Here is a 102,793-nt window from a genome sequence, read left to right as displayed (position 1 = left end):
CCCATACTGGCCCGCAGCTATGGCGCTGCTCATCGAGGCCGGACAGATGACAGCATCCGACTACCTGCCAATCCACCCCGATTTACCGCTTGCATCCGAAGGGGCGTCCACAGATGCCGTTTAGAGTGATGGATCCAACGGCAGCTCTTATCAGGAGCCGACATTTAGCGGTCGTCTGGCCGGTATCGCACACCGACCGAAACGGGCCGATTGCGGGCGGACCTGGAGTCGGCGAAAAACCACCTACTCCGACGGCGCCGGGCGATCAGGCAAGTACTGATCGAGCCAGCCGTCCATTTCCCGATAGCGCCGCATAGAGGCCGCGCTGCTACCCGGATTGTGCCCATCATCGACGAAACGGACCATGCGTGCCGGCACGCCGTTGGCCCTTAGCAGCGAAAAGAGGAATTCGGACGATTGAGGATCGATGGCCCCCTTATCCGGGTTTCCGACCATGATCAGCGTCGGCGTGCGTATGCGTACTCCGTCGATGAGATAACCTCCAAAATATGCTTCCGGATTTTCACCGAGAAGCTCGCCCGTTGTCCCGATACTCACCGGTGCACCCGCATAGTCACCGGTCATCATGGCCAGATTTTGCGCCAGCGCGCCAGGCGGGATCGGGTCGTGAAGAATGGCCGCCGTGAAAAGGCTGGTCCGGGTCAGCAGATATTGAACGCGCGCGCCGCCTGCGCTGTGACCGAGAATTGCAATACGACAAGGGTTGACATTGCCCTGGCCGATCAGCCAGCGCACCCCGGACTCGATGTCGGCGGCATCCTGGCGAATCCCCTGCGTATCCCAGTCGCGAGCGGCGTAGCGTTCTGCCGCTATCTGCGGACCATATTCTCCCGACGAGCGATAATTGGGAACAAAGACGATATAGCCCTTGTCCGCCCAGGCATGCCATTCGAGCGGGAGCCGCGCTCGATCGGCGAGTACACCGGATAGATAGAGCCGAGCCGCGGGTCCGCCGCCGTGCACATCGACGAACATCGGATATTTACGCTTGGGATCAAAACCGGGCGGCAGGAACAACAGGCCGTGCAGCATCGGCCCGTCAGGTGTTTTCCAGCGCACCTGCCTGGCGGATGCGAGCCTGAAAGCGCGCGCCGGCTCCACCAGCGTCGCAAGCGTCATTTCGGACCCGGATGCCACAGCGAGGACGCGCAGATCGCGGTGACCCAAAGCGTCCTCGGCGAGATAGGCAAGCCATTTGCCGTCGGGCGAGACGCTGAGGTCGTAGCGGCGCTCATCCCCCTTCGAAATTTGACGGACACGGCTATGAAGATCGACGCGGTAAATCTGGCTGAACGCCCCGTCGCGCGCGGTCAGAAAAAGGGCGTCGCCCGACGGCGCCCAGTCGAAATCGCTGACATAGAGCGAGGTCGTCAGGCGGCGAACCTTGCGCGTGCGGATGTCGAGCAGGCTGAGGCTGTCGAAATCGTCCCAACGCCGATTGTCGACATCTGCGGTGAAAGCGATCGACCGTCCGTCAGGCGACACGCGTAGCGCGCCGAGCTGCATCAGTCCCGGCTGCGTGTAAAGGTCGGTGGAGCGCCCCGACACCGGGTCGAGCGCACGGACCATTGTGCGCGACCGGTGGCCGTACCAATGACCTTCGAGCGGCATGAAATAGAAATCACCGCCCTTCCCCCATCCTCCGCGATAGGCGGCGTCTTCGGCGATGTCGAAGGCGCGCAAGGCCGCAGGAGCATCGACCCGGCCGATCCGCACGCGTGATTTCATCATGGCTTGTTCGGTGCCGCCAGAGCCGAAGCGGCGATCGGCCTCAGCGCCGACGTCGACGAACCGTACGCCATCCGCTTCGCTGACGGAGGTGGTCTTCGACGCGCGTGGCGGATCGGCTGATTCGAGGAATGCAAAGGACCGGCTATCGCGCGCCCACATCGGCGGCGAAAGCGCGACGAAACCTTGCTCTGCCGAGGATGCGATCGGCTCGGCCTTGCCCGTCCGCACATTTTTGAGCCACCACCGCTCCCCGCGTAGCAGCAATATCCAGCGGCCATCGGGCGAGAAGATCGCCCGCTCGGCCTTTTCAATAACGCGGCGGGTGCCCGTGGCGAGGTTCCATTCGACAATCTCCGCCTCTTCGCCCGGCTCCTGCCAGATCGCGATCAGCCGGCCCGGCGCCGACCAGCCGAGGTCGCTGGCCGAAGCCGCGTTGAAATCGACCGCGTCCTGCATCGAAAGCAGCGGCAGTTCCGCAGTTTCGGCGGCAACGCGCGGAGGCAGGAGAAGCAATGCCGCCACAAGCGCGGCCCACCGCGACAACCGCCGAGCGCTCACCACCGCTTCGTCACCTGCAGCGCAAAATAGCGCCCGAGCGGGCTGGCATTGGCGGGGTCATAGCCGAGACCGAAGTCGCTGCTCGCAAACAGCGGCGGCTTTTTGTCGAACAGATTGTCGATGTTGAAGGTCACGCTGACGCCGCGCAGCGGGCCGGGATTGTCGAACTGGTCGCCATCGATGCGCGCGGTCAGATCGATGGTCGTCAGCGAACCGATCCTGCGCTCGGGCGACGTGAAGCTATCGCGATAATCGTCGACATAGTTCAGATATCCGAACAGAGCAAAGGCGCCGTGCGTCCAGCTCGCCGACCCCCGAACCCGGAAATCGACGAGTTGCCCGGGAGTATTGAGCCGATTGACGGCGGGGCTGAGCGGAGTGATCTTGCGCTTGCTGTTCAGATAATAGGTCCCGTCCGCGCCGATTGAGAACTTGTCCGTCGCCGATCCGAAACGGAGGTCAATCTTGGTGTCGACCCCGTCAACCTTGTCCGAGCCGATGTTCGCCCGGCGATTGTCGAATACGACCAGCCCCGGCGCGATATCGAGCAGATTCTGCGTCGCGGGATCGAAGTCGATGTCGGTCATGTTGATGAAGCCCGACGCCCCGAGGTCGCCGGAGAGAGCGCTTTCGATCACCCTTCGGGCATCGCTGTCCGCAGGCATGCGGTTGACCAGCGAGCCGAAGAAGGCTTCGTCGAGAAGGGCGCTGCCCGTATCCTCGATCGGCTGGTCGATCCGGTGGCGATAGTCGATCGAGAAATAGGAAGCGGAGACGGTCAGCCATGAGGCCGAAGGTGGCGAATAATCGAAGCCCGCGCTCCAGGTCGTCGCCCGCTCGGGCCGCAACGCCGCATTACCGCCGAGCCAGATCAGCATCGGCGTGACACCTCCCGTTTTCGGATCGGGCACATATTGCAGAAATGCCTGGTTCGACTGCGAGAGCGTCAGCAACGGCGGCGCCCGAAACGCTCGCGAATAGGCACCGCGGATCGCCAGGCCCGCGGCCGGTTTCCATACGAGACCCGCCTGTGGATTGAAGGTGCTGCCGAAATCGCTGTAGCGATCGGAACGCCCAGCCGCCGAGAATTCGACCTCTCCGCCGCCGATGTCGAAAGGAACGATCAGCTCGCCGAAAGCCGAGGCGATATTGCGGTCGGCGTTCAGCGTCGGGTTGGTCAGCTCCTCCTTGCGATATTCGGCGCCGAACGCGGCCTTGACCTCGTGCGCGCCGATCGCGAATAGTGCGCCCTCGATCACAGCCGATGCTTCGGTCAGCCGCGCCGAAGTTTTGCGGTACCGTCCGCCGAAGCTGTCCTCGACATTCTCTCGATTGCGCACCGCGCCATGGTTACCTGAAACATCGAGGTGCCATCCGCCGCCCAAATCGACCTTAGCGCCGAGCACCGCGCTATATTGTCGGCTCCGAATTCTGGAATTCTGCGTAAAATCGAAGAAGGGCGACGTATAGTCGAGTACGGTCCGCTTGAGGTCGCTCGTATAGAGCGCGTCGCCGTAGATCTCGACCGCATCAGCGATCCGGTAGTGCCCAGCAGCATAGAGTGAGTGCCGCTTGCTGTCGGGCCGCGCATCGAAGCGGCGGAGCGACACGTCGAACGGCGACGGACCGCCGAGCCCCGCCCGCACGATGTCGAAATTCCTTTCGCGCCGGAAATCATAGGCAAGGACCAGCCCGCCGCGCTCGGACTTGATCCCGCCGGTGTGGCTGATACCGATCCGTTCGCCGCCTTTGGCAGCACTGCCGAGATAGAATTCGGACTCCATCCCTTCGAAATCCTGCCGGGTGACCAGATTGACCACACCGGCAACGGCGTCCGAACCATAGATTGCCGATCGGCCGCCGGTCACGATCTCGACACGGTCGACGATGGCAAGCGGGATCGCCGAAATGTCGACGACGCGGCCGTCGACATTACCCGCGCGGCGATGACCGTTGAGGAGGACAAGCGTCGATTCGGCCCCGAGCCCGCGCAGGCTGATTCCAGTGGTGCCCTGCCCGTTGGAAAGGGCAAGGTCCGAAACCCCCGTCCCGATCGAGGCATCGGCAGACATCTCGCGTGAGTTCTGCGGCAGATCGTCGAAGATATCGGCGACCGATGCATAACCGCTGTTGCGGATCTGATCGCGCCGTATTGTTATCGCGGGTACCGGCACGTCGACACCGGGAATCCGCGTACCGGTGACGATGATTTCGGCGCTCTCGCTATCGGCCGCGGCGCTTCCGGCCTCGCCTTCCCCCGGCACGATCGCGATTGCCCCCGACGCATCGACCCGAAAGGTAAATCCGGTCCCGCGCAGCAGACGCGCCAAAGCCGTGTCGGCATCCAGCGTTCCACGCACGCCGTCCGAGCGTACCCCGCTAATATCGTCGGTCCGGTAGAGGACCTGCCTACCCGACTGCCATCCATATGCATCGAGTGTGGACTTGAGCCCACCGGCGGCAATGTCGTAGCTGCGGCTCTGGGCCTGCGCGGGCGTCGCGACCGCGCAAATGCTCGTCGCAAATATGGCGACAAGGCTGGGTTTCTTCATGGCTTCCCCCTGTTCGGCCGCGTGGTCGCGCCCTCGAACGGTAGGACAGTCGGGCGTCACAAAGCCGTAACGTTTCAGCTGGAAATTTTGATCGCGTCGGGGGTCATCTCGACATGCAGCCCGTAAGCATCGCGCAGCAGCCGCGCGAAGGCTTCGACATTGGATGCCTGGAAGTTACCCCCGATGCGGATTCCGGCAGCAGCGGCATCGGTGACGATGACCGGCCGGCGATGATAGCGGCTGAACTCGGCAGCCGCGTCGGCGAGCGTCGTCCGGTCGAAGCTCAGCATGCCATCGCGCCACGCGAGCGCGTTCTCGACACGCGACTCCGATAGCTGGGTGACGAGCGTCGAGCGGCCCTCGCTGATCGCCGACATGCCGCCGGTGATCATCGTCGCCGAGGCAAGCCTTCCGTTCCTGGCCGGATTCTCGTCGATTCGAACGCGTCCCTCGAGGACCGAGACGGATACGTCTCCGCCGTCGCGCCGGACCGAAAATTTAGTCCCCAATACGGTGATCGTTCGCGCGCCGGCATGAACGACGAAAGGACGGCGGGGATCGTGCTTCACCTCGAAATACGCTTCGCCGTCGTCGAGCCAGACTTCGCGGTGATCGGCTGCCGAAGCCGCGCGGATCACGCTTCGGGTGTTGAGCTCGACATGGCTGCCGTCCGCGAGCGCCAGGTCCTTGCGTTCGCCGATTCCCGCCCTGTAGGTTGTGATCGCCAGCGTCTGTGCGGAAGGCTCGGTTGGGAACGGGATCGACCCGATCCAGAATGCGGCCACGAGCGAAGCGGCGAGCGCGACCGGCATCCCATAGCGGATCAGGGCTTTGTGCGGAGCGGCCGGAGCGGCGGGAATGCCCAGCGCCCCGACCCGGTCGGCATCCTTCCAACTATGCTTCAGACGCCAATAGGCCGCCTTGTTGCCGTCGGATGCAGCAAGCCAAGCGTCGAACGCAGCTTGTTCCTCATCCGAAAGCTCGCCGTTTTCGCGGCGAATGATCCACGCGGCCGCTGTGTCGCGAGCATCCTCCGCGCGGCTCATGCACCATTCTCCTTGCGCACTTTCCGGGCAAACTTCTGCCTTATGATCTTTCCCGAACCGCCAAGCATGAAGTCGGCCAGCGCTTTCATCCCCATCGCAAGTTGCCGCTCGACCGCATCGATTCCAATGCCGAGACGCGCCGCGGTTTCCTGCGTATTGAGCCCATCAACCTTGCGCAGCAGCACGATCTGGCGGACGCGCGGCGACAGTTGGTCGATCCCTTCCTGCGCACGCTTCAGCGCCTCGCGCGCCAAGACATATCGTTCGGCGGTCAGCATGTCGGGGTCATGCCTTACCGCTTCGAGATCGGACACCAAGTCGAAGGAAACGATGCGCGACCGCTTCGCGCGATTGATCAGATGGTTGCGCGCGATCGCGAACAGAAAGGCCCGTGCGTTATCCGGCAAGCCTCGCCGCGCACCGGTGATCGCCAGTTCATAGATATCATGGCGCAGATCAACGACATCCTCGCCGACGCGCCAGTTGTTGCGGATGAAGCTGGTAAGCGCACCCTCGTTCGGCAGCACCTCGCTGCAGAACCATGTTTCGAGAATGTCGTCACTAACCATCGGCGCGCTTGTCCCCAAGGGGGCAACATATCCCCATTCTATCGGAGGAAGACAATTGGGCGCATAAAATCCGTAATGCTCATATGGACAGGTTGGGGAGCCGGCAAATTGCAGTCATTTCGGAATTAAGCGAACACTGCCGATTTGAATCGAGCGGTAACCGGGAGCAGACTGAGCGGGTTTTGTGGAGGCGTCCAATGGTCGCTTGTGCGAGGAGCGCTTGAACAAACACCGGTTCTCTTCGCTGTGCGTGCCGAGACGGACCATCGAGGCATGGCGGACGGACTACAACACCATGCATCCGCACGGCAGCCCCGGCGGTATGGCACTTGCCAAATTTACCCGCTGCCCCCGCCAAGGGCACGAGAACACCGAAGCTAACTCATCACCGGCCTGAAGACGGGGAGCAGATCAGATAAAGCACGACTTGGCGGACTAAAAACGCGGGCTCGTTGGCGATCGAGGGCAATCAGACGGCTCGATCTACTTCGGAATTACGTCTGCTTATGGCGTCAGCCGCCGTTTAGGCAGTTTCGTTGGATGGCGCATTCTGATCGGTACAAGCCTAAAGGCTGCTTCTTCGCGTTACATCGGCGAGCGTTTCAGACGGCCAATCTGGCCATTGGAGAATGATTATGGAGACGCCTGAAACAGAGCCCACCGCTATCAAACGCCAAGTCTGGAATGCGGGAAAAACCGTTGGCGCAAAGCGTGCTTTGAAGCCGAAGCAAATCTGGGAGATCCGCTTTTACCTCAATCAGCACCGCCGTTTGCGGGATCGAGCGCTCTTCGATCTGGCAATCGACAGCAAGCTTCGGGGCTGCGATTTGGTGCAGATGAAGATCGGCGACGTTGTCAGTGGGGGCAAATCCGAACGCGCGCGATTGTGATGCAGCAGAAAACAGGTCGGCCTGTTCAATTCGAGCTGCTGCCCGATGCTCGAACCAGTCTGCTGACATGGCTCGAACGGCGAGGCGGAACGGTGAACGATTACGTTTTCCCGAGCCGGGTTGATCACAATGGGCATCTCAGCACCCGGCAATATGCCCGCCTTGTTGATGAATGGGTGGCTGGGGTCGGCTTGATGCGAAGTGAATATGGTACCCACTCCCTTCGCCGGACAAAGGCGTCGATCATCTATAGGGCTACCGGCAACCTTCGTGCCGTCCAGATCCTTCGCGGGCATAGCAAGATCGAAAACACGGTACGCTATCTCGGGATTGACGTTGAGGACGCGCTTGCCCTCGCTGAGAATACCGAAATTTGAAGGAAGGGCTCCTCGCCTCTGGCGAGGAGCCCTTCGACGCGGTAACCTGCTTCTCCAGGGCCGGCATTCTCAACGCTTGCGCAGTTCCCCTTACTGCGCTGCTATCCACTTCTAAGGTTTAGCGAAGGAATCATCTCATCAGCTTGCGCATCGTGATCGTCGATGACACTGGTGCGCGCGCCTCCGTGCTGGAGGAGGGCTTGCGGGATGCCGGTTACGACGACATCCACCTCGTGCCTCCGCACGGCGCGTTCGTCGCCCGAATTGAGCGGTTGGTACCCGACGTCGTGTTGATGGACCTCGGTAGCCCGAGCCGCGACAGCCTCGAGGAAATGTTGATCGTCAGCCGCGCGCTCGCCCGCCCAATCGCAATGTTCGTCGATCAGTCGGATGAGGCGATGATCGGCGCGGCGATCGATGCCGGCATCTCGGCCTATGTCGTCGATGGTTTGCGCAAGGACAGGGTGAAGCCGGTGCTGGATCTCGCCATCCGCCGCTTCAACGCCTTTGCCCGGATGCAGAGCGAGCTTCAGGAAGCCAAGTTAGCTCTGGCGGAGCGCAAGACGATTGATCGCGCGAAGGCGATCCTGATGGAAACACGGGGGCTCACGGAGCCGGACGCCTATGCGCTGCTCCGATCGACCGCGATGAATCAGGGCCGTCGCATCGCCGAGGTCGCCGACGCGCTGATCACCGCGAGCAGCCTGCTGGGAGGCAAGCCTTGACACCGCTTTCGATCGCCTTCGTTCCCCTGACGGACAGCGCGCCGCTGATCGCCGCGCGCGAGAAGGGCTTCGCTGCAGAGCAGGGTATAGACCTCACGCTCGTCCGCTCCGAATCCTGGGCGACGCTGCGCGACCGACTCGTCTACGGGCAGGTGCAGGCTGCCCACATGCTGGCGCCGCTGGCAGTCGCCGTAACGTTAGGCTTGAGCCAGCATCCCTGCGCGCTGTCGACTCCGTTCAAGCTCAACACCAATGGCAACGCGCTCGTCATGTCGACGGCGTTCGCGGCGGCGCTCGATCCGGACCTTACCCGCCGAATCGACGATCCGATCGCGACCGCCCACGATTTCGCCGCGGCTATCGGCCTGCACCGCCGCAAGCCTGTCATCGGCGTCGTCCATCGCTTCTCCAGCCACGCGCTGATGCTGCGTTACTGGCTGGGCTTCGCCGGCATCGACCCCGATCGCGACGTGACGCTCCGCGTCCTCCCACCATCGCTGATGACCGAGGCACTGAAGGCCGACGAGATCGATGGCTTCATCGCCGGCGAACCGTGGAATACGGCCGCGACGGCCGAGGGCCTCGCCGAATTCGTCTTCGCCGGCGTCCGCATCTGGCAGCGCGGGGTCGAGAAGGTCCTGGCGCTGCGGAAGGACTGGATGGAGGCCAATGCCATGACGGTCGATCGCCTGTTGATCGCGCTCAGTCGCTCCGCCGCCTGGTGCGACGATCCCGCCAACAAAGCGGAACTGGCCAGCTTGCTGGCCCGCGCCGAATATGTCGGCCGCTCGCCCGACATTCTGCTCCCGGCTTTAACCGGGGTGATCGTCCCGAAGCAGGGGCATTCGCCGCTGGCCATCGCCGATTTCATCATGTTCGGGCGGGAGGCGTCGGGCTTTCCGTGGCGGAGCCAGGCTCTCTGGATCTATTCGCAGTTCGTACGCTGGGGCCTCGCGCCGCACGACGCCGCGAGCGAACGTGCCGCAGCCGAGGTTTTCCGGTCCGACATTTACCGCCGGGCGCTTGGGGCAAGCGGACAGCCAATGCCGGGCGCCAGCCTGAAGCTGGAAGGCGCGCTGACTGCACCGCTCGCGGTCGGTTCGCATGCGGGCACGCTGACGCTGGGCCCGGACCGCTTTTTCGACGGGCGGGTGTTCGATCCCGATCATCTCGGCGACTATATCGCAGATTTCGGCGCCCACTGAATTTTTGCACTTGCGTAAAGTGCGCCCGTAACGGACACTAGTTCCATCGCGCGATGTTGCGCGGTCCGCGAGTCTCGCTCCAGCGTCGGGGTAGACTCCACTACCAAACCAGCAGAGCCGCTGTCCGGCCACGCGTTTAGCGCGGGGCCCGGAGGCGGCTTTTTTCGTGTCTCGAACAGATCGATACGGGGGGACTCGCACATGGCTACCAGCTTCTGGGAAGGCGACGGTGTCGCCGACGATACGAATAAGAGTGCGTTCTGGAGTGCAGGCCACCGCCCGACACTGATCGCCGCCTTTCTCTATTTCGACCTGGCCTTCATGGTCTGGGTCCTGCTCGGGCCGCTTGGGCCGGAAATCGCCAAGACCCTCCACCTCACCCCGGCGCAGAAGGGGCTGATGGTCGCGGTACCGACGCTGGCGGGCGCCATGCTGCGCCTCGTCAACGGGCTGCTTGTCGACCGGATCGGGCCCAAGCGCTCGGGCGCGATCAGCCAGCTGATCGTCATCGGCGGGCTGCTTTCGGCCTATCTGCTCGGCGTCAACAGCTTCGGCGCAACGCTCGTGCTGGGCGTAGTCCTGGGTTTTGCCGGCGCCTCCTTCGCGATCGCCCTGCCGCTCGCCAGCCGCTGGTATCCGGCCGAGCATCAAGGCAAGGCGATGGGGATCGCCGGCATGGGCAATTCGGGCACCGTGCTCGCTTCGCTCTTCGCGCCGACGCTCGCCAAGCTGTTCGGCTGGAACGCGGTGCTGGGCCTCGCCTGCATCCCCCTCACGATCGTATTCGTCACCTATCTGATTATGGCGAGGGACGCGCCCAATGCGCCTGCGCCGAAGCGGATCACCGCCTATCTGGAGCCGCTGAAGCAGGCCGATGCCTGGTGGATGATGCTGTTCTACAGCGTCACGTTCGGCGGCTTCGTCGGCCTCGCCGCCTCGCTGCCGATCTACTTCACCGATCAGTTCGGGCTGACGACGGTGATGGCGGGCTATGCGACGGCGGCCTGCGTGTTCGCCGGGTCGCTGGTCCGCCCGATCGGCGGCACGGTGGCCGACGCGATCGGCGGCGTGAAGACGCTGAGCGTCGTCTACGTGATCGCAGCCCTCGCTTTGGCCGGCGTCAGTGTCGCGCCGACCGTGCAGAGCGCGCTCGGACTGTTTGTCGTCGCCATGCTGGCGCTCGGTGCCGGCAACGGCGCGGTGTTCCAGCTGGTCCCCCAGCGCTTCGCGAAGGAGATCGGCGTCATGACCGGGCTGGTCGGCATGGCCGGTGGCATCGGCGGCTTCTATCTCGCCTCCAGCCTCGGGCTCGCCAAGCAGCTGACCGGCAGCTTCGCGCCCGGCTTCCTGATCTTCGCTGGACTTGCGATCGTGGCGGTCCTCTGCCTGACGACGATCAAAGGTCGCTGGCGGCAGACGTGGGAAGCGGCGCGGAACGGCATCCGCATCTGACCTGAAGCACTGGGCGGGCGGCGTCAGGGAGGCCCCGCCCGCCACCAAGGGGACTGATATGAAAGCCTTTTACGCAACGGCGGCCGCGCTGGCCGTCGCAGGGCCCGCTTGTGCCCAGGACATCGCGCTGAAGCCGCTCGTCGACCTGCGCGCCCGCTTCGAGACAGTCGATCAGGACGGTCTCGCCCGTGCTGCTAACGCCCTGACCTTCCGGCTGCGAGGCGGCCTGCAGGCGAGTTCGGGCCCGCTTTCGGCGCTTGTCGAGGGGCAAGGGGCGGTCGCGGTGATCAATCACTATTATGACGGACTGCACGGCGCAGCCATCCGGCCTCTGATTGCCGATCCGAACGATATCGCGCTGTATCGCGCCCAGCTCCAGTACAAGACCAGAGATGTCACGTTGACCGCCGGGCGTCAGCGAATCGTCCTCGACGACGAGCGCTTCATCGGCGCCATCAATTTCCGCAACAACGGTCAGACCTTCGATGCCGTCCGGGCCGAGATCACGCCGCTCAAGGGACTGAAGGCGGACGTCAGCTACATCTGGAGCGTCCGCACCATCTGGGGCATCGACGGTGTCGGCGCGCGGCAACTGGCCATCTCCGGCGACACCATCCTCGCCAACCTGTCATACGCGATCCCTGTCGGCACGCTGACCGGCTTCGCCTATCTGATCGACGAGCACGAGGCGATCGTGCAGGGCTATCGCCTGTCGAACCAGAGCTATGGCGTCCGGTTGGCCGGTTCCCGGCCGCTCTCCAAGGTGGTCAAGCTCAGCTACCAGTTGAGCTACGCGCGCCAGTCCGACTATCGCAACAATCCAAACAATTACACCGCCGATTATTATCTCATCGACGCGGCGCTCGACGCGCGGGGCGCGAAGATCGGCGGCGGCTACGAGGTATTGGGCGCCGGACACGGCAACGCCGCCGGTGTCGCGCTGGACAGCTTTCAGACTCCGCTTGCGACAGCCTTCAAGTTCCAGGGCTGGGCCGACAAGTTCCTGACCACTCCGCCCAACGGCGTGCGCGATCTCTACGGCAGCGTCGGCTATGGCTGGAAAACAATCGGACGTTTCAAAGGCGTGTCGGTTCAGGCCATCTATCATCGCTTCGACAGCGACAGGCTGAGCCAGCATTACGGCAACGAGATCGACGTTCTGGGCTCCGCAAAGCTCGGCAAGACGACACTGTCGGTGCGCTATGCCGATTATCGCACGAAGAAGTTCCTGACCGATACGCGGAAGGTGTGGCTTCAGGCTGACTGGGCACTCTGATCTGTGCCGCGCCGCAAAAAATCGCTTGCAGCGCGGCTTGAATCGCAGCATTCTGCGAATGTGAGGGCAACGATGCCCTATCATTCCATAGCCCTGTTTTTCCGCTGATGGATCAGCATGGGCGCGTCGCCTCCGGTGGTCCGCCGCCGGTTCACGATTTTGGCAAGGTCGCCATTCCGACTTCGGTTCACCCCGAGGTCCGGATGGCGGCCTTTTCGCGTTTTTGGAGCTTGTCATGGGGGTTCACGAGCGGATTGCTGGCGAGGGGGTGGGCGGCGGGCCCGATGGGCGCGCGCACCTCGTCGTCGTGGGCAATGGCATGGCCGGGTGCCGCGCGGTGGAGGAATTGCTGGCGCGCGATCCGGGCCGCTATCGGGTGACGATCTTCGGCGCCGAGCCGCACGTCAATTACAACCGCATCATGCTCTCGCCCGTGCTAGCCGGCGAAAAGACGTTCGACGACATCGTGATCAATGGCCTCGACTGGTATCACGACAACGGGATCGAGCTGATCACCGGCGATCCCGTGCTGGCGATCGACCGCGTCGGCAAAAGCGTCACCGCGCGGTCAGGCCGCACCGTAAGCTATGACAAGCTGCTGATCGCAACCGGATCCGATCCCTTCATTATCCCTGTGCCGGGCAAGGATCTGCCCGGCGTCATCAGCTTCCGCGATATGGCGGACGTCGATCACATGCTGGCGGCCGCCGGCGCAGGCGGCGACGCCGTGGTCATCGGCGGCGGGCTGCTGGGCTTGGAGGCGGCGCACGGCCTCACGCTCAGGGGCATGAAGGTTACCGTCCTCCATCTGATGCCAACCCTGATGGAGCGCCAGCTGGACGAGGCGGCCGGCTGGCTGCTCAAGACCGCACTCGAGGCACGCGGCCAGACGATCCTGACCGGCGCCGACACCGCCGAGATCGTCGGCGACACGGCGGTCGAGGGCGTGCGGCTGAAGGACGGCACGCTGATCCCGGCGAGCCTCGTCGTGATGGCGGTCGGTATCCGCCCGAGCGTGACGCTCGCCCGCGACGCTGGTCTCGACATCGGTCGTGGCATCAAGGTCGACGACCATATGGTCACCTCCGACCCGGACGTGCTCGCGGTCGGCGAATGCGTCGAGCATGACGGGAACGTCTACGGCCTCGTCGCCCCCCTGTGGGACATGTGTCGCGCGTTGGCCGACGGGCTGGTCGAGCAGCATTCCGGCTATCGCGGCTCGGTCACCTCGACCAAGCTCAAGGTGTCCGGCATCGACGTCTTCTCGGCTGGCGACTTTTCCGGCATGGAGGGCGTCGAAGACATCGTGCTGCGCGATGCGTCCCGCGGTATCTACAAGCGCGTCGTCGTCAAGGACGAGCGCATCGTCGGCGCGGTGCTCTACGGCGATACGGGCGACGGCAACTGGTATTTCGATCTCCTGAAGAAACAGGAGAACATCTCGGACATTCGCGATCTGCTGATTTTCGGCCAGTCCTTCGCCTCCGGGGGTGGGCAAGCGGACCCTAAGGCGGCCGTTGCGGCGCTCTCGGACGATGCCGAGATTTGCGGCTGCAACGGCGTCAGCAAGGCCAGGGTCTGCCAGGCGATCGTCGACGGTGCGGTCAGCCTCGATGCGGTGCGCTCCACCTGCAAGGCATCGGCCTCGTGTGGATCGTGTACGGGCCTCGTCGAGCAGCTCCTCTCGATCACGCTGGGCGAGGACTATGGTAGCGAGCATATTGTCAAGACGCTCTGCAAATGCACCAGTTTCGGCCATGACGATGTCCGTCGCGAGATCGTGGCACAAGGTATGCGCGCGATCCCGGAAGTAATGCAGAAGCTGCACTGGTCGACGCCGGACGGTTGCTCGTCCTGCCGACCTGCGCTCAATTACTATCTGCTCTGCGCGTGGCCCGGCGAATATGTCGACGATCAGCAGAGCCGCTTCGTCAACGAGCGGATGCACGCCAACATCCAGAAGGACGGCACCTATTCGGTCGTGCCGCGCATGTGGGGCGGCCTCACTAATCCGCGCGAACTCCGCGCGATCGCCGACGTTGTCGAAAAGTTCAATGCACCGATGGTGAAGGTGACGGGCGGGCAGCGCCTCGACATCTTCGGAATCCGGAAAGAGGATTTGCCTGCTGTCTGGGCCGATCTCAATGCCGGCGGCATGGTCTCCGGCCACGCCTATGGCAAATCGCTGCGCACGGTGAAGACCTGTGTAGGCTCCGAATGGTGTCGCTTCGGCACGCAGGACTCGACCGGCCTCGGCGTGAGGATCGAGCGAATGACGTGGGGATCGTGGATGCCCCACAAATTCAAGATCGCCGTCTCCGGTTGCCCCCGCAATTGCGCGGAAGCCACCATCAAGGACTTCGGCGTGGTCTGCGTGGATTCCGGCTACGAACTCCATGTCGGCGGCAATGGCGGCATCAAGGTGCGCGCCACTGACCTCCTCTGCAAGGTTGCAACCGAGCAGCAGGCGATGGATTATTGCGCGGCCTTCATCCAGCTTTACCGCGAACATGCCCGGTATCTGGAGCGCACGGCGCCGTGGATCGAGCGGGTGGGCCTCGACTTCATCAACAGCCGGATCGTCGACGACGAGGCCGGCCGCGAGGCGCTGACCGCGCGCTTCCTCTTCTCGCAAAGCTTCAGTCAAGACGATCCGTGGGCGGCACGCGCGGCCGGGGCCGAGGCAGAACAACACCAGCATCTGGGTGAATTCCGCCCGCTTGACGCCATCGCAGCGGAGTGACGATCATGATCGGAGACTGGATCGACATCGGCCCGCTGTCGGCCATTCCCTCGCGCGGCGCCCGGACCGTACCCGTGGCCGGCGGCGAGGAGATCGCGATCTTCCGCACCGGGGACGACGCGGTCTATGCGCTCGTCAACCGCTGCCCCCACAAGCAGGGGCCGCTTAGCCAGGGCATCGTCCACGGTCATGCCGTGGCCTGTCCCCTCCACAATTGGCGCATCAACCTCGCCAGCGGCGAGGCGATTGGAGACGACAAGGGCTGCGTTCCGACCATCCCGGCGAAGGTGGATGCCGGTCGCGTGCTGATCTCCCGCCTCCACGCCGTCACGTCGGCGCTGGCTGCCTGAGATGGGCGCGATCCGCACCACCTGCGCCTATTGCGGCGTCGGCTGCGGCATCGCGGCGACCGTCACCGGGTCTCGCTCGGTCGAGGTTGCAGGCGACGTGGGCCACCCCGCCAATCATGGGCGGCTTTGCTCAAAGGGCACCCATCTGGGCCAGACGGTCGGCCTGGAGGGACGGCTGCTGCATCCGATGATCGGCAAACGTCGGACCTCATGGGACAAAGCGATCGATCTGGTCGCCACCCGCTTTCATGAAGCGATCGCCCGTCATGGGCCCGACAGCGTCGCCTTCTACGTCTCAGGCCAACTGCTGACCGAGGATTATTATGTGGCCAACAAGCTGATGAAGGGTTTCATCGGCTCCGCCAATATCGACACCAATTCACGCCTTTGTATGTCGAGCGCGGTGGCCGGACACCTGCGTGCGTTCGGCGAGGATGTCGTGCCCGCGACGTACGACGATCTCGACGCAGCAGACTTGATCGTCCTCGTCGGTTCGAACACCGCATGGTGCCACCCGATCGTCTACCAACGCATCCAGTCGGCGCGGGCGGCACGCGGCACCAAAGTCGTCGTCATCGATCCGCGCCGAACAGAGACCGCCGAAGAGGCCGACCTGCATCTGCCGCTGCGTCCCGGCAGCGACGTGGCGCTGATGAACGGCCTGCTCGCCTGGCTCGCCCAGCAACACCTGCTGGACGGTGATTTCCTCGCCCGCAGCGTCGCTACCCCTGAGGGCTTCTGGCAGACGCTCTCCGAAGGCACCGATCTCTGGTCGACCGCCAAGGCGTGCGACCTCCCGCCGCCTGACCTGCTCCGCTTCTACGAGCTGTTCGCCGCCCATCCGCGCACCGTCACGATGTTCAGCCAAGGCATCAACCAGTCGCTGCGCGGCACCGATCAGGTCAATGCGATCCTGAACCTGCACCTCGCCACTGGACGGATCGGCAAGCCCGGCGCGGCGCCTTTCTCGATCACCGGTCAGCCCAACGCAATGGGTGGCCGTGAAGTCGGCGGCCTCGCCTCGACGCTGGCCGCCCACATGGATTTCTCGCCCGACAATGTCGCGCGCGTCGGCCGGTTCTGGGCAGCGCCCAACATGGTCACGAAGCCCGGCCTCAAGGCGGTCGACCTGTTCCGCGCCGTACGCGACGGGACGATCAAGGCGCTGTGGATCATGGCGACCAACCCGGCGGTCAGTATGCCCGACGCCGGCATGGTCCGCGAGGCGCTCGCCACCTGCCCCTTCGTCGTCGTGTCGGACGCGATCGCCGAGACCGACACTAGCCGCCATGCCCATGTCCGCCTGCCCGCCGCCGGTTGGGGCGAGAAGGACGGGACCGTCACCAATTCGGAACGCTGCGTCAGTCGTCAGCGCGCCCTGCTGCCATCCCCCGGCCAAGTCAAAGCGGACTGGTGGATCGTCACGCAGGTCGCGCGCCGCATGGGCTGGCGGAGCGCCTTCACCTTTGATTGTCCGGCCGACATCTGGCGCGAGCATTGTCGCCTCACCGCCTATCAGAATGACGGCGCGCGCCTGCTGAACCTCAGGGCCCACGCCGCCATCGGCAACGCCGCCTATGACGCTATGGAGCCCTTCCGCTGGGGCGGGTTTCCGTTCGCCGATGGTCGCTTTCCGACGGCGGAGGGCAAGGCACGGCTCGTCCCGGTGCGGCAGGCGGCGGCGCTAGTGCCCCCCCCACTCTATCCATTCACGCTCAATACCGGCCGCTATCGCGATCAGTGGCACACGATGACGCGCACCGGCCTCGCGCCGAAGCTCGCCCGCCACCGGCCCGAGCCCTTGGTCGAGATGCACCCGGCCGACGCCGCCTCTCTCGACCTTGCCGACGGTGACATCGCCCGCCTGACGACCGCGCAGGGACAGAGTCTGTTCCGGGTCAACCTGACCGACGGGCAGCGTCCCGGGGAACTGTTCACCCCGATCCACTGGACCGACATGCAGGGCAGTGGCGGCCGTACCGGGCTGCTGCCTCATCCTCTTGTCGACCCCCATTCCGGCCAGCCCGGCTTCAAGGCGACCCCCGCCCGCATCGAGAAAGTCGCGATCGACTGGCGGGGATTCCTTCTCGTCGCGGGCGAGGCACCGCGCATTCCGGACTGCCTCTGGCACACGCGCATAACTGTCGAGGGCGGCTCGCTGTACGAACTGGCCGGCATCGGAAATCAAGCCTCGTTGGAGGGTGCACTGCCGCCGGGCGAGCGGATCGAAGCCCATGATGCTGCGCGCGGATCCTGGCGGCTGGCGATCCTTGACAAAGGGCACCTGCGCGCGAGCCTCTTCATCACCCGGGACGGCGCGCTGCCGTCTCGCGACTGGCTCATCACCCAGCTTGGGATCGCTCAGCACGGCTCCGAAATCCTCGCCGGCCGCGCGCCCGGCTCGCACACCGATCGCGGTGCAATTGTCTGCGTCTGTTTCGACGTCGGCGTCACCACTATTGTCCATGCGATTGCGAGCCAGCGCCTCACTGACTCCGCTAGCGTCGGCCGTGCACTCGGCGCCGGTACCAACTGCGGCTCCTGCCGCCCGGCGATCGCGAAGCTGCTTAGCGCGGCCATGGCGACAACGGACAATCCTCCCGCAGTCCGGAACGGAGTCACTCCATGAGCACGGACTTCCTCCCCGGCACGGTATGGCTGGTTGGTGCCGGACCTGGCGACCCGGACCTCCTCACCCGCAAGGCGGAGCGCCTGCTGGAACGAGCAGACATTGTGTTCTACGACGCGCTCGTCGGCCCCGGTATATTGGCGCTGACCTCTCCAAACATCGAGCGAGTGAGCGTCGGCAAGCGCTCGGGGCGTCATTCGAAGGATCAGGGCTCAATCAACGACCTGCTAGTCGAAGCTGCTCTTGCCGGCCGACGAGTCGTTCGTTTGAAGGGTGGCGATCCGTCAATATTCGGTCGCTCCGCCGAAGAGATTGCCCATCTCGCGGCGAACGGCGTGACGGTCAACATATGCCCGGGCGTGACCACGGCAAGCGCGGCAGCCGCCAACGGGGGTGCCTCGCTGACGCTTCGAGCCAACGCCCGCAAGCTTACCTTCGTGACGGCTCATGCTCGAGCGGGCGAGGAGTTGCAGCTTGATTGGCGGACACTCGCGGCGAGTGACATGACGCTCGCCGTCTATATGGCCCGAAGCGCCGCAACCGACATTGCGCGGGAACTGATCACGGCTGGTCGGTCTGCGCACACGCCCGTTATGATCGCCGTCAATGTCTCCTTGCCGGCAGAAAGGATCATCCGAGGTACACTTGCGGCACTGCCCTTCCTGGTTGATACGATCGCGGAGGACGATCCAACGCTCTTGCTGATCGGCGACGCAACAGCGCGCCCTATGTCGGCTGATAGTCTGAAAACTGTTCAGCCTCGCTACATGTCAAGTGATTTGCATCGTTGATCTGCGATTTTGGAGGCGATCTCTTGCGAAACATTGCGCAAGACGATCAATGCCGGTTTACGTTCTCAGTTTCAGCGTCGACGAGCGACTGTAGTTAGGGCGCTTTGTAGATCGATTGGTTTGTGGCGCTCGATGGCCGGATTTGTTGGCAGCAGACGCTAGCGTCTGCTGCCCTTAGCGTCTGATTTTGGTCGGGAGTCGCTAGTACGGAACTTCGCATTCTGGTGGAATGCGTAACGGCGGCGTCCAGATGCTCGAATTGGTGTTCAGACTGAGTGAGTGCGTTGCTGGCTGTTCGCTTTCTCCCAATGGACCCGTCGAGCCGCTGTGATAAGCTCGAGCAACGGCTGCACCGAATTGGCGGAGTTGGGGCGCTTCCGCGCAACAGTCTTATCTGCGTGCAGACAGGGAGCGAACGTGATGCGTTGCTGGATTGATGCCCGATTGGCTGTCCTCGCTGCCTTGGCGATCCCGCTCTCCGCATGTAGCGGCGGAAAGGATAGGGAGGCGAATTCCGAACCAGCGACCGACACTGCGTCAACGGGTCTCCCCAAAACTGCGCGCGAATATGTCGACAGCTTCATTACCGAGGATTCGGACAGGTGTTTCGGAAAGGTCGAACTGGAGAAGGCGGTGCTGGAGAAGCGTAGGAATCCGATCGGCACGGCGGTCCAGCCGACACGCGTGATCATCGCGATCGACGGGTCAGGCTCCATGGCCGGTCTGATCGGTGGTCAGACCAAGCTTGCGCTGGCGCGTCAGTCCGCGATCGGCTTCATCGATGGCCTCCCGTCTACCGTCCAGGCTTCGCTGCTCGTCTTCGGCCAGCAAGGTGACAATAGCGAGGCCGGCAAGGCAAAGTCCTGCCGAAGCGTCGACATCCTCGCGCCGATGTCGGCAGATCACGCGGGCCTGATTGCCGCGGTGAAGGACGTTCGCGCCACGGGCTGGACACCGCTCGCCGCCGGGCTCGAACGCGCCCAAGCACTGCTCGACACCGCCGCAAAGCCCGGCGAACAGGTGATCTACGTCGTCTCCGATGGCGAAGAGACCTGCGGCGGTGATCCGGTCGCGGTCGCGCGACGGATAAACGCTGGGAATACGCGAGCGGTGGTGAATATCATCGGATTCGGTCTTCCTTCAAAGGAAGCGGCGGCGCTAAAGGCGGTCGCAGATGCCGGCGGCGGCGGCTTCGTCAACGTCCTGACCGGTGCCGATTTTGATCGGACCATCGCAATGGTGCGCGAGTCAAATCGTCAGTCGGCAAACGCCGTCCGCACGAGTAATGCGATGAGCCGCAACGCGGTCAATACGTCCGACGTTGTCTCCGATGCCTCGCTGTGCATCAGCGACCTAGTGGATGGCGAGAGCAAGCGCATGAGCGATGATCTTTCGGCGCGATGGAAGCGCGGTGAGAAGGTGCCATTCTCCAGCGAGGCGTTGAGGCTCGCGCGGGAACGCCATCGCGCGCTCCTCGATCGTGCGGTGGCCTTTTCGAAAAAGCTTGGTGCCGAAGAGGAAGCGGCGAGTAGTGAAATGCGTGCTGCAGAAAATGTTCAGCGCTGAAGTGCAATGAACCTCCTGCCGCGAAGGAAAGATCACGCTTCGGAGCGGCCGGCGTTCCGGGGCCTTGGCGGGGTAAGTGTCCGGCACCGTGTTTGCGGCTTGGCGCTGGCACCGCTCACAATATTCTTAAGCAAGAAGCGGCTTTCGATCTTAGGCCTTCCTGAAAAGCGACCGCTCTTGGGGCGGGAGCCGTCAGCGCGGAAGCACGCTTTCAGGGCGCTACCGCCGATGGAAAGATTAGGAATGCTATGGCCGCTTTCGGCCCGGGCGGTGTTCCCACCCGTCAATGGGAATGGCCTAAGTTGGTCGCGTGCGGCCGGAAGCGGAACGCCGCGTCATGGGACTAACTCGTCGTTCCGGCCGGGTAATCTAACGTCCGACTTCTCCGAAACCGGACCCTCTGCACTCAGGTACCAGCGCCGACTACGTGGGAATAAGACCGAAATGTCGGTAGCCGTCCATGAGTGCGTCAAACACCCCAATGTCCGCGCGACTTCGTGCCATAAGCTGCGCGCCTGAAACGGCCGCGAAGATGCTTCGCGCGCGCCGTTCGCTTTCTTCGGGCGTCGCGCCGGTCGCAGCCGAAACCGCCCTGGTGAGCCACTTCACGTTGATTTCGGCAAAAGCCTGCACCTCGATCCTTACGCTTTCGGGCAGATCGTCATGCTCGGCGGACATGAAGCTGGCCAGGCACATACGGTTGTCGTTCTCGAGCGACTGTCGGAAGGTCTCGGGATAATGCAGGAGCCACTCCTTGGGATCGGCATATCGGTCCCATAACGCCCCGAGCGTGGCATCCGAGCTTTCCCAGTAGCGGCGAGCCACAGCGGCACCGAGATCCGCTTTCGTGCGGAAGTGATAATGGATGCTGGCGCCTTTGATGCCCACTTCACTGGCGAGCTCGCGGAAGTTCAGGCCGCTATAACCGTGCGCCTGCACCGCACGTCGCCCTGCTTCAAGGATCGCTTCTCTCATATCGGTAGCCATGGAGCCTCATTTTCGAGCTGCCTATCAAGTGATAGATAGACGTTGACTCGGCAAAAGGAAAGGTCCATTCGGTCACCTATCAAGTGACAGGTAGGATGCCGATATGACCGACGATCTACACTATGCCGATGCCACCAAGCTGGCCGAGTTGATCCGCACGAAAGAGGTTTCTCCCGTAGAGGTCGTAAAGGCGCATCTCGATCGGATCGGGGCTGTCGATCCGCAGGTGAACGCCATCGTGACCGTGGCTGAGCGCGCGTTGGAGGATGCCAGGAAGGCGGAGGCTGCAGTGCTTGCAGGGCTGCCTATAGGCCCGCTTCACGGCATCCCATTCACCGCCAAGGACTCGATTGATACCGCACAGGTCCTGACGCAGCGCGGCTCGCCGATCTTCAAGGGCCGCACGCCCAGTGCCGACGCCACCAGCGTCGCCCGGCTCAAGGCGGCGGGCGGCATCCTGCTTGCCAAGACCAACCTTCCCGAATTCTCCTATTGGATCGAAAGCGACAATCTGCTGTCGGGCCGGTCGAACAATCCCTGGGACCTCAGCCGCACGCCGGGTGGTTCCAGCGGCGGCGAGTCTGCCGCGATCGCGGCGGGCATGTCGCCCCTCGGCCTCGGGACCGACCTCGCCATCTCCGTTCGCGGACCTGCGGCGCAGACAGGTATCACCTCAATGAAGGCGACTCACGGACGCGTGCCGATGACCGGCATCTGGCCACGTGCGCCGCGCCGCTTCTGGCATGTCGGCCCCATGGCCCGCTCGGTGCGCGACGTGGCGCTCGCCTTCTCGCTGCTGGCTGGACCCGATGGGCAGGATGCCTTCGCCACCAGCACCGTCCAGTTCGACAACGGCATCGGCCAGCAGCCCTTCCGCCAGCTGCGCGTCGGTTGGATGGTCGGCCCCGGCTTCGGCCCGGTCGATCCCGAAGTGGCGGCCACCGTCAAGGCAGCCGCGGAAGCCCTCAGGAACATAGGCGTGCTCGTCGAGCAAGTCGGCATTCCCGCGCTGGAGCGCGACTTCGCGCTCGACGTGTTCAACCGCCTCCACGTGATGGAGATGCAACCCGCTTTCCGTGACGCGGTGGCAGGGCATGAAGACCAGATGTACAAGATGTCCAGGACCATGCTGTCTCTGCCCGAGACGTCGCTCAAGGATTTCATCGAAGCCGAACAGGCCGCCGAGCGGCTGCGTGACGGCTATGCGGACTATTTCTCGCGCTACGACGCGCTGATAACCCATGTGCTGCCGATTCCCGCGCACAAGCATGGCGTTGAGGAATTCACGATCGACGGGCAGACGGTCGATGCGACGTATCTGCAGGGGGCCACGGTGCCGCTCAACGTGACCGGGCTGCCAGGCGTGGCGATGCGGTTCGGGACCAGCAGCGAAGGTCTGCCGATCAACGTGCAGATCGTCGGCAAGTGGCAGGCTGAGTCCACCATCCTGCACGTGGCGTCGCTTCTTGAGAGCGTGAGCCCGGTTCGCGGCCTCGTTCCCAACCTCTGAGAGACGTGCGGCCCGCGCGTTGGAACCTACCGCGCGGGCTGCGCCTCTGGACCTCGCAAGGAGCTGATGATGATTGATGTCGTTCGTCTTGAAGAGACGGGAGGCCCGGAGGTGTTGAAGCTCGATCGGATCGAGCCACAGCAGCCCGGTCCAGGAGAGGCGTGGCTCGAACAGCAGGCGATCGGGGTGAATTACCTCGACGTCACCCAGCGGAACGGCGCCGTGCTAATTCCGCTGCCAAACGGGCTTGGTCTTGAAGGCGCGGGATATGTTCGCGCAGTCGGCGCGGGCGTGACAAACGTCGCAATCGGAGATCGGGTCGCCTATGCGCTCGGACCTCTGGGGAGTTACGCAAGTGAGCGTTCATACCCCGCCGAGCGCCTTATCCACCTTCCCGGGGGGATCAGCTTCGCCGAGGCGGCCGCGACGCTGTTCAAGGGACTGACGGCGCAATATCTGATCAAGAGCACATACTCTGTCGCACCCGGCACCGTTGCATTGCTTTACGGCGCTGCAGGAGCAGTCGGGCAGATCATGGCGGCCTGGGCCACGCACCTGGGCGCGACGGTCATCGGGGTCGTTTCCCGCCGCTCAAGTGTCGCGCGGGCGCTGGCCGCGGGCTGCGAACATGTGCTAGTCTGGGGCGAGTGCGATATTCCCGCCGAGGTGCGCCGGCTCACTCGGGGCGAAATGGCGCATGTCGTCTATGACGGGGTTGGCAAGGCGACATTCGAGGCTTCGATCGACAGCCTGCGCTCGCGCGGCATGATGGTGTCGTTCGGAGCATCGTCGGGCGCGCCCGACCCCGTGGCGCTCGGCACCCTTAACAAGAAGTCGTTGTTCCTGACCCGACCGGGGCTGGCGGCGCATATCACCGATCTGCAGGAATATCGGGAGCGGGCACGAGACGTGTTCGACGCAATGTCGAGCAAGATCTTCGCGCCGAATATCTGGCGTGAAGCGCCCCTGGCGGACGTCGTCGAAATCCATCGCTCGCTTGACGTGGGCGGAAGCGAAGGGGCGATCGTCCTCACGCCGTGAGCTGAGCACCGCTTCAAGCCGCAACTCGCGATCTCTAAGGTGCGGGTGGCGCTATGCCGTTCAGAAGGGTCGAGATCGCGACAATCACCTGCATGGGCGCATATGGCTTTTGGAGCATTGTGCTATTGGGAACGCCCTTGACGGGCCACTCGGCCGCACTGTCTCCGCTCATATAGATGATAGGGATAAGCGGATTGAGTTCTCGTGCATGATGAGCGACCGCCCAACCATCGGGACCATCTCCAAGACGGATATCGGTGATCAGGCCCGCAAGTTCAGCTTGATGCGTGTCGAGGATACCGATCGCGTCTTGCCCGGCGGGGGCAGTCAGCGTCTTGAAGCCAGCCTCTTCCAACTCGTCCTCGAGCGTCAATAGTATCGCTGGGTCGTCTTCCACGAGAAGCAGCAAAACCGCGTCCGTCATTTCCCTGGCCCTTACTAAGGCGCCGTCCCTCGTTCGCTACACCGAAACAGGCAAGTTTCCGTGTGGATTTGCACGGTGCTCCTCCATAACACACAGCTCGGACATATGTTACCGGGAGCGCGGCTTAAACTGCTCGCTTTGGCCATTTTCTTATATGTCATGACTCAAGCCCGCCAAGGCTTCGTGGAAGGCGCCAATTTGTTTTCTACCCGGGCACATTGCTCAACACCATTTCGAGCCTGGAACAAACGCCGTCCACGAAGGTTGAAGCAGATGATCATTCGTCCTCGCAAACGTGTGGATTTTATGGACCCGAGCGGGGCGTCCGACTCACGTATGGGAGACAATCATGGTGAAACTCGCTCTTTATGTGCCGCTGAAGGCGAAGCCCGGCAAGGAAAGCGAGGTCGCGGCATTCCTCCGATCTGCGCTTCCTCTCGTCCAGCAAGAAGCCGGCACATTGAACTGGTACGCCATTGAAGAAGGGCCGGGACAATACGCAATCTTCGACACCTTCGATAGCGAGGAGGATCGGCAGGCCCATCTTGATGGCAAGGTGGCTGCAGCTTTGATGGACAAGGCGAGCGAACTATTCTCGGAGGCGCCGCAAATCCACAAACTTACGGTTCTCGCGGCGAAGTAGGTAGCTTTTCAATTATTCAATGCTGCGGACTGGGCCGCTTGTCGCCGTCGGTTCTTGGGCGCCCAGAAGCCAAAGGATCCAGTCTTGGCTGGATCAGGCGGGTAAGGCGATAGGGTCTGCGATGTCCGCTAGTGGGCCCACGGGGACGGCGGCTCAGTGATCGTCTTTGGGGCGCATTGCCAACCCGCCGCTTTGCGCGGGCTGACGGCAGCTTGCGGTTTGAGCCGATATACCGAGCGCTGAATCGAAACGGCGTATGTTGTAGAGTGCTGCCGCCTGGACCCTTCAAGCCCGCAGAGCAGCGATAATTGCCCTCATACCTGCTGAAAGATACTTCCGGGTCGGGTAATAGAGATACAGCCAGTCCTCCGGCGCGATCCAATCGGCAAGGCATGACACGAGCCTGCCGCTCTCGACGTAGGGACGAGCCCGGTCTTCCCAGACGTAGGCGAGAGCGATGCCAGCCAGTGCCGCCTCGATCATCAATTCGTGGTCATGCAGCGCCAGAGGCCCCGAGACATCGATATCGATCTCGTCGCCGTCGCGACCAAACGACCAAGGGTATGCGACGCCACTTGGATACGTGTTGCGCACGCAAATATGTCGGGCAAGATCGGCCGGTTCCGTTGGTATGCCGTGCTGCGTGAAATAGGCAGGCGATCCGACCACGGCAAAGCGCAGCCGCGGCTTGATCTTCACCGCAGTCATGCCATCGCGCAGGCTTTCGCCGAGCCGGATACCGGCATCGAAGCCCTCTTCGACGATATCGACCAGCCGGTCCGTTGCCACGATCTCGAGCGTGAGGTTCGGGTTGGCGGCGATCAGCGGTCCGATCACCGGCCCAAGCACGAATGGAGCGACCGAATTCGGCGCGTTGATCCTCACCGTCCCGAACGGCGTGTCCCTGAACTGGTTGAGCGCATCCATTGCCGAGCCGATCTCGCCGAAAGCCGGGGACAGTTGGGCGAGCAGCATCGCGCCGGCATCGGTAAGGGAAACGCTGCGCGTCGTGCGGTTGAGCAGCCGGATGCCCACGCGCGCTTCCAGATTGCTGACGGCGTGGCTGATCGCCGACGCCGTCACCCCTCGCTCCTCGCTCGCCCGTCGGAAGCTTCGGTGACGGGCGACGGCGTCGAACGCGGCCAGTTCGGACAGGTCGGTCGCGCGCATTGCTGATTCTCACTCAGTATTGATGAGAAAACTATCCTCCTAATCGATTCAATTGGAAAGGACCAAAAAGCTCCTGCCAGCCGGAAATGCTCCGGCGGAAGCAAGGAGATATCCAATGGCCGACTTCATTCCGCCCGCCCACAACAACGCCTCGCCCTTCGCCGACATGCGCGGCCACCACGTCGCGGTGCGGACGCCGGACCTGCAGACCGCGCTCGACTTTTATGTGAGCACGCTCGACTTCCGCGTCGTCGCCAAGTGGGACTATGCCGACGAGCAGCTCGCTTATGTGGCGCCGGCGACCGACGATCACTTCTACGTCGAGATCTTGGGCGGCGGCGATCCCCAGCCGCAGGATGTGCGTCCCTATACCGATCTTGGCAGCAGCCTTGGCTGGACCGGCTACCACCACTTCTGCCTGAACGTCGACAGCGTGGAAGCGACCGTCGAGAAGCTCCGCAGCCGCGGCGTCACCATCGTCACCGAGCCGTTCGTGCTCGAAGCGATCAGCCGCAAGCTCGCTTTCTTCTGCGACCCCTTCGGCAATCTGATCGAACTGGCCGAGGTGCTTGCCTGATCTCCCCACGCACAGAATGACCGGCCGGCCCTCGCGTGAGGGGCGGCCAGCCCTCTCTCCACGCAAAGGAACACCGCATGTCCAAATCCATCATGATCATCGGCGCCGGCCCCGGCATCGGTCAGGCCGTCGCCCGCAGGTTCGGTCGCGAAGGCTGGCAGATCGTCCTGACCGGGCGCAGCGCCGATCGGCTCGCTACGCTGGCCGCCGACCTCAACGCCGAGGGCATCACCGCCCATATTGTCCCGGCGGACGCTACCGATCCGGCCTCGCTTCGCGCCGCCGTCGCCAAGGCCGAATACCTGACCGGCGGCCTCACCGCGGTGCACTTCAACGCGGGCGTGGTGCGCAACCATGATCTGTTCTCGATGACCGATGCCGAGATCGCCGGCGATCTGGCCATCGACGTCACCGCCGGGTTCAACACCATTCGCGCCGCGACCGAGATGTTCGGTGGGCGCGGCGGCACGATCCTTGTGACCGGGGGCGGGTTAGGAATTCACCCAAGCGCCGACTGGGCCGTGCTCGGCGCCGGCAAGGCTGCGCTACGCAACATCGTGCAGGGCCTGGCTGAGCCGATGGCCGAGCGGGGCATCCGCATCCGTATCGCGACAGTCGCGACGCTCGTCGCGCCCGACTCCGCCGAAGCGAGCGCGGCGGCCGATGTCTTCTGGATGCTCGCCACCGACCCGAATGCCGCTTGGGAAGCGGTCTATCCGGCCGCGTGAGCGAGCGCCGACACAAGGAGAATTCCCATGACCAAGACCATCGTTATCACCGGCGCGACCTCGGGCATCGGCTATGCCACCGCGCTCGCCTTCGCCCGTACGGGCGCGAATGTCGCAATCTCGGGGCGTCGCGCGGGACGCGGAGCCGAGGCCGTCGCGGAAATCGATCGGCTTGGCGGCGCCGGCTGGTTCCAGACCGCCGATGTCCAGGACGCCGCGCAGATCGAGGCCTTCATCGCCAACGCGGTCGACCGGTTCGGTCCGATCGACACGCTGATCACCAATGCCGGAATCGAGCCGCCGCATGTGCTGCCACTCGCCGAGTTGAGTGTGGAGGATGTCGATGCGGTGCTGGACACGAACATCCGCGGCACACTCCTCACCGCCAAATATGCGATCCCGCATCTGCGGCGGCCGGGCGGATCGATCATCACTGTGTCGTCGCTCTGGGGCCGGCAGGGCGGTGCGAAGCTGCCGGTCTATTCCGCCACGAAAGGCGGCTCGGAATCGCTGACCCGCGCCCTTGCTGTTGAGCTGGGCGGTGACGGCATCCGCGTAAACGGCATCGCGCCCGGCTTCATCAAGACCGAGATGTCGGACCGCTTCACGCAAGGGCGCGACATGCGGCCGTTCTACGAAGCGAACGTGCCGCTCGGACGCATTGGAGAGGCGCGGGAGATCGCCGACGCCATGCTTTGGCTGGCGTCCGACCAAGCCAGCTACGTCACCGGCCAGACCATCACGGTCGATGGTGGCCATAATATCAAGATGTCGGTTGCCGGGCTCTGATCCCCGAACCACCCCCAATCCAAGGGAGACTATCATGACCACCCAACTGACCCTGATCGCCCGCCTCACCGCAAAGCCTCAGCATGCCGTTGAACTCGGCGAAGCGCTGAAGGCGCTGATCTATCCCACCTCGAAAGAGGCCGGTTCGCTCGGCTACACGCTTCATCGGGACAATGACGATCCGAATGCCTGGATCCTCTACGAAACCTGGGCCTCGCGCGCCGACCTCGATGCGCATTTCGCGCAGCCTTACACCAAGGCGCTGCTCGTCAGGTTTCCTGATCTTCTCGCCCGAGAAATGGAACTGACCTTCGCAACCGCCATGAACCCCCGCGCCTGACCCGCGCTGCCTCTCGAAAGGATTTGGCCATGAAGACCTGGTTCATCACCGGCGCCTCGCGCGGTTTCGGCGCGCTGGTCGTAGACCGCGCCTTGGCTCGAGGTGACGCCGTCGTCGCGACCGCCCGCAGCCCCCGGGCTGTCGTCGATCGCTTTGGCGAGCAGCCCAATCTGCTGGCGCTGGCACTTGACGTGACGGATGAGAATCAAGTCGGCGCGGCGGTCGAAGCCGCCATCACCCGGTTCGGCCGTATCGACGTCCTGCTCAACAATGCCGGCTTCGGCCTGATGGGCGCTGTCGAGGAAGCGAGCGCCGCCGAGGTCGAAGCCGTCTATCGTACCAACGTGTTCGGTCTGCTCAACGTGACCCGCGGCGTACTGCCACACATGCGCGCCGCGCGCTCTGGTCGCGTGCTCAACATCTCGTCGATCGGAGGATATCGGGGCGCGGCAGGGTTTGGCGTCTATTCCTCCACGAAGTTTGCGGTCGAGGGGATTTCCGAGGCGTTGCACGCGGAACTGGCGCCGCTCGGCATCCATGTGACCGTCGTGGAGCCGGGCTATTTCCGAACGGACTTTCTCGACGCCTCGTCACTTTCGGTCAGCCCGGTGATCATCGACGATTATGTAGCCACCGCCGGTCGCGTCCGTTCTGTTGCGACAGGGCTGAACCATGCACAGCCCGGTGATCCGGCGAAACTCGCGCAGGTGCTTGTTGATTTCGCCGATGCCGCCAACCCTCCGGTCCGACTGCCACTTGGCAGTGACACCGTAGCAGCGATCGAAGCGAAGCATCTGGGGGATGCGGCTATTCTCGCTCAATGGAGAACGGTGTCGATATCGACAGATTTCGACGGAAGCTGACGTCGGCTCCGGGCAAATGAACCTTGACGCTCGGCGGCTGGATGAGGTCGCCTGCCACCGGGCAGGTTCAATGAGGCTCGAATGGTTGCTTCTACCCGCACCCGTCGTTCGAGCGAGCCAGCACGAACGTCTTGGTTTGGTCGACTGCTGTCGAGGGGCGAGGGGAACGGGCGCCCCCGCCTATGGCCGTTCATGGCATTGCCGCAACGGGAAGACGGAATGGCGCGCCCAGCCGATTGAACGCATTCATCGCCGCGATGACGAGGGTGAGGTCGACCAGATCCTTCGGCGCAAAGGCGGCGGCCGCAGCCGCATAAGCATCATCGGAGGCGTGGGTACTGCTGACGTTAGTCACCTCCTCGGCCCAGGCAAGCGCTGCGCGGTACTGATCGGGGAACAGGTGCGGCACTTCTGCCCAGACGGGGACCAGTGCAACCTTGTCGATTGCCATGGTCTTGAGCAGGTCGCGGGTATGCATATCGATGCAATGGGCGCAGCCGTTTATCTGCGAGACACGCAGGAAAATAAGATGAATAAGCTCTTCGGGCAGATTGGTCTTCTTCGTCACATAGTGATGGACACCGAAGAGAGCCTTGGCCCCGTCAGGAGAGATTTCAAACCAGTTCAAACGCTTCATTTCGGTCATGATGCTCGCCTCATCATCAGCGCCGACCATCGGCACTCACAAGGCATGACGAGACAGTCGGGCGCATCGTGACATCATTGCGCACATAATTTTTTGTCGTCCGTGTCACACTCGCCCGCGCCATCTCGTCAAGCGGGCAGACACTTGCATTGGAGACATGGACATGAAGATCGTGATCATCGGTGGCACGGGGTTGATCGGCCGGCCCTTGGGCGCTCTTCTGGAGGCAAAGGGCCATCAAGTTGTTGTCGCCTCGCCAAGCAGGGGCATCGACGCGCTCACTGGCGAGGGCCTGGACCATGCGATGGCGGACGCGTCCGTCGTGATCGATGTCAGCAATGCGCCCTCGTTCGAAGATGCGGCTGCACTCGCCTTCTTTCGCGGCACTACGACTAACCTGCTGGAAGCCGCGCGCAACGCCGGCGTGCGCCACTTCATAGCGCTCTCCGTGGTCGGCACGGATCGCCTCCAGGCATCCGGCTACTTCAGGGCCAAGCTTGTGCAGGAGCAGCTTATTGCAGCAGGAGGCGTGCCCTATACGATTGTGCGGGCGACCCAATTCTTTGAATTCCTGCCCACCATAGCGGACGGGTACACGCGAGAAGGTGCGGTGCATGTTCCGACAATTGCGTTCCAGCCTATCGCGGCCGCCGATGTCTCTGCACTGCTTGCCGAAATTGCCACATCCTCCCCCGTCGCGGGCATCGTCGAGGTGGCGGGGCCGGAACGAGCACCCCTTGCGGAATTTGCCGCCAACTGGCTTGGTGCCCACGACGATCCGCGTTTGATCCATGTGACGGCAGACGGCAATTATTTCGGCGCGCCGGCCGACGATCGCACCCTTGTTCCGGATGTTGGCGCGCGGCTGGTGCCCACCCGCTTTGAAACTTGGCTTGAAACCCAGACGCAGGAGCGGGCAGCATGAGCCGGGGCCTTACCCTTGCACTCGCGACACTGCTCGGGCTTGGCGCGCTGGCCAACGGCCTGTTCATGCTGGTGTCGCCGACAAATTGGTACTTCGCAGTGCCCGGCGTCACCACCACCGGGCCTTTCAACCAGCATTTCGTGCGCGACATCGGGCTGATTTTTCTTCTCGTTGGATCGGCGATGCTATTTGGTGTCGCCAGGCCGGCGACGCGCGTTGCTTCGTGGTCTGCTGCCGCGCTCTGGCTTGCCGGTCACGCGCTCTTCCATTTCTGGGAAGTGGCGGTGGGCATCTGCGGCACCGGCGCGCTGGTCCGGGACTTTCCCGCGGTAACCCTGCCGGCTATCCTTGCGAGCGCTCTTGCCCTTTGGGCATGGCGCGACGCGGCTCATGATGGGCTCCAATCCCGTTTGACGGAGCAATTTCGTGCTGCACAACGGTGAAAGCCTTGCAAGCTTCCAGGCAGAACGGCCCCGGCTTCTGCGCCTCGGGTACCGCATGCTGGGCTCGCTTAGCGAGGCTGAGGACATGGGCGCGATCCAGGCGGAGTGAACCGCCCCAGGTTTGCCGGAGGCTCCAAAGGTTAAGTTAGGCTGCCATGCGCTCGTCGTCGAGCATGGCGTAAGATCGATTCTCGGCCTCGGCGGGAGGCATGTTGCCGATTGGCTCGAGCAGACGGCGGTGGTTGAACCAGTCCACCCATTCGAGCGTGGCATATTCCACGGCCTCAAAAGATCGCCACGGCCCGCGTCGATGGATCACCTCGGCCTTGTAAAGGCCATTGATCGTCTCGGCCAAGGCATTGTCATAGGAGTCGCCGACGCTGCCGACGGACGGTTCGATCCCGGCTTCGGCGAGGCGTTCGGTGTACCTGATGGATACGTATTGGGCGGATTCAATCGGTCGTCGCAACGCTTTGAACATGGAGGTTTGCGATGGACATCAAGACGCGGCGTTCGGACCGATGCGCCCGGTCGCGCCTGGCCCGCTCGGAAAGCAGGTATGGGGGTCTCGTCGCTGCGCGACGTGCTGATGATAGGTGAATGGGGCAATCGGCAGAACTCTGCAGATCGGCTCGACCCCATAGGCCTCACGATATTCGTCGATGAAGGCGATCATTTGCGGAACGGGCGGTCGAGCTCCGCCTGGGCAAAATATGCGGACGCCTTGCGCAGGATCTCGTTGGCCTGCCGCAGCTCGCGGTTCTCGCGCTCCAGTGCCTTCAGCTTCTTCGCGACATCTGTGGGCACGCCGGCACGCTTGCCGCTATCGACCTCCGCCTTTTTCACCCATTCCAACAGGGTGTGCGCGGAGCAGCCGATCTTCTCGGCTATCGACACCACCGCCGCCCAGCGAGACAGGTGTTCCCCCTCATGCTCGACAACCATGCGTACGGCCCGCTCGCGGACCTCAGGCGAAAACTTGTTCGTCGTCTTGCTCATCGTGGCTCCACTCTCTCAGGAGCCGGAGCCTCCGCCAAACCTGGGGCGGTTCAGGTGAGCGAGGAGCGCGACATCCTTAAAAAAGCCACCGCGTATCTCGCTCGAGATGCAAAGTGAGATATGCCTTCATTGCCGAGCATCGCGATCGTTTCGGCGTGCGGGCCATGTGCCGGTGCCTCGCCGTGCACCCCAGCGGCTACTATGCTTGGCAGAAGAGCCCACTGAGCCGACGTGCGCGGCAAGATGCTCGGCAGACCGAGTTGATCCGGCGGGCCTGGAATGACAGCGGCAAGGTCTATGGCTACCGCAAACTGCACGATGATCTGCTGGATCATGGCGAGACCTGCTGCCCGAACCGCGTTGCGCGGTTGACCCGGCTGGCGGGGATCAAGGCGCAGATCGGCTACAAGCGCAGGCCGGTCAGCTATGGCGGCAAGCCCTCCCTGGCGGTCGACAACACTCTGGACCGCCAGTTCGACGTGGCTGCGCCAGATCGAGCCCGGGTGACAGACATCACCTACATCCGCACCCTGGAAGGCTTTGCCTACTTAGGTGTCGTGATCGACCTCTACTCGCGCCGCGTGGTGGGTTGGTCGGTGCAGAGCCGGCAGAGATGCGGCGACGGTACTTGAACTTCGCGAAGGAACCCTCGTTGGCCCCAGCATTGCTCGGGCTCACATCGGCGCGGCCTTGACGGCCCAGACATATGTCGGTCACGTTCGTCGCCGCCTTGCTCTTCGCCCTTTTTCTGACGCGCCAACGCCGCCGCAAGTCCAGTGGAACCCTCGCATGACGATTTTCAAGACGCTGATCGACGCCGATGCTCTGCATGCGCTGATCGAGGCCGGCGCGGTCAGCCTGTTCGATTGCGATTTCGACCTGGCCGATCCGCTGGCAGGCTCCAACGCCTATCGTTCGGGCCATATTCCCGGCGCGCAATATATGGATCTCGATCGCGACCTGTCCGCTCCGGCGGGGCCGCGCGGCCGCCATCCGCTTCCGGATCCGGAGGCGTTCGCCGCCACCATGCGCGCCGCCGGTCTCGTCCAGGGTCGGCAGGTCGTCGCCTATGACGCAGCGGGCGGCCCCTATGCCGCGCGCCTGTGGTGGCTGCTGCGCTGGCTCGGCCACGAAGCGGTCGCGGTGCTCGACGGCGGCAAGCAGGCCTGGGTCGCCGCGGGCCATCCGCTCGAAACGAGCGTACGGCCGGTTCCTGCCGGCGACTTCGCGGCCAGACCCGGCTCGCTCGGCGTGGTCGATGCGGAAGCGGTATTGGCCAATATTGCCAGCGGCGAGCGGCTCGTGCTCGATGCCCGTGCGCCCGAGCGCTTCGCCGGCCAGCCCAATCCGCTCGATCCGGTCGCCGGCCACATACCGGGAGCGCGCAATCGCTTCTTCAAGGCCAATCTGCGCGAGGACGGACGCTTCCAAGCCGCAGAGGCGCTGCGCAAGGCCTTTGCGGAGCTGATCGGGGAGCGCTCGCCCGAAGCGGTGATCCTCCAATGCGGCTCGGGCGTGACCGCCTGCCACAATGCGCTGGCGATGGAGATTGCCGGACTTGGGGGCGCCTCCCTTTATCCGGGCTCCTGGTCGGAGTGGATCGTCGACCCGCGAAGGCCGGTCGAGACGGATCGACGGTAACCCTGCAATCGGAAAATCGCAGCGCCATAGGGCGAAGCGAATGCTGCCGCTGTGCATCTTCGACGACGGCAAGGCGACCCGGCTGACCCGGCCGAAGGAGGCCGCGGTGGCCGCCATCCTGCCACGACGTAACAAAGAACATCTGCGCGTAGCATTCTCTCCCATATCCTCCGCATAGGGAAGTATTCGACATCCATCGAGCCGCATTCCCGCAGCAGCCCTTGCCTCCCTCTACGACGTCGGATAGCCTTCCCGACAAGCCCGGGCGCCACGCGCACCGGGCAGGGCCACAGAGCCGAGGGATCTTCGTTCATCGGGATTCTGATTGGAGAGAGACATGTCTGGCGTGCTCATCAAAGGCGGCACCGTGATCGATGGCACCGGCGCCCCATCCATTTCCGCGGACGTCCGCGTCTCCGGTAGCATCATCACCGAAATCGGGCCGGACCTGGCGCCGCGCGCGGGCGAGCAAGTGGTGGACGCCACCGGTTGCTACGTGACCCCCGGCTTCATCGAGAGCCATACCCATTATGACGCCACCATGTGGTGGCAGCCCGATCTCGATCCGCTGCCCGGCAACGGCACGACCACGGTCATCCTCGGCAATTGCGGCTTCACCGCTGCCCCCCTCTCGCGTGACAAGGCCGCGCAGTTGGAGATGGTGAAGATTTTCTCCTTCTTCGAGGATATCCCGCTGAAGCCGTTTCTGCAGAACGTGCCGTGGGATTGGGAGAAATGGTCCGAATATAAGGCGTCGATGCAGCGCAACATCAAGCTCCCGGCGAACCACGCCGCCTATGTCGGCCATATCGCGCTGCGTATGGCGGCGATGGGTCTGGAAGCCTGGGACCGCGCCGCGACACCCGCCGAGATCGCCCGCATGGCCGAGCTGTTGGAAGATGCGCTCTCCGCCGGCGCGCTGGGGCTTTCCACCAACCTCAGCGATCATGACGGCGACGATCGCCCCATCCCGACCTTGAACGCGGACGACGCCGAATTCAGCGCGCTGTTCGACGTGCTGGAGCGTCACCCCGGCACCACCTACCAGGTGATAGTCGACGTGTTCATGCGGATGACCGGGCCCCGCGAGCTGGAGCGGCTTGAACGGCTGACCAAGGGCCGCAAGCTGCGTATGCAGATCGCCGGCGGCGTGCCGTCGCTCGAATATCAGCGGCCGATGCGCGAGCAGATGCAGCCCCGCGTCGAGCGGATGCAGGCCGAAGGCTATGATCTGTGGCCGACGGCGGCGCATGTCTCGCCCACCAGCACGCTGAGCCTCACCAAGTCGCTCATCTTCGCCCAGTCGAACGACTATGTCTGGCACGAGGTGGTGCTGGCGCCGACCCATGAGGAAAAGGCGGCGCTGCTCGCCGATCCGGACTGGCGCGCGCGGGCGCGCGACAGCTGGGACACCAAGGCCTGGGCGCATTCGCCGATGAACAATCCGCAGGATCTCAACCTGATCGATTCGGAGAATGGCGTCGGGCCGGTCGGCATCACGCTACAGCAATTCGCCGAGGAGCGAGGCCTGCACCGGTCAGACGCGATGGCCCAGTGGATTCTGGAAAATGGCACCAAGTCCACCGTCCACATGTCCCCCTTCCCCAAGGACGAACAGCTGACTGCGAAGCTGATGCATGACCGGCAGTCGATCGGCAACGTCTCGGACGCCGGCGCACATCTCCAGATGCTGTGCGGGGGAGGCGAGAATATCCTGCTTTTCACCAAATATGTCGCCGGCGGCCTGATCTCGCTGGAGCAGGCGATCCACGTGCTGACCGGCAAGCTTGCGGGCTTCTTCGGCCTCACCGAGATCGGCGAGATCAAGGTCGGCAAGCGCGCGGACATCGTCGTCTTCAACCTCGACGAGATCGCCTATCGCCCGATGATCAAGGCGTTCGACGTGCCGGACGGCGAAGGGGGTACCACCTGGCGCTTCACCCGCCCGCCCGCGCCGATGCGGCTCACGCTGGTCAACGGCATCGCTACCTTCGACGGCGAACGCTACACCGGCGCGACGCCGGGCGAATATCTGCCGCCCAAGGCAGTCGAGGAGGCCAACCGGGCATTGGAGGCCGCCGAATGACCTTGCGCCCTCTCCCAAGCGAGCCCAGGGCATTCACAAATCATTGACGGGAGATTTTTCCTTTTCGTCATCCCGGAATGATCCGGGATGATGAAAAAAGTCCACCAAGATGCGAGAGCAGGATCGCCGAGCGGAGGCTTGCCCTCTTCATCGTCCGAAGTGCGAGGCAGGAATCAACCGTGCGCGAGGAGAAGCCGGCTCGCGGCAGCAGAGGCGACGACTTACCAAATCGGCTCAGTTCGACGCCGTTCGCCCGGTCATCTCGACGGCCGCCCTCAGGCGGCGATCCCGTCCTTCCCGGTGGCCATGGTGTCGGCCACGTCCCGGAATGTGCGAGCGACGGCGCCGAGATAGACGATCATCTTCGTTGCGTAGACCCACTCGATCATGTCACGGCCCGCGTCGCTGAAGCAAACGGCACCTTCGTCAAATTGGATGAGCCCAGCCTGTTCGCCGGCGCGGAACAGGCGGCGTACGTGGACGCGTGAAACGCGAAAGCGTCGCGCCGCGGTTGCCGCGACGAAAGGAATCTTGCCTTCCGGCGGAAAGCTGTCGCCCGGCGCTTGGCTCACAAGCTGATTGAGGATTTGAGTACCCGCATGGCGATGCGAGAAAATCTCGAAATAATTGTCGACATCGTGTCCCTGGGCGGTGCTGTTCAAAAACCCTTGCGTCAAATGGCGGACGAAGATGGCGACGGCAGCGGGTTCGTCGAAGGCGACGGCAACGCGCGCCGCGGCCGGGGCGATCCATGCAGTAGCTTCGACGACCTGACGGAGATGAGCCGCGTAGGTGCGTTGGAATTTGGCTGTCGGCAGATAAACCGCCGGGGAGCCGGCTGCCCGTACCTGTCTCAGTTCGACGAACCCGAGATAGCGCATGTAAATGAGCAGAGCGCGCGCGCGGCCAGGGCTGGCCAGATGGAGTTTCGCCATCAGCTCCTTCAGGCGCGGCAGGGTGATGCCGCCGGAGCCGTGGAGCAACGCGGTGCATAAGGCGGCGACCTTACGACCTGCATCCTTGAAGATCCCATGCAGCGCGGGGTCGGCGTCGGCGGTTTCGAGCATCGTCCGTGCAAGCCAGCGGACGGCGCCGGGATAATTGGGATCCGCCCTCAGGCGCTCATAGCTCTCTGGCGGGATGATCGCGCCGGTGTCCCAAGCCAGCAATTCGGCACGCTCGTCTCCATTCATTTCGGCTGGTCCAAAGCGACTGTCCTTGCCAAGGATATGCATTGCCCTGTCGCGCGGAGAATTCGGTCGGCACCAAGCGAGCCTGCCAACTGCCCGCCGATTATGCAAGCATTGGGCGCCTGCAAGCTTTCCATGGCGAGTTGGCTCACAACGAGCGCGCCGCTCCGTTCCGAGCGGCTGTGAGACGGCCTGAAAATGGCTGATGGTCGGGGAGCCAGGGATACCAATATGAATCAACTTATTGATTTCACTATATTTTTAACCCCGCGAAATCTCTGAATCCAACTTTCCGAACCAAAACTCACTGAGCTGCAGGGAGCTTTTTAGAGAATTTTCCGAAGCAAGCGCAATTTGGGATGGAGTGTTCTCGAGTCACGACAAGCGTTCCACATGGCTGCTTTGCGGCTGGGTACAGGTACCGTCATCGGGAACGCGCGGAGCGAACTTATTACGGCGAGTTGCTGACCTCGATCCGCGACGAGTTCGAAGCCCATGACGACTCGTGCGCAGGCCGCATCCGGGATCTACCGGCAGCCAGCCTATAACAGTTGCTGCGACCACCATTGTCCCCGGTGCCAGGGCGCGGCGGCGCGCGCCTGGCATGCCGAGCGCGAGCCCGGACCTCCTGCCGGTCTACCTCGTCTTCACGGTGCCCACGAGGTCGCCGACACCGCATATCAAAACAGGGCAGCGATCCACGCCTGCTATCCCAAGCAGCGTCCGAGACAATGGCCACCACCACTCAGACCCCCAACACCTCTGCGCCCACATCGGCATGATCACAGCGCTCCCTTGCCCTTCGGCAGGAGCGTTCAGCATCAACCCTCACCGAACGATACCAAGGACAGCCCTTCCCGGCCAAAAAAGTCGATATTGCATTCAATATAAGGCAGTTCTCTATCTTTTTTAGCTTTGATCGCTTCCTTTACCCGTCTATCGCATGCATGACCTGACGGAGAGGCGACATGGAGTTGAATGAAGGGATTGCCGCGATTGTCACCGGCGGAGCGTCCGGCCTCGGCGAGGCCTGCGCTAGGGCGCTGGCCGCGACCGGTGTCAAGGTAACGATCTTCGACCTGAACGCCGAACGCGGCGCGCAGGTCGCGGAGGAGATCAGGGGCCATTATTGCACGGTGGACGTGACGTCCGAGGAGTCGGTGAAAGCCGGCTTCGAGCAGGCGCGTGCTGCCCAAGGCCAGGAGCGCATCCTGGTGAGTTGCGCCGGCGGCGGCACATCCGCCAAGATCATCCGTCGCAACAAGGAGACCGGAACCGTCGAACCCATGGCGCTCGACCGCTTCTCCAAAATCGTCGCGCTCAACCTCATGAGCGCCTTTCAGTGCGCAGCGCATGCCGCTGCCGGCATGGCAATGCTGGAGCTGCTTGGCGGCGAGCGCGGGGTGATCGTCAACACTGCGTCGGCGGCCGCCCAGGACGGACAGATCGGCCAAGTCGCCTATGCCGCGGCCAAGGCTGGGATCGTCGGCATGACGCTTCCTATCGCGCGCGACCTTTCGTCGGAGGCGATCCGCGTGAACGCTATCATGCCTGGCATCTTCGCCACCCCACCGATGCTCGCCATGCCGGAGGATTTCCGGGCCATGCTCGGGAAATCGGTGCCCTTCCCGAGCCGCCTCGGCGCGCCCGAGGAGTTCGCCTCGATGGTACTGGAAATCTGTCGCAACACCTATCTCAACGGCGAGGTGATCCGGCTGGACGGCGCCATCCGCATGCCGCCGCGCTGAGCCGCGCACCCTTCTTTCAATCGACAGGATACCCGATGACAACAGCCTATATCGTGGCCGCCGCCCGCACCGCTGGCGGGCGCCGCAACGGCCGGCTCAAGGACTGGCACCCGGCCGATCTGGCCGGCACGCTGATCGACGCATTGCTCGACCGGACCGGGATCGATCCCGCCGCCATAGAAGACGTGGTGATGGGCTGCGTCACCCAGGTCGGCGAGCAGGCATTCAACGTCGCGCGCCAGGCAATCCTCTCGTCACGGTTGTCCGAGACCGTGCCGGGCGTGACCGTCGATCGCCAGTGCGGCTCCTCGCAGCAGGCGATCCATTTCGCCGCTCAGGCGGTCATGTCCGGCACTGCCGACGCGGTGATCGCGCTGGGTGTCGAGAGCATGACCCGTGTGCCCATGAACTCGGCGTATCTGTTGCCTCACGAGAAGGGCATGGGCGGGCCGATCAGCCCGGTGATGCTCGAACGGCGTCCGGGCTTCGCCTACAACCAGTTCAAGGGCGCGGAGATGATGGCGTCCAAATATGGCTTTGAGCGCGCGGATATGGATGCGCTGGCGCTGGAAAGCCACAAGCGCGCAGCCCGAGCCGCGAATGAGGGCCTGTTCCGCGGCGAAATCCTACCGATCGCTATCGCCGATGCGGACGGCAATCCGGCCGTGCATGACGTCGACGAAGGCATCCGCTTCGACGCGACGATCGAGTCGATCGGCTCGGTGCGCACCGTGATCGAAGGCGGCCGGATCAGCGCCGCCACTTCCAGCCAGATCTGCGACGGCGCGGCCGGCGTACTGATCGTCAGCGAGGCGGCGCTCCAGGCGCATGGCCTGACGCCGCTGGCCCGGATCCATCATATGAGCGTGCTCGGCGGCGATCCCGAGATCATGCTGGAAACGCCGATCACTGCCACCTTGCGCGCGCTCGACCGCGCAGGCCTCTCGATCGGCGACATCGATCTCTACGAGGTGAACGAGGCCTTCGCCTCGGTGCCACTCGCTTGGACCAAGGCGGTGGGCGCCGATCCGGAACGGCTGAACGTGCATGGCGGCGCGATTGCGCTCGGCCATCCGATGGGCGCGTCCGGCGCCAAGCTGGCCACCACGCTGATCCACGCGTTACGCCGGCGCAAGCTGCGCTATGGGTTGCAGACGATGTGCGAAGGCGGCGGCCTGGCGAATGTGACGATCTTCGAGGCGCTCTAGCACTCCCCCTCTCCCCTTCGGGGAGGGGATTATGCCTCACTCAATCCCGCCGGAGCAGCATGCACGCCCCGAGCGGGCCGCCACCGGTACCGACCACCGCCGTCCGCACCTGCTTCGCGATCTGCCGATCCCCGCCCTGCCCTCGCATCTGCAGACAGGCTTCGTGCAGATAGCCATAGCCATGCGCGCGGCCCTCGGAGAGCTGCCCGCCCGACGTGTTGAGCGGCAGTGCCCCGTTCAGCGCGATCCGCTCGCCGCCCTCGATGAACGCGCCGCTCTCACCCTTCCCGCAGAAGCCGAGCGCTTCCAGCCACAGCATCGTCAGGATGCTGAAGCCGTCATAGAGCTGCGCGGTGTCCACGTCGTCGGGGCGCAGGTCAGTGCGGGACCACATCATCGCCGCCGCGTCGAACGCCGCCATCGTCGTCAGGTCGGCGCGTTGATCCCACGAGTCGCGGCCGTGCAGCGCCGAGCCGATCGCTTCGATATGGATCGGCGGATGCCGCAGATCGGCGGCATGATCGGCATGCGAGAAGATGATCGCGGTCGAGGCATCGACCGGCACGTCGCAATCATAGAGACAGAGTGGCGTCGAGATCATCCGCGACGCGAGATAGTCGTCCAGGCCAAGCGGACCGCGATAGACCGCCTTGGGATTGCGCGCCGCGTTCAGCCGGCAATTCAACGGGATCTGCGCCATCTGCTCACGCGTCGTGCCATAGTCATGGAAATGGCGCTGGGCATAGAGGCCTACCCAGTTGGCTGCCGACATCGCGCCAAACGGAAGCTGCCACTGGAAGCGGGCGTCGGGCACGCGCGGCACGGCGAAGGCCGTGCCGCTGCCGGTCTGCAGCCGGGTCGTCGCCTCATGCACCGTGCGGAAGACGATGACGTGGCGGGCCAGACCGGCATGGATCGCGTTGATCGCATTGAAAGCGGATACGAACTGCGCCGATCCTTCCACCCCGCTGGAGAAATAATTGACCTCAAGGCCCAGCGCCTCCTTGAGGTCGCTGGCGCCGACCGGCCCGAAGCCGGGATCGCTGGCCATGCGTCCCGGCCAGGTTGCGACGCCGTCGATATCACGGACCGTGAGACCGGCATCGTCGACCGCCGCGAGCGCCGCGTCGATGGTCAGAACCAGCGCCGATTTCCGCGACGGCCGCGCGATCTCGGACTGACCGATGCCACTGATGACGACCGACTTCTCCCCGAACCGGCTCATTCCCCCGTCTCCCCGTCCGGCTCGAACAAAGGCAACCAGATATCCTCGTGCCGCTCGAACAGCACGCGCACTCTCTGCCCGATTGCCGCCGCCTCGATCGGCTGATTGACGAGATTGGTGGTGATCCGGATGTCGGGCTGTTCCTCGAGCTCGATCAGTGCGATCACGAACGGCACGCGCATGTCCGGCAACCAGCGCTGATGGTTGACCGTGAAGCTGGCGACCGTGCCGCGGCCGGACACGCGCACCGGCGCAATCTCGCGGCTGAGGCAATGCGGGCAGATCGGCTGGGGCGGATGGACATAGCGCGTACAGGCCGAACAGCGCGCGATCATCAGCGCGCCGTCCTCGCCGCCTGTCCAGAAGGGCGTGGTCTCCGGGGTCAGGACGGGCAGTGGTGCGTCATTGGCCAGCATGGTCATCCTCCCGACGATCGCGCACCCGCTCGGCGAAGGCGAGCAGGTCCGATCCGAAGCGGTCGTTGCGGTCACCCGCCACCATATGGCGTGCGCCGGCGACGTCGACCGTATGTCCGTCGCGAAACAGCGCCATGAAGGCCGCGGCAACCTCCGCCGTCACCAATTCGCTCCGCGCGCCGCGGACCAGCAGCGCAGGGGCGGTGATCCGGCCAGCCGCGCGCTCCAGCCGCCGGCTCGTGCTTTCGGGGTCCAGCGGACGCGCGATCGTCGCCGGATCCCAGTGCCAGTAGAAGCGACCGTCCGCACGGCTGCGTAGATTTTTGGCGATGCCGTCCAGGTCGCGCGGCTTCGGGCGATGCGGCAAATAGGCACCGATCGCATTGGCCGCCTGTTCCATCGTGTCGAAGCCGCTCGCGGTGCGGCGCATGAAGCCCAATATCCCCTCCACGCCCTCGGGCCGCAGATGGGGCGAGACATCGACCAGGCAGAGGCCCGCAATCGGCAGGCAAGGCTCCTCGCCAGCCGCGAGCAGCGAGGCGATGCCGCCGAGCGACGCGCCCACCAGCACCGGCGGCGCATCGAAGGTCGCTGCGAGCAGCCGCAGATCCTCGGCATAATCCTCGATCGCGTAAAGGCCGTCCTGCGCCCAGCCGCTGTCGCCATGGCCGCGCAGGTCGAGCGCGTGGATGCGGAATCCCGCCTCGGCGAGCCGCTCCGCCGTCCGCCCCCAGGCATGCCGCGTCTGCCCGCCACCGTGCGACAGGATCACTGGAAAGCCGTCGGCCGGTCCATGGAGCTCGCCTTGGATGGCGAGCCCACCGGCTCCGGGAAAGGCGATGGACAGGGGATCGGATTGCATGACCCATGCGTAGCGGCATCACATTTTGCATGCAATCTTGTTGTTTGCGTGGTGATGCTGTGCTTTATGCGCGCTATCGGTGGCGGGGCGGGCGATGGAACATCAGGGCAGAACGGCATTCATCACCGGCGGCGCACGCGGCCTCGGATTCGGGTTCGCGAAGGCGCTGGCGGCGGAGGGCGCGCGCATCGCGATCGCCGACATCGACGCGGCCGAGGGCGAGCGAGCCGCGGCACGGTTGCGCGAGCGCGGCGCCGAGGCGATCGCATTGGCCTGCGACGTGGCGAACGAGGAGTCGGTAGACGAAGCCATCGTGGCGGCCGAGGCGGGGCTCGGCGGGGTCGACATCCTTATCAATAACGCCGGCCTGCTGACCCGCCATTATAGCAGGGATTTCAGCGCCCTGCCCCGCGCCGACATCCGCGCCTGCCTGGACGTCAATATCATGGGCGTAATCAATTGCGCGGTTTCGGCGCGCAAATCCATGGCGCGGCGCGGCGGCGGCACGATCGTCAACATCGCCTCGATCGCGGGCTATTCGGTGGCTGGCGCCTATGGCCTCTCCAAGTTGGCGGTGCGCGGCCTGACCATCAGCCTAGCGCGCGAGTTCGCGCCCGACGGGATTCGCGTGAACGGCGTGGCGCCCGGCCTGATGGCGACCGACACCGTGATGGCCGATCTGCCCCGCGAGATGGTCGATCATTTCGTCAACGACCTGCAGCTCATCAAGCGCCAGGGCCAGCCGCAGGACATCGTCGATGCCGTGCTGTTCCTCTGCTCGTCTCGAGCCGGTTTCATCACCGGCGAAACGATCAAGGTCGCCGGCGGCTTTCCGCTAGAGGTATGACCGCCTCAATGTGGTATTGCATGCAAAGGGTTGGAGCTGGGCAGCGCAAGGAGAGGGAGGGCAAACGCGTGAAGACCGGTCTTATCCAAGGATTACGACGCGCCGTGCAGATCCGCCCGGCCGGTATCGCGCTGATCGATGGCGAACGCCGCTTCACCTGGACCGAACTCTCTGGCCGCATAGCGCGGCTCGCGGGCGCCTTTCGGACGCTGGGCCTCGCGCCGGGCGATCGAGTCGCGCTGCTCGCGCTCAACAGCCACCGGTCACTGGAGACCGGCTTCGCCGCGCTGCTGGCCGGCGGCGTCCTGGCGCCGCTCAACCATCGCCTCTCGACCGCCGAGATCGCGGCTCAGCTGGCCGACAGCGAGCCGGTGCTGCTGGTCATCGGCCCCGAATTTCTGCCACAACTCGAGGCGCTGCGCGGCGCCTGCCCGGCGATCGCGGCAGTGCTGCTCAGCGGCGATGGCGAAGTCCCGACGGGCCTGCACAGCTATGACCGCGCGCTCGCCGCGGCCTCCCCGCTCACCGATGCCGGCCGCGGCGGCGACGATCTCGCCTGCCTCTTCTACACTGGCGGCACGACCGGCGCGCCGAAGGGCGTGATGCTCAGCCACGCCAACATCCTCGCCAACTCCGTCAATTTCATCGCCCATATCGGCATGGACGAGGAGACGGTACACCTCCACTGCGGCCCACTCTTCCATGTCGCGGCTGCCGTCCGACTGTTCTCGGTCACCCAGGCCGCCGGCACCCATGTCATGCTGCCCCGCTTCGCCCCACCGGAGGTGCTGGAAACGATCGAGCGCGCCGGCGTCACGCTTGCCACCTTCGTGCCGACGATGCTGCGCACGCTGCTCGACGACCCCAGCCTCGCCGCGCACGATCTCTCCAGCCTCCGGTACATCACCTATGGCGCGGCGCCGATGCCCGAGGTGCTGCTGCGCGAGGCGATGGAGAAGCTGCCGCACGTCCGCTTCGTCCAGTCCTATGGCATGACCGAGACCTCGCCGATCGCAACCATGCTCGGCTGGCGCGATCATCTGTCCGACGCGCGGGCCAAGGGCCGGCTCCGTTCGGCCGGGCGGCCCGCGCTGCTCGCGGACATCGCGATCCACGATCCCACCACCGGCCTCCCGGTCTCGACCGGGGACACCGGCGAGGTGGTGATTCGCGGGCCGATGGTGATGCGCGGTTATTGGCGCAAGCCCGAGGCGACCACCGAGGCGCTGCGCAACGGCTGGATGCACAGCGGAGATGTCGGCTTCCTCGACGCGGACGGCTATCTCCACATCGTCGACCGGCTGAAGGACGTGATCATCTCGGGCGGCGAGAACATCTATTCGCTCGAAGTGGAGAATGCGATAGCGTCGCACCCGGCTGTGCAGCAATGCGCAGTGTTCGGCCGTCCGGATCCAAAATGGGGCGAGGCCGTGCATGCCGTGGTCGTGCCGAAAACGGAGCAGGCGCTGACCGGCGACCAGGTCATCGCGCATTGCCGGACGCTGATCGCCGGTTTCAAATGCCCACGCTCGGTGGACATCCGCCTCGAGCCGCTGCCCTTGAGCGGCGCCAACAAGATATTGAAGACCGATCTGCGCCGCGCGCTGCTGGCAGCGGAAGCGGCGTCGTGACGGTCGTGGAGACGCCGGTCCTGCTGGCGATCCAGGACGGCATCGCGCGGATCACGCTCAACCGGCCCGAAAAGCTGAACGCCTTCTCGGTCGACATGCATGTTGCACTGATGGCGGCGCTCGACGAAGCCGAGTGCGTGGGCGCGCGCGTGATGCTGCTGACCGGCTCCGGCCGCGCCTTCTGCGCGGGGCAGGATCTCGGCGAGCGCGATGTCGAAAGCGATGCCCCGCTCGATCTCGGCGCCAATATCGACCGATGGTACAACCCGCTCGTCCGACGGCTGACCGATCTGCCCTTTCCCTGGGTCTGCGCGGTCAATGGCGTCGCCGCCGGCGCGGGCGCGAACATCGCCCTGCTCGCCGACCTGACCGTGGCGACCGCCGGCGCCCGGTTCGTGCAATCCTTCGCCCGCATCGGCCTGCTGCCGGACTGCGGCGGCACCTGGACTCTACCGCACCTCGTCGGCCAGCAGCGGGCGATGGCGATGGCACTCACCGGCATGCCGATCGGCGCCGCGCAGGCCGCCGAATGGGGCCTGATCTGGCGCGCGATCGACGATGCGGATTTCGAGCGTGAGGTTGAGGCGCTGGTGACCGGTCTCGCCGCCGCGCCGACGCGCGGGCTGGTCGAAACCAGGCGCGCGATCCGCCGCGCTGTGACGACGACACTGGACGAGCAACTCGACCACGAGCGCGACTTCCAGCGCCTGCTCGGGCAGACCCGGGACTATCGCGAGGGCGTTGCCGCATTCAAGGCGAAGCGCGCGGCGCATTTTATCGGAGAGTAGACCGTGACCGACTTTATCGAAGTACGCCGCGAGGGCCGCATGACTGTCTTCACCATCGCTCGCCCGGAGGCGATGAACGCGCTCAATGCGCCGGCCCATTTCGAAATGGCAGCGAAGCTCGACACCTTCGCGACCGATCCCGACCAATGGCTGGCGATCGTCACCGGCGCGGGCGAACGGGCGTTCTGCGCCGGCAACGACCTCAAGCAGCAACTCGCGCCACGCGAGCCGGTGGTGCCGCCAACCGGCTTCGGCGGGCTCACCAATCGCTTCGATCTGGACAAACCCGTGATCGCGGCGGTCAACGGCATGGCGCTGGGCGGCGGCTTCGAGCTGGCGCTGGCCTGCGACATCGTCGTCGCAGCGGAAAATGCGAGCTTCGCGCTGCCGGAGGTGAAGGTTGGCCTCGCTGCCATGGCCGGTGGACTACTGCGACTGCCGGCGCATGTCGGCCCGAAGCGGGCGATGGAGATGATCATGACCGCCCGGCGAATCTCAGCGCAGGAGGCGTTGGACCTCGGCATCGTCAACCGGGTGGTACCGGCCGGCGAGGCGCTTGCGGCTGCGCTGGCGCTGGCCGAGACCATCCTCACCGCCAGCCCGCTCGCGATCCGCGCGTCCAAGGCGGTGATGCGCCGCGCGCTGGAAGGCGACATTCGCGAGGCGATGACCGCGCATCTCGACTGGCCCGAGATCGTGGCGATGATGGGGTCGGACGATGCGAGGGAAGGCCCGCGGGCGTTTGCCGAGAAGCGGGCGCCGGCTTGGTCGGGGCGGTAACATCCCCGTCTTCCCAGCGAATGCCGGGATGACCGGATTATTTCGCTGCCCGCACCGTCATATGATCGATATTCGCCTGCCGCGGCAGCGTCAGCATCGAGACCAGCACATCGGCCTGCACGCGCACCGGGATCGCTTCACCCGCATAATGATCCAGCCCGGTCGCCTTGAGTGCCTCGTAGAAGCCCGCCTTGTTCTCGTCCGACCACAAGGCCGAGGATGAAGATTCCGCCATGAAGCCCGAGCGGAACACGCCGACACGGATGCCCTTGTAGCCGAGTTCGACGCGGAGCGCCGCGGACAGCCCCTCCAATCCCGCCTTGGTGGCGGCATAGACCGACAGATAGGGGAAAGGCATCGCGACCGATTCCGAGCTGACATTGACGATGTCGCCCCCGCCGCGGGCCAGCATGTGCGGCACGACCTCGCGGATGATCAGGATGGGGGCGAGCAGGTTGGTCTCCACCTCGCTGCGCGCATCCTCGTCGGGGATGCTGTCGATGGGATTGAGCAGGCACATCATCGCATTGTTGATGAGGATGTCGACGCCGCCGAACCGCTCGGCGATCGCGGCGACAGTCATGCCGATCGCCTCAGCCGAACGCAGATCGCAGGGAAAAGCGGCTGCATTGGGACCGAGCACGGCTGCGAGCGACTCGAGTTCCGGCCGGGACCGCGCCAACAGCGCGACGCGTGCGCCGGCGTCGACCAGGCTGGCGGCAATACTTCGGCCCAGGCCTTTCGACGCGCCGGTGACGATCGCCACCTTACCTGCCAGCGAATTCTGCATGATCCCTCTCCCTTCGATGTTAGCATGCAACTAATCACCCATCCACGGGATAACCAGCGGAATTTGACAAACAACCGCCGATATTCCATCATATTGCATGCAATAGAAGGTGAAGCGGGATGGAGAGGCAGGCTAACAAAGCGCTGGTCGAGCGCTATTTCAACGCCATCTCGGACGGCCGCACGGCGGACGCCTGGGCGATGCTGGCAGACGACGCGATCTGGACGGTGGGCGGCCACTCGCCGCTGACCGGCACCTACACCAAGCAGCAGCTTGCCGAGCTGACCGAACGCACCATCCTGGCGCGCCTCGCCACGCCGCTCCGTATCACGCTCCACCGCGTGATCGCGGAGGACGACAGCGTGGCGGCCGAGTTCAGCGGCGAGGCCAGCCGCGCGGACGGCCGCGTCTATGCCAACGACTATCTGTTCCTGTTCACCATCCGTGACGGCAAGCTGTGGCGCTGCACCGAATATCTCGACACGCTCCACTATGCCGACGTCATCCTGAACTGACCGACCGATGAGCATGACGGGGTTGTTCGGCGATGTCCGGCTGATCGAGATCGCGGGTGGGCTCGCGCCCTCGATCGCGGGGCTGCTGTTCGCGGAGATGGGCGCGGAGGTGCTCCGCATCGAACCGCGCACAGGCGACCCAGAGCGCGGCAGCGCTGCGTTCGCGGGGCGCAACCGGAGCAAGCACAGCGTCGCGCTCGACCTCCACGATGCCGCCGATCGGAGGAGCTTCGAGTGCCTGCTCGGCGACGCCGATCTGCTGATCCACGATCTGCTGCCATCGCGACGGCGGGAACTCGGGCTCAGCGATCGAACTCGCTGGCCGAGGCTGATCGAAGCCGCCATCGGCGGCTTTCCCGCCGGCCACCCACTGGAACAGATCGAGCCGGTCGACATGCTGGTGCTCGGCGCGGCGGGCATCCTCGACGAACAGGCCTGCGTCCACCGCGACGGCCCGGCCTATCTCCGCTTCCCGCTCGGAAGCTGGGGTGCGGCCTATCTCGCCGCGACGGGAGCGGCGGCCCGGCTGCTCGCCAGAGATCGCGGTCGGGGCAGCGGGGTGATCGAGACCAGCCTCCTCCAGGGCGCCCTCACCTCGCTGGCCATGCACTGGTATCGCGCCGAGTATCCGTCGGATTCGCTCGCCGACGGCATGCCGAAGCGCGGCGACATGCCGATCTTCGAATGCGCGAACGGCACATGGGTCCATGTCATGGCGAACGTCGACAAAGTCCCGTTGATGCAGGCAGAGATAGAGCGGCTCGACGATGCGCTTCGCCAGCCGCTCCCGCCGACGACGACCTATGCGCGCCTCTTTCCGATGATGCCTGCCAATCGCGCGGCCTTTCTGCGCCATGATTCGGCGATATGGCTCAGGGCACTCTGGGAGGCGGACGTGCCGGTGCAGCCCGCGATGCCGATGGGCGCGCTGTTCGCGGACGAGCAGGCACGCGCCAATGGCTATGTGGTCGAGGTCGACGATCCCGATCTCGGCGTTTGCCTGCAGCCCGCCGTCCCGATCACCATCGAGCCGCCGGTGTCGGTCCGCTTCCCCGCGCCGGCACTGGGCAGCCATCCACCGGCTTGGCCGGACAGCACCGGGCCGGCAATACCCGATCGTCCGACAACTACTCCCGACTCTCCTCTCGCCGGGGTGCGCATTCTCGATTTCGGCAATTTCCTCGCCGGCCCGTTCGCGATGATGCTGGCGGCAGATCTCGGCGCGGACGTCGTCAAGGTCGAGGCCACCTCGGGCGATCAGATGCGATGGATCGACTGGGGGTTCAACGGCTGCCAGCGCGGCAAGCGCGCACTTGCGCTCCAGCTCAAGGATCCCCGCGCCCGCGCGGTGCTCGAACGGCTCGTCGCCGGTGCGGACGCCGTGCACCATAATCTGCGCATGCCGGCCGCGACCAAGCTGGGACTGGATTATGCCAGTCTAGCCGCGATCAAGCCGTCATTGGTCTATTGCCACGTCAATTCCTACGGTTCTGCCGGGCTGCGCAAGGATTGGCCGGGCTATGACCAGCTCTTCCAGGCAATGTCCGGCTGGGAACTGGAGGGCGCCGGCAGGGGTAATCCGCCGATCTGGCACCGTTTCGGGATGATGGACCATCTCGCTGCCATGGCCTCGCTCCACGGCACGATCGCGGCGCTGCGCGAGCGCGACCGGACGGGGCAAGGCCGCTTCCTGAGCGCCTCGCTGCTCGGCGCCAGCCTGTTCACGGCGAACGAGACGGCAGTGTTGGCGGATGGCAGCACCGCGCCTTTCGCCCGGCTGGATGCAATGCAGCTCGGCCTCGGCCCGCGCGAGCGTCTCTATCGCTGCGTGGACGGCTGGATCGCGCTGCTCGTGCGCGCCGACGACGCCTGGCAACGGCTGACTGCGGCGGCAGGCGGCGATGTCGAAAAAGCTCTCGGTGACCGCACGGTTGTCGAGGCGCTGGCGTTCGCTAACGAGCATGGCGCCTCCGCCGGACCGGCGCGCGAGGCGCAGCGCTTCGCTTTTCTGGACGATGCCGCAAACCGCGCGCTGGGCCTCGTCGCATCCTATCCGCACCCGCGCTTCGGCCAGCTCGAACAGGTCGGCGCCTTCTGGCGCATGGATGGAGTGCCGGCGCGCCGCGATCTCGCCCCGCCGATCCTGGGCGAGCATAGCCGCCAGATACTGGGCGAGGTCGGCTTCGATGCGACAGAGATCGATACGCTGATCGCGGACGGAGTCGTGGTGGCGACCTGATCAAGTCCTCCCAGTGACGACAATCGTCCGTTCGGGCCGAGCTTGTCGAAGCCCTCCCTTTCTTCCTTCGAAAAGAAAAGAGCACCTCGACAAGCTCGGCGCAAATGGCGTCGGGATTGTATCACGCACTCACATCGCGCCAGCTTCCCTCCGGGCTCGCCGCAACATTCAACCACCATGTCGCCGGCACCTCCGACACCGACTCCGGTGTCCGCGTGGTCGCGATCGACCAGCGCCGAATGCGCCACACACCGCCCTTGCGGATCAGCTCGCCCTCATAGGTGCCGGTCAGCTGGATCCGGGGCGGCGGACCGTTCGGCTGCGCGCGCAGTTGGACGAGCTCGCAGACGATCATGGCCGCGCCCCGGCTCAGCTCGACGACATAGGGGTTGACGATGCAGTAGATCTTGCGCTCGCCGCTGTCCGGATCGGCGAGCATCCGCCGATAGGCCGCGAATTGCGGCGTCTCGGCCGCGATCACCTGGGCGATCGGCAGCGGCACGCCGGGCGCGCCCGGCGCGGAGATGCGATAGGTGGCATCCTCGGTGAAGCAATCGGACCAGCCGTCAATATCTCCGACATTGGCATAATGCGCATAGGCCGCGAGCAGGTTGATGATCGCGAGCCGGTCTTCCACCTGCCCGCCCGTCGGGATGGTGCCGGGATGCCCTTTCCGCATGCGTCGCTCTCCTTTGCGCAGGTGTGACAAGATTGCACGCAATATATCCATTTATCCAGACATAATATCGGTACCTGCGGTTTACAGTTCACGAATAGCATGCAATATTGACCGTATGTTGTCGAACTCCGCTGCTGCCGAGCCCGTCCGCAAGGACGTCGTCGCCCTGATCGACGAGGTGATCCGCCTGTCCGGCCGGCTGGCAAGCGCGCGCAAGATGACGACACGGATCGCCGGCATGCTCCCCGCCCACTGGCTGGTGCTGACCGCCATTTGCCGCGCGCCCAGGGCGCCGACGGTGGCGCGGATCGCGCGTAGCTTCGGGCATAGCCGCCAGGCGATCCAGCGCATCGCCAACCATCTCGAGCAGCAGGGCCTCGTCACCTTCCACGACAATCCCGCCGATCGCCGGGCCCGCACGCTGGCGCCCACGACGGAGGGCGAACGGGCCTTCGCGTTGGCCGATCGCGAAGGCGATCGATGGGCGGCCGATCTCGCGTCCGGCCTCGATGCGGTGGCGATCGGCACGGCCGCCAGGCTGCTGGCAACGCTGCGGCAGCGGCTCGAAAGCCAAGCGCGCAGCCCGGTGCGGACCGACCGGCAAGGGGAGAGGCGATGAACGCGAACCTGTTCGACCTGACCGGCAAGGTAGCGCTGGTGACCGGCGGCAGCCGCGGCCTCGGCCGCGAGATGGCGCTCGGCTTCGCGCAGGCCGGCGCCGACGTGGCGGTCACCAGCCGCAAGCGCGAAGCCTGCGAAGCGGTGGTCGCCGAGATCGAGGCGCTGGGCCGGCGCGGCTTCGCCTGGCCCTGCCATGTCGGCCACTGGGATGAGCTCGCCGGCCTGGTCGACGCCGTCCACGAGCGGTTCGGACGGATCGACATTTTGGTGAACAATGCCGGCATGTCACCACTCGCGCCCTCGCTGGTCGAGACCAGCGAGGAGCTTTTCGACAAGATCGTCGGCGTCAATTTCAAGGGGCCGTTCCGTCTCGCCGCCCTCGTCGGAGAGCGCATGGCAGCGGGGGACGGCGGCGCGATCATCAACATCAGCAGCACCGGCGCGATCCGCCCGGAACCGCGCTACGCGGTCTATGCCGGATCGAAGGCGGCCCTCAACGCGCTCACCCTAGCGCTCGCCCGGGCCTGTGGGCCCAAGGTACGGGTCAACGGCATCTCGCCCGGCCAGTTCCTGACCGACATCGCGAAAAGCTGGCCCGAGGAGCAGCGCGAGAGCACGCCCGGCGCGATCCCCCGCTGCGGCCTGCCGGAGGAAATCGTGACCACCGCGCTCTACCTCGCGAGCCCGGCGTCGAGCTACACCACCGGCACGATCGTGCGCGTCGATGGCGGCCTCCCGTGAGCGGCGATGACGCAATGGCGGCAGTCGTCATGCGCGACTGGCATGCCGACGCCATCGCACTCGAGCGGGTACCGCCCCCGATCCCCGCCCCGGGCCAGATCCGCATCCGGATCAAGGCAACGGGCCTTTCCTATGTCGACGCACTGACCGCGACCGGCGGCTATCAGGACCGTCCCGCCCTTCCCGGGATCCCAGGCAGCGAATGCGCGGGCACGATCGATGCAGTCGGCGCGGACGTCACGAGTTTCGCCGTCGGCGACCGGGTCTGCGCGCTCGCCATCGGGGGTGCATGGGCGGAAAAGGTCTGCATCGACGAAGGCGATGCAGACCTGTTGCCGGATACGATGGGGTTCGATGCGGGCGCAGTCGTCCGCGTCGGCTATGGCACTGCGGCGCACGCCCTTATCGACCGGGTTGCGCTGAAGGCCGGAGAGACCCTGCTCGTGCTCGGTGCGGGCGGATCGGTCGGCGGGGCATCGGTCGAGATCGGCAAGGCGCTCGGCGCGCGGGTGATCGCGGCGACATCACGTGCCCACGGCAAGCTGGCCGCGCTCGGCGCGGACCATGTCGTCGGCGGTGCTCCGGCGACGCTGCGCGCCGAAGTGGAAGCCATTGCGGAGCGGAGCGGCATCGATGTCGTCCTCGATCCGCTCGGCGGCGGCTGGACCGAGCCGGCGTTCCGGACGCTGCGCCCCGGCGGCCGCCATGCCGTCATCGGCTTTGCCGGCGGCGCCATCCCGGCGCTGCCGACCAATCTGCCGCTGCTCAAGGAAGCTGCCTTGGTCGGCGTCAATCTTGGTCGCTTCGTCCGCCGCGAGCCCGGGGCGGCGCGGCGGATCATGCAGAGCCTGTTTGCCTGGTTCCGCGACGGCGCGATCCGGCCAACCGTCGCGCATCGCTTCGCCCTGACCGACTTCGCTGAGGCGATGACACTCGTGCTCGAGGGCAGGCCGGACGGTCGGATCGTGCTGCGGCCCTAATCTGGAGGGAATGCCCATGTGGTCATTCGAGACCGAACCCGAATTCGCCGAAAAGCTGGACTGGATGCGCGATTTCGTGCGCACTCATATCGAGCCGATCGACAGCCTGTTCCACCAGGACCAGGCCTATAATCCCGGCAACCAGGCGCTGCGCGCGATCCTCGCGCCGCTGCAGGCCGAGGTGCGCGCGAAGGGGCTGTGGGCCTGCCACCTGCCGCCGGCGCTCGGCGGCAACGGCTATGGGCAGGTACGCCTCGCGCTGATGAACGAGATCCTCGGGCGCTCCTTTTTCGCGCCGACCGTGTTCGGCACGGCCGCACCCGACACCGGCAATGCCGAGATCCTCGCCCATTTCGGCACGGATGCGCAGAAGACGTCCTGGCTGCGGCCGCTGCTCGACGGCGACATCGTCTCCTGCTTTTCGATGACCGAGCCGCAGGGCGGTGCCGATCCGCGCCAGTTCACCTGCCGCGCCACGCGTCAGCCGGACGGCAGCTGGCGGCTGAACGGCCGCAAATGGTATTCGTCCAATGCCCGCTGGGCGGCCTTCCTGATCGTTATGGCCATCACCGATCCCGATGTGCCGGTACATCACGGCGCATCGATGTTCGTGGTGCCGGCCGATCGGGCGGGCGTCACCATCCTGCGCAACGTCGGCACCACCTTCGATCTGCCGGGATCGGGCAGCGAGGCCTATCTCGACTATCGCGACGTCGTGCTGCACGACACAGACCTGCTCGGCGCGGCGGGCGACGCCTTCCGCATCGCCCAGTTCCGCCTGGGCGGCGGGCGGGTGCATCATGCCATGCGCAGCGTCGGCCTAGCCGCCAAGGCGCTCGACATGATGTGCGAGCGCGCGCTCAGCCGGACGACACAGGGATCGCTGCTCGCCGACAAGCAGATGGTGCAGGAGGTGCTGGCCGATTGCTGGCTGGAGATCGAGCAGTTCCGGCTTTTCGTGATGCACACTGCCTGGAAGATCGACCGGCTGAACGACTACAAGGCAGTGCGCGAAGATATCTCCGCGGCAAAGATCCTGGCCTCGCGCGTTTTGATCTCCACTGTATCGAAGGCGATGCATCTGCACGGCTCGCTCGGCATCTCCAACGAAATGCCGTTCGGCGACATGCTGCTGCGCGGCTTCGTGATGGGCATCGCCGACGGACCCGACGAGGTGCACAAGGTGACGATCGCGCGCCAGCTGCTGCGCCGCCATCAGGCCAGTACCGACCTCTTCCCGACCGCGCATATCCCGCCGGTCACACGCGACGCGCTGCGGCGCTATGAGACGGCACTGGCGTTGCCGGGAGAGCGGTCGCCGTGGATCGACTATGTGCGCAGCCTCTCACCGGACCAGGTCGATGCCTGATCCCAAAGCGCTCGCGAATCCCGCCGCGCTGACCCGCTGGCTCGACGCCCACGCGCCCGAGATCGGCGCCGAGCCGCTCGAGATCGGCTTCCTGCACGGCGGAACGAGCAACGTCATCCTGACGATCGACCGCGGCGGCGCACCGGCGGTGCTGCGCCGGCCGCCGCCGGTCGCGCCACCCAACAGCGAGAAGGCGATGATGCGCGAAGCACGGCTGCTGACCGCACTCGGCGGCAGCGACGTCCCGCATCCCCGGCTGTACGGCATGTGCTCCGATCCCGGGCTGATCGGCGCTCCCTTCTATGTGATGGCACGGATCGACGGTTGGGCGCCGGAACTCGGCGAACGGGGCTGCAGCTATCCTGCGCTGTTCGACCGTGCTGAACGCCGGCGTGAGATGGGCTTCGCGATGGTCGATGCGCTCGCCAGCTTGGCACGCGTCGATCCGGATGCGATCGGGCTCAGCGATTTCGGTAAGCCCGGCAACTTCCTCGAGCGGCAGGTCGATCGCTGGCTCGGCCAGCTCGCTGCCTATCCCCTGCGCTACCCTGCTTACACCCCGCGCGCGCTGCCTGGGATCGAGGAGGTGGCGGCCTGGCTGCGGACACATCTCCCCGCCGACCAGAGACGCGGGATCGTACATGGCGACTTTGGCCCACCCAACATCCTGTTCGATCCGGCGCCGCCGACCCGCGTGCGCGCGATCATCGACTGGGAGCTGGCGACGATCGGGGATCCACTGTTCGACCTCGCGCTACTGCTCTGCAACCTTTGCGACGCGGCCGAACCGGAGGCGATCCCGCCGGCTGCCTATTTCGATCCCACCGATTTCCCGACCCGTCAGGAGATGATCGCGCGCTATGCCGCGCTGACCGGCCGCGACATGGGGGGTTTCGATTATTATCTAGTCCTCGCCCAATTCCGTATGGCCTGCATTCTAGAATATAAGGTCGCCGCGGCGGCAGGCCGCAGGGCCGAAGCCGGCGCGATGGCGATCTTCCCCGACATGGTGATCAATCTGATGCGGCAGGCGCATACGATGGTGCGATGTCAGGCGGGCTGACGCATTATTAAATGCCATGTGAACGATTCTAAGACAGAATTTCGCTCAATATCTCTGGATATCAACCATATTGCATGCAATATTGTCTTCATGGGAGATGAGCAAGTATGGCAGGACAATTGGCAGGCAGGGTCGCGATCGTCACAGGCGCGGGCAAGGGGATCGGCCGTGCGACGGCGCTGCGCTTCGCCGAGGAAGGCGCGAAGATCGTCGTTGCGACGCGCACCGCCGCGCCGGGCCAGGACGTGGTCGACCGCATCTCCTCCGCTGGCGGCGAAGCACTACTGATCGCGACCGACATCGGCTCGCGAGCCGCGGTTGCCGACGTCGTGGCGAAGACGGTCGAGCGCTTCGGCGGCGTCGACATCGTCGTCCACAATGCCGCCGCGCTCGGCGCGTCGACGATCGACAGCATCGATGATCACGAACTGGAGCAGATGCTCGCCGTCAATGTGAAGGCCTGCTTCTGGCTCGCCGCCGCGGCGATGCCGCATCTCGAGACGAGCAAGGCGGCGCGGCTGCTGATGACCTCGTCGATCACCGGCACGCGCGTGTCGGTGCCGGGCTATACGGCCTATGGGACGTCGAAGGCGGGGGTGAACGGGTTCATCCGGCAGGCGGCGACCGAACTCGCATCGCGCGGGATCCGGGTGAACGGTGTGGAGCCGGGGATCACCGTGACCGAATCCGCGCTGGAACATCTGAGCGAGGAGCAACTGGCGGCATTCCGGGCGATGATCCCGTTGGCGAAGGCGGCGACGCCCGAAGATATCGCGGGGGCGCTGCTGTATCTCGCAGCAGATTCCGGGGACCATGTGACGGGGCAGACGATCATCGTCGATGGAGGGCAGTCGCTACCGTGATCCTATTAATCTAAGGGTGCAATTTAAGAGTGGCTAACTCCTTCAAAGTCGCGAAGCGGACGCCGAATGTCTCGGAAAGCCAAGTACGATGTTCGGCGTCGAACACAGATCGACCGGTGCCTTTAGCCCGATCATCAGTGCAAAGTATTTCGTGCCCATAAGCAATGTGTGCAGCGACTAACTCTCCATCCGCCCATTCGGCGCAAGCCTTGCTCAGAGCTTTCTCATCTGCGTTTTCGCGTGAGCGTTCGAACCATCCGTCAACCGCATCGAATGCCGCCCGGCCAACTCCGCGCGCATCGATCAAGGCGGTCACATCGTGCTGGCGCTGCTCGCGCTCAAAGCCTACCTCTGCGGTTTCGGGTACGAACAGTTCGATTTTCTGTGTCTCTGGCGGCCCCGGCAGACCGAGCCAAGAATGGCCACGCATTAGTTTGAAGCCAGCATCCATAGCCTTCTTAAATTTGGCAGCCTGTTTGACCGGTAAGCCTGGATGCTTTGCGTCGTTTGGGCCGATTGACATCCTGATAGCCATGGTGCCGTCAGCATTGATCCCTAACCCGCCTCGCACTTCCATATACGGTCGGGAGAAATAGCCTGTCCGATTGGACTTCATGATCGCCTCAATCCGAAAGCCGATCTCGCATACAAAACCTTCGATGCGCCCATCCACTATCGAACCCAGTATCGGTTCCCAACGTGTGTCCGGTTCGTCGAAAATGGTCTCCCAAGCATTGCTATCAAAGCTCACTCTCATGATACAGATATCCAAGAGCAGGTAGCAGGGATCATTGAACGGAATTCCGATTTTCCAAATTTGATCTTCTACTACTTAGCTTGCAACACCGCCTTGCCGTTACGAATCACCGTCACGCCCCTCGCTCTCACCCGCGCCTCGAACGACACCACATCCTCGTCCCGCCACATGTCGACGGTGATGGTATCGCCCGGCAGCACCGGCGCCGAGAAACGCGCCGTCTGGCTCACCAGCCGCAGCGGATCATAATCCGCCCAGCCGGCGATCACCGCGCGGCAGCAGAGACCATAAGTGCATAACCCATGCAGGATCGGCCGCTCGAACCCCGACCGACGCGCAAGATCGATATCGGCATGCAGCGGATTGCGATCGCCCGAAAGCCGATAAAGCAAGGCCTGGTCCGGCCGCGTCGCGATGTCGAACGAGAGCTCGGCTGGCCGATCCGGGATCATGTGCGGCGCGGACACGCCGTCGCGTGGGCCGCCGAAATGGCCGTCGGCGCGCGCCAGCCAGGTCACCGCAAGCGTCGCATAGGCCTCGCCGGTATCCGCGTCGCGCAGTTCGGTCTCGCCGTAGATCAAGGCGCCGCCGTCGCCTTTGTCGATCGCAGCGGTCATTCCGCCGACCGCGCGGATCGTCGCCGAAGACGGGAAAGCGCGGTGCAAGGTCATACCCTGCTCGGCATGGACCACCCTCGTATAATCGACCTTCGCAGCCGCGAGTGGCGGATTGGAGCCCCAGGCCGCTACGGTGGCGAAGCTGGGCATGACCTTGAGATTCTTCTCATAGACGAAGGGCAGTTCATGTGGATCAAGCGGATCGGCGGCCATGCCGATGCCGAGCGCATAGAGCATCGCCTCGCGCTCGGACCAGGAGAACAGTCGCTCGGGACAGCGGATGGCGAGCAGATCGGCGTAAGGAACCATGGCCAGCCCTCATCGGGAAAGCCATCGCCTATGCGCAGATTGCATGCAAATCAAGAGGGTAGCGAACAACCGGTTGCACCATGCAATGCAATCAGAAGGTGCCGCTGCCCTCCATCGCGCGTCGCAGCAGCTCGCGATTGGCATAGACATGCTCACGCATCAGCGCCTCGACGCGGGCACCCTCGCCGCGGATCAGCGCCTCGACGATGTGCATGTGGTCATGATGCGAACGCACCCGCTGCTCGCGCGTGTGGACGTTCTGGAAGAACTCCGACTGCGGATCGAGCCGGCTGTCGAAGATCCGCGGGAAAAAGCGGATCTGCCGCATGATCGGCTCGAGATGCCGGTTGTTCGAAGCGGTCAGCAGCGCATAGTGGAACTCGCTGTTCAGTGCCCGCCACGCGCTTTGCTCCTCCTGCCCCCAGCTCGGAGACGCAAAGATCGTGTCGCCTCTTTCGATCAGTTCGGCGAAGCCCTCGCGCTGCGCCTCGGTCAGGCCACGCTCTGCGATCACCCGGCAGGCAAGCCCCTCTAGCGTGCCGCGCACATCATAGGCATCGAGCACGTCATGGAGCTCGACGCTGCGCACGATATAGCCGCGATTGGGGTAGTAGACGAGTAGATCCTCGTTGCCGAGCACGCGCAGTGCATCGCGGATCGGCGTCCGCGAGACTCCCAGGTCCGCCGCCAGCGTTGCTTCGTGCAAATGGGCGCCCGGCCCGTATTTACCGTCCAGGATCCGCTCGCGGATCTCCGATATAACCTGCTCCGTAACCGTCTTCATTCAGCCGTCCCGATCCGATCGTCCATCGCGCGCATTAAATCGCAATCGACAGTTTGCATGCAACCTGCAATTTGGCTATCGAGATTAGCAACGCGCTGGGCCAATTGCATCCAAAGAGTGCAGGGCGAGGCGGATCGGCCTTCAAGGATCGGGAGTAAGGACATGGCTTGGGACGTGGTGGTCATCGGTTGCGGCGTGGCTGGGCTGTCGGCGGCGGTCACCGCGGCCGAGGGCGGCGCCAAGGTCGCGCTCTTGGAGCGCGCGCCCAGGAACGAGCGCGGCGGCAACTCGCGCTACACCGAAGCTTGGATGCGGATGAAAACCGAGGAAGAGGTGGCCGACGATCTGGTCGAGTTGTTCCTCGAGCGCGGCCATGGCGCGATCGGCCCCGAATTCCTCAAGGAAGTCTCGAACGACTATGAGAATTGGCCGCAGAATGTGCGCGCCTATCCGTTCAACGATCCCGAGATTGTCGGCTCGCTCGCCGAGAATGCAGCGGGTACCATGGCCTGGCTGAAGACCCACGGCATCAAATTCACCTTCCACAGCCCGATGCTGCTGCAGAAAGGCCCGGAGCGGATGGGACCAAGCGGCGGCGGCCTGGCAATCGTTGAGGCGCTGGCGACGTCGGCCGAGAAGCTCGGCATCGACATGTTCTACGAGACGACCGGCCGCTCGCTGCTGCTCGACGATGCCGGCAACATCCGCGGCCTGCGCTGCTGGTCCAAGGAAAAGGGCAATTTCGCGATCGAGGCGCCGAACGTCGTGGTCGCCTCGGGCGGCTATCAGGGCAATATCGAGATGATGACCCGCTATGTCGGGCACAATGCGCACCTTACCCGCCCGGTCTCGCCCGGCGGCGTCTACAATAAGGGCGAGGGCATCGAGATGATGCTGGCGGCCGGCGCAGCCGCGGCCGGACAATATGACATGTTCCACGGCGAGCCGGTCGACCCGCGCTCGCCCCGTCACGAGGCGCTGATCGCGGTCGTCAACTACGGCATCCTCGTCAACGTCCACGGCAAGCGCTTCATGGACGAAGGCTCGAACCGCTACGAGCTGATCTATGACGAGGTGAGCTGGACGATCATGCGCCAGAAGCTTGGGATCGCGCACCTGCTGTTCGATTCCCGGCTGTTCGACATCCCCAACATCCGCACCCGCATCAAGACCGACCAGGAACCGATCCGCGCATCCTCGATCACCGAGATGGCGGCCAAGATCGGCGTACCCGAGAAGGTGCTTGTCGAGACGATCCGCTCCTACAATGCAGCGACGGTGGAGGGCAGCTATGACACCACCAAAGTTGACGGCCTCTCCACCGAAGGTCTGCCACTGCCGAAATCGAACTGGGCGCGGCCGATCGACGAAAACGATCTCTACGCCTATCCGATCATGTGCGCGAACACCTTCACCTGCGGCGGCGTGAAGATCACCAAGGACGCCGAAGTGGTGAACCGCGACGGATCGCCGATCCCCGGCCTCTACGCCTCGGGCGAGACGGTCGGCCTCTATTACAACCTCTATGTCGGCGCGACTTCGGTGCTGCGCGGATTGGTGTTCGGGCGGCAGGCCGGTCGCAAGATCTGCGAATCGCTGGGGGTTGCGAAAGGGGCCTCGCCCTCGATCGCGGCGTAACCGAAGGCCCCGTAAAGGAATGACAATATTCGCCGATCTTCAGTTGAGCCCTTTTCTTCCGTCATCCTGACGAACCTCAGCATCCAATTTGCCGCAGCGGTGCATATCGCGGGCAACGCTGCGGCGAATGGATCCTGGGTCGAGCCCAGGATGACGAAGATGATCGAGGAAAAGGCGCCTCTCTGACGATCCGTGAATCCAACAAGAGAGGATACGGACATGCCGAGCCTCGACGGCAAGGTTGCGATCATCACCGGCGGCTCACGCGGCCAGGGCGCGGCGGAGGCGCGGCTGTTCCTCGCGGAAGGCGCGTCGGTCGTCCTGACCGACCTCAATCCCGATGGCGCCGCGCTGGCGGAAGAGCTCGGCGAGCGGGCTGCCTTTCTGACGCATGACGTCGCCGATCGCGCCGGCTGGGCGAAGGTCGTCGAAACTGCGGAGAGCCGCTTCGGCCGGATCGACATATTGATCAACAATGCCGGCATCACCGGCTATGAGCCGATCGACCAGATCACTCCCGAACGAATGCAGCGTTATATGGACATCCACGTCCATGGCGCGCTGTACGGCATCCAGGCCGTACTGCCGGCGATGCGGCGTCAGGGTGGCGCGGTCGTCAACGTCGCCTCCACCGCGGCGCTGCGCGGCTATCCCACCTATGTCGGCTATGGCGTCAGCAAATGGGCGATGCGCGGGCTGACCCGCTATGCCGCGCACGACCTCGTCGCCGACGGGATCCGCATCAACACCATCCTGCCGGGCGGCATCGATACGCCGATGCTCAACCAGGCCGAGGGCGCGGCGCTGATCGATGCCGCGCGCAACGCTGTGCCGATGAAGCGCTTCGGCATTGCCGAGGAGATTGCCCGCGTCGCCCTGTTCCTCGTGTCGGACGCGTCCAGCTACATGACCGGCGCCGAGCTGGTGGTGGACGGCGGCCTGAACGCATGACCGCCGCCGCTCCCCGCACGGCCGATGCAGCGGGCATGGATGCCGGCCGGGAGCATGATCCGCCGCGCAGCCGCCTTCGCTCGATCGTCGGCGGCGCGACGGGCAATTTCATCGAGTGGTTCGACTGGTTCGTCTTCGTCTCGTTCGCGCTCTATTTCTCGCCGATCTTCTTCCCGGCGGGCGATCGCACGGTGCAGCTGCTCCAGTCCGCCGCGATCCTGGCCCTCGGCTTCGTCATGCGGCCGCTCGGCGCGCTGCTGTTCGGCCTCTACGCCGACCGGCGGGGGCGCCGCGCCGCGCTCACCCTATCGGTCGGCCTCATGTGCGCGGGGTCGTGCATCATCGCGCTGGCGCCGGGCTATGCCGAGATCGGCCTCGCCGCCCCTGCCCTGCTGCTCGTCGCGCGGCTGCTGCAGGGGCTGAGCGTGGGCGGCGAATATGGCGCCAGCGCGACCTATATCTCGGAAATGTCGGGCCGCGACCGGCGCGGCTTCTGGTCCAGCTTTCAATGCGTCACGCTGGTGCTCGGCCAGCTCGCCGCGCTCTGCCTGCTGCTCGCGCTGCAAGCGCTGCTCAGTGACGCAGCGATGCGGGCATGGGGCTGGCGCCTCGCCTTCCTGATCGGTGCGGCGCTCGCCGTCGTCGTCCTGCGCCTGCGGATCAGCCTGAGCGAGACCGAAGCGTTCCGGCAGGCACGAACCACCGCAGCCCAGCCAAGCGCCGCTCGCCACCTGCTCTCGCGCCATCGCAGGGCGACCTGGCTGGTCTTCGGGCTGACCGCGGCCGGCTCGACCGGCTTCTATGTCTTCATCGGCTACAGCCAGAAGTTCCTCGTCAACACCGCCGGCTTCTCCGCGATGGAGGGGACCGCGATCACCGCATCGGCGCTCCTCTTGTTCCTGCTCGCCCAGCCGCTGTTCGGCCTGCTGTCGGACGTCATCGGCCGGCGCAGAACGATGATGCTGAGCTTCGGCCTGTGCGCGGCACTGACCGTTCCTATCATGCGGGCGCTCGCGGTCGCGACCGATCCGGTGGCGGCCTCCCTGCTGCTGTCTGTGCTGCTGCTCAGCTTCTCGGGCTATTCCGCGATCGGCGCGATCGTGAAGGCGGAGCTTTATCCCGCCCCGATCCGCGCGCTCGGCGTCGGGCTGCCTTATGCGATCGCGAACGCGCTGTTCGGGGGGCTCGGCGAGTTCGCCGCGCTCTGGTTCAAGCGCATCGGCCACGAAAGCGGCTTCTTCCTGTTCCTGGCCCTGATGATGCTGGCCGGCCTCGCGGTCGCCTGGTGCCTTCCTGAGACGCGCGACACCGGCCCGATGGCCGAAGAGATCTGAACCCATAATCGATGAGGATGACGATGAATCGCATAGGGACAAGGGGCGTCCTGGCCATATTGGCGGTGACGGCGCTCGCCGGATGCAACCGGGCGCCCGCCATCGATCCGGCCGCCGACGGCGGCATCGGCCTCGATCCCAATAACTGGCCATCCTATGGGCGCAGCGCCGGCGAGCAGCATTACAGCCCGCTCGATCAGATCGATACCGGCTCGGTCCCGAAGCTCGGCCTCGCCTGGTCCTATGACCTGCCGGCAAGCGCCAGCCTGACGCAGCCGATCGAGGCGGACGGCATCGTCTACACCTCCACCGGCCACAGCTATATCCGCGCCTTCGAGGCGGCGACCGGCAAGCTGCTCTGGGAGTATGATTCCAAGGCGTCCGAAATGTCCGGCCACAAGCTACGCCAGGGCTATGGCAGTCGCGGCCTAGCCTGGTCGGGCGGCAAGGTCTTCATCGCCACGCAGGACGGCCGCCTGATCGCGCTCGACGGCAAGACCGGCCAGCCGATCTGGACGGCGCAGACCGTCGCCAAGGACGACAATGCCTATATCTCGGGCGCGCCGCGCGTGTTCGACGGCAAGGTGATAATCGGCTTCGGCGGTGCAGACGGCGGCGGCGTGCGCGGCTATGTGAGCTGCTACGACGCAGCGACCGGCAAGCTGCTCTGGCGTTTCTACACCGTGCCCGGCAATCCCGCAGTCGACCATGACGAGACGACGAAACTCGCCGCGAAGACCTGGCATGGCGAATGGTGGAAGAAGGGCGGCGGCGGCACCGCCTGGAACGCGTTCACCTACGATCCCGAGCTCAAGCGCTTCTACATCGGCACGGGCAATGGCTATCCGTACAACCATGCGCTGCGCAGCCCCGGCGGCGGCGACAATCTGTTCCTCGCCTCGATCGTCGCGGTCGACGCGGCGACGGGGAAATATATCTGGCACTATCAGATCAATCCCGGCGAGCAGTGGGATTACAAGACCACCCAGGACATCACGCTGGCCACCATTCCGATCGACGGCAAGCCGCGCAAGGTGCTGATGCAGGCGCCGACCAACGGCTTCTTCTACGTGCTCGACCGCACCACCGGCAAATTGCTCTCCGCCAAGCCGTTCGTGAAGGTCACCTGGGCGACCGGCATCGACATGAAGACCGGGCGCCCGATCGAGAATCCCGGCGCGCGCTATCATGGGCGGGATCTGTTCGAGATGTGGCCGAACATCGTCGGCGGCCATAGCTGGCTGCCGCAATCCTACAGCCCCAAGACTGGCCTCGTTTACATCCCGACGATCCAGCGCGGCATGATCATCGGCGACAAGGGGCTGGATCTCAGCAAGGAGCAGCTTCCCGTCCATCCGGCCAACGTCAATGCCGGCATGGGCGTGACCGGCAGCTATCTGCCCGACTTCAAGGACCAGGGCTCGTTCCTGCGTGCCTGGGATCCCGTCACCCAGACGGCACGGTGGAGCGTGAAGCTGCCGGGCGACTGGCCGGGCGGGACGATGGCGACCGCCGGCGGGCTCGTCTTCCAGGGCAGGATCGACAATCGCTTCAACGCCTATGATGCCGGCAGCGGCAAGCTGCTCTGGAGCTATGATACGCGCAGCCCCGTGGTCGCACCGCCGATCAGCTATGCCGTCGGCGGCAAGCAATATGTCACGGTGATCACCGGCACCGGCGGCGCGGGCGGCGGCTATCATGGCAAGGGGCTGCAGGCGTTCGAGGTCGATTATCGCACCATGGCGCGCCGCGTGCTGACCTTCGCGATCGGCGGCACCGCGACCTTGCCGCCCGCCCCACCGCTCGTCCCGCGGGTGGCGCCGGCCGATCCCGATTTCCGGCGGGACGACACCTTGGCCCAGCGCGGCAACATCGCCTATCACATCGCCTGCGGCACCTGCCATGGCGGCGCGGGCATGGCGGCGGGAACGGCCCCGGACCTGCGCATCTCGCCAGTGCCCGCATCGCGCGACGCCTTCTTCTCGGTGGTCCGGGACGGCGCACTGGTGCCCGCCGGCATGCCGCGCTTCGACGATCTGCCGCCCGACCAGATCGAGGCCATCCGCCAGTATCTGCGGACATTGGGGCAGGATCTGCCCAAGGCGAAATGATCGTCACCGGCAATCTGCTCCGCCATCGCGCGGAGACGACGCCCGAGCGGCTGTTCGCGCTGTTCGAGAGCGACGAGTGGTCGTTCGGGCGAGCGCTGGAGGAAGCCAGCGCCGCGGCCGCCGGGCTGGCGACCCTCGGCCTGGGCAAGGGCGACGTCCTCCTGCTCTGGATGGCGGGTGGCCCGGATTTCCTGCGGCTGTGGCTGGGCGCGAACCTGCTCGGGGCGATCGTGGCGCCGGTCAATCTCGCCTATAAGGGCAGCCTCCTGCGCCACGTGATCGCCCTGACTAGCCCGCGCGTGATCGCGGTGGACAGCGAGCGCGTCGCACTGCTGGCCGATGTGGCGACCGATGCCCGCATCCTCCTTGCCGGCGAGATCGCCGACGAAGATTCGCCGATCTCGGCTCTCCGGTTGGATAGCGTGCTGTCGCAGGGTCATGCCTTACCCGAGCTTCCGGCACTCGACCCACTGGATACGCAATGCATCCTGTTCACCTCCGGCACCACCGGCGCGTCCAAGGGCGTGATTGTGCCGTATGCGCAGCTCCACGCCATCGCAGCCACCCATTTCGGCGACCGCTTCGGACCAGGTGATCGCTATCTGCTCAACCTGCCGATGTTCCATGTCGGCGGGCTGCTGCCGGTGATCGGCGCGCTGATCACCGGCTGCGCCGTCGTCGCCTCGCCCGGCTTCCGGACGACGCGTTTTTGGCAGGATGTGCGCGCGCATGGCGTCACGGGCTGCACCGTGGTCGGGGCGGCGGCGGAGTTTCTGAAGCGCCAGCCGGAAAGCCCCGATGACGCGGCCAATCCCCTGCGCTGGGTATCGATGTTCCCGCTCGTTCGCGATCCGGCGGCGTTCGCCAGGCGGTTCGGCGTCGGCCTCTTCACCGGCTACGGCATGACCGAGCTGTCGATCCCGATCACCACCGATCGGCTGGAGGCGAGCCCCGGAAGCTGCGGTCAGCTGCGGGCCGGATATGAGGCGCTGCTCGTCGACGAAGCCGACGTGCCGGTCGGCCCCGGCGAGGTCGGCGAGCTGGTGCTGCGCGCCGAGGCTCCGGGAAGCATCTCGCCCGGCTATTGGCGGGATGCCGAGGCGACCGCCGAGGCTTGGCGCAACGGCTGGTTTCATACCGGCGACTGCTTCCGGCGCACCGATGCCGGCTTCTACCATTTCGTCGACCGCCGGAAGGATGCGCTGCGTCGGCGCGGCGAGAATATCTCCTCGCAGGAGGTGGAGGCCGAGATCATGGCTCATCGCAATGTCGCCGAGGCCGCGGTGATCGGCGTTCCGTCACCTTATGGCGAGCAGGATGTGATGGCCGTGGTCGTCCTCGCACCAGGTCGCGATCTCACCGCGGCCGCCCTGGATGCTTTCCTCGAGCCGCGCCTGCCCCGCTTCATGCTGCCACGCTATATCCGTTTCACCGACGCATTGCCGCGCACGCCGAGCCTCCGGGTCCAGAAATATCTGCTCCGCGAAACCGGCGTGACGGCAGAGACGTGGGACCGCGAGGCCGCCGGCACTCTCACCAGCTCAGGTGCAGCGCCTCGACCGAGTTGATCAGGCTCGAGGTGAAGACCGGCGGCGCCCCGGCCTTCAGCCGGAATGGCGGGAGGCGGGTCAGCCATTCCTGCAGGAAGATCGTCATCTCGCGCTGCGCCAGCACCTTGCCCGGGCAGGCATGCGGCCCCACGCCGAAGGTCGAGTAATGCCGCTCGGACCGATCGAGCATGAAATCCATCGGATCGGCATTAAGCCTGTCGTCGAGCCCGACGAGCGGCATCGGCAGCAGGATCATGTCGTCCCTGGCGAAGGCGATGCCGCGATACGCGGCATCGCGCGTGACCAGCCGGCCGAGATTGCTGATCCCGAGCCGACGGACGAACTCCTGCACTGCATCCGGGATACGGGCGGGATCCTCGCGCAGCTGCGCCTGAAGCTCGGGATGCGTGGCCAGATAATGGGCGATGAAGCCGATCATCGTCGCCACCGTGTCCAGCCCGCCGGTGAGCAGCAGCAGGCACATGCTGAACACGTCGTCGTCCGAGAGCCGCTCGCCATCGACTTCGGCCTGCAGCATCGCGCTGACCGGATCGGTGCCCGGCTGCGCGCGCCGGGCGGCGATGCAATCGCGGATATAGGCGGAGAGGTCCTCCCACGCCTGGGCGCTGCCCTCGAAATGCGGCTTAGAGGCGAGCGTCGCCCGCTCGCGCAGCATCGCCAGATCGTCGTGCGGCAGGTGCATCATCGTGAGGAAGGCGACGATCGGCATCACCCCGGCGAAGTCGCCGATGAACTCGCACTCGCCGCGTGGCCGCAACCCTTCGATCAGCTCGATCGCCACCGCCCGCGCCCTGGCCTCGATATCGGTGAGCGCGCGCGGCACGAAGAACGGCATGAACAATCGCCGATAGGCGGTGTGCCGCGGCGGATCGAGCTGCAGCGGGATGAGCTTCGGCACGATACCGCGCGGGATCACGAACTCGCCATTCGAGAAGAGGCCGGGATCGCGCTGGATGGCGAGGATGTCGGCCGCACGCGTGGCGACCCAGTGGCCGCCATGGTGGGGCGTCCAGAAGATGTCGGGCAGCCTGTCCTGCACCTCCTCCTTCCAATAGCGATGGACATCGCCCGTGTCGGCGCAGCGCGCCATGTCGAAATCGCGAACAAGATCGTCGGGAACATGCGCAGGCTTCGGCGCCAGCGCGGCTTCGGCCCGGATCAGGCTATGCTCCATCTTGGTCTCCCTCGGTTGGGCCCTTGCCGTCATCCCTACGAAAGCATGTCCTGAGCGAAGTCGAAGGGTCGGGATCCAGACGCCGCAGCGTTGCCCATGAAGACGAAACGCTGCGGCAAAATGGATCCCGACTTTCGTCGGGATGACGAGAAAATCTCAGGCTAGGATAACCGGCTTCTCGTCGAGCCAGTCGGGCTCACCGACGATCGTCGCGCCGCCATCCACCGGCATGGCGATGCCGGTGATCAGCGATGCCGCATCGGACGCGAGGAAGGCGATCGCCTCGGCCGTCTCGTCGGGTCGACCGGTACGCAGGATCGGCGTACGTCGCGCCGATATCCGCACATAGCTTTCGGGCACCTGCGCGAAGGCCGCGGTCACCGTCGGTCCGGGCAGCACGGCGTTCACGCGGATATTCTCATGCCCATAGTCCATCGCCATCTGCCGGGTCAGCGCGCAGACGCCACCCTTGGCGGACTGATAGGCGGCAAAGCCGCGAAAACCGGTGATGGCATGCATCGAGGCAGTGTTGACGATCGCGCCGCCGCCCGACGCCCGGATGCGCGGGATCGCGAACTTGCTGCCGAGGAAGACCGACTTGAGCGACACGGTCTGCGTCCGGTCCCAATCCGCCTCGCTCAGCTGCTCGACCGAGCCGATCACCTGGAAGAAGGCGTTGTTGCACAGGATATGCAGGCCGCCGAACATATCGACCGCCGCATCCACCATGGCCTGGAGATCGGCCGCGCTGCCCACATCGACACGCAGCGCCGTCGCCCTACCACCTTCGTCCGCGATCTGGCGCTCGGTGCGCCAGGCGGCGTCCTCGTCGATATCGGCGATCAGCACGGCGGCTCCGCGCGATGCCATTAGGCACGCGGTCTCCGCACCGATGCCATTGCCGCCACCGGTCACGATCGCGACCTTGCCGGCCAGCGACAGCCGGTCGAAGCCGGCCGCCATCAGCCGTTCGCCAGCTGGGCGAACTGCTCGCTGATCGTCATCTTCCGGAAGACCTCGCTCACCGGAATGTCGAGCTCGACGCGGCGGCGATGGTAGCGCCAGCCTTCCGCGGTGCGCTTGAGCTCGTCGATATACCAGCCGCTGGCAACGAACTCGTTCCGCGATCCGTCCTCGGCACGGTAAATGGACAGCATCCGCACCCGCTGGCGCGCCACGTCGCCCTCAATCTCGATCTCGGGCTCGGTGGTCACGTGCACGGTAACCCGCGTCGCGGAGGCCGCGGGCGCGATTTCGGCGCGGCCGTGATAGACGCGGTTGCCGACGATGTGGAACTCGGCATCCTCGGTGTAGAGGCCGGCATAGGCTTCGCCATCGCCGATGTCGGCATAGCGATTGTACAGCGCATTGAGCTGCCGGATCGCGACATAGTCCGACAGATATTGCAGGTCGAAGGTCATGGTTTTTCCCTCTCCAACGCCCGTCATCCCAGCGAAAGCTGGGATCACTCTCCACTTCGAGCCGCTCGCATTTTGAGAGCGATCCCAGCTTTCGCTGGGATGGCGCCTCTTTCAGCCCGCGCGGAACACGATCGACTTGAGCTCGGTATAGGCATCGAGCCCTTCGACCCCAGACTCCCGCCCGATCCCGGACCGCTTGAGCCCGCCGAACGGCGCTGCCGGATGCTTGGCACCCGGCCCGTCATTCATCACGATGAAGCCCGCATCGAGCTCCAGCGCCATCTCGAACGCGCGCCCCTTGTCGGTGGAGATGATGCCGCCGCCGAGCCCGTAGGGGGAATCATTGGCGATCGCGAGCGCTTCCTCGTCGGTCTCGTAGCCGATCACCACGCCGACCGGACCGAATATCTCGTCGCGCGCAATGCGGGCCGCATTGTCGACCCCGGTGATCAGCGTCGGCTCGTAGAAATAGCCGCGGTTGAGATGCGAGGGCGCCTTGCCGCCGAACACGATCTCGGCGCCGCCGCGCACGGCCTCGTCCACCATCCCGGTCACGCGCTGCTGCTCGCGCGCCCGGATCAGCGGGCCGACGGTCACGCTGGGGTCAGCCGGATCGCCGACGACCGCTTGGCCGTTCACCGCGATCATCTTGTCGATGAAGGCCTGCTTGACGCTGTTGTGCACCAGATGGCGGGTGAACAGGCAGCAGCCCTGGCCGGTCTCGCAGGTAATGTTCCAATAGGCGGCCTGCGCGGCGACATCCAGATCGGCGTCCTGCCGCACGATCAGCGCGGATTTGCCGCCCAGCTCGAGCAGCAGTCGCTTCAGGGTCGGCGCGGCCTGCGCCATGATCGCGGCGCCCACCTTGTCCGATCCGGTGAAGCTGACCATGTCGACGCGCGGATCGGTGGTCAGCATCTGGGCGACCTCGATCCCGCCGGTCACCACGTTGAACACGCCCGGCGGGAAATCCAGCCTGCGGATCGTGTCGGCCAGGATCCAGGCCTCGAACGGCGTGTAGGGCGAGGGCTTCAGGACGACGCTGTTGCCCATGATCAGCGCCGCCGAGGATTTGACGACGTTCAGGAAGAAGCCCGCGTTGAACGGCGTGATCGCGGCGACCACGCCGACCGGCACGCGCTGCTTGGCGCCGGTGCCGAGCACCTTGTCGCCGGCCCAGCCGGGATTGATGATGAAGGGCAGCGAGCGGACGCTCTCATAGCGATAGGCTTCGTCGATATCCGCGGCCATCTGCTGCATCGGGATCGCGAACAGCAGCCCCGCCGCCTCGGCACGCGCACAGCCGGCCTCGGCGACGATCATGTCGATGATCTCGTCGCTGCGGGCGAGCAGCGCGGCGTGGAGCTGCTCCATCTTGCGCGCACGATCGCGCATCGACATCCGCCGCCAAGGACCGCTGTCAAAGGCCTTGCGCGCCGCGGCGATCGCCAGGTCGCAATCCTTCACGCCGCCGACGGTAGCGACGCCATAGACGTCCTCCGTCGCCGGATTGGGGATGTCCTCGGTGCCGCCGTCGATCGGCTGGACCCAGTCGCTCCCGATGAAGGAGCCCGGCATCCGCAGCAAGCTGTCTGTCTTCACGCTCTTTGTCCTCGATCAGATGATAAGGCCCGGCTCACGGGCGCATGATGAAGCCGCCGTCGACGCAGAGGATCTGCCCGGTGATCCAGCCCGCCTCATCGGACAGCAGGAAGCGGCAGGCGTCCACCATGTCCTTCACCTGCCCCATGCGCGCGAGCGCGAGCGTCGCGACGATGCTGTCGACTAGCCCCTCCGCCGTCGACGTGCGCGTCGCTTCGGTATCGGTGGGTCCGGGGGCGATGCCGTTGATGCGGATATTCTTCGGGCCGAGCTCCATCGCCATATTCTGGGTGATGCCGTTCAGCGCTAGCTTGGCGATGCCGTAATAGCCCGCCCGCGACAGCCAGGCGGCGCTCGACGACTGGTTGATGATCGCGCCGCCGCCGCGCTGCTCCATATAAGGCGCCACCGCGCGCGTCGCGAGGAAGCAGCCGTCCATGTTCACCGACATGAACTTCTTCCAATAATCGTACGGCACGTCCATCATCGTATGGAGCTGCATGCCGCCATAGATTGCGGCGTTGTTGATGAGGTAATCGATGCCGCCCAGTTCGCCGGCCACCGTCGTCGCCATCGCCTTGGTCGAGTCCTCGGAGGAGACGTCGACCTTGACCGCGATCGCCTTGCCGCCCGCCGCGACGATCGCCTCGGCGACGCGCTGCGCGCCGGCCTCGTTGATGTCGGCCACGGCCACCGCGCAGCCCCATTCGGCCAGCGCCTTGGCATAGCCTTCGCCGATTCCGCCGCCCGCACCGGTCACGATCGCAACCTTGCCTGAAAAGCCCAACGCATCCTCCTGAATGTGATTTCAACGCTCCTTATTACATGCAATCTGGTCCGTCCATCGGAATTCGCGTGCGAATATGGCTTTTCAAGGCCATGGTTGCATGCAAATGAAGGTCGCAAGATTGGTTTGAGAGAGGAGCAGGCCATGTTGAGGATCAAGGTCGATACCACCCTGTGCTCCGGCCACGCCCGCTGCGCGGCCATCGCGCCGGACGTCTACCGGCTGGACGATAATGGCTATTGCGTCGCCGACGGCGACGATGTGCCCGAGGGAATGGAGGCCCTCGCCCAGCGCGGCGCGCGCGCCTGCCCCGAACGGGCGATCGCGCTGATCGAAATATGATCCGTCAGGGAGAGAATCAGATGACCACAGCATCCCCCCGCGAAATCGCCGTGGGTTTCTTCGAGGATGTCGGCGCGGGGCGGTTCGACGCGGCGTTCGGCCGCCTCGCGCCCGATGTCGCCTATGAGGTGATCGCGCCGCCGCCTTATGGTGGCCGGATGGATCGCGAGGGGCTGGGCCAGGTCTATGGCAACGGCATCGGCACCGTCCTCGCCCAGCCGCTCCAACTCACGGTCGTCGGCGTCACCGCCGAAGGCGAGCGCGTGGCGATCGAGGTGGAATCCCGCTCGGTCAACAAGGCCGGGATGGTCTACAACAACCGCTACCATTTCCTGTTCGTGGTACGGGACGGCGTGATCGTGGAAGGGCGCGAATATCTGGATTCGGCGCACTTCATCGCGATATTGGATGTGTAATTGTTTCTGCGTCATCCCAGCTTTCGCTGGGATGACGAACAATCACCAAACCAGCGGCAATTCCATCACCGAATTGGTCCGCCCCGACTTCATCACCGTCTCCGCACCCGGCGCGATCGCAAAGTCCGGAATACGTTTCAGCCACTCCTCCAGCAGCACCTGCAACTGGATGCGCGCGAAGTTCGAGCCCAGGCAGCGGTGGATGCCAACCGCGAAGGTCATATGATTCTTGTCCGGCCGGCGGAAATCGACGTCGAGCGGACGTTCGAAACGGGCCGGATCGAGATTGTAGAGCGTCGTCGGCACCATGACGAGATCGTTCTTGCGCAGCAGCGTGCCGTGGAAATCGACATCCTCGCGGACCAGCCGGGCGGTGTTGAAGATGCCGTGCCGGCGCAGCAACTCTTCCATCGCCTCGGGAATCAGGTCGCGATCGTCGAGCAGCTGCCGGCGATGTCCCGGATTGCGGGCGAGGAAGTTCATGAAGAAGCCCATCGACGCGGTGACCGTGTCGAGCCCGCCCAGCACGACGTTCAGCGCCGTCACCTTGGCCTCGTGCGAGGTGATCTCGCGATCGCCGATCCGGGCGAAGGCGAGCCGGCCGAGGAAATCGTCCACCGGTGTCCGGCGGCGCTGCGCAATCTGATCGGCCAGATAGTCCTGGACGAAGCCGAGCGCCGCCTGGAACGCCTGGAAATCGGCGCTGCGCCCGATGATCTCGACATGCTCGAGCAGCAGGTCGGCATCCTCCAGCGGCAGGCCGATGAACGCCAGATAATTGTAGATCGGCATCCGCGTGCCGATCGCGACCTGGAACTCACAGCTCCCCTTGGCGGCGACATCCTCGATCAGCTCGCGGGTCAGCTCGCGCGCACGATCCTGGAAGGCGCGCACGCGGCGCGGCGACAGTTCGGGGTTCAGGTGCGTGCGGAAACCGCCATGGATCGGCGGGTCGAGCTCCCCGGGGATGAAATGCGGCTCGTCGCCGGGATCGCGGAACAGCGCGATGCCGCGGTTGGAAAAACGGTCATAGTCGCGGAAGATCTCGTAGATCAGCTCCGCGCGCGTCGCCACCCAATGCCCGCCATTGTGCGGCGTGTAGAAGAGCGGCGGCCCATCATGATAGCGATGGTACCCCGCGTGGAGATCGCCATCGACGGGCTCGACCTGGAAGAAGTCGAAATCCAGTATCTGGTCGGTCGGAACGTCCGGAAGGGGCCATGCAGTCGCCATCATCGTCTCCGCAAGCAGCACATTCAGCTGAGGAAGCCGCCATCGACGACCAGCTCCGTACCCGTAATATAGGATGCCTGGTCCGACAGCAGGAAGAGCACGGCATTCGCCAGTTCCTCGGGCCGGCCCAGCCGCCCCATCGGAATCGCCTGGGTGAACAGCGCAGTCTGCTCGCGTCCATCGTCCAGCAAAGGCGTATCGATCACCCCTGGCGAGATCGCGTTGATGCGGATGCCCTGCTTGGCATATTCGATGCCGGCGGCCCGGGTGAGGCCGATGATGCCATGCTTCGCCGCCGAATAGCCCGACCGCGTAGGGAGCCCGCGATTGGCGAAGACCGACGCGATGTTGACGATCGCACCGCCGCCCGCGGCGAGGATCGCCGGGATCTCGTAGCGCATGGCGTGGAAGATGCCGTCGAGATTGACCCCGATCACCTGCTCCCACGCGGCGGGATCGAGCGTCCCGGCCGGTGCGGACAGGCCCGATATGCCGGCGTTGTTGATGCCGAAATGCAGCGCGCCGAAGCGATCCACCGTTTGCGCGACGGCCGTTTCGAGCAGCTCCGGCCTGTCGACGCTGGCCGCTATCGCCAGCGCCTCCCCACCGGCTCCTTCGATCGTGGTGAGCGTCGCGGCCAGATCGCTCTCCTGCCTGCCGATCAGCGCCACCCGGGCGCCCTGCCCGGCCAGTGCGATGGCGGTCGCCGCACCGATGCCCGTTCCCGCTCCCGTGACCAGCGCAACCTTGTCGGCAAATGGCTTCATCGTCTTCCCCGATATCTACACTCAAGCTTTCTCCCGCTTGCGGGAGAGCGCTAGAGCATGATGACACCGGATTGGCACGTTATCCCAGCGAAAGCTGGGATGACGAAAAGCCAACCCTAAATCATCATGCTCTAGCGGACACCTTACATCTTGTACGTCAGGCGCAATCCGCCGTAGCGCTTATAATCCCGACCGATATTACCGAACTGCCGGCCGATGAAGAAATCGGCGGTATTGAGGTTCGAATAATAGAACTTATCGGTCAGGTTCTTGCCGAACAGGGTGAGCTGCACCCTGTCATCCATCGTACCGAGCGCGACCGAGGCATCGAGGATGCCATAGCTGGGCTGCCGGGTCAGCGGATCCTCCTGCAGCTGATACTGGATGCTGCTGCGCCAGTTATACGCCACCCGCAGGTTGACCTTCAGGTCGCTGCCGACCGGAATGTCGTAGGAGGCCGAGGTGACCACCTTCCATTTCGGCGACCCGATCGCCTGTTGTCCGTTCAGATCCTGCGTGCCGTCGGCGCGGCACCGGCCGACGCCGGGGGTTGCCGAAGGGCCGCAGAGGAAGCTGATATTCTTCCCGCTATAATGGGCGTCATTGTAGACGAGGCCCGCACTGAGCGCGAGGCCCTCGATCGGACGGGCGGTCAGGTTGGCCTCGAAGCCCTTGATGCTCAGCGCGCCGGCGTTGATCAGATCGACGGTGACGCCGCCGATGATCGAGGTCTGCTGGATATTCTTGATCTTCTGCTTGTAGATCGCGACGTCGAGCGACACCGCACCGTCGAAAAAGCGCTGCTTGGCACCGATCTCGAACGCGTCCGCGATTTCCGGCTTCAGCAGAGCTGTAGCCGCATCATTGGCCGCTCGACCCTGATTGGCCGCCGATCCCTTATAGCCGCGGTTGAACGAAGCATAATAGTTGAGGTTCGGCCGTGGCTTCCACTGGATACCGATGCGCCCCGAAAGATTATTGTCGGTCCGCTTCGACACGAAATTGATGTTCCCGACCGGCGGCGCCGTATTGGTGACAGTGATCGGGTTGAAGAAGCCGGTCGCCGGATTGAAGAAGATGTCGTGATCATAGTTCAGCTTGAGCTTCTCGTTCGTGAAGCGCAGGCCGCCGAAGACGTTGATCGTCGACGTTACCGCATAGGTGACGTCGCCGAACGCCGCGATCGTGTCGTCGGACAATCTCGTGTGCAGAATGTCGTTGCTGAAGAACGGGACACCCGCCAGTGCCGGATTCTGGAGGGCGAAGGCGCCATCGAGGATGAACGGCAGCAGCAGCTGGCGGGTTTCGTCATAATTCTGATAATAGACGCCGCCGACGATATCGAGGCCCGACTTGCTGTAGGCGAGCCGCACTTCCTGCGAGAAATATTTGTAGACCTCGACTTGGTGATCGTCGTTGGTCGCGACATATTGGATCGGATAGCCGAGCGGATTGGGCGAGTAGCCTCTGCCCGGATTGACGCCCACCGGGCCGCCATCGACATCGATCTCGGTCTTGTTGTTCGAGTTGCGATAGCCGGTGATCGAGACGAGGTGCAGGTCGTCGCTCAGGTCCGCGTTCAATTCCGCGGTCAGGCTATAGAGACGGTTCTTGTTGTACGAAACCGTATCCTGGTTGACGACGTCGACGCCCCATCCCATCGGTCCGAAGACGGCACGCTGCAAAGTACCCAGCGGTTCGGAATTCGGCGTGATGACGAAGTTGTTGCCAAACGTGCTGTAGCTGTGATTGTAGCTTGCGCTCAGCAGCAGGTTCACGTCGTCCGAAAGATCGAACAGCAGCTTGGCCTGTCCGCCATAGGATTTCTGTCCGTGAAGATCGGGACCGGCGAGGTTTTTGATCATCGGATCGATATAATGATAATATCCGACCAAGCGGGCCGAGATGCCATTGGCCACCGGCGCGTTGACCATGCCCTTGGCGATGACTTCCTCGTCGCTGGTGCCGGTCAACTCGATCGAGGCGCCGAGCGTCCGCTTGGGCCTGGTCGAGATGATGTTGACCACGCCCGCGGTGGAATTCTTGCCGAACAGCGTACCCTGCGGGCCGGACAGCACCTCGATCCGGTCGATATCCGCCAGATCGCTCACGAATTCGCCCTGGCGGGCCACCGGCACGCCATCCACTACCACGCCGACACTCGGCTGGATGCCGCCTTCGTTGGCGAGCGAAGCGGCGCCGCGGATGACGAGCGAGGAGGTGGTCGGCGAATAGCCGGCCGTGAAGTTCAACGCAGGCGTGATCTGCTCGAGCGCCCGGGAATCGGTGACTCCGGCCTTGGTGAGCGCTTCGCCGGTCTGCGCCTGCACCGAAAGCGGCACCTGGCTCAGCCGCTGCTCGCGCCGCTGCGCGGTTACGATGATGTCGCCGGCTGCCTGCCCATCCTGTGCCTGCGCTGTCTGTGGCGCCGCATCCTGCGCATGCGCGACGCCGCAATAGGCTGTCGACAGCATGAGCACGGCAAGTTGCGCACCCCGCTTATGGAATTGTTGCATTCAATCCTCCCCTTATTTCGCCGCTTTTGCAGGTTATCAGCTTTATTATCTGCCGAAGTTGCATGCAACACAAAATTGCATGCAACCACGAGATCGGCCGCCATTTCCGGGCGGAGAAGCGGCCGAGCTGCGGTTCGGTCAGGCGAGCGTGCGCGGATGGCCCATCAGCGAGTTGCCGCCGCTGTAATTCCAGATCTGCCCGGTCTCGAAAAACTCGTCGCGCATCATCATGAAGACCATGCCGGCAATGTCCTCGGGCCGGCTGAGTCGCCCGAGCGGAGTCAGCTCGATGAACGGCTTGGTGAACGTATCGAAATCATAGCCATATTCCTCGATGCCCTTGCGCAGCATGTTGGTATCGTTGGTCGAGGGAATGATGGCGTTGATGCGCAGCCGCTTGTCCCGATATTCGAGCGCCGCCGCCTGCACGAACCGGTCGGCCGCGCGCTTGGCGGCGGCATAGGCGGTGATGCCGGACAGCGGATCATGCGCGGAGAGCGACGAGATGGTGACGATCGCGCCATAGTCCACGATCCGTTCGGCCACCTGCTTCACGAACCAGACCGTCCCGAAATAGTTGATCTTCGTCATCTTGAGCAGATGCTCCTCGGTGAACTCCCGGATCGGGCAGCGATCGGAAAGACCGGCGAGATTGGCCGCGACGTGAAGGCCGCCGAACGTTTCGACGGTGTGATCGACCAGCGCCTTCACCTCGGCCTCGACGGTGATGTTCGCCTCGAACGCCGAGCCGCCAATCTCCTTGGCGACTGTCTCGAGATGCTCGCGGCCGAGACCGGAGACCACCACCTTGGCGCCTTCGCGCGCCAGGCGGCGCGCGGTCGCCTCGCCCATGCCGCCAGGCGTCGAAGCGCCCATCACGATCGCCACCTTGCCGGACAATTCACCCATGACTGCTCTCCTCGATGTCTTGATTGGTTTATGCGGTTCAGGCGTAGGCGCGCGGCTGGCCGAGCAGGGCGTTGCCGCCACTGCAGTTCCAGAGCTGGCCGGTCTCGAAAAACTCGTCGCGCAGCAGCATGTGCACCATGAATGCAATGTCGCCGGGCCGTGAAATGCGGCCCAGCGGCGTCAGATCGACGAACGGCTTGATGAAGGACTCATATTCGCCGCCGAACTCCGCGATGCCCTTGCGCAGCATGTTGGTGTCGTTGGTCGAGGGGATGACCGCGTTGATGCGCAGCCGCTTGGCGCGATATTCGAGCGCCGCCGCCTGCACGAACCGATCCGCGGCGCGCTTGGCCGCGCCATAAGCCGTGATGCCCGAGATCGCGTCATGCGCCGAAAGCGACGAGATGGTGACGATTGCCCCGCCATCGACGATCTGCTCGGCCACCTGCTTCACGAACCAGACAGGCCCGAAATAGTTGATCTTCGTCATCTTGAGCAGATGTTCTTCGGTGATGTCGCGGATCGAGCAACGATCGCACAGGCCGGCCAGATTGGCGGCGATATGCAGGCCGCCATGGGTCGTCACGGCATGGTCGACCAGCGCCTTCACCTGCGCCTCGTCGGTGATGTCCGCCTCGAACGCCGAGCCGCCAATCTCTGCCGCGAGCGCCTCGAGATGCGCCTTGCCCAGGCCGGATACGATGACCCTCGCACCTTCCCTCGCCAGCCGGCGCGCGGTCGCATCGCCCATGCCGCCCGCGGTCGAAGCGCCCATGACGATCGCGACCTTGCCTTCGAAATCACCCACGTCTCTCTCCTGCCGTTATGATCGCGATGTCCGTCCGGGCAGATCCGGATCGGCCGCATGGCCCTGGCGATCGAACACCAGGCAATTGGTAGTGGCGCGGGCGTAGAGCCGACCCTGCGCATCGGTGATCGTGCCGCTCGCAAAGGCGGCATTGCGGCCGCATTGCGTGGTTTCGCCGGTCACGGTGAGCAGCCCCGCATCGGGCCGGACCGCCCGGATATTGTCGACCGACAGATGCACCGTCGTGCAGCCGCGCCCGAACGGCAGCGAGGTCATCACCGCGCCCGACATCGCGCTGTCCAGCAGGGTCGCGATCACGCCGCCATGCAGCAGGCCGCCGGCATGGAACAGATGCTCCTGCGGCTCGAATCCCAGCCGAAGCCGCCCCGGCACCGCCTCCATCACCGTCCAGCCGACCGTGGCGGTGATCGGTTGCGGCGGCAGCGCACCGCTCGCCAGTGCCTGGAAGAATTCCAGGCCGGTCATCGTCGCGAGAGCATCCTGAAGCGTCTCGACCGGAGCCCAGCCATAGCTACGCCTCCGTTCGCCGGAGACGGCGGCTCCGGCGGCGGTCGTCACTGATCGCCCGCCGGCCCGACCAGCCCGGCCATATAGCGATCCTCCAGCGCAAATATCTGTTCGAGGCCGAGCAGCCGCTGCGCCACGCCGAAGCCGCAGAGCAGATCCTCATAGCCCTCGATGCCCCCGGCGGCGTTGACCCGCCCGAACACCGTGCGCAGCGCCTGCACCGTCGCCTGCATCGCGGTCGACGGCAGGCTCACGCGCGCAATGCCGAGCGCCTGCAGCTTCGCGAAGCTGAGACCGGACGGTGTCTTGCCGCCTTCGACGAGGTTCACCGCCACCGGCCCGTCGATCGCCTTGACCGCGGCCTCGATATTCTCGGCAGAATCGGCGCCCTCGAGGAACACCATCGTCGCGCCGGCCTTGAGATAGGCGTTGCCGCGCCGGATCGCCTCGTCGAGCCCGAAGACGCCAAGCGCGTCGGTTCGCGCGTTGATGACGAAATCCTTGTCCTCCCGAGCATCGGCGGCGGCCTGAATCTTGGCGACCGCCTCGTCGATGTCGAGTAGTGTCTTGCCTTCCAGATGCCCGCATCTCTTGGGGATCACCTGGTCCTCGATGTTCACGCCCGCCGCCCCGACCCGCTCGAACTGCTGCACCGTCAGATAGGCATTCACGGCATTGCCGAAGCCGGTATCCGCATCGCCCATCACCGGCACGTCGACCGCATTGGCGATACGCCCGGTATGCTCCGCCATCTCGCGCGCGGAGACGAGGCTGTAGTCCGGCACGCCGAAGTGGCAGGCGACGATGTTCGCGCCGGATGCCTGGACCGCCTGGAAGCCGGCCTCTTCGGCGATCCGTGCGCTCAGCGCGTCATAGGCGCCGGGCATGACGAGCAGTCGCGGATCCTCGATCAGCTTCCTCAGCCGCGTGGTCTTACGCATATCCTTGTGTCCCTGCTTTGCTGTCCGACGCGGTCGCGCCGCTCCCATCGCCGATGCTGCCGCAGAGCAGATCGTCGGCGTGGAACATGTCGCAATATTCGCGCCGGTGACGGATCAACCCGTCCCGCACGATGAAAATGAAGACGTAATTGTTATTATAGGACCGCCCGTCGCGCCGGATGCCGTGCGATTCCGCCTCGACCACGACGCGGTCGCCCTCGCTCGTGGTCCGCTGCACAGTGATCTGCAGCCCCTCAGGGAAGCGTTCGTCGACGATCCCGAAGAGCTTGCCGAGCTCGCGGTTGCTGTAGGTGCCGCCGAGCGGCCAGCGCCCCTCGCCCACCACCCACCAGGTCGCGTCATCGGCGATGCGCGCGCGGGCCGCCGCGAAGCGCTTCGCCGAGATATCCTCGAAATAGCCGAGGATGACGGCTTCGGGGCTCGGGTGGTTGGCGCCGCCTGCCATCGCTCAGCGCCTGTCCACCTTGATGCCGGCCTTTTCCATATCCCAGGTCGTCGCCGTGCAGCCGTCGTCGCGCAGCTCGAACTTGAGCACCCGGCCGACCGGATTCTTCGGAAGCTCGGGCCGGAACTCGATGTACCGCGGGATCGCGAAATAGGGCACCTTGTCGATCGACCAGCGGCACAGCGCCTCCTCGGTCAGCGTAGCGCCCTCCTGGAGGACCGCGGTCACCTTGATGTCGTCTTCCGACGCATCGGACAGCACGGCGTGCACCGCTACCTCTGAAATGTCGGGATGGCTGGAAAACACCGCCTCCATCTCGAAGCTCGAGATATTCTCGCCGCGGCGGCGCAGATAATCCTTCTTGCGGTCGAGGAAGTAGAACCAGCCATCCTCGTCGAACTTGCCGATGTCGCCCATGTGCAGCCACATGTTGCGGAAGACCTTCAGCGTCTCCGCCGGCCGCTTCCAATAGCCCTCGAACATCACATGCGGCTTGAGCGGACGGCAGATGATCTCGCCCGGCGTGCCGGGAGGGACTTCATTGTCGTCATCGTCGACGATACGCACGTCGAATACGTCGTTGCGCTTGCCCGAGCTGCCCGGCGGTACCTCGATCTCGGCGCCGATCGTCGTGACCAGGCACGCCTCGGTGATGCCGTAGAGCCGCGCTGCGATCTGGCTCTTCACGCCGAAGCGCTCGCGCCACGTGTCCGCCACCTCGGGCGGCCAGGGTGCGCCCTGCACGGCGCGCAGCTGCCCCTTGGCCGCGAGCATCGCCGCATTGTCCGGCGCACGCGCGACGAACACCGCCATGCTGCCGAGCACGCTCGCGATGGTGGCGCCCGAGCGATGGATCTCCGGCCAGAAATTGGTCACCGAGAATTTGGGAACCACCGCCGCCCGCGCGCCGACCAGCATCGTCGACATCAGGGTAACCGCGATCGCATTCATGTGGAACAGCGGCAGGCAGGTCCACATCGTGTCGGCGTCGGTGATCGAATAGACGCCGTTATTCTGCCGCGCGAGATTGCAGACATAATTATGGCTGATCATGCAGCCCTTCGCCGGGCCGGTGGTGCCCGACGTGTAGATCAGGCAGGCGAGATCGCGCGGCTGCACCGCGATGCCGAGCGCTGAGTCGTCGTCGCCGCGATAGGCATCGAGCGGTTCGCACGGGATGGTGCACTCGCCCATATCCGGCTTGTCGCCGCGATAGAGGATGCGCTGCACGCCAGGGATGGCATCGGCGATCTGCGCCAGCCGCTGGGCATAATCGGGCTCGGCGATCACGATCTGGGCGTCCGCATCGGTCACCAGATGGCGCAGGAAAGGCCCGCGATAGGCAGTGTTGATCGGCACCGCGATCGCGCCGGCCTTGTTGATCGCGAACCAGGCGACGATCGCATCCGGGCTGTTGTCGAGGAAGGAGATCACGGTATCGCCCGGCTTCACGCCGAGGCCGACGAGAGCATGCGCCATCCGGTTGGTGGCGCGGTCCATCTCGGCGAAAGTGAAGGTCTCACCGAGGAAATCGAGCCACACCCGATCGGGCCAGGCCTGGGCCGCACGATCGAGCGCGGCGACCATGCTGTCCTGCTCGCCCGTCTTCCAACCTTCCGCGATACGGCCTTCCGCGTCGAGCATGCTTTTCCTGCCTTCCTTCGAGCTGATGGCGTCCCCGGGGCGCGTGTCGAGACAAGTTGCCATCAGCGTTCCTTCCACGAGATTTTGGGCATATTGCCGCGGTCGATCTGCGCCTCGCCCTGGGGGTTGCCGACCTGCCAGTAGCGCACCGCCTGGCGCAGCGCCGGCGTCAGGCCGAGATCGAGCGACTCCCACACCGCGCGCACCGTCCCTTGCGTCGCCGCGCTCGGCTGGCTGGCGATGATCGCGGCCAGCGCATGGGCACGTACATGCAGTTCCTCGCGGGTGGTCACTTCGCTGACCAGGCCGACGCGCAGCGCGGTATGCGCGCCCATGCGTTCGTGACTGCCGAGCAGCGCCATGCGCATCACGTCGCCCAGCAGGATCCGCCGCGAGAGCCCGATCGGCTCGAGCGCGGCGACCATGCCGAAGGTGACGTGCGGATCGAAGAATTGCGTGTCTTCGGAGCAGATCGCGATATCCGCCTCGTTCACCCAGTAGAAGGCGCCCGCCGCGACCAGTCCATGCATCGCGCAGATCACGGGCTTCCAGACGTCATTGTGCTTGGGGCCGAGCTTCTCGCCCGGGTCGCCCTGGCGCCAGACATTGGCGTGGCGCAGCATCTCCATGCCTTCCGCGACGTCGATGCCGGTGCTGAACGCCCGGCTTTCCGGCGCGCCGCGCAGCACGACGGCATGGACGCCGTCGTCCTCGCGCACCCGGCGCCAGGCGTCGACGAATTCGTCGGCCATCGTATCGGTGAAGGTGTTCAACCGGTCCGGGCGGTCGATCGTGATCGTCGCGACATGATCGTCGCCCGTCTCGTAACGGATCTGGTTGTAGCTCATGTGCCCGTCTCCCGTGCATCCTCGGCCCATATCTGGCTGTCCTGATACACCCAGGGACGCTGGGTACGATCCATGTTCCGAAAGGCTTCGATCAATCCGCGCTTCTGCAGCGTGATGGCGATCTCGTCGGCCCCGCTGAGCAGCATCTCGCGATCGAGCGCGCCGATCTCGAAGCGATGCACCGCCCCGTCCGGGCCGGTGACGGTACAGGCCTGAAGATCGATCTCGACGATCGCCTGGCCGACACAGGCCTGGAGATCGCTCAGCAGCGGCTCGATTACCTCGATCGGCAGGGTGACGGGCAGCAGACCGTTGCGGATGCAATTGTTGCGGAAGATCGTGCCGAAGCTGGGCGCGATCACGCAGCGTATGCCGAACTGGCTGAGCGCCCATACCGCCGCCTCGCGCGAGGAGCCGCAGCCGAAGTTACGGCCGCCGACCAGCAACTGGGCCTGCGCGAACGGCTCCCGGTTGAGCACGAAATCCGCGTTGATCTCCCGCGTGCCGGGCAGATAGCGCCAATTGGCGAACAGCTTCTCGCCATAGCCCGACCGCGACACCGACTGGGTCTCGCGCGACGGAATGATCGCATCGGTATCGACGTTGTCGATCGGCAGCGGCGCAGCGACGCCCTTCAGGTGAACGAACGGCTCCATCAGCGCGTCACCAGATCCCGCGGATCGCTGATCTCGCCCGCGACGGCAGACGCGGCCACGGTCAGCGGACTGGCAAGATGCGACCGCACGCCGACCCCCTGTCGATTCTCGAAATTGCGGTTGGTGGAGCTGATGACGCGCCGCGCCGACCCGAAGCTGTCGCCGCCCGCATAGAAGCAGAGCGAGCATCCCGCTTCGCGCCACTCGAAGCCTGCATCGGCGAAGATCCGGTCGAGCCCTTCGGCCTCCGCCATCCGTTTCACCGTGCTCGATCCCGGCACGCAGATCGCCTTGACGCCCTCGGCGACATGCCGGCCGCGCAGCAGCGCCGCCGCGCCGCGCAGATCCTCGATCCGGCTGTTGGTGCAGCTGCCGATGAACGCCGCCTCGATCGGCAGCCCGGTCAGCGGCCGGCCGGGCGTAACCCCGGTATAGCCCAGCGCCTTTTCGGCCGAGCCGCGCGCGACGGGATCGGCAACGTCGTCCGGCGACGGCACCGCTTCGTCGATGCCGATCGACTGTTCGGAGCTGGTGCCCCAGGTGACCTGGGGGGCGATCGCCGACGCATCGATGGCGATGTCGATATCGAACCGCGCGCCCTGGTCGCTGTGCAGCGTCCGCCACCAGGTTTCGGCGTTGGCCCAGTGGCCTGCCTCGGGACCGAAGGGGCGACCGCGCATGAAATCGATCGTCTTCTCGTCCGGCGCGACGATGCCGGTCCATGCACCGAACTCGACCGCCATATTGCACAGCGTCATCCGCGCCTCGCAGGAGAGGGCGGCGACCGCGCTGCCGCAGAATTCGATCGCGCAGCCCTGCCCGCCCCGCGCGCCGTGCAGCCGGATCAGGTGGAGGATCATGTCCTTTGCGGTCACGCAGGCGCCGAGCGCGCCGTCGAAGCGGACGCGCATCATCTTGGGTCGCTTGACCGCCAGGCATTGCGTGCTGATCACATGCTCGCCCTGGGTGATGCCGATCCCCCAGGCGAGCGCGCCGATGCCGCCCACCGTGCAGGTGTGGCTGTCGCCGCAGACCAATGTCATGCCGGGCTGCGCGATGCCGAGCTCGGGCGCGATTACATGCACGATGCCCTGGTTGGGATCGCCGAGATCGAAGGTACGAATGCCCGCCGCCGCGGTACCGGAGCGGAACTGCTGGATGAATTCGGGCCCGCCGGGGAATTTCGTTTGATCCGTGCGTCCGGGATCGGTGTCGATGATGTGATCGAGCGTCCCGAAGATCATCGCCGGATCGAAGGCCGTCCGCCCCGCGGCGGCAACCCCCTGCAGCATCCGCCCGCCGGAGCGTTCGTGAAGGAACAGCCGGTCGATATGCAGCAGCGAGGTGTCGTCGCCAAGATCGGCGACTTCATGAGCGCGCCAGAGCTTCTCGATCAGGGTGGCCGGTTGCGCTTGCGCCATGATGATATGCGGGCCCCTCGATCCTCGTTTTGGTCAGCCGTTGCGTGCATCGCTCCAGGCCGAAGCACCCGGTTGCATGCACGGACGATATTGCATGCAATATTTCCGTTGGCAAGCCGATCGCATCACATTGGCGCGATGTTTCTCACCAGAATGCATGGAATCGTGCGAAGTCGTGGCGCTTTTCAGAGCGCGCTTCGCGATGGTTGTGAATATCATCCCGTCATCCCAGCGAAAGCTGGGATCACTCTCTACGGGCAACCGGTTCGGGGTTGAGAGGGATCCCAGCTTCCGCTGGGATGACAGGCCGTCGTCTTACGCCGCCTCTTCGACCGCGTGGGGGAACATCTTCACAACATCGCCTGAGGTGACGACGCGCTTCACGCCCTGCTCCAGCGGGCTCGATCCACCCGCCGCGCCATAGGCCTTGAGCGTCACGTCGACATTCTTGCCGAGCTCGCGCAACGCACCGACCGTGCAATTCTCGCGGCCGAGTAGGCTGAACGGATCGTAGCTGAAGGCGCGCATCGCATTCTCGTGCGTCATCTGGTCGATCTCGGCGTCGGGAACGCCCGCCAGGCTTTCGAGCAGCATCTCCGGCGCGCGCGGCCAGAGCGAATCGGAATGCGGATAATCGCACTCATAGGTGATCGTCTCGACGCCGATCTCGTAGCGGTTGAGCACGCCGAACTTGTCGTCGATGAAGCAGGTGATGAAATGCTCGCGGAACACCTCGCTCGGTTTCTTCCCGCCGAAGTCGGCATGGGTCCATGCGCCATGCTGTTGCTGGGTGAAATCGGCCCGCTCCAGCAGATAGGGGATCCAGCCGATCCCGCCCTCCGACAGCGCGATCTTCAGATTGGGATAGCGCTGCAGCGCCTTGAGGTGCAGCCAGTCCGCCGCGCTCAGCGACACCGAGATCGGCATGCCGATGATCCAGGCGTCGATCGGCGATTCCATCGACGGATGCTGGGGGACGTTGCCGGTGCCGATATGGTTGCAGATTACGACGTCATTGTCGGCGCAGGCCTTCCAGAAAGGCTCCCAATAATCGGTATGCAATCCCGGCAGGCCCTTCTTCGACGGATTGTCGGTGAAGGTGATCGCGTGGCAGCCCTTGGCGACGACGCGCTTGATCTCCTCGACGATCAGGTCGACATCCCATAGCGGCGTGATCGCGGTGGGAATGAAACGGCCCGGATAGGCGCCGCACCATTCATCGATATGCCAGTCATTATAGGCCTTCACCGCGATCAGCGCCGCATCCTTGTCCTTCGCGTTCAAGAAGAGGTCGCCCGCGAAACCCGGAAAGGTCGGAAAGTTGAGCGACCCCAGCAGGCCGTTCGCGTTCATGTCGTCGACACGCGCATGCACATTATAGGCGCCCGGCCGCATATGATCATAGCAGGTCGGCTCACAGCCGAATTCTTCCGGCACGCGGCCCGCAACGGCGTTCAGCCCCGGATTGGGCAGCTTCCGCCCCTCATACACCCAGTGATCGTTGAAACCCTCGCGCACGACATAGGGCATCTTGGCCTTCTGGGCGGCGGTGACATGCTGGTCGAACATGTCGCCGGGTTCGACGATATGATCGTCCACGCTGACGAGGATCATATCTTCGAGCTTCATCGTCACTCTCCTCTTTCGAACGGGTATCGGGCGCGGCAGTCGGCCGCATCGCGCGATGCCGTGGCTTCGGATCATTTCTGCCCCAACCGCCTACGCCGCGCAACCCACATCGCATGCAACACCGAGGCATATTCGCTGGGAATTTGACAATTTCCGGCCAATCCACGGCGAGGCACTTGCTATTTTGCATGCACGTCAGCCATCAACCCTCGATAGCTCAGCGCAAAATGCAGCGCCGCCCAGAGATTGAACAGCATCGTCAACGCCAGCGCCGGCCGCAGCGACAGCGGCCCGCCGATGACATCGCTGAACGTGCCCGCCACCACCGGCCCCATCCCCGATCCCAGCAGGTTGATGCACAGCTGCAGCGCCGCGCCGGTGAAGCCGCGCATGCCCGGCCGCACCAACCCCATCGCCAAACTGTATCCCGGCCCGAGATAGCCGCCCATCACGAACGCCGTCACCGCAAGCGCGAGGAGCGCCGACGGCAGCCCCGGCGCATAGGCGAAGGCGATCCCGCACGGCACGCAGAGCAAGGTTGTCACCATCGGCACCAGCGCCAGCCGCCGCAGCCCCGCCTGCGCCAGCCTGTCCGCGATACGCCCGCTCAGGATCGATCCCAGCGCCGAACACAGCGCGCCTGCCGCAACGATGATGCCGGCATGCCCCAGCGGCACATGATGGATGCGGATCAGCAGCGATGTCGCCCAGGTCCACAGCGCGGTGACGGTGAGCGAGGTGAGCGTCATCGCGATCGCCAGATGGATCAGGCCCGGCGCCCGCAAAAAATGCCAGAGCATCGCACCGACCGTCTCGGTCACGGCGCGTTCGCCCGCATCGAGATGGCCGCGCACGGGCTCGCGCAGCGTGGCGAGGATCAGCACGGCGATCACGATGCCGGGCAGGCCCGCCAGAAAGAAGGCGGCGCGCCAGCCATAATGGGCCGCGATCAGCCCGCCGCCGAGGAAGCTCGCCGCCAGCCCGATCGCGGTGCTGAGATAGAAGAGGCCGATCGCGGTGCTACGCTCCCCGGCCGCAAAATAGTCGGACAGCAGCGAGACGCACAGCGGCTGCGCGCCCGCCTCCGCCGCGCCGACTCCCATCCGCATCAGCAGCAGGCTGCCGAAGCTGCCAGCGAAGCCGCACAACAGGGTCAGCCCGCTCCAGACCGACAGCACCGCCGTGAACAAAGTCCGCCGGTTCACCCGGTCGATCAGCCAGCCGAGCGGCAGGCAGGCGATCGAGAAGGCAACCGCATAAGCGAGCCCGCCGAGCAGGCCCATCGCCTTGTCGCTCGCGCCGAACTCCGCCTTGATCGGCTCGATGACGACCGAGACGATCTGCCGGTCAATCGAATGGCAGACATAGGCCGCGGCCATCAGCCCAAGCACGTACCAGCGATAGGCTCCGGCCGCGGTTCGCGACATGGGCTACAGCGCGTCGAGCGCGAAGAAGGCGTCGAGCTGGCTCGCCGCGGCGCCGCCGACCTGGTCCAGCAGATGCGCACGCTTCAGATAGAAATGTATCGGATACTCGGCGGCGAAGCCCATCCCGCCATGAAGCTGGATCGCGGCGCTCGCATTGGCGATCGCCGCATCGATCGCGACGATCCGCGCCGCCTGCACCTGGAAGCCGGCATCCTCGCTGCCGTCGCGCAGCGCAATGGCGGCCAGCTTCGCCTGCGACAGTGCCGCCTCGCACCGCACCGCCATGTCCGCGCAGGGATGACTCACCGCCTGGAAGCTGCCGATCTTCTGCCCGAACTGGCTCCGCTCGGAGGCATGCGCTACGGTCAGATCGCGCACCGCCTCGGCTGCGCCGACCAATGTCGCCGCGATCAGCAGCGAGAGATGGCGGAGCAGCGGCCGGGCCGCCTCGCCGTCGGCTGACAGCGCGGCACCGTCCTCGTTGAGGGTCGCACGCTCGAGCGTGACGGCACCGTCCACGCCGGCCACCGGAGCGCGCTCGCCGAAATTCCCGGCAGGCAGCAAGGCGACGCGGTTGCCCGCAACCAGCAGGACATGATCGGCACCGTCACCCTCGATCACATAATGCGGCTCGCCACCGTCGGCGGAAATGGTGAGGCCGACCTTGCGCTCGCCGCTGACCAGCGCGGCCACGCTCTCCGCATCGCCCCGCGCCGCCGCCAGCCGCGCCGCGATCACGGCCGCCATCAGCATCGGCGTCACCAGCGCGCGCCCCGCCTCGCGGAACAGCAGCATCTCCTCGGTCGCCCCGAAGCCGAAACCGCCGGCATCCTCCGGCAATCCGAGCGCGATCCAGCCAAGCTCGGCAAAGGCCGACAGCAGCGCGCGGTCAGGCGCAGCCGCAGCTCCCTTCTCCCAGCGCAGGTAATCGACCGGCAGCTCCTTCGACAGCAGCGCGCGCGCCGTATCGATGATCTGCTCCTCTTCGGGGGACGGCATCAGGTCCATCGGAAATCCTATCGGCTGCGCGGCAGGCCGAGCACGCGCTCGGCAATGATGTTGCGCTGGATCTCGGCGGTGCCGCCGCCGATCGTACGCGAAAAGGAATAGAGATAGGGGCCGGTCCAGCCCGCTTCGGGATCGCTCAGCTCAAGGTTCGCGGTGCCGAGCACCTCCATGCTGAGCCGCCCCAGCCGCTGGGTCAGCAGCCCATGATAGAGCCGCAGGATCGAGGCCTCCGCGCCGGGCGCGCCGCGCCGCTCGTTGAGCGAGATGCCGGCATAGGTCATCGCCTGCAGCGCCGCCGTCTCGGCGCGCAGCCGCGACAGGCGCCGGGTGATGTCGGTATCGCGCATCAGCGCCGGCCTGCTCTTGACCAGCGCGATCAGTGCCTCGACATCGGTCGCGAGCCGCACCTGCTCGTTCATGAAGCCGGTGCCGCGCTCGAAGCCCAGGGTCGACATGGCGACCCGCCAGCCATTGTTTAGCCCGCCGACGACGTTCGCCAGGGGAATGCGGACGTCATCGTAGAACACCTCGCAATATTCGTGATGGCCGGCGATCGTCCGGATCGGGCGCACCCGCACGCCCGGCGCGCGCATGTCGCAGATCACCCAGCTGATGCCCTTATGCTTGGGCGCGTCCGGATCGGTGCGCACCAGCAGTTCCTGATAGTCGGCCCATTGCGCGAAGCTGGTCCAGATCTTTTGGCCGTTGACCACGAGATGATCGCCGTCGATCTCGGCGCGGGTGCGCAGCGAGGCAAGGTCCGACCCCGATCCCGGCTCGGAGAAGCCCTGGCACCACACCTCCTCGCCCTTGAGGATGCGCAGCAGATGCGCCTTCTTTTGCTCCTCGCTGCCGTTTGCGATCAAGGTCGGGCCGCCATGCAGCACACCGACGAAGTTGACGCCGATATAGGGCGCGCCGGCCCGGGCATATTCCTGGTACCAGATCAGCTGCTCGATGGTGGAGAGGCCGCGCCCGCCATACTCCTCCGGCCAGGCGATGCCCGCCCACCCGCCCTCATATTGGCGGCGCTGCCAGGCGATGTCGAAATCGCGCATCGCCTCGCCGTCGCCCGGGCGATGCTCGCGCGGCGCATTGTCTTGGAGCCAAGCGCGCACCTCCTGGCGAAACTGCTCCTCCTGCGGCGTAAAATCCAGATTCATCGCGGTCCCATCAGCTCGTGAGTTGGTTGAAGGGCACGCCGCGGTCGACGCGCGCCTCCTGCGGCAGGCCGAGCACACGCTCAGCGATGGTGTTGCGCAATATCTCGTCGGTGCCGCCAGCGATGCGCAAGCCAGCCGAATAGAACCAAGCCTCCTGCATCGCGGCGAGGTCGGGATCACCTCCGCGGTCGTCGATGATGCCGGCGGGACCGCGCATCTCCATAGCGAAAGCGGCCATGTCCTGGATGTTGCGCGCAAGCGCCAGTTTGCCTATCGCCGCCTCGGGCCCGGGCAGGCCACCGCGCGAGAGTTGGGTGAGCATGCGATAGCGCGTGTAACGCACGCCCATGCTGCACGCATAGAGCGTGGCTATCTGAGCGCAGGCGGCGGGATCGTCGATCGGCCGCCCGCCGGTCCAGCCCGGCCGGCGGGCCATGCGCACGACGTCGTCGATAGTAATGTTGGCGATGTCGGCCTCGTTCACCGCCATCCGCTCGTTCATCAGCGTGGAGATCGCCACCTTCCAGCCGCCGCCGACGGCCCCGAGCCGCTGCGCATCAGGGATGCGCACCTCGGTGAAGAACACCTCGTTGAATGCGGCATGGCCCGAGGCCTGACGGATCGGCCGGACTTCGACGCCGGGCGACTTCATGTTGAACCAGAAATAGGAGAGGCCCGCATATTTCTCGGCTGCAGGATCGGTGCGCACCAAGATCGTCCCCCAGTCGGAGACATGCGCGCCGGTGGTCCAGACTTTCTGCCCGCTGACGATCCAGCCGTCGCCGTCGCGCACCGCGCGAGTGCGGACATTGGCGAGATCGGAGCCCGCCGACGGCTCGGAGAAGAGCTGGCACCAGATCTCCTCGCCGCGCAGCGCCGGGCGGACGAAGCGTTCGGCGACCTGCGGCTCTGCCCACTGCATCATCGTCGGAATGCACATGCCGAGGCTGATGCCGAACGGATCGGGTGGCAGCGCGAAGCGTCGCTGCTCCTCCTCGAAGATCACCTCGTCCATCGCGGTGCCACCGCGACCACCGTGCGCCTCGGGCCAGCTGATCCGAGCATAGCGCGCCTCGGCCTTTGCGGTCTGCCAACGCCGGGCGAGCGGCAGCAGCGCGAAGCCCTCGGCATCGCTTTCTCCCGCCGGCGGCGCATAGCGCGGCGCATGCGTTTGCAGCCACTCCCGCGCTTCGCGGCGAAACCGCGCTTCCTCGGCCGTGTCCTCGAAATCCATCAGGCCACCCCTTCCCTGTCGAGCGCCGCGGCAAGCCGGCGATGCCAGGTCTCGACCGGCTCGAGAATCTGCGCCAGCACGCGCGAGCGGCGATAATGGAGGTGGCAATCCGCCTCCCAGGTGAAACCGATGCCGCCGTGCAGCTGGATATTCTCGCGCGCGGCCAGCTCATAGGCGGCGGTCGCCGAGACCCGCGCGGTCGCCGCGGCAAGCGCCAGTTCCGGCGCATCCGCCGAGAGCGCCCAGGCCGCATAATAGGCATTGGAGCGGGCAAGCTGGTTCGCGACATAGATGTCGGCCAACCGATGCTTCACCGCCTGATAGCTGCCGACCACCCGTCCGAACGTCCGCCGCTCGCGCACATAGCCCAGCGCCATGTCGAGGCAGGCATCAGCGCCGCCCAGCTGCTCGAACGCCACGAGCACCGCCGCGCGCGCCAGGATGCGTTCCGCATCGATCATCTGCAGCGGCTCGGTCTCGACACGATCGAAGGCGATCGTCGCACAAGGCAGGCTCTGGTCGATCGTGCGTACGGCGGTGCGCACGACACCGGCCTGTCCGAGGTCGACGATCCACGCGCCGTCACGACCGGCCACCACCGCGATGGACGCCTCGGCACCGAACGGCGCCAGGGTCGCGGGCAAGGTCAGCCTGTTTCCGGTGGCCGTGGCTGAAACGCTTGCGCCGACGATCGCCGTCCCGACGATCTCGCCCAAGGCGATCCGCGGCAGCCAGCGCGCCTTCTGCGCTTCCGAACCACCAGTCGCGATCGCCTCGGCGGCGAGATAGATTGAGGGCAGCATTGGCAGCGGCGCCATGGCGCGCCCGACCTCCTCGGCCAAGGCACAGAGCGCGACATGACCGAAACCCAGCCCGCCATGCGCTTCCGGGATGGCGATGGCCGGCCATCCGAGCGCGGAAACTTCGGTCCAGAGCGCAGCCGCCCTGTCCCGCCCCTCGCCCTCGAGCAGCGCCCTGATCAGCGACGGCGGCGCCCGCTCCGCAAGCAGGCGGCGCGCCTGCTCGGCCAGTGCGCATTCTTCTTCGGAATAGTCGAAGTTCATCGCCGCGGGCTCAATAATAGATCCGCCCGCCATCGACCGATAAAGTCGTGCCGGTGACGAAGGAGGATTCAAGGCTGGTGAGGAACAGGATCGCCTCGACGATCTCGTCCGGGCGCCCCATCCGCCGCAGGGCGTAACGCGATTCGACGCGCTTGATCGCCTCGGGATCGGTGAAAGTATTGCGCACCATCGGCGTATCGACGGCACCGGGCGAGACGATGTTGCAGCGGATGCGCGGTGCCAGCTCCATCGCCAGCACCTTGGTGAAGGCATGGACCGCCGCCTTCGACGCGGCATAGGCCGCACGCCCGCTGAGCGGCGAAAGCGCGACGGCCGAGCCGAGATTGACGATCGTTGCCTCGTCGTTGCGCCGCAGATAAGGCAAGGCGGCCTGGCAGGTCAGGAAGACGCTGGTCGCATTGCCGTCCACCGCCCAGTGCCAGTCCTCGGCACTGGTCTCGGCAAACGGCTTGGAGAGGCTGACGCCGGCATTGCAGACGATTCCGTTCAGCCCGTTCAGCCGGCGGAAGGCCTCGTCCACCGCGGCGCGCGTCGCTTCGGCATCGGTGAGGTTCACGGCGATCGCTTCGCCGCCGGTCTCGGCCGCGACCGCATCGACCGCCTCCTGCTCGAGACCGAGGATGGCGACCCGCGCGCCCTCCTTCACAAAGCGCCGTGCGGTCGCCGCCCCGATCCCCGAGCCGCCGCCGGTGATCAGTATCTTCCGGCCGGCCAGCCGCCCGACCGATCTCTTCCCGGCCTTCATGGCCTTGCTCATCCCGCCAGCGCGTCCAGCACCTGCTCGGTCGATCGGACGCGGCCCATCCGCCCGAACAGCGCGAAGCTGCCCTTATGCGCATCGGCATTCAACGCCGCGGTCGCATCCTCGACGAAGATCTGATCGAAACCGCGCTCGAACGCGTCCCGCGCGGTTGATTCCACGCCGATATTAGTGGCGATGCCGGTGAGGATGATCGTTCTGATCCCGCGGCGGCGCAGCTGCAGCTCCAGGTCGGTGCCGTAGAAGGCGCCCCATTGCCGCTTGGTCACGATGATGTCGCTGTCCTTGATGCCGAGCTTGGGAACCAGCTCGGCCCAGTAGCTCGGCTTCGGTGCTGGTGCCGGCGGGACGATGTCCGTGGTCGGTGCGAGGGCGTCGGCGCCGTCATCGCTGTTGGTCACGCGCACGAAGATGATCGTGCCGCCCGCCGCACGCAGCGCCTTGGCGATCTGGGCGGTATGCGCGACGACATCCGCCGAGCCGTAGGGCACCGTCTCCAGATTGACGATTCCGTGCTGCAGATCGATCGCCACCAGGGCGGTCGTAACGGGATCGAAGCTAATATCGGGCATCATCTCGTCTCCGGTCTTCTCGTTTCGCCGCCCTCAGGCGGCCGCACATTCCAGTCTGGCCGCGACGATCGCGGGATCATAGGGTCTGATCGCATCGAACCGCTCCTGCCGCACTAGCGTCGGCCAATCCGGATTGGAGAGGATGATGCGGCCAAGCGCTACCAGATCGAAATCGCCGCGCTCGAACATCTGGACGAGTCGGGACAGGTTCTCGGTCGAAACCTCGACACCATTGCTCTCGCTGACCTTGCCGACGTGGAGCGGGCTTTCGAGGCCGACCGAGCCGACCGTCATGCTGGCCTTGCCGGTGACCCTCTTCGCCCAACCGGCGAGATTCATATCGCTGCCCTCAAACTCAGGAACCCAGAAGCGCCGGGTGGAGGCATCGAAAATGTCCACCCCCGCATCGGCGAGCGGGCAGAGCCAGGCCTCGAGCTCTGTCGGATCGCGCGCCACCTTGGCATCGAACTTCAGCCCCTTCCATTGGGAGAAGCGGAACATGATCGGAAAGTCCGGCGCGGTCCGCCGCCGGATCTCGGCCACCATCTCCACCGCGAAGCGCACCCGATTCTCGATCGGACCTCCGTAGCGATCGGCCCGCTTGTTGGTCGGCGGCCAGAAGAACTGGTCGGGCAGATAGCCATGCGCACCGTGGATCTCGATACCATCGAAGCCGATCGATCGAGCATTCGCGGCGGCAGTGGCATAGGCATCGATCACATCGGCGATGTCCTCCTCGGTCATCACCCGCACCGGCGCCTCACCGATCGCCGAGGGCGCGATCGAGGGCATCTGCGGATTGAGCGTCTCCTCGCGACTCCGATAAAGGCCGGTATGCCAGAGTTGCGCGAAGATCGCGCCGCCGTTCGCATGCACCGCGCGCGCAGTCTCCTGCCAGCCAGCCAGGCTGTCGCCGTAGAAATTGGGAATGGTGCTGGTGGCGTGCGCTACCGGATGCGGAATCGCCGTGCCCTCGGTCACCACCAGGGCACAGCCGCCGGCTGCCCGCCTTGCATAATAAGCCGGCGCCTCGGGGTTGAGCAGATTGCCGGGCGACATGTCGCGCGTCATCGGCGACATCACGAAGCGATTTGCCAGCCGCAGCGATCCGCACGTGAACGATGTGTAGAGCGCCTCCAGCGAAAGTCCTGATGTCGCCATAGCGTCCTGCATCCCGGTCTCCGGCGGATCCGCATGAATCGCGCCTTGCATTGCTTGATCTTAATTGCTCTTTGCATGCAATCTAGCTGGCCGGCAAGTCGTTTCCCACATCATCCTATTTTCCGTGCCACCCCAGCGCCGCTGCGCTCGACCGGCCCAGAGCTGCATCAGCCGGCATCGAAATTAGCCCGCTTCGTCACCGAAAAACCTTTTTCCGTGACCCGCGCTTGCACTGACAGTAAGATCGGCCTATTCATATTGCATGCAATGAAGGGATGATATGTCCGAACTTAACGAGCCATCCTATCCGGAAATTCGCGAAGCGGTCCGCCGGCTGTGTGCCGACTTTCCGGGCGAATATTGGCAGCGGCTGGACCGCGACCGGACCTATCCGACCGAATTCGTCCGTACGCTGACCGAAGCGGGTTTCCTGTCGGTGCTCATCCCGGAGGAGTTTGGCGGTTCGGGCCTCGGACTCGGCGCCGCAACCGCCGTGCTGGAGGAGATCCACCGCTCCGGCTGCAACGGCGGCGCATGCCATGCGCAGATGTACACGATGGGCACCGTGCTCAAGCATGGCACGCCTGCCCAGAAGGCGGATTATCTACCCAAGGTTGCCTCGGGCGAGTTGCGGCTGCAGGCGTTCGGCGTCACCGAGCCGACCAGCGGCACCGACACCACTCGCATCCGGACGTTCGCGAAGCGAGCCGGCGACAAATATGTCGTCAGCGGCCAGAAGATCTGGATCAGCCGCGCTGAGCATTCGGACCTCATGGTGCTGCTGGTGCGCACGACACCGCGCGAAGAGGTGAAGAAGACGTCGGACGGCATTTCCGTTCTGCTCGTCGACATGCGTGAAGCGGTCGGCAATGGCCTCACCATCCGACCGATCCGTACGATGCTCAATCACGCGACCACCGAGCTGTTTTTCGACGATCTCGAGGTTCCCGTCGAGAACCTGGTGGGCGAGGAAGGCAAGGGCTTCCGCTACATCCTCGACGGCATGAATGCCGAGCGCATCCTGATCGCCAGCGAATGCATCGGCGATGGCCGCTTCTTCATCGATCGCGCCTCGGCCTATGCGAAGGACCGCATGGTGTTCGGCCGCTCGATCGGGCAGAATCAGGGTATCCAATTTCCGATCGCGCGTGCCTATGTGGCACTCTCCGCCGCTGCCGAGATGGTGGGCAAGGCGGCGCGGATGTTCGACGAAGGCCTGCCCTGCGGCACGGAGGCGAACATGGCCAAGATGCTGGCCTCCGAAGCGAGCTGGTATGCTGCCGACATGTGCGTCCAGACGCATGGCGGCTTCGGCTTTGCCGAGGAATATGACGTCGAGCGCAAATTCCGTGAGACGCGGCTCTACCAAGTGGCACCGATCTCGACCAACCTCATCCTGAGCCATGTCGCAACGCATGTGCTCGGCCTACCGAAAAGCTTCTGATGGAAGACTTTTCCGCCTGGGTCGGGCGAACCGAGGAAACGGAAGACGTGATGGCGGCCGCGCCGCTGGCCGGCCTTGCCGCGCTGCTCGACCGAGAGCCCTGGACCGGTGAGGCCCCGCCCCTCGCCCACTGGCTGTGTTTCCTGCCGCAGACCCGGCAATCGCGGATCGACCGCGACGGCCATCCGGAGCGCGGCGGCTTGCTGCCGCCGATCACGCTGCCGCGACGGATGTGGGCGGGCGGCAAACTCCGCTTCCATGCGCCAATCGCGATCGGCGCCCCGCTGGTCCGGCGCTCGAGCATCGCCGCGATCACGCCCAAGCGCGGCGCGAGCGGCGACCTGCTGTTCGTCACGCTGCGCCACGAGATTGCCGCCGCCGGCGTGGCCTCGATCAGCGAGGAACAGGTTCTCGTGTATCGCGAGGCCGCCACGTCCGCGCCCATGTCCGGGCAGGTGCCGACCGAAGCGCCACGGCCAAGCGATGATACCACCAGGATCGTACCCGATTCGGTCATGCTGTTCCGTTTTTCCGCCCTAACCTTCAATGCGCACCGCATTCACTATGATCGAGATTATGCGCGGGACGAGGAAGGCTATCCCGGCCTCGTCGTCCACGGCCCGCTGCAGGCGATGCTGCTGATGCACCATTTTCTGGCGACCGCGCCCGACCGGCGGGTGCAGAGCTTCTCGTTCCGCGCCCAGCGGCCGCTGTTCGATACCGATGTCTTCGATCTATGCCGAGCGGGAGCGGACCTCTGGACACGCGACGCATCCGGGGTGACGGGCATGACTGCCCGGATCGGCGCGGCGTGATCGATTGCGGCGGCCGGGTCGCGCTGGTCACCGGCGCGGGCCAGGGAATTGGCCGCGCAATCGCCCTCTCCCTCGCGCGCTGCGGCGCCAGCGGCATAGCGGTCAACGATTTCCATGCCCGACGCGCCGCCGCGGTCGCGGCCGAGATCGAAGCCGCGGGCATCCGAGCCATCGCGGTCACCGCCGACGTGACGGACTCCGGCGCCGTCGAGGCGATGATGGCGCAGGTCGGCGCCACGCTGGGCAGGATCGGCATCCTGATCAACAACGCCGGTAATGCCGGACCGCTGGCCCGGCCCGAGCCCGGCGACCGCCCTTTCTGGGAGCTGCCGGCCGATGACTGGCAACGCTGGTTCGCGGTCAACCTGTTCGGCGTGATGCACTGTTGCCGCGCCGCGATCCCGCAGATGATCGCACGCGGCGGCGACGGCCGGATTGTGACGATCCTGTCCGAGGCCGGCCGAATGGGCGAGCCCCGGCTCGAAGCCTATAGCGGCGCCAAGGCCGGCGCCGCCGGCTTTCTGCGAGCATTGGCCCGCTCGGTCGGCCGCCACGGCATCACTGTCAACATGGTCTCGCTCGGCGCCACCATGACGCCAACCTCGGCCGAGGCTTTCGCGGACGACGCGTTCCGCGAGAAGATCCTAAACAGCTATGTGATCCGGCGGCTCGGCACGCCCGACGATGCGGCGGCGATGGCGTGCTTCCTGGCATCCGATGCCGCGGGCTGGATCACCGGCCAGACGATCGCGGTGAACGGCGGCTATTCGTTCACCTTGTAACCGTCCGGTCCGGTTGGAGCAAAGTCGGGAACCTGCTTCATCAATGTGACGAAGAAACTACCTCACGCCGTTCAACCCGACGCCACATCCAGATGCCCCGAGCGCTCAAGCGAAATGTCGAATGCCCGCGTATCGCCTTCGCTCGCGAAGGTGCCCATCCGGATCTTGTGGAACAGCCAGTTGCCGTCGTCCTGCCGCGTGAGCCAGCCTTCCCACGGCATCTGCTTGTTGCAATGGATGTTGACGCTCGGAGTGCGGTTGCCTCCGATGTTGCGCCGCTCATCGCCTTTCTCCTGAATATAATGACAGGCATAGAGCTTGGTCTCGACATGCGCGGTGTCGCCATGGACGGTAATCAGATGATTGGTGCTGATATGCACCGTGACGTCGAATCCCGGAAGGAAGCGTGCCGGCCCAAGGCCCAGCACATAGTCCTCCGGCATGAGCTCGCGATCCACGCCGAGCTGCCAAGCCTCCATGTGGAAGGGCCGCGTCAGCACAGACATCACGAGATCGAAGTCGCGCGTATCCAGACCCTTCATGTAGCGATAGACCTGATCGGAGATGATTGCTCGATCGATGAGCGTCTCGGCCGTGATCGCCGGCGCGCTCCGCTTCATTTGACGCTGTACCCGCCGTCGACCGGCATGATCAGGCCGGTGGTGAAGGACGCGCCTTCCGAGCAGAGCCAAGCGGCCGCACTGGCGATCTCCTCCGGTAGGCCGATCCGCTCCATGGTGTTCGCCTTGAAGTAGAAGGCTGCGGCCTCGGGCTCGAGCTGATCGAGGAAGCCGGTCATGGCCGTCTTCACCAGACCGGGACAGATCGCATTGACCCGCACCCCCTGCGTGCCGAAATCATAGGCGGCGGTCTTGGTCAGCCCGATCACGCCATGCTTGGCCGCCACATAGCCGGATGCGAACGGCACCGCACGGATGCCTGCGCCCGACGCGACATTAACCACCGAGCCGCCGCCGCTCTTCAGCATTGCGGCGATCTGATATTTCATCGAGAGAAAGATGCCGCGCAGGTTGATCGCGACGATGCGATCAAAATAGTCGGCTTCCATGTCGACCACGGTGCAGGGCTGGTTCTGGTAGATACCGGCGCTGTTGATCGCGAAATCGAGGCGGCCGAAGCGACCAACCGCAAGGTCGACCGCCGCTTTCACATCGGCCTCGCGCGAGACATCGCCGGCGTGGAAGGCCACTTCATGGCCCGCCGCCCGCAGTGCCTCCGCCTTCGCGCGGCAGGTCTCGGGATTGTTGCCGATGATCACCACCTTCGCGCCGCCCTCGGCGAAACGCCAGGCGACCGCCTCGCCAATGCCCGAATTGCCGCCAGTGACGATCGCTACCTTACCTTCGAATTCCATCTCGTCTCTCCGCTGTCTTGTAATCGAACGTGGGGCGAACCCACCACCGTTCGGACTGGGTCTGTCGGAGCCTTTGCTTCCGTCGTCATTCCTTGATCGGACAGACGAAGACAGGAGAGGCATTGACGGTCTCGGCCCGAACGGAGCCGGAGCCGGCCTGCCTCACGCACACTTCAACGCACGCTCGTCGTCCTCCTGCCACATCGCCGCGGTGCCGTTGCCGTAGACCACCTCCAACGGCCCGTCCGAGATGTCGATCCGATACAGGCGCCTCACGATCCGCCAGCCCTCGGTCGTGCGTCGCCAGAAGTCGTTGTAATTGCCCCATTGCAGCAGCGTCTTGCCGGTGAGTACGCCGACGCCGGCATGGGCGGCGAAAAAATAGGCCTCGCTCTCGGCCGCATCGCCGTCGACGTCGATCCGCAGATTGGCGAGATGATGCTGGGTGGCGCCGCACAGCGATTCGCTCACCAGATGGGCGTCGATACGCGCGATCACATTGTCGAGCCCCTGCTCAGACGTACCCTTGCCATAATCCCAGAAGATCTCCCGGTCGAACACCTCGGGCATCCGGCTCAGATCCTTGGTATCCACGATACGGCACCACAGCCCCAGCTTGTCCGCGATCGCTTTGTGGTCCCAGAAGACCTGCATTGCATCCGTGCCCATCGACCTCTCCTTGATGAGAATCGATGATTGCATGCAATTTTTTCGATGTCTATAAGCTTTGGTAGAATATGGGCCCAAGCCGACAGCACAAGCCCAGGCTTTACATGCACGCGGTGAGATTCCGCTGGAGACAAGAATGCGGCGAGCGGCCATCGTCAGCCCCCTGCGTACGCCGGTCGGGCGCTTCCTCGGCGCTCTGACCCCGCTACCCGCCGAGGGGCTTGCGGCGCATGTCATTACCGCGCTGGTCGATCGCAGCGGGATCGATCCGACGCGCATCGACGACGTCGTCTTCGCGCAGAGCTATGCCAACAGCGAGGCGCCCTGCATCGGCCGCTGGGCGGCGCTGGCCGCCGGCCTGCCGATTGCGGTGCCCGGCTTCCAGATCGACCGGCGCTGCGGCGGCGGGCTGCAGGCGGTGATGACCGCGGCGATGATGGTTCAGTCCGGCGCGGCCGACGTCGTGCTGGCCGGTGGCGTCGAGAGCATGAGCAACATCGAATATTATACGACCTCGATGCGCGGCGGCGCGCGCGCGGGCACGGTGCAGCTCTACGACCGGCTCGATCGCGGGCGCGAGCGATCCCAGCCGGTCGAGCGGTTCGGCGTCATCTCCGGGATGATCGAAACCGCGGAGACTCTCGCACAGGACTACGGCGTCGAGCGCGAGGCGGCCGACGCCTTCGCAGTAGAGAGCCAGCGCCGCGCCGCGCGTGCCTGGGCGGACGGACGCTTCGCCGACGAGATCGTGCCCGTGCCGGTGCCGCAGAAGAAGGGCGATCCGATCCTGTTCGATCGCGACGAGGGCGTCCGCGGCGACACCGATATGGCGACGCTCGCCCGCCTCCGCCCGCTGATCGCCGGCGGCACGGTCACCGCCGGCAACAGTAGCCAGCAGAATGACGCCGCCGCGGCCTGCCTGGTGGTCGCGGAGGACCGGCTGACCGAACTCGGGCTGGAGCCGATGGCCTGGTGCCTCGGTTGGGCGGCGTCCGGCTGCGATCCCGCACGGATGGGCATCGGCCCAGTGCCCGCCGTCGAGCGATTGTTCGCGCGCACCGGCATGGGCTGGGACCAGATCGACCTGATCGAGATCAACGAGGCATTCGCCGTCCAGGTGCTTGCCGTGATGAAGGGCTGGAGCTTCGCGGACCACGATCGGATCAACGTCAACGGTTCGGGCATCTCGCTCGGCCACCCGATCGGCGCGACCGGCGTGCGCATCCTCGCCACCATGCTTCACGAGCTGGCGCGCCGCGGCGGGCGCTATGCGCTCGAGACAATGTGCATTGGCGGCGGCCAGGGCATCGCCGCCCTGTTCGAGCGGCCATGACCGACGCCCTGCTCGCGGAATTCACGCCGGGAAAGACGATCTACCTGCCGGGCGCCACCGGCGAGATCGTCGCGCTCACCGAGCGGCTGGCCGCCGATCCCGGACGGATGGCAGGCGTTCACATCGTCGGCTGCCCGCTGCCCGGCATCAACGGCTTCGACTATGCCGCGCTGGCGCCCGATGCGCGGCAAACCGTCTTCCTGCTTCCGCCTGCGCTGCGCACTTCATTCGATGCCGGAAAGGTCCGGCTGCACCCCTTGCCCTATAGCGGCATCGCGGCGTGGCTGGAGCACGAGGCCGATCTCGATACCGCCTTCACGCATGTCGCGCCGCCGAATGCAGCGGGCCGATGCTCCTTCGGCATCGCCGCCGATTTCTCACCGATCGCCTGGGCCCGCGCCCGTCGGCGGGTCGCTATCGTCAATTCAGCCATGCCGGCGATACCCGGCCCGTCGATCGCGCTCGCAGAGGCCGACGCGGTCTACACGCTCGACGCCCCTCTCCTGACCGTCGATGGCGGCAAGCCGGCCCCGGACATCCGCGCGATCACCACGCGCGCCGCCGCCCTGATTCCGGACGGCGCCGCGATCCAGATCGGGATCGGCGGAGCGCCGGGCGCGCTATGGCCGGCGCTCGCCGGCCATAGCGACCTGCGGCTGCGCTCGGGCCTCGTCGGCGCCGCCTTCCGTCCGCTCGCCGAGGCCGGCGTGTGGCGCGAGGCTGCAGGCCATGTCGCCGGCATCGCCGCTGGCGACGAGTCCTTCTATCGCTGGCTCGCCGACTGGGGCGGTCTCCACCTCGCCGACGCCCGCACCACTCACAACGCGGGCACGCTCCAGCTCGAGGATCGCTTCTTCGCGATCAATTCCGCGCTGGAGGTCGATCTGTTCGGGCAGGCGAATCTCGAATGGCAATCGGGCCGCCTGAACAGCGGGGT

General features: G+C 65.0%; 94 protein-coding genes, 4 pseudogenes and 1 other annotated feature (1 of these 99 running past the window's edge). Of the genes and pseudogenes, 51 read left to right on the top strand and 47 right to left on the bottom strand.

Annotated elements, in window-relative coordinates; genetic code table 11:
• Positions 1-243: 243 nt before the first annotated feature.
• From GQY20_RS20520 to GQY20_RS20505, 4 genes are all read right to left on the bottom strand, one after another.
• On the bottom strand, positions 244-2,274 hold the full coding sequence (locus GQY20_RS20520; RefSeq protein ID WP_157218993.1) for a S9 family peptidase: 2,031 nt from the start codon (positions 2,272-2,274) through the stop codon (positions 244-246).
• Between the two features lie 32 nt (positions 2,275-2,306).
• Positions 2,307-4,862, bottom strand: coding sequence for a TonB-dependent receptor (locus GQY20_RS20515; protein WP_157218992.1), 2,556 nt, complete (start codon positions 4,860-4,862; stop codon positions 2,307-2,309).
• 74 nt (positions 4,863-4,936) lie between these two features.
• A complete protein-coding gene (locus GQY20_RS20510; protein ID WP_157218991.1) occupies positions 4,937-5,908 on the bottom strand; it encodes a FecR family protein in 972 nt (323 codons plus the stop codon).
• Positions 5,905-6,477, bottom strand: coding sequence for an RNA polymerase sigma factor (locus GQY20_RS20505; protein WP_157218990.1), 573 nt, complete (start codon positions 6,475-6,477; stop codon positions 5,905-5,907). The genes GQY20_RS20510 and GQY20_RS20505 overlap by 4 nt, the downstream gene beginning before the upstream one ends.
• A gap of 184 nt (positions 6,478-6,661) precedes the next feature.
• On the opposite strand from GQY20_RS20505, the gene GQY20_RS20500 reads away from it, so the two are divergent.
• The 11 genes and pseudogenes from GQY20_RS20500 to GQY20_RS20450 all read left to right on the top strand — a co-directional run bounded on the left by GQY20_RS20500 (position 6,662) and on the right by GQY20_RS20450 (position 20,481).
• Positions 6,662-6,874: an integrase core domain-containing protein gene (locus tag GQY20_RS20500; protein ID WP_157218989.1), complete on the top strand. Its 213-nt coding sequence runs from the start codon at positions 6,662-6,664 to the stop codon at positions 6,872-6,874.
• Between the two features lie 238 nt (positions 6,875-7,112).
• Positions 7,113-7,744: pseudogene (locus GQY20_RS20495) on the top strand (tyrosine-type recombinase/integrase).
• A 143-nt stretch (positions 7,745-7,887) separates the two neighbouring features.
• Complete coding sequence (locus GQY20_RS20490) at positions 7,888-8,469, top strand: ANTAR domain-containing response regulator (protein ID WP_157218988.1); 582 nt, start codon at positions 7,888-7,890, stop codon at positions 8,467-8,469.
• Positions 8,466-9,674, top strand: a complete 1,209-nt coding sequence (locus GQY20_RS20485) for a CmpA/NrtA family ABC transporter substrate-binding protein (protein ID WP_157218987.1) — start codon at positions 8,466-8,468, stop codon at positions 9,672-9,674. The genes GQY20_RS20490 and GQY20_RS20485 overlap by 4 nt, the downstream gene beginning before the upstream one ends.
• 201 nt (positions 9,675-9,875) lie before the next feature.
• Positions 9,876-11,126 (top strand): nitrate/nitrite transporter, encoded by a 1,251-nt coding sequence (locus GQY20_RS20480; protein WP_157218986.1) that lies wholly within the window; start codon positions 9,876-9,878, stop codon positions 11,124-11,126.
• A gap of 58 nt (positions 11,127-11,184) precedes the next feature.
• On the top strand, positions 11,185-12,402 hold the full coding sequence (locus GQY20_RS20475) for an alginate export family protein (RefSeq protein WP_157218985.1): 1,218 nt from the start codon (positions 11,185-11,187) through the stop codon (positions 12,400-12,402).
• A 235-nt stretch (positions 12,403-12,637) separates the two neighbouring features.
• On the top strand, positions 12,638-15,145 hold the full coding sequence (nirB, locus tag GQY20_RS20470) for a nitrite reductase large subunit NirB (RefSeq protein WP_157218984.1): 2,508 nt from the start codon (positions 12,638-12,640) through the stop codon (positions 15,143-15,145).
• A 5-nt stretch (positions 15,146-15,150) separates the two neighbouring features.
• Positions 15,151-15,495, top strand: a complete 345-nt coding sequence (nirD, locus tag GQY20_RS20465; protein WP_198351086.1) for a nitrite reductase small subunit NirD — start codon at positions 15,151-15,153, stop codon at positions 15,493-15,495.
• A gap of 1 nt (position 15,496) precedes the next feature.
• Entirely contained in the window at positions 15,497-18,124 is a 2,628-nt protein-coding gene (locus tag GQY20_RS20460; protein ID WP_157218983.1) for a nitrate reductase, read from the top strand.
• Complete coding sequence (gene cobA / locus GQY20_RS20455; protein WP_157218982.1) at positions 18,121-18,915, top strand: uroporphyrinogen-III C-methyltransferase; 795 nt, start codon at positions 18,121-18,123, stop codon at positions 18,913-18,915. The genes GQY20_RS20460 and cobA overlap by 4 nt, the downstream gene beginning before the upstream one ends.
• A 420-nt stretch (positions 18,916-19,335) precedes the next feature.
• A complete protein-coding gene (locus GQY20_RS20450; protein WP_157218981.1) occupies positions 19,336-20,481 on the top strand; it encodes a VWA domain-containing protein in 1,146 nt (381 codons plus the stop codon).
• 423 nt (positions 20,482-20,904) lie between these two features.
• Here GQY20_RS20450 and GQY20_RS20445 read toward each other — a convergent pair whose 3' ends face one another.
• Positions 20,905-21,468: a TetR/AcrR family transcriptional regulator gene (locus tag GQY20_RS20445; protein WP_157218980.1), complete on the bottom strand. Its 564-nt coding sequence runs from the start codon at positions 21,466-21,468 to the stop codon at positions 20,905-20,907.
• A gap of 103 nt (positions 21,469-21,571) precedes the next feature.
• On the opposite strand from GQY20_RS20445, the gene GQY20_RS20440 reads away from it, so the two are divergent.
• Positions 21,572-22,978: an amidase gene (locus GQY20_RS20440; protein ID WP_157218979.1), complete on the top strand. Its 1,407-nt coding sequence runs from the start codon at positions 21,572-21,574 to the stop codon at positions 22,976-22,978.
• Positions 22,979-23,047: 69 nt separating this feature from the next.
• Positions 23,048-24,019, top strand: coding sequence for a quinone oxidoreductase family protein (locus GQY20_RS20435; protein WP_157219026.1), 972 nt, complete (start codon positions 23,048-23,050; stop codon positions 24,017-24,019).
• 34 nt (positions 24,020-24,053) lie between these two features.
• On the opposite strand, the gene GQY20_RS20430 is transcribed toward GQY20_RS20435, so the two are convergent.
• Complete coding sequence (locus tag GQY20_RS20430; protein WP_157218978.1) at positions 24,054-24,443, bottom strand: response regulator; 390 nt, start codon at positions 24,441-24,443, stop codon at positions 24,054-24,056.
• A 349-nt stretch (positions 24,444-24,792) separates the two neighbouring features.
• On the opposite strand from GQY20_RS20430, the gene GQY20_RS20425 reads away from it, so the two are divergent.
• Positions 24,793-25,086 carry a putative quinol monooxygenase gene (locus tag GQY20_RS20425; RefSeq protein ID WP_157218977.1) on the top strand — a complete coding sequence of 98 codons (294 nt, stop codon included), beginning with the start codon at positions 24,793-24,795 and terminating at the stop codon, positions 25,084-25,086.
• A 285-nt stretch (positions 25,087-25,371) separates the two neighbouring features.
• Here the strand turns inward: GQY20_RS20425 and GQY20_RS20420 are convergent, their stop codons facing one another.
• Positions 25,372-26,256: a LysR family transcriptional regulator gene (locus GQY20_RS20420; protein WP_157218976.1), complete on the bottom strand. Its 885-nt coding sequence runs from the start codon at positions 26,254-26,256 to the stop codon at positions 25,372-25,374.
• Positions 26,257-26,371: 115 nt separating this feature from the next.
• On the opposite strand from GQY20_RS20420, the gene GQY20_RS20415 reads away from it, so the two are divergent.
• The 5 genes from GQY20_RS20415 (at position 26,372) to GQY20_RS20395 (ending at position 29,553) form a co-directional block, all read left to right on the top strand.
• Positions 26,372-26,833, top strand: a complete 462-nt coding sequence (locus GQY20_RS20415) for a VOC family protein (protein ID WP_157218975.1) — start codon at positions 26,372-26,374, stop codon at positions 26,831-26,833.
• A gap of 92 nt (positions 26,834-26,925) precedes the next feature.
• Positions 26,926-27,561: an SDR family oxidoreductase gene (locus GQY20_RS20410; RefSeq protein ID WP_198351085.1), complete on the top strand. Its 636-nt coding sequence runs from the start codon at positions 26,926-26,928 to the stop codon at positions 27,559-27,561.
• Between the two features lie 27 nt (positions 27,562-27,588).
• The gene (locus GQY20_RS20405; RefSeq protein ID WP_157218973.1) at positions 27,589-28,350 is read left to right on the top strand and encodes an SDR family NAD(P)-dependent oxidoreductase; all 762 of its coding nucleotides are present in this window, start codon (positions 27,589-27,591) and stop codon (positions 28,348-28,350) included.
• A 34-nt stretch (positions 28,351-28,384) separates the two neighbouring features.
• Positions 28,385-28,690, top strand: coding sequence for a putative quinol monooxygenase (locus GQY20_RS20400; RefSeq protein WP_157218972.1), 306 nt, complete (start codon positions 28,385-28,387; stop codon positions 28,688-28,690).
• Between the two features lie 29 nt (positions 28,691-28,719).
• Entirely contained in the window at positions 28,720-29,553 is an 834-nt protein-coding gene (locus tag GQY20_RS20395; RefSeq protein ID WP_157218971.1) for an SDR family NAD(P)-dependent oxidoreductase, read from the top strand.
• A 190-nt stretch (positions 29,554-29,743) separates the two neighbouring features.
• Here the strand turns inward: GQY20_RS20395 and GQY20_RS20390 are convergent, their stop codons facing one another.
• Positions 29,744-30,199 carry a carboxymuconolactone decarboxylase family protein gene (locus GQY20_RS20390; RefSeq protein WP_232476172.1) on the bottom strand — a complete coding sequence of 152 codons (456 nt, stop codon included), beginning with the start codon at positions 30,197-30,199 and terminating at the stop codon, positions 29,744-29,746.
• A gap of 163 nt (positions 30,200-30,362) precedes the next feature.
• On the opposite strand from GQY20_RS20390, the gene GQY20_RS20385 reads away from it, so the two are divergent.
• Entirely contained in the window at positions 30,363-31,124 is a 762-nt protein-coding gene (locus GQY20_RS20385; RefSeq protein ID WP_157218970.1) for an SDR family oxidoreductase, read from the top strand.
• A complete protein-coding gene (locus GQY20_RS20380) occupies positions 31,121-31,567 on the top strand; it encodes a hypothetical protein (RefSeq protein WP_157218969.1) in 447 nt (148 codons plus the stop codon). Before GQY20_RS20385 ends, GQY20_RS20380 begins: the two co-directional genes overlap by 4 nt.
• A gap of 145 nt (positions 31,568-31,712) precedes the next feature.
• Here the strand turns inward: GQY20_RS20380 and GQY20_RS33070 are convergent.
• Positions 31,713-32,566, bottom strand: a pseudogene (locus GQY20_RS33070) (transposase).
• Positions 32,169-32,285: a sequence feature (AL1L pseudoknot), on the bottom strand. It overlaps the preceding pseudogene by 117 nt.
• A gap of 51 nt (positions 32,567-32,617) precedes the next feature.
• Between GQY20_RS33070 and GQY20_RS20365 the strand changes: the two are divergent.
• The 3 genes and pseudogenes from GQY20_RS20365 to GQY20_RS20355 all read left to right on the top strand — a co-directional run.
• Positions 32,618-33,177 (top strand): annotated as a pseudogene (locus GQY20_RS20365) (IS3 family transposase); the annotation flags it as partial.
• A gap of 178 nt (positions 33,178-33,355) precedes the next feature.
• Entirely contained in the window at positions 33,356-34,207 is an 852-nt protein-coding gene (locus GQY20_RS20360) for a sulfurtransferase (protein WP_157218968.1), read from the top strand.
• Positions 34,208-34,544: 337 nt separating this feature from the next.
• Complete coding sequence (locus tag GQY20_RS20355) at positions 34,545-36,293, top strand: N-acyl-D-amino-acid deacylase family protein (protein ID WP_157218967.1); 1,749 nt, start codon at positions 34,545-34,547, stop codon at positions 36,291-36,293.
• A gap of 275 nt (positions 36,294-36,568) precedes the next feature.
• Here the strand turns inward: GQY20_RS20355 and GQY20_RS20350 are convergent, their stop codons facing one another.
• Complete coding sequence (locus GQY20_RS20350) at positions 36,569-37,528, bottom strand: hypothetical protein (protein ID WP_198351084.1); 960 nt, start codon at positions 37,526-37,528, stop codon at positions 36,569-36,571.
• A 495-nt stretch (positions 37,529-38,023) separates the two neighbouring features.
• Here GQY20_RS20350 and GQY20_RS33145 point away from each other — a divergent pair.
• From GQY20_RS33145 to GQY20_RS20340, 3 genes and pseudogenes are all read left to right on the top strand, one after another.
• Positions 38,024-38,315, top strand: a pseudogene (locus GQY20_RS33145) (transposase zinc-binding domain-containing protein); the annotation flags it as partial.
• Between the two features lie 136 nt (positions 38,316-38,451).
• Entirely contained in the window at positions 38,452-39,231 is a 780-nt protein-coding gene (locus GQY20_RS20345; RefSeq protein WP_157218965.1) for an SDR family NAD(P)-dependent oxidoreductase, read from the top strand.
• Between the two features lie 35 nt (positions 39,232-39,266).
• Positions 39,267-40,439 (top strand): acetyl-CoA C-acetyltransferase, encoded by a 1,173-nt coding sequence (locus GQY20_RS20340; RefSeq protein WP_157218964.1) that lies wholly within the window; start codon positions 39,267-39,269, stop codon positions 40,437-40,439.
• A 40-nt stretch (positions 40,440-40,479) separates the two neighbouring features.
• On the opposite strand, the gene GQY20_RS20335 is transcribed toward GQY20_RS20340, so the two are convergent.
• Genes GQY20_RS20335 through GQY20_RS20330 form a run of 3 tightly spaced genes read right to left on the bottom strand, consistent with a single transcriptional unit; the run spans position 40,480 to position 42,942 of the window.
• Positions 40,480-41,664 (bottom strand): thiolase family protein, encoded by a 1,185-nt coding sequence (locus GQY20_RS20335; RefSeq protein WP_198351083.1) that lies wholly within the window; start codon positions 41,662-41,664, stop codon positions 40,480-40,482.
• The gene (locus GQY20_RS32220; RefSeq protein ID WP_198351082.1) at positions 41,661-42,080 is read right to left on the bottom strand and encodes a Zn-ribbon domain-containing OB-fold protein; all 420 of its coding nucleotides are present in this window, start codon (positions 42,078-42,080) and stop codon (positions 41,661-41,663) included. Before GQY20_RS32220 ends, GQY20_RS20335 begins: the two co-directional genes overlap by 4 nt.
• Positions 42,067-42,942, bottom strand: coding sequence for an alpha/beta fold hydrolase (locus GQY20_RS20330; RefSeq protein ID WP_157218963.1), 876 nt, complete (start codon positions 42,940-42,942; stop codon positions 42,067-42,069). The genes GQY20_RS32220 and GQY20_RS20330 overlap by 14 nt, the downstream gene beginning before the upstream one ends.
• Positions 42,943-43,036: 94 nt before the next feature.
• Here GQY20_RS20330 and GQY20_RS20325 point away from each other — a divergent pair, with 94 nt between their 5' ends.
• From GQY20_RS20325 to GQY20_RS20310, 4 genes are all read left to right on the top strand, one after another.
• The gene (locus tag GQY20_RS20325) at positions 43,037-43,789 is read left to right on the top strand and encodes an SDR family NAD(P)-dependent oxidoreductase (RefSeq protein WP_157218962.1); all 753 of its coding nucleotides are present in this window, start codon (positions 43,037-43,039) and stop codon (positions 43,787-43,789) included.
• A gap of 68 nt (positions 43,790-43,857) precedes the next feature.
• A complete protein-coding gene (locus GQY20_RS20320; protein WP_198351081.1) occupies positions 43,858-45,420 on the top strand; it encodes an acyl-CoA synthetase in 1,563 nt (520 codons plus the stop codon).
• On the top strand, positions 45,417-46,208 hold the full coding sequence (gene paaG, locus GQY20_RS20315) for a 2-(1,2-epoxy-1,2-dihydrophenyl)acetyl-CoA isomerase PaaG (protein ID WP_157218960.1): 792 nt from the start codon (positions 45,417-45,419) through the stop codon (positions 46,206-46,208). Before GQY20_RS20320 ends, paaG begins: the two co-directional genes overlap by 4 nt.
• A 3-nt stretch (positions 46,209-46,211) precedes the next feature.
• Complete coding sequence (locus GQY20_RS20310; protein WP_198351079.1) at positions 46,212-46,988, top strand: enoyl-CoA hydratase-related protein; 777 nt, start codon at positions 46,212-46,214, stop codon at positions 46,986-46,988.
• 37 nt (positions 46,989-47,025) lie between these two features.
• Here the strand turns inward: GQY20_RS20310 and GQY20_RS20305 are convergent, their stop codons facing one another.
• Complete coding sequence (locus GQY20_RS20305) at positions 47,026-47,778, bottom strand: SDR family oxidoreductase (protein ID WP_157218959.1); 753 nt, start codon at positions 47,776-47,778, stop codon at positions 47,026-47,028.
• A 119-nt stretch (positions 47,779-47,897) separates the two neighbouring features.
• On the opposite strand from GQY20_RS20305, the gene GQY20_RS20300 reads away from it, so the two are divergent.
• Together GQY20_RS20300 and GQY20_RS20295 are read left to right on the top strand one after the other, a co-directional pair.
• Entirely contained in the window at positions 47,898-48,293 is a 396-nt protein-coding gene (locus tag GQY20_RS20300) for a nuclear transport factor 2 family protein (protein ID WP_157218958.1), read from the top strand.
• A 7-nt stretch (positions 48,294-48,300) separates the two neighbouring features.
• The gene (locus tag GQY20_RS20295) at positions 48,301-50,532 is read left to right on the top strand and encodes a CoA transferase (protein ID WP_198351078.1); all 2,232 of its coding nucleotides are present in this window, start codon (positions 48,301-48,303) and stop codon (positions 50,530-50,532) included.
• Between the two features lie 121 nt (positions 50,533-50,653).
• Here the strand turns inward: GQY20_RS20295 and GQY20_RS20290 are convergent, their stop codons facing one another.
• Positions 50,654-51,211 (bottom strand): nuclear transport factor 2 family protein, encoded by a 558-nt coding sequence (locus GQY20_RS20290; protein ID WP_157218956.1) that lies wholly within the window; start codon positions 51,209-51,211, stop codon positions 50,654-50,656.
• Between the two features lie 118 nt (positions 51,212-51,329).
• Between GQY20_RS20290 and GQY20_RS20285 the strand changes: the two genes are divergently transcribed.
• From GQY20_RS20285 to GQY20_RS20260, 6 genes are all read left to right on the top strand, one after another.
• Complete coding sequence (locus GQY20_RS20285; RefSeq protein WP_198351077.1) at positions 51,330-51,830, top strand: MarR family winged helix-turn-helix transcriptional regulator; 501 nt, start codon at positions 51,330-51,332, stop codon at positions 51,828-51,830.
• Positions 51,827-52,573 (top strand): SDR family NAD(P)-dependent oxidoreductase, encoded by a 747-nt coding sequence (locus GQY20_RS20280; protein ID WP_157218954.1) that lies wholly within the window; start codon positions 51,827-51,829, stop codon positions 52,571-52,573. The genes GQY20_RS20285 and GQY20_RS20280 overlap by 4 nt, the downstream gene beginning before the upstream one ends.
• Positions 52,574-52,587: 14 nt before the next feature.
• A complete protein-coding gene (locus GQY20_RS20275; RefSeq protein ID WP_198351076.1) occupies positions 52,588-53,553 on the top strand; it encodes an NADPH:quinone oxidoreductase family protein in 966 nt (321 codons plus the stop codon).
• A gap of 16 nt (positions 53,554-53,569) precedes the next feature.
• Positions 53,570-54,922 (top strand): acyl-CoA dehydrogenase family protein, encoded by a 1,353-nt coding sequence (locus GQY20_RS20270; RefSeq protein ID WP_157218952.1) that lies wholly within the window; start codon positions 53,570-53,572, stop codon positions 54,920-54,922.
• Positions 54,915-55,985: a phosphotransferase family protein gene (locus GQY20_RS20265; protein ID WP_157218951.1), complete on the top strand. Its 1,071-nt coding sequence runs from the start codon at positions 54,915-54,917 to the stop codon at positions 55,983-55,985. The genes GQY20_RS20270 and GQY20_RS20265 overlap by 8 nt, the downstream gene beginning before the upstream one ends.
• Positions 55,986-56,092: 107 nt before the next feature.
• The gene (locus GQY20_RS20260) at positions 56,093-56,848 is read left to right on the top strand and encodes an SDR family NAD(P)-dependent oxidoreductase (protein ID WP_157218950.1); all 756 of its coding nucleotides are present in this window, start codon (positions 56,093-56,095) and stop codon (positions 56,846-56,848) included.
• Between the two features lie 10 nt (positions 56,849-56,858).
• Here GQY20_RS20260 and GQY20_RS20255 read toward each other — a convergent pair whose 3' ends face one another.
• From GQY20_RS20255 to GQY20_RS20245, 3 genes are all read right to left on the bottom strand, one after another.
• A complete protein-coding gene (locus GQY20_RS20255; RefSeq protein ID WP_157218949.1) occupies positions 56,859-57,605 on the bottom strand; it encodes a hypothetical protein in 747 nt (248 codons plus the stop codon).
• A gap of 71 nt (positions 57,606-57,676) precedes the next feature.
• Positions 57,677-58,531 (bottom strand): MaoC/PaaZ C-terminal domain-containing protein, encoded by an 855-nt coding sequence (locus GQY20_RS20250; protein WP_157218948.1) that lies wholly within the window; start codon positions 58,529-58,531, stop codon positions 57,677-57,679.
• A 91-nt stretch (positions 58,532-58,622) separates the two neighbouring features.
• Entirely contained in the window at positions 58,623-59,315 is a 693-nt protein-coding gene (locus GQY20_RS20245; protein WP_157218947.1) for a GntR family transcriptional regulator, read from the bottom strand.
• A gap of 162 nt (positions 59,316-59,477) precedes the next feature.
• On the opposite strand from GQY20_RS20245, the gene GQY20_RS20240 reads away from it, so the two are divergent.
• From GQY20_RS20240 to GQY20_RS20220, 5 genes are all read left to right on the top strand, one after another.
• On the top strand, positions 59,478-60,953 hold the full coding sequence (locus GQY20_RS20240) for an FAD-dependent oxidoreductase (protein ID WP_157218946.1): 1,476 nt from the start codon (positions 59,478-59,480) through the stop codon (positions 60,951-60,953).
• 219 nt (positions 60,954-61,172) lie between these two features.
• Positions 61,173-61,904 carry an SDR family NAD(P)-dependent oxidoreductase gene (locus tag GQY20_RS20235; RefSeq protein WP_157218945.1) on the top strand — a complete coding sequence of 244 codons (732 nt, stop codon included), beginning with the start codon at positions 61,173-61,175 and terminating at the stop codon, positions 61,902-61,904.
• A gap of 35 nt (positions 61,905-61,939) precedes the next feature.
• Positions 61,940-63,238, top strand: a complete 1,299-nt coding sequence (locus tag GQY20_RS20230) for an MFS transporter (protein WP_157219022.1) — start codon at positions 61,940-61,942, stop codon at positions 63,236-63,238.
• Positions 63,239-63,261: 23 nt separating this feature from the next.
• Positions 63,262-65,349 carry a PQQ-dependent dehydrogenase, methanol/ethanol family gene (locus tag GQY20_RS20225; RefSeq protein WP_232476170.1) on the top strand — a complete coding sequence of 696 codons (2,088 nt, stop codon included), beginning with the start codon at positions 63,262-63,264 and terminating at the stop codon, positions 65,347-65,349.
• Entirely contained in the window at positions 65,346-66,917 is a 1,572-nt protein-coding gene (locus tag GQY20_RS20220; RefSeq protein WP_157218943.1) for an AMP-binding protein, read from the top strand. Before GQY20_RS20225 ends, GQY20_RS20220 begins: the two co-directional genes overlap by 4 nt.
• On the opposite strand, the gene GQY20_RS20215 is transcribed toward GQY20_RS20220, so the two are convergent.
• The 5 genes from GQY20_RS20215 to GQY20_RS20195 all read right to left on the bottom strand — a co-directional run bounded on the left by GQY20_RS20215 (position 66,883) and on the right by GQY20_RS20195 (position 71,904).
• Complete coding sequence (locus GQY20_RS20215; protein ID WP_157218942.1) at positions 66,883-68,094, bottom strand: cytochrome P450; 1,212 nt, start codon at positions 68,092-68,094, stop codon at positions 66,883-66,885. The genes GQY20_RS20220 and GQY20_RS20215 overlap by 35 nt on opposite strands.
• A gap of 156 nt (positions 68,095-68,250) precedes the next feature.
• Positions 68,251-69,057 (bottom strand): SDR family NAD(P)-dependent oxidoreductase, encoded by an 807-nt coding sequence (locus GQY20_RS20210; RefSeq protein ID WP_157218941.1) that lies wholly within the window; start codon positions 69,055-69,057, stop codon positions 68,251-68,253.
• Positions 69,057-69,515, bottom strand: coding sequence for a nuclear transport factor 2 family protein (locus GQY20_RS20205; protein ID WP_157218940.1), 459 nt, complete (start codon positions 69,513-69,515; stop codon positions 69,057-69,059). Before GQY20_RS20205 ends, GQY20_RS20210 begins: the two co-directional genes overlap by 1 nt.
• Before the next feature lie 111 nt (positions 69,516-69,626).
• A complete protein-coding gene (locus tag GQY20_RS20200) occupies positions 69,627-71,117 on the bottom strand; it encodes an aldehyde dehydrogenase family protein (RefSeq protein ID WP_232476169.1) in 1,491 nt (496 codons plus the stop codon).
• A 34-nt stretch (positions 71,118-71,151) separates the two neighbouring features.
• Entirely contained in the window at positions 71,152-71,904 is a 753-nt protein-coding gene (locus tag GQY20_RS20195; RefSeq protein WP_157218939.1) for an SDR family oxidoreductase, read from the bottom strand.
• A 144-nt stretch (positions 71,905-72,048) separates the two neighbouring features.
• On the opposite strand from GQY20_RS20195, the gene GQY20_RS20190 reads away from it, so the two are divergent.
• Together GQY20_RS20190 and GQY20_RS20185 are read left to right on the top strand one after the other, a co-directional pair.
• A complete protein-coding gene (locus GQY20_RS20190) occupies positions 72,049-72,246 on the top strand; it encodes a ferredoxin (protein WP_232476168.1) in 198 nt (65 codons plus the stop codon).
• A gap of 20 nt (positions 72,247-72,266) precedes the next feature.
• On the top strand, positions 72,267-72,662 hold the full coding sequence (locus GQY20_RS20185) for a nuclear transport factor 2 family protein (protein ID WP_157218938.1): 396 nt from the start codon (positions 72,267-72,269) through the stop codon (positions 72,660-72,662).
• 42 nt (positions 72,663-72,704) lie between these two features.
• On the opposite strand, the gene GQY20_RS20180 is transcribed toward GQY20_RS20185, so the two are convergent.
• The 21 genes from GQY20_RS20180 to GQY20_RS20080 form a co-directional block, all read right to left on the bottom strand.
• Positions 72,705-73,895: a cytochrome P450 gene (locus GQY20_RS20180; RefSeq protein ID WP_198351075.1), complete on the bottom strand. Its 1,191-nt coding sequence runs from the start codon at positions 73,893-73,895 to the stop codon at positions 72,705-72,707.
• Between the two features lie 23 nt (positions 73,896-73,918).
• Positions 73,919-74,662, bottom strand: coding sequence for an SDR family NAD(P)-dependent oxidoreductase (locus tag GQY20_RS20175; RefSeq protein WP_157218936.1), 744 nt, complete (start codon positions 74,660-74,662; stop codon positions 73,919-73,921).
• A 143-nt stretch (positions 74,663-74,805) separates the two neighbouring features.
• Complete coding sequence (locus GQY20_RS20170) at positions 74,806-77,178, bottom strand: TonB-dependent receptor (protein ID WP_157218935.1); 2,373 nt, start codon at positions 77,176-77,178, stop codon at positions 74,806-74,808.
• A 138-nt stretch (positions 77,179-77,316) separates the two neighbouring features.
• On the bottom strand, positions 77,317-78,087 hold the full coding sequence (locus tag GQY20_RS20165; RefSeq protein ID WP_157218934.1) for an SDR family NAD(P)-dependent oxidoreductase: 771 nt from the start codon (positions 78,085-78,087) through the stop codon (positions 77,317-77,319).
• A 37-nt stretch (positions 78,088-78,124) separates the two neighbouring features.
• Positions 78,125-78,895, bottom strand: coding sequence for an SDR family NAD(P)-dependent oxidoreductase (locus tag GQY20_RS20160; RefSeq protein ID WP_157218933.1), 771 nt, complete (start codon positions 78,893-78,895; stop codon positions 78,125-78,127).
• Positions 78,896-78,910: 15 nt separating this feature from the next.
• The gene (locus GQY20_RS20155) at positions 78,911-79,474 is read right to left on the bottom strand and encodes a PaaI family thioesterase (RefSeq protein ID WP_157218932.1); all 564 of its coding nucleotides are present in this window, start codon (positions 79,472-79,474) and stop codon (positions 78,911-78,913) included.
• On the bottom strand, positions 79,471-80,364 hold the full coding sequence (locus GQY20_RS20150) for an isocitrate lyase/PEP mutase family protein (RefSeq protein ID WP_157218931.1): 894 nt from the start codon (positions 80,362-80,364) through the stop codon (positions 79,471-79,473). Before GQY20_RS20150 ends, GQY20_RS20155 begins: the two co-directional genes overlap by 4 nt.
• On the bottom strand, positions 80,357-80,830 hold the full coding sequence (locus GQY20_RS20145) for a nuclear transport factor 2 family protein (protein ID WP_157218930.1): 474 nt from the start codon (positions 80,828-80,830) through the stop codon (positions 80,357-80,359). The genes GQY20_RS20150 and GQY20_RS20145 overlap by 8 nt, the downstream gene beginning before the upstream one ends.
• A gap of 3 nt (positions 80,831-80,833) precedes the next feature.
• Positions 80,834-82,474: an AMP-binding protein gene (locus tag GQY20_RS20140; RefSeq protein ID WP_157218929.1), complete on the bottom strand. Its 1,641-nt coding sequence runs from the start codon at positions 82,472-82,474 to the stop codon at positions 80,834-80,836.
• A 62-nt stretch (positions 82,475-82,536) separates the two neighbouring features.
• Entirely contained in the window at positions 82,537-83,322 is a 786-nt protein-coding gene (locus GQY20_RS20135) for an enoyl-CoA hydratase/isomerase family protein (RefSeq protein WP_157218928.1), read from the bottom strand.
• Positions 83,319-83,978 (bottom strand): 3-isopropylmalate dehydratase small subunit, encoded by a 660-nt coding sequence (gene leuD, locus GQY20_RS20130; RefSeq protein ID WP_157218927.1) that lies wholly within the window; start codon positions 83,976-83,978, stop codon positions 83,319-83,321. Before leuD ends, GQY20_RS20135 begins: the two co-directional genes overlap by 4 nt.
• A complete protein-coding gene (locus GQY20_RS20125) occupies positions 83,978-85,399 on the bottom strand; it encodes a 3-isopropylmalate dehydratase large subunit (RefSeq protein WP_157218926.1) in 1,422 nt (473 codons plus the stop codon). Before GQY20_RS20125 ends, leuD begins: the two co-directional genes overlap by 1 nt.
• A gap of 315 nt (positions 85,400-85,714) precedes the next feature.
• A complete protein-coding gene (locus tag GQY20_RS20120) occupies positions 85,715-87,028 on the bottom strand; it encodes an amidohydrolase family protein (protein ID WP_157218925.1) in 1,314 nt (437 codons plus the stop codon).
• 179 nt (positions 87,029-87,207) lie between these two features.
• Entirely contained in the window at positions 87,208-88,455 is a 1,248-nt protein-coding gene (locus GQY20_RS20115) for a spinster family MFS transporter (protein WP_157218924.1), read from the bottom strand.
• Positions 88,456-88,458: 3 nt separating this feature from the next.
• Positions 88,459-89,463: an acyl-CoA dehydrogenase family protein gene (locus tag GQY20_RS20110; protein WP_157218923.1), complete on the bottom strand. Its 1,005-nt coding sequence runs from the start codon at positions 89,461-89,463 to the stop codon at positions 88,459-88,461.
• A gap of 8 nt (positions 89,464-89,471) precedes the next feature.
• Complete coding sequence (locus tag GQY20_RS20105) at positions 89,472-90,626, bottom strand: acyl-CoA dehydrogenase family protein (RefSeq protein ID WP_157218922.1); 1,155 nt, start codon at positions 90,624-90,626, stop codon at positions 89,472-89,474.
• A 10-nt stretch (positions 90,627-90,636) separates the two neighbouring features.
• Complete coding sequence (locus GQY20_RS20100; protein ID WP_157218921.1) at positions 90,637-91,860, bottom strand: acyl-CoA dehydrogenase family protein; 1,224 nt, start codon at positions 91,858-91,860, stop codon at positions 90,637-90,639.
• Entirely contained in the window at positions 91,860-92,924 is a 1,065-nt protein-coding gene (locus tag GQY20_RS20095; protein ID WP_198351074.1) for an acyl-CoA dehydrogenase family protein, read from the bottom strand. Before GQY20_RS20095 ends, GQY20_RS20100 begins: the two co-directional genes overlap by 1 nt.
• 10 nt (positions 92,925-92,934) lie before the next feature.
• Positions 92,935-93,690: an SDR family NAD(P)-dependent oxidoreductase gene (locus GQY20_RS20090; protein WP_157218919.1), complete on the bottom strand. Its 756-nt coding sequence runs from the start codon at positions 93,688-93,690 to the stop codon at positions 92,935-92,937.
• 8 nt (positions 93,691-93,698) lie between these two features.
• Positions 93,699-94,277, bottom strand: coding sequence for a hydrolase (locus tag GQY20_RS20085; protein WP_157219019.1), 579 nt, complete (start codon positions 94,275-94,277; stop codon positions 93,699-93,701).
• A gap of 33 nt (positions 94,278-94,310) precedes the next feature.
• Positions 94,311-95,450, bottom strand: coding sequence for an oxidoreductase (locus tag GQY20_RS20080; RefSeq protein ID WP_232476167.1), 1,140 nt, complete (start codon positions 95,448-95,450; stop codon positions 94,311-94,313).
• A gap of 268 nt (positions 95,451-95,718) precedes the next feature.
• Here GQY20_RS20080 and GQY20_RS20075 point away from each other — a divergent pair, with 268 nt between their 5' ends.
• From GQY20_RS20075 to GQY20_RS20065, 3 genes are read left to right on the top strand one after another with little or no spacing between them, the layout of a single operon-like run.
• Entirely contained in the window at positions 95,719-96,882 is a 1,164-nt protein-coding gene (locus GQY20_RS20075; protein ID WP_157218917.1) for an acyl-CoA dehydrogenase family protein, read from the top strand.
• On the top strand, positions 96,882-97,697 hold the full coding sequence (locus GQY20_RS20070) for an FAS1-like dehydratase domain-containing protein (RefSeq protein WP_157218916.1): 816 nt from the start codon (positions 96,882-96,884) through the stop codon (positions 97,695-97,697). The genes GQY20_RS20075 and GQY20_RS20070 overlap by 1 nt, the downstream gene beginning before the upstream one ends.
• A complete protein-coding gene (locus GQY20_RS20065) occupies positions 97,694-98,479 on the top strand; it encodes an SDR family NAD(P)-dependent oxidoreductase (protein WP_232476166.1) in 786 nt (261 codons plus the stop codon). The genes GQY20_RS20070 and GQY20_RS20065 overlap by 4 nt, the downstream gene beginning before the upstream one ends.
• A gap of 71 nt (positions 98,480-98,550) precedes the next feature.
• On the opposite strand, the gene GQY20_RS20060 is transcribed toward GQY20_RS20065, so the two are convergent.
• From GQY20_RS20060 to GQY20_RS20050, 3 genes are all read right to left on the bottom strand, one after another.
• Positions 98,551-99,099 (bottom strand): nuclear transport factor 2 family protein, encoded by a 549-nt coding sequence (locus GQY20_RS20060; protein WP_157218914.1) that lies wholly within the window; start codon positions 99,097-99,099, stop codon positions 98,551-98,553.
• Positions 99,096-99,854 (bottom strand): SDR family NAD(P)-dependent oxidoreductase, encoded by a 759-nt coding sequence (locus GQY20_RS20055; RefSeq protein WP_157218913.1) that lies wholly within the window; start codon positions 99,852-99,854, stop codon positions 99,096-99,098. Before GQY20_RS20055 ends, GQY20_RS20060 begins: the two co-directional genes overlap by 4 nt.
• Before the next feature lie 162 nt (positions 99,855-100,016).
• A complete protein-coding gene (locus GQY20_RS20050; protein WP_157218912.1) occupies positions 100,017-100,523 on the bottom strand; it encodes a nuclear transport factor 2 family protein in 507 nt (168 codons plus the stop codon).
• A 136-nt stretch (positions 100,524-100,659) separates the two neighbouring features.
• On the opposite strand from GQY20_RS20050, the gene GQY20_RS20045 reads away from it, so the two are divergent.
• Both GQY20_RS20045 and GQY20_RS20040 read left to right on the top strand, forming a co-directional pair.
• Entirely contained in the window at positions 100,660-101,856 is a 1,197-nt protein-coding gene (locus tag GQY20_RS20045) for an acetyl-CoA C-acetyltransferase (protein WP_157218911.1), read from the top strand.
• Positions 101,853-102,793, top strand: the 5' portion of a protein-coding gene (locus tag GQY20_RS20040; RefSeq protein WP_157218910.1) for an acetyl-CoA hydrolase/transferase C-terminal domain-containing protein. Its footprint extends 295 nt past the window's final position; 941 of the gene's 1,236 nt are visible here — the first part of the coding sequence; the start codon lies at positions 101,853-101,855; its stop codon lies beyond the right edge, outside the window. Before GQY20_RS20045 ends, GQY20_RS20040 begins: the two co-directional genes overlap by 4 nt.

It is taken from the genome of Flavisphingomonas formosensis, assembly GCF_009755815.1.
In the GTDB taxonomy this organism is placed as follows: domain Bacteria; phylum Pseudomonadota; class Alphaproteobacteria; order Sphingomonadales; family Sphingomonadaceae; genus Flavisphingomonas; species Flavisphingomonas formosensis.
The sequence above is the reverse complement of the archived record's forward strand: the minus strand, read 5'-3'. Positions and strand labels throughout refer to the sequence as shown.

Excerpts from the sequence above, each read along its gene's own strand:
- GQY20_RS20515 (WP_157218992.1), bottom strand. The coding sequence starts at position 4,862 with ATGAAGAAACCCAGCCTTGTCGCCATATTTGCGACGAGCATTTGCGCG.
- GQY20_RS20510 (WP_157218991.1), bottom strand. The coding sequence starts at position 5,908 with ATGAGCCGCGCGGAGGATGCTCGCGACACAGCGGCCGCGTGGATCATT.
- GQY20_RS20505 (WP_157218990.1), bottom strand. The coding sequence starts at position 6,477 with ATGGTTAGTGACGACATTCTCGAAACATGGTTCTGCAGCGAGGTGCTG.
- GQY20_RS20480 (WP_157218986.1), top strand. The coding sequence starts at position 9,876 with ATGGCTACCAGCTTCTGGGAAGGCGACGGTGTCGCCGACGATACGAAT.
- GQY20_RS20475 (WP_157218985.1), top strand. The coding sequence starts at position 11,185 with ATGAAAGCCTTTTACGCAACGGCGGCCGCGCTGGCCGTCGCAGGGCCC.
- nirB (WP_157218984.1), top strand. The coding sequence starts at position 12,638 with ATGGGGGTTCACGAGCGGATTGCTGGCGAGGGGGTGGGCGGCGGGCCC.
- nirD (WP_198351086.1), top strand. The coding sequence starts at position 15,151 with ATGATCGGAGACTGGATCGACATCGGCCCGCTGTCGGCCATTCCCTCG.
- GQY20_RS20460 (WP_157218983.1), top strand. The coding sequence starts at position 15,497 with ATGGGCGCGATCCGCACCACCTGCGCCTATTGCGGCGTCGGCTGCGGC.
- cobA (WP_157218982.1), top strand. The coding sequence starts at position 18,121 with ATGAGCACGGACTTCCTCCCCGGCACGGTATGGCTGGTTGGTGCCGGA.
- GQY20_RS20450 (WP_157218981.1), top strand. The coding sequence starts at position 19,336 with ATGCGTTGCTGGATTGATGCCCGATTGGCTGTCCTCGCTGCCTTGGCG.
- GQY20_RS20445 (WP_157218980.1), bottom strand. The coding sequence starts at position 21,468 with ATGGCTACCGATATGAGAGAAGCGATCCTTGAAGCAGGGCGACGTGCG.
- GQY20_RS20440 (WP_157218979.1), top strand. The coding sequence starts at position 21,572 with ATGACCGACGATCTACACTATGCCGATGCCACCAAGCTGGCCGAGTTG.
- GQY20_RS20435 (WP_157219026.1), top strand. The coding sequence starts at position 23,048 with ATGATTGATGTCGTTCGTCTTGAAGAGACGGGAGGCCCGGAGGTGTTG.
- GQY20_RS20430 (WP_157218978.1), bottom strand. The coding sequence starts at position 24,443 with ATGACGGACGCGGTTTTGCTGCTTCTCGTGGAAGACGACCCAGCGATA.
- GQY20_RS20425 (WP_157218977.1), top strand. The coding sequence starts at position 24,793 with ATGGTGAAACTCGCTCTTTATGTGCCGCTGAAGGCGAAGCCCGGCAAG.
- GQY20_RS20420 (WP_157218976.1), bottom strand. The coding sequence starts at position 26,256 with ATGCGCGCGACCGACCTGTCCGAACTGGCCGCGTTCGACGCCGTCGCC.
- GQY20_RS20415 (WP_157218975.1), top strand. The coding sequence starts at position 26,372 with ATGGCCGACTTCATTCCGCCCGCCCACAACAACGCCTCGCCCTTCGCC.
- GQY20_RS20410 (WP_198351085.1), top strand. The coding sequence starts at position 26,926 with ATGATCATCGGCGCCGGCCCCGGCATCGGTCAGGCCGTCGCCCGCAGG.
- GQY20_RS20405 (WP_157218973.1), top strand. The coding sequence starts at position 27,589 with ATGACCAAGACCATCGTTATCACCGGCGCGACCTCGGGCATCGGCTAT.
- GQY20_RS20400 (WP_157218972.1), top strand. The coding sequence starts at position 28,385 with ATGACCACCCAACTGACCCTGATCGCCCGCCTCACCGCAAAGCCTCAG.
- GQY20_RS20395 (WP_157218971.1), top strand. The coding sequence starts at position 28,720 with ATGAAGACCTGGTTCATCACCGGCGCCTCGCGCGGTTTCGGCGCGCTG.
- GQY20_RS20390 (WP_232476172.1), bottom strand. The coding sequence starts at position 30,199 with ATGACCGAAATGAAGCGTTTGAACTGGTTTGAAATCTCTCCTGACGGG.
- GQY20_RS20385 (WP_157218970.1), top strand. The coding sequence starts at position 30,363 with ATGAAGATCGTGATCATCGGTGGCACGGGGTTGATCGGCCGGCCCTTG.
- GQY20_RS20380 (WP_157218969.1), top strand. The coding sequence starts at position 31,121 with ATGAGCCGGGGCCTTACCCTTGCACTCGCGACACTGCTCGGGCTTGGC.
- GQY20_RS20360 (WP_157218968.1), top strand. The coding sequence starts at position 33,356 with ATGACGATTTTCAAGACGCTGATCGACGCCGATGCTCTGCATGCGCTG.
- GQY20_RS20355 (WP_157218967.1), top strand. The coding sequence starts at position 34,545 with ATGTCTGGCGTGCTCATCAAAGGCGGCACCGTGATCGATGGCACCGGC.
- GQY20_RS20350 (WP_198351084.1), bottom strand. The coding sequence starts at position 37,528 with ATGCATATCCTTGGCAAGGACAGTCGCTTTGGACCAGCCGAAATGAAT.
- GQY20_RS20345 (WP_157218965.1), top strand. The coding sequence starts at position 38,452 with ATGGAGTTGAATGAAGGGATTGCCGCGATTGTCACCGGCGGAGCGTCC.
- GQY20_RS20340 (WP_157218964.1), top strand. The coding sequence starts at position 39,267 with ATGACAACAGCCTATATCGTGGCCGCCGCCCGCACCGCTGGCGGGCGC.
- GQY20_RS20335 (WP_198351083.1), bottom strand. The coding sequence starts at position 41,664 with ATGAGCCGGTTCGGGGAGAAGTCGGTCGTCATCAGTGGCATCGGTCAG.
- GQY20_RS32220 (WP_198351082.1), bottom strand. The coding sequence starts at position 42,080 with ATGCTGGCCAATGACGCACCACTGCCCGTCCTGACCCCGGAGACCACG.
- GQY20_RS20330 (WP_157218963.1), bottom strand. The coding sequence starts at position 42,942 with ATGCAATCCGATCCCCTGTCCATCGCCTTTCCCGGAGCCGGTGGGCTC.
- GQY20_RS20325 (WP_157218962.1), top strand. The coding sequence starts at position 43,037 with ATGGAACATCAGGGCAGAACGGCATTCATCACCGGCGGCGCACGCGGC.
- GQY20_RS20305 (WP_157218959.1), bottom strand. The coding sequence starts at position 47,778 with ATGCAGAATTCGCTGGCAGGTAAGGTGGCGATCGTCACCGGCGCGTCG.
- GQY20_RS20300 (WP_157218958.1), top strand. The coding sequence starts at position 47,898 with ATGGAGAGGCAGGCTAACAAAGCGCTGGTCGAGCGCTATTTCAACGCC.
- GQY20_RS20295 (WP_198351078.1), top strand. The coding sequence starts at position 48,301 with ATGAGCATGACGGGGTTGTTCGGCGATGTCCGGCTGATCGAGATCGCG.
- GQY20_RS20290 (WP_157218956.1), bottom strand. The coding sequence starts at position 51,211 with ATGCGGAAAGGGCATCCCGGCACCATCCCGACGGGCGGGCAGGTGGAA.
- GQY20_RS20280 (WP_157218954.1), top strand. The coding sequence starts at position 51,827 with ATGAACGCGAACCTGTTCGACCTGACCGGCAAGGTAGCGCTGGTGACC.
- GQY20_RS20275 (WP_198351076.1), top strand. The coding sequence starts at position 52,588 with ATGGCGGCAGTCGTCATGCGCGACTGGCATGCCGACGCCATCGCACTC.
- GQY20_RS20270 (WP_157218952.1), top strand. The coding sequence starts at position 53,570 with ATGTGGTCATTCGAGACCGAACCCGAATTCGCCGAAAAGCTGGACTGG.
- GQY20_RS20265 (WP_157218951.1), top strand. The coding sequence starts at position 54,915 with ATGCCTGATCCCAAAGCGCTCGCGAATCCCGCCGCGCTGACCCGCTGG.
- GQY20_RS20260 (WP_157218950.1), top strand. The coding sequence starts at position 56,093 with ATGGCAGGACAATTGGCAGGCAGGGTCGCGATCGTCACAGGCGCGGGC.
- GQY20_RS20255 (WP_157218949.1), bottom strand. The coding sequence starts at position 57,605 with ATGAGAGTGAGCTTTGATAGCAATGCTTGGGAGACCATTTTCGACGAA.
- GQY20_RS20250 (WP_157218948.1), bottom strand. The coding sequence starts at position 58,531 with ATGGTTCCTTACGCCGATCTGCTCGCCATCCGCTGTCCCGAGCGACTG.
- GQY20_RS20245 (WP_157218947.1), bottom strand. The coding sequence starts at position 59,315 with ATGAAGACGGTTACGGAGCAGGTTATATCGGAGATCCGCGAGCGGATC.
- GQY20_RS20240 (WP_157218946.1), top strand. The coding sequence starts at position 59,478 with ATGGCTTGGGACGTGGTGGTCATCGGTTGCGGCGTGGCTGGGCTGTCG.
- GQY20_RS20235 (WP_157218945.1), top strand. The coding sequence starts at position 61,173 with ATGCCGAGCCTCGACGGCAAGGTTGCGATCATCACCGGCGGCTCACGC.
- GQY20_RS20230 (WP_157219022.1), top strand. The coding sequence starts at position 61,940 with ATGGATGCCGGCCGGGAGCATGATCCGCCGCGCAGCCGCCTTCGCTCG.
- GQY20_RS20225 (WP_232476170.1), top strand. The coding sequence starts at position 63,262 with ATGAATCGCATAGGGACAAGGGGCGTCCTGGCCATATTGGCGGTGACG.
- GQY20_RS20220 (WP_157218943.1), top strand. The coding sequence starts at position 65,346 with ATGATCGTCACCGGCAATCTGCTCCGCCATCGCGCGGAGACGACGCCC.
- GQY20_RS20215 (WP_157218942.1), bottom strand. The coding sequence starts at position 68,094 with ATGGAGCATAGCCTGATCCGGGCCGAAGCCGCGCTGGCGCCGAAGCCT.
- GQY20_RS20210 (WP_157218941.1), bottom strand. The coding sequence starts at position 69,057 with ATGGCGGCCGGCTTCGACCGGCTGTCGCTGGCCGGCAAGGTCGCGATC.
- GQY20_RS20205 (WP_157218940.1), bottom strand. The coding sequence starts at position 69,515 with ATGACCTTCGACCTGCAATATCTGTCGGACTATGTCGCGATCCGGCAG.
- GQY20_RS20190 (WP_232476168.1), top strand. The coding sequence starts at position 72,049 with ATGTTGAGGATCAAGGTCGATACCACCCTGTGCTCCGGCCACGCCCGC.
- GQY20_RS20185 (WP_157218938.1), top strand. The coding sequence starts at position 72,267 with ATGACCACAGCATCCCCCCGCGAAATCGCCGTGGGTTTCTTCGAGGAT.
- GQY20_RS20180 (WP_198351075.1), bottom strand. The coding sequence starts at position 73,895 with ATGGCGACTGCATGGCCCCTTCCGGACGTTCCGACCGACCAGATACTG.
- GQY20_RS20175 (WP_157218936.1), bottom strand. The coding sequence starts at position 74,662 with ATGAAGCCATTTGCCGACAAGGTTGCGCTGGTCACGGGAGCGGGAACG.
- GQY20_RS20170 (WP_157218935.1), bottom strand. The coding sequence starts at position 77,178 with ATGCAACAATTCCATAAGCGGGGTGCGCAACTTGCCGTGCTCATGCTG.
- GQY20_RS20165 (WP_157218934.1), bottom strand. The coding sequence starts at position 78,087 with ATGGGTGAATTGTCCGGCAAGGTGGCGATCGTGATGGGCGCTTCGACG.
- GQY20_RS20150 (WP_157218931.1), bottom strand. The coding sequence starts at position 80,364 with ATGCGTAAGACCACGCGGCTGAGGAAGCTGATCGAGGATCCGCGACTG.
- GQY20_RS20145 (WP_157218930.1), bottom strand. The coding sequence starts at position 80,830 with ATGGCAGGCGGCGCCAACCACCCGAGCCCCGAAGCCGTCATCCTCGGC.
- GQY20_RS20140 (WP_157218929.1), bottom strand. The coding sequence starts at position 82,474 with ATGCTCGACGCGGAAGGCCGTATCGCGGAAGGTTGGAAGACGGGCGAG.
- GQY20_RS20135 (WP_157218928.1), bottom strand. The coding sequence starts at position 83,322 with ATGAGCTACAACCAGATCCGTTACGAGACGGGCGACGATCATGTCGCG.
- leuD (WP_157218927.1), bottom strand. The coding sequence starts at position 83,978 with ATGGAGCCGTTCGTTCACCTGAAGGGCGTCGCTGCGCCGCTGCCGATC.
- GQY20_RS20125 (WP_157218926.1), bottom strand. The coding sequence starts at position 85,399 with ATGGCGCAAGCGCAACCGGCCACCCTGATCGAGAAGCTCTGGCGCGCT.
- GQY20_RS20120 (WP_157218925.1), bottom strand. The coding sequence starts at position 87,028 with ATGAAGCTCGAAGATATGATCCTCGTCAGCGTGGACGATCATATCGTC.
- GQY20_RS20115 (WP_157218924.1), bottom strand. The coding sequence starts at position 88,455 with ATGTCGCGAACCGCGGCCGGAGCCTATCGCTGGTACGTGCTTGGGCTG.
- GQY20_RS20110 (WP_157218923.1), bottom strand. The coding sequence starts at position 89,463 with ATGGACCTGATGCCGTCCCCCGAAGAGGAGCAGATCATCGATACGGCG.
- GQY20_RS20105 (WP_157218922.1), bottom strand. The coding sequence starts at position 90,626 with ATGAATCTGGATTTTACGCCGCAGGAGGAGCAGTTTCGCCAGGAGGTG.
- GQY20_RS20100 (WP_157218921.1), bottom strand. The coding sequence starts at position 91,860 with ATGGATTTCGAGGACACGGCCGAGGAAGCGCGGTTTCGCCGCGAAGCG.
- GQY20_RS20095 (WP_198351074.1), bottom strand. The coding sequence starts at position 92,924 with ATGAACTTCGACTATTCCGAAGAAGAATGCGCACTGGCCGAGCAGGCG.
- GQY20_RS20090 (WP_157218919.1), bottom strand. The coding sequence starts at position 93,690 with ATGAAGGCCGGGAAGAGATCGGTCGGGCGGCTGGCCGGCCGGAAGATA.
- GQY20_RS20085 (WP_157219019.1), bottom strand. The coding sequence starts at position 94,277 with ATGCCCGATATTAGCTTCGATCCCGTTACGACCGCCCTGGTGGCGATC.
- GQY20_RS20080 (WP_232476167.1), bottom strand. The coding sequence starts at position 95,450 with ATGCAGGACGCTATGGCGACATCAGGACTTTCGCTGGAGGCGCTCTAC.
- GQY20_RS20075 (WP_157218917.1), top strand. The coding sequence starts at position 95,719 with ATGTCCGAACTTAACGAGCCATCCTATCCGGAAATTCGCGAAGCGGTC.
- GQY20_RS20070 (WP_157218916.1), top strand. The coding sequence starts at position 96,882 with ATGGAAGACTTTTCCGCCTGGGTCGGGCGAACCGAGGAAACGGAAGAC.
- GQY20_RS20060 (WP_157218914.1), bottom strand. The coding sequence starts at position 99,099 with ATGAAGCGGAGCGCGCCGGCGATCACGGCCGAGACGCTCATCGATCGA.
- GQY20_RS20055 (WP_157218913.1), bottom strand. The coding sequence starts at position 99,854 with ATGGAATTCGAAGGTAAGGTAGCGATCGTCACTGGCGGCAATTCGGGC.
- GQY20_RS20050 (WP_157218912.1), bottom strand. The coding sequence starts at position 100,523 with ATGGGCACGGATGCAATGCAGGTCTTCTGGGACCACAAAGCGATCGCG.
- GQY20_RS20045 (WP_157218911.1), top strand. The coding sequence starts at position 100,660 with ATGCGGCGAGCGGCCATCGTCAGCCCCCTGCGTACGCCGGTCGGGCGC.